Origin of the sequence: Mycobacterium simiae (genome assembly GCF_010727605.1) — a bacterium.
In the GTDB taxonomy this organism is placed as follows: Bacteria; Actinomycetota; Actinomycetes; order Mycobacteriales; family Mycobacteriaceae; genus Mycobacterium; species Mycobacterium simiae.
Genome location: NZ_AP022568.1, coordinates 3,783,332 through 3,898,674, shown reverse-complemented (window position 1 = coordinate 3,898,674; position 115,343 = coordinate 3,783,332). Strand labels below are relative to the sequence as shown.

General features: G+C 65.0%; 91 protein-coding genes, 2 tRNA genes and 1 pseudogene (2 of these 94 running past the window's edge). 42 read left to right on the top strand and 52 right to left on the bottom strand.

Annotated elements, in window-relative coordinates; genetic code table 11:
* On the top strand, positions 1–548 hold the 3' end of the coding sequence (locus G6N33_RS18305; RefSeq protein ID WP_044507738.1) for a class I SAM-dependent methyltransferase. 673 nt of this gene lie to the left of the window's left edge; the window shows 548 of its 1,221 coding nt (coding positions 674–1,221); the start codon falls outside the window, past its left edge; the stop codon is at positions 546–548.
* A 96-nt stretch (positions 549–644) separates the two neighbouring features.
* Positions 645–986, top strand: a complete 342-nt coding sequence (locus G6N33_RS18300) for a DUF732 domain-containing protein (protein ID WP_049918992.1) — start codon at positions 645–647, stop codon at positions 984–986.
* Positions 987–1,080: 94 nt separating this feature from the next.
* Here G6N33_RS18300 and G6N33_RS18295 read toward each other — a convergent pair.
* Positions 1,081–1,154: transfer RNA gene (locus G6N33_RS18295), tRNA-Leu, on the bottom strand.
* A 361-nt stretch (positions 1,155–1,515) separates the two neighbouring features.
* On the opposite strand from G6N33_RS18295, the gene G6N33_RS18290 reads away from it, so the two are divergent.
* The 12 genes from G6N33_RS18290 to G6N33_RS18235 all read left to right on the top strand — a co-directional run bounded on the left by G6N33_RS18290 (position 1,516) and on the right by G6N33_RS18235 (position 15,439).
* Positions 1,516–2,436, top strand: a complete 921-nt coding sequence (locus G6N33_RS18290; protein ID WP_101528526.1) for a PPE family protein, SVP subgroup — start codon at positions 1,516–1,518, stop codon at positions 2,434–2,436.
* Positions 2,437–2,520: 84 nt separating this feature from the next.
* Entirely contained in the window at positions 2,521–3,672 is a 1,152-nt protein-coding gene (locus tag G6N33_RS18285) for a PPE family protein, SVP subgroup (RefSeq protein ID WP_101528529.1), read from the top strand.
* Positions 3,673–3,819: 147 nt separating this feature from the next.
* A complete protein-coding gene (locus G6N33_RS18280) occupies positions 3,820–4,116 on the top strand; it encodes a WXG100 family type VII secretion target (RefSeq protein ID WP_025735564.1) in 297 nt (98 codons plus the stop codon).
* 45 nt (positions 4,117–4,161) lie between these two features.
* Positions 4,162–4,446 (top strand): WXG100 family type VII secretion target, encoded by a 285-nt coding sequence (locus G6N33_RS18275; protein ID WP_044507741.1) that lies wholly within the window; start codon positions 4,162–4,164, stop codon positions 4,444–4,446.
* 227 nt (positions 4,447–4,673) lie between these two features.
* Positions 4,674–5,456: a response regulator transcription factor gene (locus G6N33_RS18270; protein WP_044507742.1), complete on the top strand. Its 783-nt coding sequence runs from the start codon at positions 4,674–4,676 to the stop codon at positions 5,454–5,456.
* A complete protein-coding gene (locus G6N33_RS18265; RefSeq protein WP_044507746.1) occupies positions 5,453–6,961 on the top strand; it encodes a sensor histidine kinase in 1,509 nt (502 codons plus the stop codon). Before G6N33_RS18270 ends, G6N33_RS18265 begins: the two co-directional genes overlap by 4 nt.
* 291 nt (positions 6,962–7,252) lie before the next feature.
* Positions 7,253–7,342, top strand: coding sequence for a K+-transporting ATPase subunit F (locus tag G6N33_RS27530; protein ID WP_101528525.1), 90 nt, complete (start codon positions 7,253–7,255; stop codon positions 7,340–7,342).
* The gene (gene kdpA / locus G6N33_RS18255; RefSeq protein WP_044507747.1) at positions 7,342–9,012 is read left to right on the top strand and encodes a potassium-transporting ATPase subunit KdpA; all 1,671 of its coding nucleotides are present in this window, start codon (positions 7,342–7,344) and stop codon (positions 9,010–9,012) included. Before G6N33_RS27530 ends, kdpA begins: the two co-directional genes overlap by 1 nt.
* Before the next feature lies 1 nt (position 9,013).
* Complete coding sequence (gene kdpB / locus G6N33_RS18250) at positions 9,014–11,173, top strand: potassium-transporting ATPase subunit KdpB (protein WP_044507748.1); 2,160 nt, start codon at positions 9,014–9,016, stop codon at positions 11,171–11,173.
* The gene (locus G6N33_RS18245; protein ID WP_044507749.1) at positions 11,174–12,109 is read left to right on the top strand and encodes a potassium-transporting ATPase subunit C; all 936 of its coding nucleotides are present in this window, start codon (positions 11,174–11,176) and stop codon (positions 12,107–12,109) included.
* Between the two features lie 11 nt (positions 12,110–12,120).
* Positions 12,121–14,700: a sensor histidine kinase gene (locus tag G6N33_RS18240; RefSeq protein WP_044507750.1), complete on the top strand. Its 2,580-nt coding sequence runs from the start codon at positions 12,121–12,123 to the stop codon at positions 14,698–14,700.
* 58 nt (positions 14,701–14,758) lie between these two features.
* On the top strand, positions 14,759–15,439 hold the full coding sequence (locus G6N33_RS18235) for a response regulator (RefSeq protein ID WP_044507751.1): 681 nt from the start codon (positions 14,759–14,761) through the stop codon (positions 15,437–15,439).
* Between the two features lie 112 nt (positions 15,440–15,551).
* Here G6N33_RS18235 and G6N33_RS18230 read toward each other — a convergent pair whose 3' ends face one another.
* The 7 genes and pseudogenes from G6N33_RS18230 to mfd form a co-directional block, all read right to left on the bottom strand.
* Entirely contained in the window at positions 15,552–16,499 is a 948-nt protein-coding gene (locus tag G6N33_RS18230) for a Ppx/GppA phosphatase family protein (RefSeq protein WP_044507752.1), read from the bottom strand.
* Positions 16,490–16,981, bottom strand: a complete 492-nt coding sequence (locus G6N33_RS18225; protein ID WP_044507753.1) for a DUF501 domain-containing protein — start codon at positions 16,979–16,981, stop codon at positions 16,490–16,492. Before G6N33_RS18225 ends, G6N33_RS18230 begins: the two co-directional genes overlap by 10 nt.
* Positions 16,974–17,690 carry an FtsB family cell division protein gene (locus G6N33_RS18220; protein ID WP_044507754.1) on the bottom strand — a complete coding sequence of 239 codons (717 nt, stop codon included), beginning with the start codon at positions 17,688–17,690 and terminating at the stop codon, positions 16,974–16,976. Before G6N33_RS18220 ends, G6N33_RS18225 begins: the two co-directional genes overlap by 8 nt.
* A gap of 35 nt (positions 17,691–17,725) precedes the next feature.
* Entirely contained in the window at positions 17,726–19,015 is a 1,290-nt protein-coding gene (gene eno, locus G6N33_RS18215; protein WP_044507758.1) for a phosphopyruvate hydratase, read from the bottom strand.
* Between the two features lie 96 nt (positions 19,016–19,111).
* The gene (locus tag G6N33_RS18210) at positions 19,112–19,843 is read right to left on the bottom strand and encodes a lytic transglycosylase domain-containing protein (protein WP_061559803.1); all 732 of its coding nucleotides are present in this window, start codon (positions 19,841–19,843) and stop codon (positions 19,112–19,114) included.
* A 410-nt stretch (positions 19,844–20,253) separates the two neighbouring features.
* Positions 20,254–21,230, bottom strand: a pseudogene (locus G6N33_RS18205) (nucleoside triphosphate pyrophosphohydrolase); the annotation flags it as partial.
* Positions 21,231–21,278: 48 nt separating this feature from the next.
* Positions 21,279–24,974 (bottom strand): transcription-repair coupling factor, encoded by a 3,696-nt coding sequence (gene mfd, locus G6N33_RS18200; protein WP_044507760.1) that lies wholly within the window; start codon positions 24,972–24,974, stop codon positions 21,279–21,281.
* 118 nt (positions 24,975–25,092) lie between these two features.
* On the opposite strand from mfd, the gene lysA reads away from it, so the two are divergent.
* Positions 25,093–26,445 carry a diaminopimelate decarboxylase gene (lysA, locus tag G6N33_RS18195; RefSeq protein WP_101528524.1) on the top strand — a complete coding sequence of 451 codons (1,353 nt, stop codon included), beginning with the start codon at positions 25,093–25,095 and terminating at the stop codon, positions 26,443–26,445.
* Between the two features lie 119 nt (positions 26,446–26,564).
* Here lysA and G6N33_RS18190 read toward each other — a convergent pair whose 3' ends face one another.
* Complete coding sequence (locus G6N33_RS18190) at positions 26,565–27,158, bottom strand: TetR/AcrR family transcriptional regulator (RefSeq protein ID WP_049919347.1); 594 nt, start codon at positions 27,156–27,158, stop codon at positions 26,565–26,567.
* 174 nt (positions 27,159–27,332) lie between these two features.
* On the opposite strand from G6N33_RS18190, the gene G6N33_RS18185 reads away from it, so the two are divergent.
* The 5 genes from G6N33_RS18185 (at position 27,333) to G6N33_RS18165 (ending at position 31,070) form a co-directional block, all read left to right on the top strand.
* A tRNA-Gln gene (locus G6N33_RS18185) sits at positions 27,333–27,404 on the top strand.
* Between the two features lie 93 nt (positions 27,405–27,497).
* On the top strand, positions 27,498–28,973 hold the full coding sequence (gene glmU / locus G6N33_RS18180) for a bifunctional UDP-N-acetylglucosamine diphosphorylase/glucosamine-1-phosphate N-acetyltransferase GlmU (protein ID WP_044507767.1): 1,476 nt from the start codon (positions 27,498–27,500) through the stop codon (positions 28,971–28,973).
* 103 nt (positions 28,974–29,076) lie between these two features.
* On the top strand, positions 29,077–30,057 hold the full coding sequence (locus G6N33_RS18175; protein ID WP_044507768.1) for a ribose-phosphate diphosphokinase: 981 nt from the start codon (positions 29,077–29,079) through the stop codon (positions 30,055–30,057).
* On the top strand, positions 30,058–30,423 hold the full coding sequence (gene arsC / locus G6N33_RS18170; RefSeq protein WP_044507769.1) for an arsenate reductase (glutaredoxin): 366 nt from the start codon (positions 30,058–30,060) through the stop codon (positions 30,421–30,423).
* Positions 30,420–31,070 (top strand): LpqN/LpqT family lipoprotein, encoded by a 651-nt coding sequence (locus tag G6N33_RS18165; protein ID WP_044507770.1) that lies wholly within the window; start codon positions 30,420–30,422, stop codon positions 31,068–31,070. Before arsC ends, G6N33_RS18165 begins: the two co-directional genes overlap by 4 nt.
* A 206-nt stretch (positions 31,071–31,276) precedes the next feature.
* Here the strand turns inward: G6N33_RS18165 and G6N33_RS18160 are convergent, their stop codons facing one another.
* The 13 genes from G6N33_RS18160 to G6N33_RS18100 form a co-directional block, all read right to left on the bottom strand.
* On the bottom strand, positions 31,277–32,095 hold the full coding sequence (locus G6N33_RS18160; RefSeq protein ID WP_081662055.1) for an SDR family NAD(P)-dependent oxidoreductase: 819 nt from the start codon (positions 32,093–32,095) through the stop codon (positions 31,277–31,279).
* Positions 32,092–32,751: a VOC family protein gene (locus G6N33_RS18155; RefSeq protein ID WP_049918995.1), complete on the bottom strand. Its 660-nt coding sequence runs from the start codon at positions 32,749–32,751 to the stop codon at positions 32,092–32,094. The genes G6N33_RS18160 and G6N33_RS18155 overlap by 4 nt, the downstream gene beginning before the upstream one ends.
* A gap of 51 nt (positions 32,752–32,802) precedes the next feature.
* Positions 32,803–33,636, bottom strand: a complete 834-nt coding sequence (locus tag G6N33_RS18150; RefSeq protein WP_049918996.1) for a cyclase family protein — start codon at positions 33,634–33,636, stop codon at positions 32,803–32,805.
* Positions 33,637–33,648: 12 nt separating this feature from the next.
* Positions 33,649–34,239 (bottom strand): flavin reductase family protein, encoded by a 591-nt coding sequence (locus tag G6N33_RS18145; RefSeq protein WP_044507772.1) that lies wholly within the window; start codon positions 34,237–34,239, stop codon positions 33,649–33,651.
* 9 nt (positions 34,240–34,248) lie between these two features.
* A complete protein-coding gene (locus tag G6N33_RS18140; RefSeq protein WP_044507773.1) occupies positions 34,249–35,739 on the bottom strand; it encodes a 4-hydroxyphenylacetate 3-hydroxylase N-terminal domain-containing protein in 1,491 nt (496 codons plus the stop codon).
* Positions 35,740–35,744: 5 nt separating this feature from the next.
* Positions 35,745–36,149 (bottom strand): RidA family protein, encoded by a 405-nt coding sequence (locus G6N33_RS18135; protein ID WP_049918997.1) that lies wholly within the window; start codon positions 36,147–36,149, stop codon positions 35,745–35,747.
* A 119-nt stretch (positions 36,150–36,268) separates the two neighbouring features.
* Positions 36,269–37,678 (bottom strand): purine-cytosine permease family protein, encoded by a 1,410-nt coding sequence (locus tag G6N33_RS18130; RefSeq protein WP_044507774.1) that lies wholly within the window; start codon positions 37,676–37,678, stop codon positions 36,269–36,271.
* A 448-nt stretch (positions 37,679–38,126) separates the two neighbouring features.
* Complete coding sequence (locus G6N33_RS18125; RefSeq protein WP_044507775.1) at positions 38,127–38,918, bottom strand: MerR family transcriptional regulator; 792 nt, start codon at positions 38,916–38,918, stop codon at positions 38,127–38,129.
* A 410-nt stretch (positions 38,919–39,328) separates the two neighbouring features.
* Positions 39,329–45,664, bottom strand: a complete 6,336-nt coding sequence (locus G6N33_RS18120) for a beta-ketoacyl synthase N-terminal-like domain-containing protein (protein ID WP_163771574.1) — start codon at positions 45,662–45,664, stop codon at positions 39,329–39,331.
* Positions 45,661–51,591 carry a type I polyketide synthase gene (locus G6N33_RS18115; RefSeq protein WP_163771572.1) on the bottom strand — a complete coding sequence of 1,977 codons (5,931 nt, stop codon included), beginning with the start codon at positions 51,589–51,591 and terminating at the stop codon, positions 45,661–45,663. The genes G6N33_RS18120 and G6N33_RS18115 overlap by 4 nt, the downstream gene beginning before the upstream one ends.
* Positions 51,592–51,685: 94 nt before the next feature.
* A complete protein-coding gene (locus tag G6N33_RS18110; RefSeq protein ID WP_231382450.1) occupies positions 51,686–53,248 on the bottom strand; it encodes a PfaD family polyunsaturated fatty acid/polyketide biosynthesis protein in 1,563 nt (520 codons plus the stop codon).
* 188 nt (positions 53,249–53,436) lie between these two features.
* On the bottom strand, positions 53,437–56,238 hold the full coding sequence (locus tag G6N33_RS18105) for an MMPL/RND family transporter (protein WP_081662059.1): 2,802 nt from the start codon (positions 56,236–56,238) through the stop codon (positions 53,437–53,439).
* Entirely contained in the window at positions 56,235–56,672 is a 438-nt protein-coding gene (locus tag G6N33_RS18100; protein WP_179962640.1) for an MmpS family transport accessory protein, read from the bottom strand. Before G6N33_RS18100 ends, G6N33_RS18105 begins: the two co-directional genes overlap by 4 nt.
* A 1,254-nt stretch (positions 56,673–57,926) precedes the next feature.
* Here G6N33_RS18100 and G6N33_RS18095 point away from each other — a divergent pair.
* The 4 genes from G6N33_RS18095 (at position 57,927) to pth (ending at position 60,879) form a co-directional block, all read left to right on the top strand.
* Positions 57,927–58,361, top strand: coding sequence for an acyl-CoA thioesterase (locus G6N33_RS18095; protein WP_044507780.1), 435 nt, complete (start codon positions 57,927–57,929; stop codon positions 58,359–58,361).
* A 240-nt stretch (positions 58,362–58,601) separates the two neighbouring features.
* Positions 58,602–59,483, top strand: a complete 882-nt coding sequence (locus G6N33_RS18090; protein WP_044507782.1) for an oxidoreductase — start codon at positions 58,602–58,604, stop codon at positions 59,481–59,483.
* A gap of 139 nt (positions 59,484–59,622) precedes the next feature.
* The gene (locus G6N33_RS18085; RefSeq protein WP_044507783.1) at positions 59,623–60,291 is read left to right on the top strand and encodes a 50S ribosomal protein L25/general stress protein Ctc; all 669 of its coding nucleotides are present in this window, start codon (positions 59,623–59,625) and stop codon (positions 60,289–60,291) included.
* Between the two features lie 12 nt (positions 60,292–60,303).
* Positions 60,304–60,879, top strand: a complete 576-nt coding sequence (gene pth / locus G6N33_RS18080) for an aminoacyl-tRNA hydrolase (RefSeq protein WP_044507784.1) — start codon at positions 60,304–60,306, stop codon at positions 60,877–60,879.
* Positions 60,880–60,903: 24 nt separating this feature from the next.
* Here the strand turns inward: pth and G6N33_RS18075 are convergent, their stop codons facing one another.
* From G6N33_RS18075 to G6N33_RS18055, 5 genes are all read right to left on the bottom strand, one after another.
* Entirely contained in the window at positions 60,904–62,541 is a 1,638-nt protein-coding gene (locus G6N33_RS18075) for a fatty acyl-AMP ligase (RefSeq protein WP_044512283.1), read from the bottom strand.
* A 330-nt stretch (positions 62,542–62,871) separates the two neighbouring features.
* Positions 62,872–63,825: a 4-(cytidine 5'-diphospho)-2-C-methyl-D-erythritol kinase gene (locus tag G6N33_RS18070; RefSeq protein WP_044507785.1), complete on the bottom strand. Its 954-nt coding sequence runs from the start codon at positions 63,823–63,825 to the stop codon at positions 62,872–62,874.
* A 37-nt stretch (positions 63,826–63,862) separates the two neighbouring features.
* On the bottom strand, positions 63,863–64,774 hold the full coding sequence (rsmA, locus tag G6N33_RS18065; RefSeq protein ID WP_044507787.1) for a 16S rRNA (adenine(1518)-N(6)/adenine(1519)-N(6))-dimethyltransferase RsmA: 912 nt from the start codon (positions 64,772–64,774) through the stop codon (positions 63,863–63,865).
* Entirely contained in the window at positions 64,738–65,865 is a 1,128-nt protein-coding gene (locus G6N33_RS18060; protein WP_196806394.1) for a resuscitation-promoting factor, read from the bottom strand. Before G6N33_RS18060 ends, rsmA begins: the two co-directional genes overlap by 37 nt.
* A 140-nt stretch (positions 65,866–66,005) precedes the next feature.
* Positions 66,006–66,866, bottom strand: a complete 861-nt coding sequence (locus G6N33_RS18055) for a TatD family hydrolase (protein WP_044507791.1) — start codon at positions 66,864–66,866, stop codon at positions 66,006–66,008.
* Positions 66,867–66,884: 18 nt separating this feature from the next.
* On the opposite strand from G6N33_RS18055, the gene metG reads away from it, so the two are divergent.
* A complete protein-coding gene (gene metG, locus G6N33_RS18050) occupies positions 66,885–68,453 on the top strand; it encodes a methionine--tRNA ligase (protein ID WP_044507793.1) in 1,569 nt (522 codons plus the stop codon).
* Between the two features lie 132 nt (positions 68,454–68,585).
* Positions 68,586–68,948 (top strand): PAS domain S-box protein, encoded by a 363-nt coding sequence (locus tag G6N33_RS18045; protein WP_044507794.1) that lies wholly within the window; start codon positions 68,586–68,588, stop codon positions 68,946–68,948.
* A 31-nt stretch (positions 68,949–68,979) separates the two neighbouring features.
* Here G6N33_RS18045 and G6N33_RS18040 read toward each other — a convergent pair whose 3' ends face one another.
* From G6N33_RS18040 to G6N33_RS18030, 3 genes are all read right to left on the bottom strand, one after another.
* On the bottom strand, positions 68,980–70,959 hold the full coding sequence (locus tag G6N33_RS18040) for a hypothetical protein (RefSeq protein ID WP_044507796.1): 1,980 nt from the start codon (positions 70,957–70,959) through the stop codon (positions 68,980–68,982).
* 166 nt (positions 70,960–71,125) lie between these two features.
* The gene (locus G6N33_RS18035) at positions 71,126–71,845 is read right to left on the bottom strand and encodes a TetR/AcrR family transcriptional regulator (protein WP_044507798.1); all 720 of its coding nucleotides are present in this window, start codon (positions 71,843–71,845) and stop codon (positions 71,126–71,128) included.
* Positions 71,846–71,963: 118 nt separating this feature from the next.
* On the bottom strand, positions 71,964–72,638 hold the full coding sequence (locus G6N33_RS18030; RefSeq protein ID WP_044507800.1) for a TetR/AcrR family transcriptional regulator: 675 nt from the start codon (positions 72,636–72,638) through the stop codon (positions 71,964–71,966).
* A 395-nt stretch (positions 72,639–73,033) separates the two neighbouring features.
* Between G6N33_RS18030 and G6N33_RS18025 the strand changes: the two genes are divergently transcribed.
* The 7 genes from G6N33_RS18025 to G6N33_RS17995 all read left to right on the top strand — a co-directional run bounded on the left by G6N33_RS18025 (position 73,034) and on the right by G6N33_RS17995 (position 81,181).
* Positions 73,034–74,200 (top strand): PPE family protein, encoded by a 1,167-nt coding sequence (locus G6N33_RS18025; RefSeq protein WP_101528111.1) that lies wholly within the window; start codon positions 73,034–73,036, stop codon positions 74,198–74,200.
* Between the two features lie 24 nt (positions 74,201–74,224).
* A complete protein-coding gene (locus G6N33_RS18020) occupies positions 74,225–74,776 on the top strand; it encodes a dTDP-4-dehydrorhamnose 3,5-epimerase family protein (RefSeq protein ID WP_044507801.1) in 552 nt (183 codons plus the stop codon).
* Between the two features lie 149 nt (positions 74,777–74,925).
* Positions 74,926–76,431 carry a sugar transferase gene (locus G6N33_RS18015; protein WP_081662060.1) on the top strand — a complete coding sequence of 502 codons (1,506 nt, stop codon included), beginning with the start codon at positions 74,926–74,928 and terminating at the stop codon, positions 76,429–76,431.
* 6 nt (positions 76,432–76,437) lie between these two features.
* Entirely contained in the window at positions 76,438–77,898 is a 1,461-nt protein-coding gene (locus tag G6N33_RS18010) for an oligosaccharide flippase family protein (protein ID WP_044507802.1), read from the top strand.
* Between the two features lie 13 nt (positions 77,899–77,911).
* Positions 77,912–78,970 (top strand): glycosyltransferase family 4 protein, encoded by a 1,059-nt coding sequence (locus G6N33_RS18005; RefSeq protein WP_044507803.1) that lies wholly within the window; start codon positions 77,912–77,914, stop codon positions 78,968–78,970.
* Positions 78,971–79,003: 33 nt separating this feature from the next.
* A complete protein-coding gene (locus tag G6N33_RS18000) occupies positions 79,004–79,942 on the top strand; it encodes an NAD-dependent epimerase/dehydratase family protein (RefSeq protein WP_044507804.1) in 939 nt (312 codons plus the stop codon).
* Positions 79,943–80,002: 60 nt separating this feature from the next.
* The gene (locus G6N33_RS17995; RefSeq protein ID WP_049919001.1) at positions 80,003–81,181 is read left to right on the top strand and encodes a glycosyltransferase family 4 protein; all 1,179 of its coding nucleotides are present in this window, start codon (positions 80,003–80,005) and stop codon (positions 81,179–81,181) included.
* Here G6N33_RS17995 and G6N33_RS17990 read toward each other — a convergent pair.
* From G6N33_RS17990 to G6N33_RS17945, 10 genes are all read right to left on the bottom strand, one after another.
* Positions 81,141–82,094, bottom strand: a complete 954-nt coding sequence (locus tag G6N33_RS17990; RefSeq protein WP_044507805.1) for a UDP-glucuronic acid decarboxylase family protein — start codon at positions 82,092–82,094, stop codon at positions 81,141–81,143. The two genes, G6N33_RS17995 and G6N33_RS17990, sit on opposite strands and share 41 nt — an antisense overlap.
* A 12-nt stretch (positions 82,095–82,106) precedes the next feature.
* Complete coding sequence (locus tag G6N33_RS17985; RefSeq protein ID WP_044512291.1) at positions 82,107–83,423, bottom strand: UDP-glucose dehydrogenase family protein; 1,317 nt, start codon at positions 83,421–83,423, stop codon at positions 82,107–82,109.
* Positions 83,424–83,475: 52 nt separating this feature from the next.
* Entirely contained in the window at positions 83,476–85,152 is a 1,677-nt protein-coding gene (locus G6N33_RS17980) for a GMC oxidoreductase (RefSeq protein ID WP_179962639.1), read from the bottom strand.
* 29 nt (positions 85,153–85,181) lie between these two features.
* On the bottom strand, positions 85,182–86,105 hold the full coding sequence (locus tag G6N33_RS17975; protein WP_044512293.1) for an aldo/keto reductase: 924 nt from the start codon (positions 86,103–86,105) through the stop codon (positions 85,182–85,184).
* A 16-nt stretch (positions 86,106–86,121) separates the two neighbouring features.
* Positions 86,122–87,135 (bottom strand): glycosyltransferase family 4 protein, encoded by a 1,014-nt coding sequence (locus G6N33_RS17970; RefSeq protein ID WP_044507807.1) that lies wholly within the window; start codon positions 87,133–87,135, stop codon positions 86,122–86,124.
* Positions 87,132–88,616 (bottom strand): O-antigen ligase family protein, encoded by a 1,485-nt coding sequence (locus G6N33_RS17965; RefSeq protein WP_044507808.1) that lies wholly within the window; start codon positions 88,614–88,616, stop codon positions 87,132–87,134. The genes G6N33_RS17970 and G6N33_RS17965 overlap by 4 nt, the downstream gene beginning before the upstream one ends.
* Positions 88,613–90,070, bottom strand: coding sequence for a polysaccharide biosynthesis tyrosine autokinase (locus tag G6N33_RS17960; RefSeq protein WP_163771566.1), 1,458 nt, complete (start codon positions 90,068–90,070; stop codon positions 88,613–88,615). The genes G6N33_RS17965 and G6N33_RS17960 overlap by 4 nt, the downstream gene beginning before the upstream one ends.
* Before the next feature lie 208 nt (positions 90,071–90,278).
* Positions 90,279–91,928 carry a hypothetical protein gene (locus G6N33_RS17955; protein ID WP_232069437.1) on the bottom strand — a complete coding sequence of 550 codons (1,650 nt, stop codon included), beginning with the start codon at positions 91,926–91,928 and terminating at the stop codon, positions 90,279–90,281.
* 10 nt (positions 91,929–91,938) lie between these two features.
* Positions 91,939–93,756 carry a putative bifunctional diguanylate cyclase/phosphodiesterase gene (locus G6N33_RS17950; protein ID WP_101528110.1) on the bottom strand — a complete coding sequence of 606 codons (1,818 nt, stop codon included), beginning with the start codon at positions 93,754–93,756 and terminating at the stop codon, positions 91,939–91,941.
* Positions 93,757–93,897: 141 nt separating this feature from the next.
* Entirely contained in the window at positions 93,898–95,454 is a 1,557-nt protein-coding gene (locus tag G6N33_RS17945; RefSeq protein ID WP_044507818.1) for a copper resistance CopC family protein, read from the bottom strand.
* Positions 95,455–95,572: 118 nt separating this feature from the next.
* On the opposite strand from G6N33_RS17945, the gene G6N33_RS17940 reads away from it, so the two are divergent.
* The 4 genes from G6N33_RS17940 (at position 95,573) to G6N33_RS17925 (ending at position 99,891) form a co-directional block, all read left to right on the top strand.
* Positions 95,573–96,373: an FkbM family methyltransferase gene (locus tag G6N33_RS17940; RefSeq protein WP_044507819.1), complete on the top strand. Its 801-nt coding sequence runs from the start codon at positions 95,573–95,575 to the stop codon at positions 96,371–96,373.
* 141 nt (positions 96,374–96,514) lie between these two features.
* On the top strand, positions 96,515–97,687 hold the full coding sequence (locus G6N33_RS17935; RefSeq protein WP_044507820.1) for an NAD(P)/FAD-dependent oxidoreductase: 1,173 nt from the start codon (positions 96,515–96,517) through the stop codon (positions 97,685–97,687).
* Positions 97,684–98,586 carry an RNA polymerase sigma-70 factor gene (locus G6N33_RS17930; protein WP_044507822.1) on the top strand — a complete coding sequence of 301 codons (903 nt, stop codon included), beginning with the start codon at positions 97,684–97,686 and terminating at the stop codon, positions 98,584–98,586. The genes G6N33_RS17935 and G6N33_RS17930 overlap by 4 nt, the downstream gene beginning before the upstream one ends.
* 51 nt (positions 98,587–98,637) lie before the next feature.
* A complete protein-coding gene (locus tag G6N33_RS17925; protein WP_044507824.1) occupies positions 98,638–99,891 on the top strand; it encodes an aminodeoxychorismate synthase component I in 1,254 nt (417 codons plus the stop codon).
* Between the two features lie 7 nt (positions 99,892–99,898).
* Here the strand turns inward: G6N33_RS17925 and rsmI are convergent, their stop codons facing one another.
* Positions 99,899–100,735: a 16S rRNA (cytidine(1402)-2'-O)-methyltransferase gene (gene rsmI / locus G6N33_RS17920; protein ID WP_044507827.1), complete on the bottom strand. Its 837-nt coding sequence runs from the start codon at positions 100,733–100,735 to the stop codon at positions 99,899–99,901.
* Between the two features lie 24 nt (positions 100,736–100,759).
* On the opposite strand from rsmI, the gene G6N33_RS17915 reads away from it, so the two are divergent.
* On the top strand, positions 100,760–102,328 hold the full coding sequence (locus G6N33_RS17915; RefSeq protein ID WP_044507829.1) for a dolichyl-phosphate-mannose--protein mannosyltransferase: 1,569 nt from the start codon (positions 100,760–100,762) through the stop codon (positions 102,326–102,328).
* Between the two features lie 96 nt (positions 102,329–102,424).
* Here G6N33_RS17915 and arcA read toward each other — a convergent pair whose 3' ends face one another.
* Positions 102,425–103,636 (bottom strand): arginine deiminase, encoded by a 1,212-nt coding sequence (gene arcA, locus G6N33_RS17910; RefSeq protein WP_044507831.1) that lies wholly within the window; start codon positions 103,634–103,636, stop codon positions 102,425–102,427.
* A 109-nt stretch (positions 103,637–103,745) separates the two neighbouring features.
* Between arcA and G6N33_RS17905 the strand changes: the two genes are divergently transcribed.
* Positions 103,746–104,363, top strand: a complete 618-nt coding sequence (locus G6N33_RS17905; RefSeq protein WP_232069436.1) for an alpha-ketoglutarate-dependent dioxygenase AlkB — start codon at positions 103,746–103,748, stop codon at positions 104,361–104,363.
* A 5-nt stretch (positions 104,364–104,368) separates the two neighbouring features.
* Here G6N33_RS17905 and G6N33_RS17900 read toward each other — a convergent pair whose 3' ends face one another.
* The 3 genes from G6N33_RS17900 to G6N33_RS17890 are packed head-to-tail and all read right to left on the bottom strand — an operon-like array spanning position 104,369 to position 106,741.
* Complete coding sequence (locus G6N33_RS17900) at positions 104,369–105,022, bottom strand: DUF5642 family protein (protein WP_044507833.1); 654 nt, start codon at positions 105,020–105,022, stop codon at positions 104,369–104,371.
* Positions 105,023–105,050: 28 nt separating this feature from the next.
* Positions 105,051–105,722: a DUF5642 family protein gene (locus G6N33_RS17895; protein WP_044507835.1), complete on the bottom strand. Its 672-nt coding sequence runs from the start codon at positions 105,720–105,722 to the stop codon at positions 105,051–105,053.
* Between the two features lie 26 nt (positions 105,723–105,748).
* Complete coding sequence (locus G6N33_RS17890) at positions 105,749–106,741, bottom strand: GNAT family N-acetyltransferase (RefSeq protein ID WP_044507836.1); 993 nt, start codon at positions 106,739–106,741, stop codon at positions 105,749–105,751.
* Positions 106,742–106,867: 126 nt separating this feature from the next.
* On the opposite strand from G6N33_RS17890, the gene G6N33_RS17885 reads away from it, so the two are divergent.
* Positions 106,868–107,635: a WecB/TagA/CpsF family glycosyltransferase gene (locus tag G6N33_RS17885; protein WP_101528108.1), complete on the top strand. Its 768-nt coding sequence runs from the start codon at positions 106,868–106,870 to the stop codon at positions 107,633–107,635.
* On the opposite strand, the gene G6N33_RS17880 is transcribed toward G6N33_RS17885, so the two are convergent.
* The 5 genes from G6N33_RS17880 to G6N33_RS17860 all read right to left on the bottom strand — a co-directional run bounded on the left by G6N33_RS17880 (position 107,595) and on the right by G6N33_RS17860 (position 111,570).
* Complete coding sequence (locus G6N33_RS17880; RefSeq protein ID WP_044507838.1) at positions 107,595–108,146, bottom strand: HAD-IIIA family hydrolase; 552 nt, start codon at positions 108,144–108,146, stop codon at positions 107,595–107,597. The two genes, G6N33_RS17885 and G6N33_RS17880, sit on opposite strands and share 41 nt — an antisense overlap.
* Before the next feature lie 2 nt (positions 108,147–108,148).
* Positions 108,149–108,766, bottom strand: a complete 618-nt coding sequence (locus G6N33_RS17875; RefSeq protein WP_044507839.1) for a D-sedoheptulose-7-phosphate isomerase — start codon at positions 108,764–108,766, stop codon at positions 108,149–108,151.
* Entirely contained in the window at positions 108,754–109,770 is a 1,017-nt protein-coding gene (locus G6N33_RS17870; protein ID WP_044507841.1) for a GHMP family kinase ATP-binding protein, read from the bottom strand. The genes G6N33_RS17875 and G6N33_RS17870 overlap by 13 nt, the downstream gene beginning before the upstream one ends.
* Before the next feature lie 79 nt (positions 109,771–109,849).
* Positions 109,850–110,578, bottom strand: coding sequence for a TIGR03943 family putative permease subunit (locus G6N33_RS17865; protein WP_044507843.1), 729 nt, complete (start codon positions 110,576–110,578; stop codon positions 109,850–109,852).
* On the bottom strand, positions 110,575–111,570 hold the full coding sequence (locus G6N33_RS17860; protein ID WP_044507845.1) for a permease: 996 nt from the start codon (positions 111,568–111,570) through the stop codon (positions 110,575–110,577). The genes G6N33_RS17865 and G6N33_RS17860 overlap by 4 nt, the downstream gene beginning before the upstream one ends.
* A gap of 109 nt (positions 111,571–111,679) precedes the next feature.
* On the opposite strand from G6N33_RS17860, the gene G6N33_RS17855 reads away from it, so the two are divergent.
* Positions 111,680–112,429 carry a class I SAM-dependent methyltransferase gene (locus G6N33_RS17855; protein ID WP_044507847.1) on the top strand — a complete coding sequence of 250 codons (750 nt, stop codon included), beginning with the start codon at positions 111,680–111,682 and terminating at the stop codon, positions 112,427–112,429.
* Here the strand turns inward: G6N33_RS17855 and G6N33_RS17850 are convergent.
* Together G6N33_RS17850 and G6N33_RS17845 are read right to left on the bottom strand one after the other, a co-directional pair.
* Positions 112,426–112,677 carry a hypothetical protein gene (locus G6N33_RS17850; protein WP_044507848.1) on the bottom strand — a complete coding sequence of 84 codons (252 nt, stop codon included), beginning with the start codon at positions 112,675–112,677 and terminating at the stop codon, positions 112,426–112,428. The two genes, G6N33_RS17855 and G6N33_RS17850, sit on opposite strands and share 4 nt — an antisense overlap.
* Before the next feature lie 294 nt (positions 112,678–112,971).
* Positions 112,972–113,334, bottom strand: a complete 363-nt coding sequence (locus tag G6N33_RS17845) for an ArsR/SmtB family transcription factor (protein ID WP_044507850.1) — start codon at positions 113,332–113,334, stop codon at positions 112,972–112,974.
* A 91-nt stretch (positions 113,335–113,425) separates the two neighbouring features.
* On the opposite strand from G6N33_RS17845, the gene G6N33_RS17840 reads away from it, so the two are divergent.
* Positions 113,426–115,343, top strand: the 5' portion of a protein-coding gene (locus G6N33_RS17840; protein ID WP_044507851.1) for a heavy metal translocating P-type ATPase. Its footprint extends 14 nt past the window's final position; 1,918 of the gene's 1,932 nt are visible here — the first part of the coding sequence; its start codon is at positions 113,426–113,428; the stop codon falls past the right edge of the window.

Here is a 115,343-nt window from a genome sequence, read left to right as displayed (position 1 = left end):
CCTTCCTGCACGGGCGCCAGCGCAGTTACACGGTTTCCCAGTGCCTTCAGCTGGTCGCCTCGGCCGGGCTCGCGTTCCAGGGTTGGTTTCACAAGACCCCCTACTATCCACACGAAATCCTCACTCCCTCAAGCGGATTCGCGTCTTACACGGCACACTTGCCGGATGCCGCACTGTGGTCGGTGATGGAGCGACTGCAGCCACTCAATGCCACCCATTTCTTCATGGCCTGCCGCCCCGACCGGCCGAAGCAGCAGTACACCATCGACTTCTCGACGGTCGCCGCCCTCGACTACGTGCCGATGTCACGCACGGCGTGCCAGCTGTCCGGCATCGACCTGCTCGGACCGGGAGCCCGACTGCGGCTCAGCCCGGCTCAGCTACCCTTCGCCCAACTCGTCGACGGCCGTCGCAGCATCCGGGAGATCGCGGCCAACGTCCGCGCCGGCAGCGACACCGGCGACGTGGAGGACTTCGCGCGCAAGCTGTTTCAAGAACTGTGGCGGCTGGACTTCCTGTCCATGGCCATCGGCGGGAGCGGGCCCTGAAGGGTTCTCCGCCTATGCTCTGGCAAGACATACTGTCCAGACAAAGTTAGGATTCGGATTCCTGCCGAGCAGGCCGACACACCAAGGAGTCGACGCATGAAGAACACGGCACTGCGGGCGGGGTCGATCGCCGCCATGGTGGCCGGCCTCCTTGGCGCCGTCGTCGTCCACGCCGGCACCCCGGTCGCCAAGGCCGACCCATCCGACGACAACTACCTGCACATCCTGCAACAGCGGGGACTGAGCTGGGCCCAGGGTCAGGACCAGACGATGATCAACGTCGGGCATGCGGTCTGCGCGGACTTCGCCGGCGGCGACACGATGGAGCAGACAGTCGGCGACGTGAAGAAGGCGCTCGGAGTGAGCAACAACGGCGCCGGCAGCATCGTCGGCGCGGCGGTCGCGGCCTACTGCCCCGAAAATCGCAGCAAACTGTGAGCCGGCCCGGGGCCGATTTGCTATCGGTCGCCGGTTGCCTCGTTACCGAATGATCACATCGACGGACCACCGTCAGTGATCACTTTCCGCGCCGTGCCCCCAGTCGGACTCGAACCGACACTGGGCGGATTTTAAGTCCGCTGCCTCTGCCAATTGGGCTATGGGGGCCCGGCGGCGAATCTAGCGTGTCGGGCCCGGGCCCGGGGCACCGCATCCCACCCCAATTCGGGCAGATTCGCGACGTGCGCTACGCCGCCGCTTGACGTAGGATCCGCCACCCCACGCGACTTCGCACTGTTCGGACGTTTGCTGGAGATGACACGTCTATGTCAGCCGCCAGGACCGCGTTAAAACTGTCGGCACTTTCGTTAAGAGGCCGTAAACGGCCGTCACCCTGGCGCTTTCGGTCGGGAAGTTGGTCAGTGGGGAAATTAGCCTTACGCAAACGTACAGGGGCTCGTACGCCAACCCGCAGGGTCGACTCAAGTCACTTGGGCCGACATGTTTCCGAACACCAGAGGAGCAGTGGATGTCATTTCTGACAACGGTGACTGAAGAGTTGCTAGCCGCGCAGGGTCAGCTGGAGGCGATCAACGCTAACTTGGCGGCGCAGAACGCCGGCGCCGCGGCGGCAACGACGGTTGTCGCTCCGGCCGCCCTTGACCCCGTATCGGCCCAGCAGGCGGCGATCTTCTCGGCCTACGGCACCGCGTACCAAACGACCGCCGGCGAGGCGCAGACCCAGTTGGAGACCTACACGACCAACCTGGGGGTGAGCTCCACCAGCTACAGCGACACCGAGGCCACCAACGCCGCGGCGGCAACGCTGTCGGAGGGCTCGCAACAGATGAGTCTGCTGGCGGATCCGGTCTCGCAAATTCAGGCGGCCGGCCCCGGCACCACGATCGTCGACATCCTGCAGTGGCTCCTCGGCGGCACCGGCAACAACACCAACCCGGCCATGCTCGGCGGAATCTTCGGCCTGTCGAGTAACGGCGCCAACATCCTCAACATCGGTGGCGGCAACTGGGCCTCGGCCGCTTCCGCTTTGCTCGGTATGGCCGGTGGTGGTTTGCTCCCGGCGGGCAGCGACACCATCGGCGATGCCGCCGCAGCGGCGGCACTTGCCAGCGAGACGACGCCCATGGAAGCCGGCGTCGGGGGCATGGCCGGCATGGGCGGCATGCCGGTGGCCGCGATGGGCCAGGGGACGCTGGTCGGCAATTTGTCGGCGCCGCCGGCCTGGGCAGGTGGCCAGGTCACCCCGGTGGTTGGCACCAGCGTCACGCCGGTGCAGACCGTGGGATGGACCGGCGCCGCACCGCAGACCGGCTCCGTGGTGCCCGGCATGCCCGGCATGGTCGCGGGCACGGGACGCGCCTCCACCGGCTTCGGGGCGCCCCGCTACGGCGTCAAGCCGATCGTCATGCCGAAGTCGACCGCCGTCTAGGGGCCGGCACGGCCCCTCTTGGGCACAGCCGCGATCGCGGCCATCCACACCACAGCCAAATTCGAAAAAGGAGCGGGAACAGAAATGGTTTTTGAGTTTGCAGCACTACCCCCGGAGATCACCTCGACGCTCGTGTACAGCGGCCCCGGCTCGGCGCCGCTCATGGCCGCGGCCGGCTCCTACGCCAACCTCGCCGCCGAGGTAAGCACCACGGCGACCTCGTGGGAGTCGATCATCTCGTTGCTGACCACCGAGCAGTGGACTGGTGGTGGGTCGGCAGCCGCGGCAGCCGCCGCCGCACCGATCGTGACCTATCTGACCGAGACAGCGGCCGCGCTCGAGCAGGCGAGCGCCGCGGCCTCGGCGTCGGCCGCCGCTTTTGAGGCGGCGCACGCGGCGGTGGTGAACCCGGCGCTGGTGTACACGAACCGCGCGGAGTGGGCGGCCGCACTCGGGGGGCTCCCGTTCACCCTCCCGCAGCTCATGGAATTGGACATCGAATATTCCGAAATGTGGGTCCAGGACGCCACCGCCATGAGCGCCTACCAGGCCGCCTCGGAGGCGGCCGCCGCAAGCCTGCAGCCGGCGGCGCCGCTGACCACAACCACCGACCCGGGGGTGCAGGCGCTGGCCGAGCCGTTCAGCGCGGCCGATTCGTTCAGCTCGACGCTCGCCGACCTCCTGGGCTCGACACCCCCGTCGAACCCAAACATCCTGTCCTCGATCGACGGTCTGCTCGGCACGCCAGCCTTCCTGAATGGCATCAACGGCGCCGTCAACACCGCGGCGTGGTTCGTCATGACGGCCATTCCCACCGCGGTGTCGCTGGGCCACACGCTGGCCGGCGCCGCGGTGCCGGCGGCCGCGGTCAGCGACGTCGTCCCCGAAGCCGGCGCGGCCGGCATCGTCGAGGGCACCGTGGTCCGGTCGGTCGCGCCCCTGGGCGGCATGCCGCTGGGCGCGGGCGCGGCGGGCAGCCTGGGGCAGGCCACCACGGTCGGCAAGCTGTCGGTGCCGGCCACCTGGTCCGCCGCCGCCCCCGCGACGCAGGCCGAACTCGCGGCGGCCACCTCGCCGCTGCAGGGCTCGGGCTGGAACGTCCCCGCCGAGGAGACGGCCGTCGGTGCGCCCGGCATGCCGGGCATGCTGGCCGGCGCCAAGGGCGCCGGAGCCTACGGGTCCGGACCGCGGTACGGCTTCAAGCCGATCGTCATGCCCAAACAGGTCGTGGTGTAACGCCGCAAGGGCTCGGCCTGTAACTCGTTGCAGGCCGGCAGGTAACCGCTGGGCCGTAATCTATCCGCCGCGCGGTCACCACCGCGCCCAGAGACCAAATGCATTGATCCACAACCAGAAGCAACAAACACAAAGGAGAAAGGCAACATGGCAACACGTTTCATGACTGACCCGCACGCGATGCGGGCGATGGCGGGCCGCTTCGAAATGCACGCGCAGACGGTGTCGGATGAGGCTCGCAAGATGTGGGCGTCGTCGATGAACATCGCCGGTGCGGGTTGGAGCGGTCAGGCTCAGGCCACCTCGTACGACACGATGGGTCAGATGAACCAAGCGTTCAACAACATCGTCAACATGCTCCACGGTGTGCGCGACGGGCTGATCCGCGACGCGAACAACTACGAGACACAAGAGCAGGCCTCGCAGCAAGCCCTCAGCCACTAACGAAAACCCTAACCACCCAATACTTTTCATTCAGGAGGACTACCAATGTCGATCAATTACCAGTTTGGCGATGTCGACGCGCACGGCGCGCTGATCCGCGCGCAGGCCGCCTCGTTGGAGGCCGAGCACCAGGCCATCGTTCGCGATGTGCTGGCTGCCGGCGACTTCTGGGGCGGCGCCGGTTCGGTGGCTTGCCAGGAGTTCATCACCCAGTTGGGCCGGAACTTCCAGGTGATCTACGAGCAGGCCAACTCCCACGGGCAGAAGGTGCAGACCGCGGGCAACAACATGGCCAGCACCGACAGCGCCGTCGGGTCCAGCTGGGCCTGACACCCCTCGCGTCAACCGGGGCCGCACACCACACGGTGTGCGGCCCCGGTCTTTTGGTGCGTCGCCGAATGCCTAATCGGGTTTGCCGAGAGGCGAACTCGGGTGGCCGTTGCCACCATGGCCCCCGGCCTCCCGTGCCAGGGCCCGCCTACCCCGGCATTCCGAAGATTTGAGGAACATATGAAGTCCGTGACAGGCGCATAAGCGCTTTGCGAGAATGAAAAGACATGACAGCAACGCCGGGGTACGCGGGTAGCGCGGGTTCGCAACGACCGCGTCAAGCCATTCTTGGGCAGTTACCCAGGATCTACCGTGCCGACGGATCCCCCATCCGCGTTTTGCTGGTGGACGACGAACCGGCGCTGACCAATCTGGTGAAGATGGCCTTGCACTACGAGGGTTGGGTGGTGGAGATCGCCCACAACGGTCGCGAAGCCCTGGCGAAATTCGAGCGGGCCGCCCCCGACGTGCTGGTCCTCGACATCATGCTCCCCGACATGGACGGTCTGCGGATTCTGCAGCGGATACGTGAATCAGACGTCTACACCCCCACGTTGTTTCTCACCGCGCGCGATTCGGTCATGGACCGGGTCACCGGCCTCACCGCGGGCGCCGACGACTACATGACCAAGCCGTTCAGCCTGGAGGAACTCGTCGCGCGACTGCGCGGGTTGCTGCGCCGGTCCAGCCAGCTCTCGCCGCCGGCCTCGGAAGCCCTAAAGGTCGGCGATCTTCGGCTCGACACCGCCAGCCGCGAGGTCATCCGCGACGGAACCGCCATCGCGCTGTCGTCCACCGAGTTCGAACTGTTGCGCTTCTTGATGCGCAATCCGCGCCGCGCGCTGAGCCGCACCGAAATTCTCGACCGAGTTTGGAACTATGATTTCGCCGGGCGCACCAGCATCGTCGATCTGTACATTTCGTATCTGAGGAAGAAAATTGACTCCGGGCGTGAGCCGATGATCCACACCGTTCGCGGCGTTGGATACATGCTGCGGCCGCCGGAATGACCGGCCAGCGTAATACCCCTTCGTGGTTCCCCCGGTCGCTGCGCCGCCAGTTGCTGCTCGGGGTGCTGACAGTCGTCACCGTGGTCTTGGTGACCGTCGGCATCGTCTCCGTGCTCAGCCTACGCGGCTACGTCACCGCGATCAGCGACGCGGATGTCGCCGAATCCCTTGATGCGCTGAGCAACTCGTACACCCGATACCTGAACGGGGAGCACACCTCGGCGCACCGCCGTGTCCCGCCGGTGCCGCAGGCGATGCTCGAGTTCACCGGGCAGACACCGGGAAATCTGATCGCGATCGTGCATAACGGCGTCGTCATCGGGACTGCGGTGTTCTCCGAAGACCAACCCAAGCCCGCACCACCGGACGTCGTCAGTGCGATCGAAGCGCAGTCCTGGGCCGACGCGCCGCCCCGCACCATCCGGTTGGGCAGCCTGGGTGCCTACCGCGTCGACAGCCGGGTCGAAGGATCAGACCTGCTGATCGTCGGGATGTCGGTGCAGCTCGCCGAACAGATCATCACCCGCAAATACATCACCACCACGGTGCTGGTCGCGGCCGCCCTGTTGGTCACCGCGGGACTGACCGCGTGGCTCGTCGGCTACACCCTTCGCCCCCTACGCCGGGTTGCCGCGACCGCCGCGGAAGTCGCCGCGATGCCGCTCACCGGGGACGATCACCGGATCAGCGTCCGGGTCCGGGAGGAAGACACCGACCCGGACAACGAAGTCGGGATCGTCGGGCACACGCTGAACCGATTGCTGGACAACGTCGATAGCGCGCTGGCGCACCGGGTCGATTCCGACATGCGGATGCGGCAGTTCCTCACCGACGCCAGCCACGAGCTGCGCACCCCGCTGGCGGCGATCCAGGGCTACGCCGAATTGACCCGCCAGGACAGTTCGGCGTTGCCGCCGACGACCGAGTACGCGTTGGCCCGCATCGAATCCGAAGCGCGCCGCATGGCCCTGCTTGTCGAAGAGCTGCTGCTGCTCTCCCGGCTTGGCGAGGGTGAGGACCTGCAGAACGAAGATGTCGACCTGGCCGACCTCGCCATGAACGCGGTGAACGACATCGCCGTCGCGTCGCCTACCCATCGTTGGCTCAAAAACCTTCCGGACGAACCGGTTTGGGTGCGCGGTGACCGCGCCCGGCTACACCAGCTGCTCAGCAACCTGCTCAACAACGCCCAGCTGCACACCCCGCCGGGGGTCACGGTAACCACCGACATCGTCTGTCACCGGGAGGATCCCGCCGCGCCGTACGCCGAGCTCACCGTCGCCGACGACGGGCCCGGCATCGACCCGGACTTGCTGCCGCGGCTGTTCGAGCGATTCGTCCGCGGGGACGCCCCCCGGTCGGACAGCTCCGGCATTGGGTTGGGTCTTGCCATTGTCAGTTCGATCGTCAAGGCTCATCATGGCTCCGTTGATGCCGAATCCGCGGAGGGTCGAACGGTGTTCCGGGTACGTCTTCCCATGACCGACGGCCCGACTCCCGACTGACGGACCCGCGCATCCGCGACATCTGCCGCGGCGCGGGAGGGTCAATAAAGGGTAAGAAAGACCGCAAAAGCGGCCTAGCAGCCGTAAAGAAAACGTTAAAGGCCAGCGTCGTGGGTAGCTGGCGAGCTTAACCTCGGTCGTGGCCTGCCCACCGAGGTCAGGTCACTGTTGCCCGAGAACTGTCTGGCATCACTCAGTCATCGAACGAAAGACAAACATGTCCGTGGTGATTTACCTCGTCCTGACTGCGGCGGTGTTCGTCGCACTCGGCCTGACGCTGAGGCTGGGCTCATGAGCATCGCCAACACCGTGGGACTCATCCTGTCCGTGCTGATCGCCCTGTTACTGGGCGCCGCGCTGATGTACCCGGAGCGCTTCTAGTGAGCGCCACCGCGGCCGGAGTGGTTTTCCTGGCGCTGTTGGTCATTGCCCTGGCCGTCGTCCATGTGCCGCTGGGCGACTACATGTATCGCGTCTACAGCGCCCAAAAACATTCTCGCGCAGAGAAATTCATCTATCGACTGATCGGTGCCGACCCTGACGCCGAGCAGACCTGGAAAACGTATGCCCGTAGCGCACTGGCCTTTTCGGCGGTGAGCGTCGTCTTCCTTTTTGTCCTGCAACTCGTGCAGGACAAACTGCCGCTGCACCTGCACGGCCCGGCGACGCAGATGACACCGGCGCTGGCATGGAACACCGCGATCAGCTTCGTCACCAATACCAACTGGCAGTCCTATTCCGGCGAATCGACGATGGGCCACCTGGTGCAGATGGCCGGTTTGGCGGTACAGAACTTCGTATCCGCCGCCGTCGGTATGGCCGTCGCCGTCGCGCTCGTCCGCGGTTTCGCCCGGCACCGCACCAACGAGCTGGGCAACTTCTGGGCCGACCTGACCCGTGGCACCCTGCGCATCCTGTTGCCGATGTCCGTGCTCGGCGCGCTTGTCCTTGTGACGGGCGGTGTCATCCAGAACTTCCACCTCAACGACCAGGTTGTCACCACGTTGGCCGGCGCCCCGCAAACCCTCCCCGGCGGGCCGGTCGCCAGCCAAGAGGCAATCAAACTGCTGGGCACCAACGGCGGTGGGTTCTACAACGCAAACTCCGCCCACCCCTTCGAAAACGCGACCGCCTGGACGAACTGGGTCGAGATCTTCCTGCTCTTGGTCATCAGCTTCTCCATGCCGCGCACCTTCGGTCGGATGGTCAACAGCAAGAGGCAGGGCTACGCGATCGCCGCGGTCGTCAGCGTCCTGGCCGTTCTCAGCGTCAGCTTCATGATGCTGTTTCAGCTGCAGCATCACGGCACGGTACCGACCGCGGCGGGTGCCTCCTACGAGGGCGTCGAACAGCGCTTCGGCGTGGCCGATTCGGCTATCTTCGCCGACGCCACCACGCTAACCTCAACCGGCGCCGTCGATTCCACCCACGACTCCTACACCAGCCTGGGCGGCATGATGACGATGTTCAACATGCAACTCGGTGAGGTCGCACCCGGCGGAGTCGGCTCGGGCCTGTACGGCATCTTGATCCTCGCGGTCATCACGGTGTTCGTCGCCGGTTTGATGGTCGGCCGAACCCCGGAATACCTCGGCAAAAAGATTAACCCGCACGAAATGAAGCTGGCCTCAGGGTATTTCCTGATCACCCCGCTGATCGTGCTGCTCGGCACCGCCACTGCCATGGCGTTACCCGGCGAGCGCGCCGGCATGGCCAACACCGGACCGCACGGCCTGTCCGAGGTGCTGTACGCCTTCACGTCGGCGGCCAACAACAACGGTTCCGCCTTTGCGGGACTGTCGGCCAACACGGTGTGGTGGAACACCGCGTTGGGTCTGGCGATGGTCTTCGGTCGATTCCTGCCGATGATCCTCGTTCTCGCGCTGGCCGGTTCGCTTGCGCGCCAGGGCATGACGCCCGAATCGAGCGGCACGCTACCCACCCACAGGCCGCAGTTCGTCGGCCTGGTGGTGGGCGTGACGGTCATTCTGGTTGCCCTCACCTTCCTGCCCGCGCTGGCGCTCGGGCCGCTCGCCGAAGGGATTCACTGAAGTGACCACCGTAACGGATTCCCGCACTCACCGGCCATCCGCGCACGCGCCCGGCGAAAAGCTTCAGGGCGGCCTGCTGGACCCGGCACTGCTGCTGAAGTCGTTGCCGGACGCGGTGCGCAAGCTCGATCCGCGCACGTTGTGGCGCAACCCGGTGATGTTCATCGTCGAGATCGGCGCCGTCTGGTCGACGGTGCTTGCCCTCGGCGACGGCAGCTGGTTCAGCTGGCTCACCGTGTTCTGGCTATGGTTGACAGTGCTTTTCGCCAACCTTGCCGAGGCAGTCGCCGAGGGCCGCGGCAAGGCGCAGGCCGACACCCTGCGCAAGTCCAAAGCCGACACCGTCGCACACCGCCTCACCGCCTGGCGACCCGGCGCCGCGGACCCAACCGCGGTCGAAGAGATCGCGGCACCGTTGCTGCAACAGGGCGACTTCGTGGTCGTCACCGCGGGTGAGGTCATTCCCGGCGACGGCGATGTGGTGGAAGGCATTGCGTCGGTGGATGAATCGGCCATCACCGGCGAGTCGGCACCGGTGATTCGCGAATCCGGCGGCGACCGCTCCGCGGTGACGGGCGGCACCACCGTCCTCTCCGACCGCATCGTCGTCAAGATCACCCAGAAGCCCGGTGAGAGCTTCGTGGACCGGATGATCGCGCTGGTCGAGGGTGCCAACCGGCAGAAGACGCCCAACGAGATCGCACTGAACATCCTGTTGGCGGCGCTGACCATCATCTTCGTCTTCGCGGTCGCCACGCTGCAGCCCCTGGCGATCTACTCAAAGGTGAACAACCCCGGCGTCCCCGACACCTCGGCGCTGAGCTCGGACGGCATCAGCGGCATCGTGCTGGTGTCGCTGCTGGTGTGCCTGATTCCGACCACCATCGGCGCGCTGCTGTCGGCGATCGGTATCGCCGGCATGGACCGTCTCGTGCAACGCAACGTGCTGGCCATGTCGGGCCGGGCGGTCGAAGCGGCCGGTGACGTCAACACCCTGCTGTTGGACAAAACCGGAACCATCACACTCGGGAATCGCCAAGCGTCGGAATTCATTCCGGTACACGGAGTGACCCACGCGGACCTGGCCGACGCCGCACAACTGTCCAGCCTCGCCGACGAGACCCCCGAAGGGCGTTCCATCGTGGTGTACGCCAAGCAGGCCTTTGGGCTGCGCGCGCGCACGCCGGGCGAGCTCTCCCACGCCACCTGGGTGGAATTCAGTGCGACCACCCGAATGTCGGGCGTGGATGTCGATGGCCGGCAGTTACGTAAGGGTGCGGCCAACTCCGTGTCGGACTGGATCCGCGGCCACGGCGGCAGCGTCCCGGCCGAGCTCGGCGAGATCGTCGACGGCATCTCCGCGGCCGGGGGCACCCCGCTGGTCGTCGGCCAGGTCGATGGCGGAGCAACCGCAGCTGCTCGAGTGCTCGGCGTCATCCATCTCAAGGACGTGGTGAAGCAGGGTATGCGGGAACGCTTCGACGCGATGCGTCTGATGGGTATCCGCACGGTGATGATCACCGGGGACAACCCGTTGACCGCCAAGGCGATCGCCGACGAGGCCGGCGTGGACGACTTCCTGGCCGAGGCCACCCCCGAAGACAAGATGATGCTGATCAAGAAGGAGCAGCAGGGCGGGCGCCTGGTGGCAATGACCGGCGACGGCACCAACGACGCTCCGGCTTTGGCTCAGGCCGACGTCGGCGTCGCGATGAACACCGGGACATCGGCGGCCAAAGAGGCCGGCAACATGGTGGACCTGGATTCCGACCCCACCAAGCTCATCGAGATCGTCGAGATCGGTAAGCAATTGCTGATCACCCGGGGCGCGTTGACCACGTTCTCGATCGCCAACGACATCGCCAAATACTTTGCGATCATCCCGGCGATGTTCGTGACGATCTTCCCGGGCCTGGATCTGATCAACGTTATGCGGTTGCACAGCCCGCAATCGGCGATCCTGTCCGCGGTCATCTTCAACGCGATCGTCATCGTCGCACTGATTCCGTTGGCGCTGCGCGGTGTTCGGTACACCCCGAGCCGCGCATCGAAACTGCTCAGCCGCAACCTCTATATCTACGGATTGGGCGGCATCGTCGCACCGTTCGTCGGTATCAAGCTCATCGACTTGCTGGTTCAACTCCTCCCTGGGATGGCCTAGATGAATATCACCAACACGCTGCGCCAACACTGGGCCGCGCTGCGCGCGCTGCTCATCTTCACCGTGATTCTGGGTTTCGGCTACCCGCTGCTGATTTGGCTGGTCGCCTTGATTCCTGGCCTGCACGGGAAAGCCGAAGGGTCGCTGCTGTCGGTGGCCGGTAAGACGGTCGGCAGCACGCTGATCGGCCAGTCGTTCACCGACTCGTCCGGCAGCCCGCTGCCGCAGTACTTCCAAAGCCGGCCCTCGGCGGCAGGCAGCAACGGGTACGACCCCACGGCCAGCGGCGGCAGCAACCTCGGGCCCGAAAGCGTGGTCGACACCCCAGGCGATCCGGCACAGCTGGCGGCCGGCAAGACGGCGTCGGATGCCGGGTTCAAGCCCAGCCTGCTGACGCAGATCTGCTCACGCAGTGTGTCGATCGCGACGACCGAGGGTATGGGCGAAGGGGCTGGAGCGCGACCGTTCTGCACCGGCGGGGGTGTGGGGGCGGTGCTATCGGTGATCGGGCCGCGTGATGCCCGCGGTTACGTCATCCGTCCGACGCGGGTGATCAGTGTCAATGAGCCGTGCGCGACGACCAAGCAGCCATTCCTGGACTTCTACGAAGGTGTTCGGGTGGAGTGCGCGAAGTTTGGTGAAGACTATTCGAACGGTCAGGTCGTGCCGATTCGCGGTGCCGCCCCGGACAGCCCACAGGTGCCCGCCGACGCCGTCACCGCCAGCGGCAGCGGCCTGGATCCGCACATCTCGCCGGCTTACGCCGAGTTGCAGGTGTCGCGGGTCGCCAAGGCCCGGCACGTCAGCCCGGATCAGATTCGCGCGGTCCTGGCCCGGTACCGCGACGGCCGCGCCCTGGGATTCTTCGGTGAGCCGACGGTCAATGTCCTGCAGCTCAACGCCGAACTCGACCACCGGTTCCCCACCACGAGTTAGTACCCGGGGGGATGATGGTTGACGTGAGCGACGTCAGCCGCGGGGACTCCCACCCCAAGCGCGGGGAGCTGCGCATCTACTTGGGTGCGGCTCCGGGCGTCGGCAAGACGTTCGCGATGCTGGGTGAAGCCCACCGGCGCTTGGAACGCGGCACCGATTTGGTGGCTGCCGTCGTCGAAACCCACGGCAGGCGCAAGACCGCGGAGATGCTGGAAGGCATCGAGATCATTCCGCCGCGCTACATCCCCTACCGCGGCAGCAGCTTTCCCGAACTCGACGTGCCGGCGGTGCTGCAGCGGCATCCGCAAGTGGTGCTGGTCGACGAACTCGCCCACACCAACACACCGGGCAGCAAGAACCGGAAACGATGGCAGGACGTCGAGGAGCTGCTCGACGCCGGAATCACCGTGATATCCACGGTCAACATTCAGCACCTAGAAAGCCTCAACGACGTCGTCGCTCAGATCACCGGGATCGAACAGAAGGAGACGATGCCGGATTCCATTGTGCGGCAGGCCTCACAGGTCGAGCTGATAGACATCACTCCGGAAGCACTGCGGCGCAGACTATCTCACGGAAACGTCTATGCCCCAGAACGGATTGACGCCGCACTGTCGAACTACTTTCGGCGCGGAAACCTCACCGCGCTACGGGAATTGGCGCTGTTGTGGTTGGCCGACCAGGTGGACACCGCGCTGGCGAAATACCGCGCCGAGAACAAGATCACCGACATGTGGGAGGCCCGCGAACGCGTCGCAGTCGCGGTGACCGGAGGCCCGGAATCCGAGACGCTGGTGCGGCGAGCCTCTCGCATCGCGTCGAAGTCGAGCGCCGAACTGATGGTCGTGCACGTGATCCGCGGTGACGGCCTGGCCGGGCTGTCCGAAGCCCGGATGAGCAAAATCCGCGAGTTGGCCAACAGTTTGGATGCGTCGCTGCACACCGTCGTCGGCGACGACGTTCCCACGGCCCTGCTGGATTTCGCCCGCGAGATCAACGCCACACAGTTGGTGATCGGCAGCTCACGGCGGTCCCGGTGGTCGCGGGTCTTCGAGGAGGGCATCGGCCCGACCATCGTGCAGCGTTCCGGCAAGATCGACGTGCACATCGTCACCCACGAAGAGTCGCGGCGCGGCTTTCGCGTGGCATCACTGGCACCCCGCGATCGCCGCATCGCCTCCTGGCTGGCAGCCTGCATCGTCCCGTCGGCCATCTGCGCGATCACGGTGACCCTACTGGACCCCTATTTGGACAACGGTGGCGAGAGCGCACTGTTCTTCGTCGGCGTTCTCGCGGTGGGCCTGCTGGGAGGTGTTGCGCCCGCGGTTCTTTCGGCGATGCTGTCGGGGCTGCTGCTCAACTACTACCTGATCGCCCCGCGACACAGCTTCACCATCGCCGAACCCAGCAGTGCCATCACCCAATTGGTGCTGTTGCTGATCGCGGTGGCGGTCGCCGTGCTGGTCGACTTCGCGGCCAAACGTGCCCGCGAGGCGCGGCTGGCCGCCCAGGAGGCGGAACTGCTGACGCTGTTCGCGGGATCGGTGCTGCGCGGAGCGGACCTCGAAACGCTGCTCGAACGAGTGCGCGAGACATACTCGCAGCGGGCGGTCAGCATGCTGCGCGAGCCCGGTGACGAAGACCGCGCTGCCGGTAAAAAACCTTACATCGTGGCCTGTGTGGGCAAGGATCCTTGTGTCTCAGTCGATTCCGCCGACACCGCGATCGAGGTAGGCGACGACGAGTTCTGGATGCTGATGGCGGGCCGCAAGCTGTCCGCCCGCGAGCGCAGGGTGCTCAGCGCGGTGGCCAAGCAGGCCGCCGGCCTGATTCGGCAGCGCGAGCTGATCGAGGAGGCCAGCCGGACCGAGGCCATCGTGCGAGCCGACGAACTGCGGCGCTCGCTGCTCTCGGCGGTCAGCCACGACCTGCGCACGCCGCTGGCGGCCGCCAAGGTGGCGGTGTCCAGTCTGCGGGCCGAAGACGTCGCGTTCTCCCCCACCGACACCGCGGAATTGCTGGCCACCATCGAGGAATCGATCGACCAGCTGACCGCGCTGGTCGGAAACCTGCTCGACTCGTCGCGGTTGGCCGCCGGAGTGGTGCGCCCGGATCTGCGGCGGGTGTATCTGGAAGAGACGGTGCAACGCGCGCTGGTCAGCGTCGGCAAGGGCGCCACCGGCTTCTACCGGTCTGCGATCGACCGGGTCAAGGTCGACGTGGGCGACGCGGTGGCGATGGCCGACGCCGGGCTGCTGGAACGGGTTCTGGCTAACCTGATCGACAACGCTTTGCGCTATGCGCCCAACTGCGTGGTGCGGGTCAATGCGGGCCAGGTGGGGGACCGGGTGTTGATCAACATCATCGACGAGGGCCCGGGCATCCCGCACGGCGGCGAGGATCAGCTGTTCGAGCCGTTTCAGCGGCTTGGCGATCACGACAACACCACCGGTGTGGGGTTGGGCATGTCGGTTGCACGCGGGTTCGTCGAGGCGATGGGGGGCAGCATTCAGGCCGGCGATACACCCGGAGGTGGCCTCACCGTCGTCGTAGACTTGGCCGCACCTTCGCAACGGATTGGTGATCGATGACACGGGCCGGCGACGATGCAGTGGGGACACTTCCTCCTGGCGGGGGAAAGCGGCGCACATGACTCGGGTATTGGTGATCGATGACGAGCCGCAGATCCTGCGCGCGCTACGCATCAACCTCTCGGTGCGCGGCTACGAGGTTGTCACCGCGGCGACCGGTGCCGGCGCCCTGCGTGCGGCCGCCGAACACAAACCCGATGTGGTGATCCTGGATCTGGGCCTGCCCGACATTTCCGGCATCGAGGTCCTCGGCGGTCTGCGCGGCTGGTTGACCGCGCCGGTGATCGTACTGTCGGCGCGAACCGATTCATCGGACAAAGTCGAGGCGCTGGACGCCGGGGCCGACGACTACGTCACCAAACCGTTTGGTATGGACGAGTTTCTGGCGCGGCTGCGGGCGGCGGTTCGGCGTAACGCCGCGGCATCGGAAATCGATGAGCCGGTGATCGAGACCGACTCGTTCACCGTCGACCTGGCCGCCAAGAAGGTCACCAAGAACGGCAAAGAGGTGCACCTCACGCCGACCGAATGGGGCATGCTCGAGGTGCTGGCGCGCAATCGCGGCAAGCTGGTGGGTCGCGAAGAACTACTCAAGGAGGTGTGGGGGCCGGCGTATGCCACCGAAACCCATTACCTGCGGGTGTATCTGGCGCAGCTGCGGCGCAAACTGGAAGACGATCCGTCTCATCCCAAGCACTTGGTGACCGAATCGGGTATGGGCTACCGATTCGAAGTCTGAGTGTGCGCCGGCGGCCGCGAGTGTGGACTCGGGGCGCCGACACTCCCGGCGCGGCGGCCGTCACGGCACCCGGAAAGCCGTGACTGCACAGTCAAAGGGCCCGGCCATAGGCTTAGGCCGAGACGACCGACAGCACGATGCCGTCGAGGATGTCGTGCTCGCTGACGGTTAGCTCATCGATGCCGGCCCGGCTGCGCAACTCGCGTGCCAACTCCTCCACCACGATCGCGCCGCCGCCGATCACGTCGGCGCGGCCCTCGTGCATCGGCGCCAGCGCCGCCCGCTGCGCCCGGGTCATGCCGATCAGCCGTTCGCACACCGCTGTCAGATCGGCACCGGCGACGCGTGAGAGATGAATGGCGGCAGCGTCATACGCCGTCATATTGTGGGCCAGCGCGGACAGCGTGGTCATCGTGCCGGCCAGCCCAACCCAGGTTCGGGCCTGCTGCACGGGCACGGCCTGCAGGGCCGGGCCGAGCCGATCGCGAACGAACTGCCGCGCCGCCTGCACCTGCGCCGGGGTCGGCGGATCGGAATGCAGGCAGCGCTCGGTCACCCGAACACAGCCGATGTCGGCGGAGTAGCTCGCCACGACCTCGTCCGAACCGAGCACCAGCTCGGTAGACCCGCCGCCCAGGTCGACGACGACGAAAGGCCCTCGGGTACGGTCTAATTCACCGACCGCCCCGCGGAAGGACAGCGCGGCTTCTTCGGCTCCGGTAATCACCTCGGCCACCGCGCCGGGCAGCACGGGGCCCAGCACCTCACCCGTCATCGCGAAGAACTCGTCGCGGTTGCTGACGTCACGGGCAGCCGACGTGGCTACCATCCGAACCCGTTGCGCCCCATGGCTTTTCATGAGGCTTGCGTAGTCGGCCAGCGCGGCCCTGGTCCGCTCGATCGCCTCCGGGGCAAACTGACCGGTGGCGTCGACGCCCTGGCCCAGCCGCACGATCCGAGTCTCGCGGTGCACGTCACGCAGCGTCCCCTCTGAAACGTCGGCTATCAGCAGCCGAATGGAGTTCGTACCACAGTCCACGCCCGCCACTCTCAGCGCCACAACTCACCGTCCAGCACCCCGGTCATGGCCGGCTCGGCGGCCAGCAGCGCCAGCGCCTCGTCGCCGAATGGGTTGACGCCGGGTCCTTTGGCCAACGAATGCGCGATCAGCACATGCAGGCACTTGACCCGATCCGGCATGCCCCCACCGGAAAACGTCGTCCCGAGCGGCTCGATCGCGTCACGCTCGGCCAGATACGACTCATGCGCGCGCCGGTATGCGGCCGCGAGCTCGGGGTCCGTGCTCAGCCGCTGGGTCATGTCTCGCATCAGCCCCGTCGTCTCCAGTCGGCTCGCGGCGGCCGTCAGGGCCGGATGCGTCAGGTAGTACAGCGTCGGAAAAGGGGTCCCGTCAGGCAGTTTCGGTGCGGTCTTCACCACGCCGGGCTCACCGTTGGGACACCGATAGGCGATCTCGAGCACACCGCGTGGTTCGCGTCCCAGCTGGCCTGCCACCGCTTCCAGGTCGGCACGATCAACCACCGGGAGTCGCGGGCCCCGGTGAATCCGGCGGTGCCGGCTGTCCGGCCGGTGGCGCGGCGGCCGGCGGCAGGTGCGGAGCGTCGGCGATGGTGTGCCACAACGACGTATACCACGGAGCGTTGCTCGCCGGCTTGGACGTTTCGTCTCCGGGTTGCGGGGCGGCAGCCGCGGTCGGCGGAAGCTGCACCTGGAAGGGCGTGTCCCCCGGCATCACGAAACCCAACCGCTCCCTGGCCTGAGCCGCGATATAGGCCGGGTCGGCGAGTTTGACCTTCTTCTGCTCGAGGTCGGCGATCTGGCGCCGCAGTGCCGCCTCACTGGCAGACAACTGCGCCATCTCGGTGCGCTGGGCGAAATACGTGCGGACCGGACCCGCGATGGTCAGGGTCAACACGCAGACCACCGCGGCCAACACCGCCGCGCGCCGGGCGGTGAAACCCAGTCGCTGCTCGGACCGCTGCTCGATCGACTCGGTGATCTGCCGCTTGATGGGTTCGACAATGTGCTCGGCCGCGCTTCGGGCCGTCGAGGCATTCTGCGCCACCTTCGGCGACCGCGACGACGGCTTAGACGAGGGCCTGGAAGAGGGCTTTGCGGAAGGCTTCGCCGAGGGTTTGGCAGCGCGACCGCGCCGTACCGAATCACCCGCTTTCCCCGGGCGTGATGCCGGGGAGCGGCGTTTGGGATCCGGCCGTTTCGCGTCGGGCATTGCAGCGCTAGTCGCGTTTGCCGTTGACTGCCAAGCTATTTCACATCCAACACGTAGCGCGGGAAGGCGAGGTCGCCGGCGTAGCGGGCCGCGTCGCCCAGGGCCTCCTCGATACGCAGCAGCTGGTTGTACTTGGCGACTCGCTCACTGCGCGCGGGCGCGCCGGTCTTGATCTGCCCGCTGCCCACGGCCACCGCGAGATCTGCGATCGTGGTGTCCTCGGTCTCGCCGCTGCGGTGGCTCATCATCGTGCGGTATCCGCTGTGGTGCGCCAGCGCAACGGCATCGAGTGTTTCGGTCAGCGTGCCAATCTGATTCACCTTGACCAAAAGCGCGTTGCCCGCACCGCGTTCGATGCCCTCTTCCAACCGCTCCGGGTTGGTGACGAACAGGTCGTCGCCCACCAGTTGCACACGGTCGCCGACGGCCGCCGTCAGCGCCACCCAACCGTCCCAATCATCCTCGGACAACGGGTCCTCGATGGACACCAACGGGTAGGTATCCAGCAGGTCGGTGTAGAACTGTGCCATCTGGTCGGCGCTGCGGATCTCCTTTTCGAAGCTGTAACCCTCGCCCGCGGTGAAGAATTCGGTCGCGGCCACGTCGAGCGCCAGGGCCACGTCCGACCCCGTTTTGAAGCCGGTCGCTTCGATGGCAGTCAGGATCAGATCCAGCGCCGCCTTGGTGCCCGCGACGTCCGGCGCGAAACCACCCTCGTCACCGAGCCCCGTGCTCAGACCCTGCTTCTTCAACACCGACTTCAGCGAGTGGTACACCTCGGCACCCCAGCGCAGCGCCTCCTTGAAGCTCGGCGCACCGATCGGTGCGACCATGAATTCCTGGACGTCGACGCCGGTGTCGGCATGTGCGCCGCCATTGAGGATGTTCATCATCGGCACCGGAAGAATGTGCGCGTTCGGCCCGCCCAGGTAGCGGAACAAGGGCAGCTCGGCGGAGTCGGCCGCCGCCTTGGCCACGGCCAGCGACACGCCAAGGATCGCGTTGGCACCCAGCCGGGACTTGTCCGGGGTGCCGTCCAGGTCGACCAGCGCCTGATCGACCAGACGCTGGTCGTCGGCGTTGAGTCCGATCACCGCCGGGCCGATTTCGTCGAGGACGGCCTGTACTGCCTTGTCCACCCCCTTGCCGCCGTACCGGGTGCCGCCGTCGCGGAGCTCGACGGCCTCGTGCTCCCCGGTCGACGCACCGGACGGCACGGCCGCCCGGGCAAAAGTCCCGTCGATCAGGGCGATCTCGACCTCGACCGTGGGGTTACCGCGGGAATCGAGGATCTCGCGGGCCCCGACCTGCTCGATAATCGGCACTAGGATCTCCTTGCCTGAACTTGACTCGTTGCTGATGGCGCGCTTCGGCCTGCCCTCAACAGGCCCAGCCTAAAGCCTGGGTCACGAACTATCCTTCTACAGCGGGTGACCGGCCGCGTAGGCGGTCGCCCAGTCCCGCACGGCGCGGGCGTACACGCCGGAATTGTTGTATGCCCGCAGCGCGGTGACCCACCCCCGCGGGGTGGCGAGATCCTTTCCGCGCCAACACAAATAACCTGCGGCTGCCAGGGCCGCGTCGTCGATGTTGTCCGGGTTGACTCGGCCGTCGTTATGGGCGTCGACCCCGTACAGCCGCCACGTCTCCGGGATGAACTGCATCGGCCCCATGGCGCGGGCAATCGCGGGCTCGCTGTCGGTGCTGTTTTGGTCGGCGTCGACGATGCGCAGGTTGCCGCCGGTGCCGTCGAGCTGGACACCCCGGATGGGCGGGCTGACGTCTCCATTCGGTGCCAACGTCGCACCCCGGTAGGTGCCGTGGTGGCTTTCCACCTGCCCGATGCCGGCCAGGGTGGTCCAGGAGATATGACACTTCGGGTTCTCGACTTCGGCGACCCGGGCCGCATAAGCGTAGGCCTCCAGCGCGATGAGCGGGATTTCTAACGCCGCGGCGCGCGGGATTGCCCACTGGCGCAACTGGTCCGCGGGCCGGCCGCTGGCGTGGGTGTCGACCGGCGGCACCGGGTCGCCGAACGGCGGCGGCACGCCCGCGGGGATGAAGAGGCTGAGTTGCCAGGTGCAGCTGGAGGCCATCAGCATGGCAGTCGCACCGATCACGGCGGCTGCGCGCAACCAACGCCTCGGCGACACCACGTTCCCCTTAACTTCCCCTACACCAACGTCACCCACTGATTATCGTCCCATGACCTTCCCGCGTAACCGGTCTCTTTGCGCCGGCAAGCCCGGTTTCCGCCAGATTATGCGTTAGCTGGCAACGATCGTGGCTAGCAAAGTATGGCCGCCGTGTATTACCGGGATTCGCCAAGTTACAAGCCACATTATCCGGCGCACCGCCCTGAGATGGCAAACAATGGCAGGATCGCTGCCGGACAAACCTATGAGGTGCTCGAATCCCGCGTCAGTCCGGGCTGCGGGCCCGTTTGGCGTCCTTGCCGGACCGCTTGGACGCCTTTTCGGGCGCATCGGCGGCCGCTTCGACCTGCTCGGGTTGGTCGTCGACCCGGCCGGGCTCGTCGGTCTCGGCATCGGTCGCGCCGCCAGTCAAGTCCGTCTCGAGGGGCTCCCCCGCCGCTGCACCGTCGGGGGCCTCGGCGGCCCAGTGCTCCCGCCACTCCTGCTCGGTGACCGCGCCCAGCGGCACCACGTCGAACTCTTCGGGCACGTTGTCCCCGCGCCGCGTCGCAGCGATCGACCGTTCGACCGCGCGAACCGTGTCCACGAACTCCAAAACGGCAGTGCGAAGAAAACTTTCGGCATCGACGTCGGTCAACACGGAAATCGAAGTGATCTGGGCGGGAATCAGGTCGGTGGGCAGTCCGGCAGCGCACGCTCGCTGAATCACCTTCTGTGCGAGCGCCAACGCGGGCTGGCCGGTGTGCACGTCGTCCATCACCGACATACGGGGCTTTTCGGCCGCTTTACGTTGTTCCCACTGAGCCAACTGCTCTTCGAGGGAAATCGTTTGGCCGGCAAGCACTCCCGGTACCCGATTGCCCAGCTTTCGCATCAGCGTGGTGGCGACCGCGTCGATATCGAACGGCGACTGCGGAGCTTCCTCGGCGATGCGGGCGTGAAAAAGCACCTGCAACAACACGTCGCCCAGCTCTTCGCGCAGCTGGTCGGCGTTGCCGCTGCGAACCGCATCCAGCAGCTCGTAGGTCTCCTCGAGCAGGTACCGGCGCAACGAGTCGTGCGTCTGCTCGCTCTCCCACGGCCCGGCCGTGCGCAGTTTGTCCATCATCGCGACGGCGTCGACGAGTCGTTCCCCGCGGGGTGTCTCCGGCGCCGAAATCAACCGGGCCCCGGCAGCCAACCGGGCAGTGACGGCGGGGTGGTCAGGGTCCGAGGACAGCAGCACCGGGGCGTCTGTCCCGGTGTCCACCGGACGCGCGGACGGCAACGACCAGGGCACCGCGACGGGCATCTCCTCGGTGTACTGGACCTCGCCGGCCAGGTGCTCGACCGCCTCGACGGGCACCAGCGACGGGCGGCGGGGGTCGAACAAGACGACAATCACTGGCGCCGTTCTCCTCCCTTGTCACCGCTCGAGCCCATGACCCGACCTTCAGCCCGCCGATTTGCGGCCGGCGCTATCGTCGCGCGGCGCTGACGAACTCGTTATACCAACTTCTTGCTGCGGTTTCCCCTGCAGGGCGGTCACCAGGTTGGCCACCATCTGCACCAACTCGACATCGCGGAGCCGCGGCGCACCAACTCCGCCGGCCCGCGGAATCGGTACGGACACCGTCGACGTAGTGGCGCGATAATTGGCGGCCGGATACATCCGCTTGAGCCGTACCTGTGCGGAATCGGGCAGCGTCAGCGGGGACAGCCGCACCGTCGCCGCCGACGGGGCCGAGACTTCGGTGATGCCCGAGGCGCGGCACAGCAACCGGAGCCGAGCGACGGCCACCAGCCGCTGCGCCGGTTCCGGCAACGCCCCGTACCGGTCGGTGAGTTCCTCGACGACAGCATCGACGGCCGCGTCGTCGGGCGCCGCGGCCAGGCGCCGGTAGGCCTCCAGCCGGAGCCGGTCGCTGGCGATGTAGTCCGGCGGCAGGTGCGCGTCGACCGGCAGGTCGATCCGCACGTCCTTGGGCTCCTCCGCGGTGGTGACGACTTGACCGTCGGCGGCCGCCCGGTAGGCCTCGACGGCCTCGCCTACCAGCCGCACGTACAAGTCGAATCCGACGCCGGCAACGTGACCGGACTGCTCCACGCCCAGCACGTTGCCCGCACCCCGGATCTCGAGGTCCTTCAGCGCGACCGCCATGCCCGCGCCCAGCTCGTTGTTCTGCGCAATCGTGGCCAGCCGGTCGTAGGCCGTCTCGGTCAGCGGCGTGTGCGGCGGATAGAGGAAGTAGGCGTATCCGCGCTCCCGGCTGCGGCCGACTCGGCCGCGCAGCTGATGCAGCTGCGACAGGCCGAAGGTGTCGGCCCGCTCGACGATCAGCGTGTTCGCGTTGGAGATGTCCAGGCCGGTCTCCACGATCGTGGTGCACACCAGGATGTCGTATTCGCGGTTCCAGAAGCCTTGGACCGTGCGTTCCAGCCGATCTTCGGGCATCTGCCCGTGCGCCACTACCACCCGCGCCTCGGGCACCAGCTCGCGCACCCGCGCCGCCGCCCGGTCGATCGAGCTGACCCGGTTGTGCACATAGAACGCCTGCCCGTCGCGCAGCAATTCGCGGCGCAGCGCGGCGGCGACCTGCTTGTCGTCGTGCGGGCCGACGTAGGTCAGCACCGGATAGCGCTCTTCGGGCGGAGTCAGGATCGTCGACATCTCGCGAATCCCGGCCAGGCTCATCTCCAGGGTCCGCGGGATCGGGGTGGCGCTCATGGTCAGCACATCCACGTGCGTACGCAGCGATTTGATGTGTTCCTTGTGCTCGACACCGAACCGCTGCTCCTCGTCGACCACCACCAGACCGAGGTCCTTCCACCGCACCCCGGTCTGCAGCAACCGATGGGTGCCGATCACTACGTCCACCGACCCGTCAGCCAGGCCTTCGAGCACTGCCCGCGACTCGGCGGTGTCGGTGAACCGGGACAGGCCCTTGACAGTCACCGGGAAGCCGGCCATCCGGTCGGAGAATGTCTGCAGATGCTGGTCGGCCAACAGTGTGGTCGGCACCAGCACCGCGACCTGCTTGCCATCCTGCACGGCCTTGAACGCCGCACGCACCGCGATCTCGGTCTTGCCGTAGCCGACGTCGCCACAGATCACCCGGTCCATCGGGATCGGCTTTTCCATGTCGGCCTTGACCTCGGTGATGGCGGTCAGCTGGTCGACGGTCTCCGTGAAGCCGAACGCGTCCTCCATCTCGGCCTGCCACGGCGTGTCCGGCCCGAACGCGTGGCCCGGGCTGGCCTGTCGTTTGGCGTACAGCGACACCAGCTCCCCGGCGATCTCGCGCACAGCGCGGCGGGCCTTGGTCTTGGTGTTGGCCCAGTCGCTACCGCCGAGCTTGGAGAGCGCGGGCGCCTGCCCGCCCACATACCGCGACAGCTGATCCAGGGAATCCATCGGGACGTACAGCTTGTCTGTGTTTTGACCGCCGCTGCCCCTTTTGGTGGAGGCGTACTCAAGCACCAGATATTCGCGCCGCGCTCCGCCCACCGTGCGTTCCGTCATCTCGACGAACCGCCCGATGCCGTGCTGATCGTGCACCACGAGGTCGCCGGCGGTCAGCGCCAGCGGGTCCACCGTGTTGCGCCGCTTGGCGGCCAGCCGCTTGCCCTCGGGCGCCGTGGCCCGGTTGCCGGTCAGGTCGGTCTCGGTGATGACGACCAGGTTGGCGCCCGGAATCACTACACCGTCGTGCAATGGGCCCTTGAGCACCCCGACCACACCGGCCTTGGGCGTCGCGCCGCAGTCCAGCATCGCGGCCGGGGTGTCGGACTCGGCCAGCCGCTCCACCACCCGATGGGCGGTTCCGGTGCCGGGCGCGACGACCACCGCGTAGCCGCCGGTCAAGACGTGCGCACGCAGCATCGCGAAGATGCTCGCGATGTCGTGCTGATGGCCACGGGCCGACGGCGCCGCCCGGATCTCGAGCTCGACGGCCGACTCGTCGGACAGCTGGCTCAGGGTCCACCACGGATGCCCGCCGCTGACCGCGGCGGCGTGCACGTCGTCGAATTCGACGAAGCCCGACCCGCCCAGCTGCTCGATGTCGACCGGTGCTTGGCCTTCGGGACTGCCCATCGCCGCGACCGACCAGGATGCCTCGAGGAATTCGCGGCCGGTCTTGATCAGGTCGGCGGCCCGGCTGCGGATCTTCTCCGGGTCGCACAGCAGTACCGGGGTGCCGTCGGCCAGCTGATCGGTCAGCAGCGCGTGCGAGCGATCGCCGTCGGGCTGGAGAACGGGCAGCAGCGCCTCCATGCCGTCGACGGGAATGCCCTCGGCAAGCTTGGCCAGCATGTCGGCGACGCTGCCGGTGATCGCCGCCTGCCCCTCCGGCAGCTGGGCGGCCGCCCGAGTGGCCAGCTCGGCGGCCCGGGCGCGCACGTCCTCGGTGAGCAGCAGTTCGCGACAGGCGACCGCGACCAAGGTGTCGACCTCCAGCTCCGGGATCGACCGCTGGTCGGCCACCGCGAACATCCGCATCTCGGTGATCTCGTCGCCCCAGAACTCGATACGCACCGGATGTTCGGCGGTGGGGGCGAATACGTCGAGAATGCCGCCCCGCACCGCGAATTCGCCGCGGCGGCCGACCATGTCGACCCGGGTGTAGGCAAGTTCGACCAGCCGGGCGATGGCGGCGTCGAAGTCCACCTCAGCGCCCACGGTCAAGGTGAGCGGCTCCACCAGCCCCAGCCGCGGCGTCATCGGCTGCAGCAGCGAGCGCGCGGCGGTCACGACGACCTGCAACGGCGGCCCCAACCGTGCGTCGTCGGGGTGCGCCAGCCGGCGCAGCACCATCAACCGAGTGCCGACGGTGTCGACGCCCGGCGAAAGCCGTTCGTGCGGCAGTGTTTCCCAGGACGGGAAGATCGCGACGGCGTCACCGAACACACCGCGCAGTTCAACGCCGAGGTCCTCGGCTTCGCGGCCGGTGGCGGTGACCACCAGCAGCGGGCCGCGCCGCGCCAACGCGCTGGCGACGAACACCCGCGCGCTCGCCGGGCCGACCAGGTCCAGCGTGGCCGGTCCGGCCGCCGCGGCAGTGATCTGCTGGAACGTCGGCGCTGTCAGCGCCAATTCGACGAGCCCCGCGATCGGGGTTTCTGGGCGAGCAGGCCCCGGTGCGGTCATGATGCACCCATTCTAGGTGGCCGAGGAATCCGCAAAACGACGTCAAGATTGCGGCGGGGGCCGTCAAGGGATCGTAAGGAACCGGTCATGGGGGTTCGACCCGGCGCACTTTGAACTCATGACATTGCTCGACATGCTGCCGTCCATCGGCCGGGCGGCGCCCCGGCGACTGGATCCCGCGATCTGGCCTGCCACTACACATTCCGACGAGGAAGGCCGGCTCTGCGTCGGCGACGTACCCCTGACGGATATCGCCGACGAATTCCACACCCCCACCTATGTGATCGACGAAACAGATTTTCGTCAGCGGGCCCGCCGCTACCGCAAGGTGCTGCGGGGGGTTGAGGTCGTGTATGCCGGAAAGTCGTTGCTGACCACGGCGGTGGCACGCTGGGCGCACGAAGAAGGCCTGGGCATCGACGTGTGCTCGGCCGGCGAATTGGCCGTCGCCGTGGCTGCCGGCGTGGACCCGGCCCGAATCATCATGCACGGCAACGCGAAATCGCCCGACGAGCTGCAGGACGCGGTCCGGGTCGGGGTCGGGCGGATCGTGCTGGACTCCTGCATCGAAATCGCCTATCTGGCCGGCTGCGCACGAAAACGTCAGCCGGTGCTGATCCGCGTCAACCCGAACCCCCCAACCAGGCCAGACAGCCACGGACACCGCGCGGTCACGACCGGCAGCAGCGACCACAAATTCGGCTTTACCCTGGCCGAGGACCATGCCGCCGATGCGGTGCGGCGGGTGCTGGCGCACCCGATCCTCGACCTGGTCGGACTGCACTGCCACATCGGGTCGCAGGTGACCGACGCGGGCCGGTACGGCGAAGCCATTTCACGGATGATCGCCGCGATGGCCGACATCCGGGCCCGGCACGGCGTCATCCTCACCGAGCTCAACATCGGCGGCGGGCACGCGATCCCGTACGTCTGCGGTGACCGCGAGCTCGAACTCGACGACCTCGCCGTCGTCGTCGAAGACGCACTGGACGCGGCCTGTGCCGCCGAACATTTCCCGCGGCCGACGGTCGTGGTCGAACCCGGTCGCGCGATCAGCGGCCGGGCCGGCGTGACGTTGTACCGGGTTTGCTCGGTTAAATCGCAGCCGGGAGGGCGTACCTTCGTCGCCGTCGACGGCGGCATGAGCGACAACCCGCGGGTGTCGTCGTGCGGCGCGCGGTACACCGTCACGCTGGCCAACCGGCACTCGCTGGGGCTCAAGCAGCGGGTTACCGTCGTCGGCCGGCACTGCGAGGCCGGTGACGAGATCGCCCGGGACGTCGAATTGCCGGTCGATCTGCATCCCGGCGACCTGTTGGCGGTGGCCTGCACGGGGGCCTATCACCACAGCATGGCCTCGAACTACAACATGGTGTGCCGGCCGCCGCTGGTGGCGGTCAGAACCGGCCGGGTCCACCAAATGATCCGCCGGGAGACGATCGCCGACCTGCTCTCGCGCGACTGCGGTTGATTGGGGGTTGATTCGGGTTGATTGGCGTCGACTTGGGTTGACTGGGTCCCCGATACGGACGACGCCGACCGCCTCGCGCTCGCGGTCGTCGTCGGCACACAGTCGCTAGTCGAGTGGCCTTACTCGTCCTGCAGCCGCGGATCGGATTCCAGGTGGGTAAGGCCGTTCCACATCAGGTTGACCAGGTGCGCGGCCACCACTTCTTTTTTGGGCTCGCGAGTGTCCAACCACCACTGCGCGGTCATCGACACCGAACCGACCAGCGCCTGGGCGTACAGCGGTGCCAGCTCCGGGTCCAGGCCGCGGCGGGCGAAGTCGCCGGCCAGGATGGAGCTGACCTGGCTGACCGCGTCGTTGAGCAGGCTGGAATAGGTCCCCGTGCTGATCGATGCCGGCGAGTCGCGGATCATGATCCGAAAGCCGTCGGTGCGCTCCTCGACGTAGGTGAGCAACGCCAGGGCGACCCGCTCCACCCTGACCCGGGACCGGTTGTTGGTCAGCGACGAGGTGATGCCGTCCAGCAGCGCGGACATCTCGCGGTCGACGACCACGGCGTAGAGGCCTTCCTTGCCGCCGAAATGCTCGTAGACGACCGGCTTGGAGACGTTGGCCCGCTGGGCGATCTCTTCGATCGAGGCGCCCTCGTAACCCCGCTCGGCGAAAAGTGAGCGTGCGATGCCGATCAGCTGATGTCGACGCTCGCTGCCGGTCATCCGGGCGCGTGGCGCACGCACCTCTTTATCCGGGGCTGCCACGTCCCTCAGCGTATCGGTTCGTCCAGCCGAAAATGCCCGGGTTTCTTCGGCGCCGCGAGCGGTTCGCATCGTGGTCCGACTAAAGTCTTGGTGGCGCGGTTGGCGGATACCGTCACCGGCCGTGATCGACAGTCCGTCGTGGTGTAATCGGCAGCACCTCTGATTTTGGTTCAGATAGTTCAGGTTCGAGTCCTGGCGACGGAGCTTCGGCTGCTTGTCCGCCGGGTCCCCGGTGTCGGGTCTTTGCCATTGGTGCAGGTGAAATGACAGTCTTGGGGCTAAGCGCGAGGAGAGTCGATGTCGTTTCACGGTGACACAGCGGTGCTGGTCCTGGCCGCCGGGCCCGGTACCCGGATGCGATCGGACACCCCGAAGGTGCTGCACACCCTCGCCGGACGCAGCATGCTCTCCCACGCGCTGCACTCGATCGCCAAGGTGGCACCGCAGCGGCTGGTGGTGGTGCTAGGGCACGAGCACCAGCGCATCGCGCCCGTCGTCGCCGAACTCGCCGACACCCTCGGCCGTCCGATCGACGTCGCCCTGCAGGACCGCCCCCGCGGCACCGGCCACGCCGCACTGTGCGGGCTGTCCGCGTTGCCGCAGGATTACGCCGGGGTCGTGGTGATCACCTCGGGCGACACCCCGCTGCTGGACTCCGACACGCTGGCCGACCTGATCGCCACCCACAACGCGGTGTCGGCCGCGGCGACGGTGCTGACCACCACCCTGGGCGATCCGTTCGGTTACGGTCGCATCCTGCGCACCCAGGACGACGAAGTGATGGCGATCGTGGAGGAAGCCGACGCGACCGCCGCGCAGCGCAGCATCGGTGAGGTCAACGCCGGTGTCTACGCCTTCGACGCCGCCGCCTTGCGGTCGGCGCTGGGCCGGCTCGGCTCCAACAACGCCCAGCGGGAGCTCTACCTGACCGACGTGATCGCGATCCTGCGCGGCGACGGTCGGACCGTGCACGCCCGGCATGTGGACGACAGCGCAGTGGTGGCCGGCGTGAACAACCGCGTCCAGCTGGCACAGTTGAGCGCCGAGCTCAACCGCCGCATCGTCGCCGCGCACCAGCTGGCCGGTGTCACCGTGATCGATCCGGCCACCACATGGATCGACGTCGACGTGACGATCGGCCGCGACACGGTGGTGCACCCGGGGACGCAGCTGCTCGGCCGCACCCAGATCGGCGGCCACTGCGTCGTCGGGCCGGACACCACCTTGGCCGACGTCACCGTCGGCGACGGCGCCTCCGTGGTGCGCACACACGGCCAATCGGCGTCGATCGGCAGCGGCGCGACGGTCGGCCCGTTCGCCTACCTGCGGCCGGGCACCGCGCTGGGCGCCGACGGCAAGCTGGGCGCGTTCGTCGAGGTGAAGAACTCCACTATCGGGGCCGGCACCAAGGTGCCGCATCTGACCTACGTCGGCGACGCCGACATCGGCGAGCACAGCAATATCGGGGCGTCGAGCGTCTTCGTCAACTACGACGGCACCACCAAACGGCGCACCACGGTCGGCTCGCACGTCCGCACCGGCTCGGACACCATGTTCGTGGCCCCGGTGACCGTCGGCGACGGGGCCTACACCGGGGCCGGCACCGTGCTACGGGAGGACGTTCCGCCGGGCGCGTTGGCCGTGTCTGCCGGCCCGCAACGCAACATCGAGAACTGGGTGCAACGTAAACGCCCAGGCACCGCCGCCGCGGAAGCCGCGGAGAAGGCTGCCCGGCAGGCTCCTTCGATTACCCCGCCACCGGAATCCGTATAGACACCATGAGTTTGGTGGCAGGCAACCCGCCGATCATTCCGTACGATTCGCTACGTACGATGAGCAGCACTTCCATCACGACCCGAACGGCAAGGGCAGCACGGTGAGCCACGACTGGACCGACAATCGCAAAAATCTGATGCTGTTCTCCGGGCGGGCGCATCCCGAACTCGCCGAGCAGGTCGCCAAGGAACTCGACGTCCACGTCACCGCGCAAACCGCGCGCGAGTTCGCCAACGGCGAGATCTTCGTGCGCTTCCACGAATCGGTGCGGGGCTGCGATGCGTTCGTGCTGCAATCCAACCCGGCGCCGGTGAACAACTGGCTGATGGAACAGCTGATCATGATCGACGCCCTCAAGCGGGGCAGCGCGAAGCGGATCACCGCCGTGATGCCGTTCTATCCCTACGCGCGCCAGGACAAGAAGCACCGCGGCCGTGAACCCATTTCGGCGCGGCTAGTCGCCGACCTACTCAAGACGGCGGGTGCCGACCGGATCGTCACCGTCGACCTGCACACCGACCAGATCCAGGGATTCTTCGACGGGCCCGTCGATCACATGCGCGGCCAGAACCTGCTGACCGGCTACATCCGCGACAACTACCCCGACAGCAACATGGTCGTGGTCTCCCCCGACTCCGGCCGGGTGCGCATCGCCGAGAAGTGGGCCGACGCGCTGGGCGGCGTGCCGCTCGCCTTCATCCACAAGACCCGCGACCCGCGGGTGCCCAACCAGGTGGTCTCTAACCGGGTGGTCGGCGAGGTCGACGGCCGCACCTGCGTGCTGATCGACGACATGATCGACACCGGTGGAACCATCGCCGGCGCGGTGAACCTGTTACGCGAGGACGGCGCCACCGATGTGATCGTCGCGGCCACCCACGGTGTGCTGTCGGATCCGGCCGCCGAACGGCTGGCCGCGTGCGGCGCCCGGGAAGTGATCGTCACCAACACGCTGCCGATCGGCGATGAGAAGCGTTTCCCGCAGCTCACGGTGCTGTCGATTGCTCCGCTGCTGGCCAGCACCATCCGCGCCGTGTTCGAGAATGGCTCCGTCACAGGACTATTCGACGGGGATGCCTAGATGCCTTCCGGTTCTGCAGACTCCGGCTCGGCCGTCATCTATCACAATCCTAAATGCAGCACCTCTCGTAAAACGCTCGACTTGTTGCGGGACAACGGTTTAGACCCCACGATCGTGGAATACTTGAAGACCCCGCCGTCCCGTGACGACCTCGCGGGCATGATCCGCGCCGCGGGTATCGATGTGCGCACCGCGGTGCGCAAGCGCGAATCGCTCTACGCCGAGCTCAATCTCGCTGACGCCACCGATGACCAGCTGCTCGACGCGATGGCCGAACATCCCATCCTGATCGAGCGGCCATTCGTCGTCACCGTGAAAGGCACCCGGCTGGCTCGTCCGATCGACGCGGTGCACGAGATTCTGTGAGACGGCTCGCCGCCGCTGCCGCGATCACCGCACTGTCCCTGACCGTGGTCGGTTGTGGCCCGAAAAGCCCTGACTACTCGACGGTTTGGACGACGAGCACAACGGCCACGACCACCACGACTACCGACCGGCCGGTCCCGCTGTCGATGTATCTGAACAGCATCGGCGTAACCGGACAGCAGGTGGCGCCCGATTCGCTGACCGATCTGACAGTGTCGATACCGACACCCGCGGGTTGGTCGCGGTTTACCGATCCGCACATCGCACCGGAGACGCTGATGCTGGCCAAGGGCGGCAAGTATCCGACGGCGAGGCTCGTGGTGTTCAAGCTCAACGGCGAGTTCGACCCGACACAAGTCATCAAGCACGGCAACGACGACGCCCAATTGTTCGAGAACTTCAAACAATTGGACGTCTCGATGGATCCCTTCAACGGGTTTCCCTCGTCGATGATTCAGGGCAGCTACAACAACGACAACGGCATGCGGCTGCACAGCTGGAACCGGATCGTCCTGCCGACCGGGTCGCCACCGGCAAAGCAGCGCTACTTCGTGCAGCTCACCATCACCGGACTGGCCGACCAGGCGGCCGCGCAGGGCCCCGACATCGACCGGATCATCCACGGCTTCGTCGTCGCCGCGAAATAGGGCGCGGGAAAACCCGACTTAGCACAATTTAGTATGCAGGGTTGCCGGTGATGGCGGCGATGGCTTCGCGGAGGTCGTCGGAGGGTCTACCGCTGTACCCACACTTCTGCGCCATTAACCTCGATTGCACGATCCTGTGCTTCGGCGGTCGATTGTGCGGTCGATGTGAAACGCCTCAGTGTGAGCCCCAGATAAATGGCGGTGGGTCAGTGCAGCGTGACTCCCGCGTTGACGCATACTGACTGGCCGGTCACGTTGCGTGCGTTCGGGCTGGCTAGCCACGCCACGGTCGCACCGATATCCGCTGGGGTACATAGCGTCCCGGTCAAGGTCGCGGCGGTTACCTCGTTGCGGATCTCGTCGATCGACTTGCCGGTGATCTTGGACTCGGCGACCCACTTGTCGATCATCATGTCGGTTTCAATGATGCCGGGGCAGACTGTGTTGACGGTGATGTCGCGACCGCCCAGCTCAAGCGCTGCGACTTGGCTGAGCCCGATCTGTGCGAATTTACTCGGCGCGTAGGCGCCGTACAACGGCCAGGCCCGGATACCGGCTTCCGACGCGATGTTGATGATCCGCCCACCCGACGTCATCGCTGTTGCTGCAGCCTGGATCCCGTAAAAGGTTCCGAGCAAGTTGATTTCGAAGCAACGTAGCACCTGTGCACCGGTGAGTTCGAGCAGCGCCCCAGTTGCCATGTAGCCAGCGTTGTTCACCCAGCAGTCAAGGGCGCCAAACTCGCCTAACGCGGCGCGGGCCAAATCCGCAGCGGTCTGGGGCACCGAAACATCCCCGCGGACGAGCACTGGGTTTGCGCCCGTTTCAGCGGCGATCTCGGCGGCAGTCTGTCTGGCGGCGGACTCGTCAGAGGTGAATCCGATGACCAGGTCGTAGCCGTGGCGGGCCAACGCCGTGCTGATGCCGACTCCGATGCCGCGGCCCCCGCCGGTGATCACCGCGACCGGTCGTGTCGACTTCATTGCTGACGATTCCGAGTATGTGTTTGACGTGGTGCTGGTCATGTTGTGGCTCCTCCGATCGGATGCGCCGCCGTGAGCACGATCGGTCCTGTGGACGTGCCGATGGAGACTCTGTGGATGCCCTGGCCGCTGCCGTGGCTGCGCACCTCGATGTCCAGGGCGGAATCGCAGCGGATCCCGTCGATCCAATGGTCCAGTTGGGCGGCGGATTCCGCGATCTGCAAGCTAATGTCGCCGAGCAGGCTGACATCATGATCGACATCCAGATGTCCGGGGTGCGGGACGCCGGGATATCTCGTCAGCAGGAATGGCAGGCCCGGGGATGTGGTCGATGTCTCCATACCGGCATAGTCGATCCCGACGCCGCGCCGCGTCAGTCGACGAATTTTCGTGGCGAGCCGGTGTGCGGTTGCGGTGAGTTGGTCGAAGGTCACCTCGACGGCCCACCCGGCGAAGGACTCGCTGTTGCGAGCAAGCGCCGACAGCACCAGCTGACCGAACGGGTTCCGTTTGGCAAGGACGTCGTCGTGCACGCCGACAAGTTCGAGGTAACCGCGCCCTAGGGGCACGATGTAGTTGTAGGTACCCAGGGAGTCGTGCACGCCTCCCTCCAGAGCCGTCAACCCGGTGTTCTCGGACAGTCGGTGAGCCGAATTCACGGGGTCGGAGGTAGCGATGACGATATGATCGAATTGCACTGCGCGCCTGACTGATAGCTGTTGGACGGATCAAAATTGTGGGCGCGGTCTTTAGGGCAGGACGGCAATCGCCCGGATGGGTGATCCCGTTCCGCCGGTGATATTGAGCGGGAGTCCCCAGAATTGGAAGCGCTTGTTGATCAGTTGGCCTAGGTTGGCGAGGTGTTCGGTATTGACCAGGCCGTACTTCTTGCAAACCATGTGTCCACTGAATTTGTCGTCGCCGCTGTTGTCGATTGCGCTGCAGTCGGTTCCAATGTTGACGATTCCCTTCTTGGCGAGGTATTCCAGGCCGTCCCAAGAAAAGCCGGGGTTGTGGTTGATGTACTGCGGCATGGGGAAATACCGGTCCCCGTAGTCGAACCAGGCCAAGACGATGTCGCCCGGCTTGATGCTCTCCCCGGCCGCCTCAAGCTTGGCTTCTGCGCGCCGGACCACGTCTTCGGTTGCCCAGCCGATGCAATCGGGATCCGGATCCATCCACCGGGCCTCCGACATGTCCAGACATACCGCTGATCCGTAATACATTTCCAGTGCCAGTTTCTCGATCGACAGACCGGCGGGGTCGTACTCGATGGTGGCGTCGGTATGTGTGCCGGCATGCTCGCTGATGATCAGATTGCGTGCGTAGAAACCGATTTCGGTATGGTGCAATTCCTTGAATCGCTCGTGGTCCTGGTTGGTCGGAGTGAACGTCTTTTGATGACCAAACCACATCGGCATCCCCTCGTAGAGCGGGCGGGTCAGGTCGACGACATGGTTGGACCGCTCAAGCAGATCCGCCCCCAACAGCGGAGTGCTTGGCGGCGGCGTGCGAACGGCCGACTCGGCCAGCGCCTTCTGCTGTCCTGCGGCGACTAGAGCCGCGCGGGTCGTGGTTGTCATCGATGGTCGTCCTTAGGTCTGCCAGGCCGGAGCCCGAAACGATCGGTTGAAATACAGCAATGGGTCATGGTGGGGACCGGACTGTGACCAGCGCACCTCACCAACCACCAGGTCGTGTTCGATGATCTGGGATCGTGAGACGACGACGCAGTCCAGGTTGTACAAAGCATCGGCAATCTGAGGTGTCGCGACCTGAGGATCTCCCCGGTGAATCAGGATGTCCAGGTCGAGGAATTTCGGCACTCCCGGCTTGGCGGATGCTTCAGCCAACTCTGCTTGTGCCGCCGAGAGGATGTTGATCCCGAACCGAGTACCGGCGGCGACGGCCAGTGCTGCCGCCGAGTTTGACTTCAGCGAGCACACCAGGCGAGGCGGTGCCATTGACAGCGACGAGCAGGAACTGATCGTCACACCCCACGGTCGCCCGTCGACCTCGACGGTAAGAATCACCACGCCGGTGGCCAGCATCCGCATCGCCGCCGCGAACTTCGGAGTCTGCTCAGTGCTGATCGCCAGCGGATGGGCAGCAACCGGATCTGCTAGCGTGCGCGCCGAGTCTTGCTCGACGAGGCGGCCGGCGCCGCCGACTTCTGCCGCATTCATGCTGACTCCCTAGGAGATTCCGACGTAGTCGCGCACCAGTCGAGCTGCTGCCTTGCGGTCGGTCTTGCTGTAGACAAGGCTTTTGACGAAGGCCGGCGGCGTCGCGTTGATATTCTCGAACAGCGCGACACGTCCCGCATGGGCCCCACAGAGCAGATCGAAGACGAAGTTGAAGAAGACGTTCTTCTCCCGCGCGGTCACCCCGGTGCCGGGGAAGTAGGCATCCATCTTCGGCCCGAATTCCGGGTGATCCCATACCTTTTCGGGCCAACGTGCGACGAGAGCCTGCCCGCTGAGATCCTGAATCTGGTAGGTGATCCGCGGGTAATTCTCGATGGAGTAGAGCCGCCCGGCCGTGACCAGTTCAGGGTTGGGGACCTGCACCCCGTTCCACTCCACCGATTCATGAATGGTGGCCAGCGCGTACGCCTTGAGCGTCTGGGCGTAGAGAGTGACGTCGGCGACCGCATTTTGCACGCCCGGGATCTTGTCGGTGCCCAGGATTTCGGTGATGACCTGCGCAACGCCGGCAAAGATCTCGGCCCGGAACGCCAGCCGGGTCATCACTGACCACAGCGAGAACGCGCAACTCTCGTAATACAGTGTCAGCAGGTCCAGGTTGTGGGCGCTGAAGACGTATTCGCGTGGTAGAGACACGTTGTCGAACATGATGATCTGGTCCATCTCCTCACCGGCATGGTCCAGCGGATGGTCGGCGCGGGGTGAATGCATGTTGGCGGTCGGTTCGCGCAGGAGCAGCGTGACGCCGGGGCTGTTGACCGGGATGGCCGCCCAGATCGCTGCGTCGGGACCCAAGCCGGGGCCCAGCGTGGTCGACAGCGTGAAGAAGTGCCCAAGGGCCCCCATGCTGCCGGCGACCTTCGCGCCGTTGAGCACGACGCCGTCCGGGGTTTCCTTGATGATGCGCAGCTGCGACGGGCGCTCGTTGCGCGGGATATTCTTATCGGACTGGGGATCGGCGATCAAGTCCGTGCTCAAGAGATTGTGATCGGCGGACAACGCGACGAAATCGCGGATATTTTGCGCGAATTCCGGATTCTCGGCTTCGATCCGATCGATGGTCGACAAGAATCCCAGAGCCATCATGGCGCCGTAGTCGACTGGCCGGCCATAGACGCCCATCGTTTGTTTAGTGATGAACCCGGTGCCGTCCTTTTTGGCCAATAAGTGCTCGCGGGTCGTCGGGATTTGCCACCCGATTCCCCGGCGGCCGCCGTCGTCGCCACGGAAGGTCAAGATATCCTGCGACTCTGGCGCGAACTGGGCGTCGAGTACCCTCGCGGTGGTGTCCACGGCGCGAAGGTCGGGATGCACTGTAACGTCTTCGATTTCGCGTCCGAAGGAATCGATGACGCGCCGGCCGTCGCGCAGCGTGCGCTTGTAGAGGTCGCCGGTCAGCAAGTGTGGTTCAGGACTGTCTTTAAGAGCTTCGACGACCTTGTCGATCCGGAGCCGCTGCGGGTCGATGGCGCTGGACATCGGTGTTATTTCCCTTCGGTGATGATCGCGATGGCTTCGACTTCGATCAAAAATCCGTCGTACATGAGGCCGGACACGCGAACCGCGGTGCCGCAAGGTCCCGGGTTGGGCAGGTACTGCATACGGATTTTGGTCATCTTCGTCCAGTTCTCTTTGACCTCATCGCCGTCGCCGTCGAAGCAGTAGTAGGTGTTGAGTTTGACGACGTGCTCCCACGTGGCACCGGCCGCGGCGAGTGTCTTGGTGATGTGTTCGAAGACGTTGCGGGTCTGCACTTCGATGTCACCGGCGCCGACGACGTTGCCGTGTCTGTCAGCCGACAACTGGCCGCCGATGAAAACGAGGTTCCCGACCCGCCAACCCTGCGAGAACGGGGTGGGCATATGCCAGTCCCAGGTGTCTTCGGGCATCAGGCGCTGTCGTACTGCGTGATCAGGAATCTGAATTCCAGCGAGTATCTCTGTCATGGTTCCTCTCGTCGATGTGCGTTGAAAGTAGGTGGGAAAACTGGACCCAAGAAGCGGCATTGCTAAGCGGCGGTGGCTTCTGCGGCAGGGCTGACCCGGCTCACCATCGCAGTCCTCTCCTGCCTGAGGCCAAGCACCCCATACACCAGGACGGTGACCAGCGACCCGACGATCCAGGCGATGTCCACGCCACCCATCTCGTGCGCCACGAAGCCGGTGTAGAACGCTCCGGACATGAACGGCAGTTGGACAAGGAAGCCGACGATGTAGGACACGATGGCGGCAGAGTTGTAGTGCTTGTAGATGCCGCCGGTGGGCGTAAAGAAAGACGCCACGTGGTAGTCCGCTTTGCGAACCAGGTAGTAGTCGACCAAGTTGATCACGCTCCACGGGATCAAGAGGTAAAGCAAGATCTCGATGAAGTTGCTGTAGCTGACTAGGAAGTCGCTGGCGAAGGCGGCCGCCACGTAGACCGACAGCACACTGATGATGGTCGCGATCGTGGCGCGTGCGCGGGCGCCGGGCAGCCAATCATGCTTGAACGTCTGGATGGTGGTGGCCACACACAGAGCGGGCCCGTAGAGGTTGATGGTGCAGGCGTCGATCGAGCCCAAGAAGAACACGATCATGACAAACACGCCTACTCCGGTGGGCAGCAGGTGGTAAAGGGCGCTGAGGCTGCCGTCGGAGACCCTTCCGAGCAGGGCGCCGATGACCATCATCGGGATCGCGCCGCCTGCGGCGCCCAGGTAAGTCGCCCAAAACGACGCCGCGGAGGAAACCCGGCTGGGTAGGTAGCGCGAATAGTCCGAAACGTAGGGCGCGTAGGACAACTGCCAGATGGCGGCCACCGACAGCATCCCCATGAACCCCTGCACGGTGAATGATGGTGTGCTCGTTGCCGACTCGGGTGCGCCGCTGGCCATGACGTATCCGAGCGCCGCCACCGCCGCGAGGGCGAACAGCGGCATCAGCATCCGGTTCACCTTGTGGATCATCTCGTATCCGAATATCACCAAAGCCAAAGTAATTGCACCGCTTACGATTAACGCCGGCACACTGCCCAGCTTCGGGGCGATGACCTGCAATGCCGATGCCGCCAGAACGAGGATCGACGCGAGGAAGCCGACATACATCAGGATCACAACCGCGAGCACCAGCAGTGATCCGCGCAGACCGAACTGGCCGCGACTCTGCACCATTTGCGGGACACCTAAACGGGGTCCCTGCACCGAATGCAGCGACACAAAGACCGCGCCGACCAGGTTGCCGATGACGCTGGCGAGAATGGCCCACCCGGCCGGCAGGTCGTAGACCGTGGTGCCCAGCACGCCGGTCACCACCGTGAGCGGCATGATCTGAACGCCGAACCAGATCGGAAACAGTCCGCGTGCGCGCCCGCGACGGGCGCCCTCGGGGACTGGTGAGATCGTCACCTGCTCGACCTGAGCGGCGCGAAAGGTCGATTCCATTGGCGCAGAGTCTTTCTGTGCGAGACCTCAACAGGGCGGGCCAGGGGCCGACGCGTTTACTGCCGAGGCGGCTGTTTCGGTGTGTTGGTCACGGTTCTGTGTCGAAACCGGGTGTGCGTCAACGCGTTTCAGTAGGGGCGTTGTCCGTGTGTTGCTGATGGGCCGGCATTGAGCCGCTGGGCGGATCGGTGACCGACTCGCGATCCCGCTCCATTGAGGTGTACGGCCACAGTAGTTTTGTGCGGCGCACCCGTAAACCTTGCAAGTAGAGGCTGTAAGTCACGTAAGACGAACGTAACGGCGGTCACTTCAGCGTTAACATTGCTTTTCTTGCCGCTGCGTTTCGGAAACCCCGCTGTGACAACGCGCGAGAAGCGGCTGACGCGGGAACGTCGCGTCCGGGGTGAAGGTCGTCCGGAAGGAACGGAGAGCCCGGGGCTCCCCGGTGTCAGATCGTCGGTGGGGTGTTGACCCAGACGATCTGCGCGATCTTTGTCCCGCGGTTGCTGTAGGAGTGTTCGCGCATGCTGTCAAACGTCATGGCGTCCCCGGCATGCAAGTCATACTTCTGATGGCCGTCGAGAACCAACTCGATCGAGCCTTTGATGACGTAGAGAAACTCCTCGCCGTAGTGTTGAAGCGCGCCGTCGGTGCCGGCTCCCGGCTGCACAGTCACCATCAAAGATTCCAGGACTGATTCCCCGGTGTAGAGCTTTTCCCACGCCAATCCCGGTGTATGCATCGGAATCAGCACCCGTTCACTCTTGCGGACAACAAGAGAACTGTCGGCTTCGTCGACTTCCAGAAGCTGAGCGAGTGTCATCCCAAATGCCCGACCAAGCTTGTGCAGCGAGCCAACGGACGGCATCGACTGGCCACGCTCAAGACTGCTGACCGTTGACGGTGCAACACCGCAGCGTTCGGCTAGGTCGCGTAACGACCATCCGGCTGTCCCCCGCAGATCGCGAATGCGCCGCCCGATCGCATTGCTCGGAGACATGTTGTCTGGAAAATGAGCGTTGAGATTGGCCTTGATCGCGGTGGCTGACCATCCCTCACCGTCGACGAGGCGCTTCAGCTCGCGTAACCGTTCAACGTCAGCTGTTGAGTACAGGCGATGACCGGACGACGTGCGACGGACGTTGAGCAGCCCCTCTTTCTCCCACGCCCGGATACGGCTCGGGGAGGTCCCAACGATCTTGGCTACCTCGCCAATTAACCAAGACCTCGCATTAGCCATAACGCGTCGCTCAAATCCAATACCCGATGTTGCTCACAGCGCACACTAGCGGCATGCAACCGCCGCCGCGATAGAACACGACTACGGGCCAGCCCTCGGTGGGCGACTGGGTCGATGGCCAGTGGCCCCGGACCGGGATGCCGTGACGACCGCCGTAACTCACCTTGCGGTCTTCAGTCCGCGCCGTCGGCAGCATCTCGGCGGGGACTTGGACTCGTCTCATCGAAGCGTTGGATCGACGCCTGGACGGCCACCCTCGGTCGCGTCATGTCCTTAGCCTACGGAAATCCGCGCTGGCTCTTGATTTTCGAGCCATGAACGTTCCGACAAGAAGGTGCCGACGGTGCCGCGTACAGTCGCCGGCCCGACGAGCTCGGGGAGCACGGGGGCCAACTGTAACAACGCCGATCTCAGGTGCCAGCACGGCGCGCACGGCCACCGGTTGGGCGCATCTTGCGCCACTGCTGACGGCTCTTCGACGTAGTCCAGTCGACGGGCAGGCCGTCAAGTGCATCCTCGATCGCTGCCCATGCGGCGTCACCGGAATCAGTGTGCGCATCCGTCGCGGCGAGTCGCGACTCCACGGCCAGGTTTGGTTCGTGCGGTGCATCGCTGGGCGGTGCGAGCGCGTTGATGGCATTCAGTACGTGCCGTCGACGTCGTGCATACGGCAAGGTTCGCAATTCTTCGGCCAAGATAGGCTTTCCGAAAATGTAGTCTTGGGCGGTGTGACGGTAGGGCACCTCGAGCTTGTGAATCACGGGATCGACCGGAAGTCCGCCGGCATAATGTACGGGCACGATGGGCATCGACAGTTCCACGGCCAGGTCGAGAAACACCGACGATATCCTGTCCACCCGCTGGCTGGCGCTGACCTGCCGGGTCCCCGAGACATGGACCATCAGCGATGCGTCGCGTTCCGCATGATCCGTTTTGAACTGATCCAACAGTGCGAAGAACTCTTGTGGCTGAGTAGGATCGAGGAAGTAGGTGCTGGACCCGCTGGGCTGCGCCGCATGACTTTGCACGACGTTTAAGAGTTCGCCCACCCACCTCGTCCTGTGCTTGGCATTAGCCACTGTCAAAACCTCAGTGCCGGTAAGCCATGAAGCGATCATGGTGCCGAGAATCGATTCAATCTGAACCTGGTGGTTAGCCAGCAACAACGTGCCCCGGCCCCGCGCGGCGGCCATCGCGCAAGCATCCTGGACGATCACCCGCCGCACATAGCGCCTTAGCAGTGCCCACGAGACAAGCTCGTTGAACGAGCCCGGCGGCACCCCCCATCGTTGACGCCACCATTCACGCACGGGTAACCAATCCGCCTCCTCTGGCCTGGTCGTCTCTGGCACTTTCGTGCTGCCGCGGACGACAGTTACCGGTACGCCGCGCGATGTGACAGCGACACTGGCCAGTTCCATCGTGTGGCGGGGACGTGATCCTTGGCGTGCATCCGCAAGAGCGGGATAGTCTGTGTCGTCCCCCACGGACGATGGGTTCCACGAAGGTGGTTCCGCGTCAGACGAATTGGTGTCGTCGTCGCGGCGTGATCCGCTAACAATGCGCACCGCAAGGTTTTGGGCAGCGTAGACGCGTACTGCGTCGATCCACATCGACCCGTTGGCCACTGCGAGTACCTCAACATCGCCAATCTCGACGCGAGTGATCTCGATCAGAAAACAGATGAGCTTGTCTGCCGGGGAGACTTGGCCACGGTACGTCCAGGTCATGCGATGTCCCAAAGCCACCGTTTGGAATCGTCCGTGGTCCTTTAGCGACTCGCCGAGTCCGAGATCTAGCATGGCGAATTGCAGCAACTGTAGAAGGCCCTCGATGCCCAGGGAGCCTGGTTGCACAGGATCCTGCAAAAAGTGGGCCTTGAAGAACCAGTCGCTCGGGTTCACGTCTTTTTCGGCTCGCCATCGCCCCAATCCACTTGCGCCGGCAGATGGCCACCGTCCGGTCACCCGGTCGATCATTAGCAACATCGGTTCCGCCAGCCGTGTGCCGCCACCGAAATATTCCTGGGGTTTCGAGGCCAGATCTATTGTTGGCGCTTCACAATGCGCACTAAGCAAGTCGTGTTGTTCGTTCGTGGTGGGTAAACCCGTTGCCTCCCGCTGGGCAGCGGGCCCAGTGAAACACCCGAATAACGTTTCCGCCGTGTAGGCAAGGGTGTCGCGGGTGTAGACCTCAACTGAAAAGCGCGCCAAAGCGGTCGATCCTGTCTTCGTCACGCTGGTTAACACCGCCTCCGTGCGAAGCGTTCCACTGGCGCGCGTGACCTCGACGTATCGGACTGCCGTGCCTTCCAGATTGCGGATATACATGTCGTCGTCGTCCGTCGGAGGACCACCTGTGTAGCCGGTGAGCCAGCCGCATGGCTGCAGGCACACCTCCATAAGCAACGCATTCGGCACTGAGCTGGCTCCGTTTGCCGCGAAGTACCAGGCGTCTTCAGGTATGTCGTATTCCGCGATCACCTTGGCGCCCGGTCGCATAACCCCCAGCTCGGCCATCAGCGACTGAATTCGCGAGATCATCAGGAACGGCGGAGCGGGTAACCGGGGAAACTTGCGGTTCTCGACGTGTTCGAACTTCGCTCCGAGCACCGGTGCGATCCTGCCCCAAGCTATCTCCAACAACGCGGGAAACTCGAATGCGGCACCGTCCTGGGATGCCCGTGGAAACTCGATTCGTCCGTTGAGTTCCGAGAAGCCCAGATCATTAACCCATCCAGGTGACAGCCCGAGTCCCATTCGGCGGCAATAGTATGCGGCCAACCCGTCGACCGTGCAAAGCACGTCGGCAAAGAGTTTAGGTTCTCGGTCCGCGATGACCTCGCGGACGAAAACCTCACACACCAGCTCGCGAGAACTCGGCGTCACCTGGCCACGGCATTGAAATTCGTATGTCTCAAACGGAACGGGCTCAAACCGCCATCCATCGGATTCGAGCGTCATGCCGAACACTGTCATGTAGACGGCCATGCTCTGCAAGGTCGCCTCGAACATCACTGAGCCCGGCATGCAAGGGTCGTCTTCGAAGTGGCCAGAGAAAAACCAATCGTCGGCCCTCAGGCGCCTGACAGCACGCAAATACCCGCGCCCCCAAGGTCCGCCGTCGTAGTCCAGATCCGTCACTTCGTGCATCAACAGCATCTCAGGAGCACAGATTCGGGGCGTGCGGGTGTGGGTTGCGGCGAGCTCGAAGCCGAGGCCTAGTACCTCCCAGAGGTGGCCGGCGGCCAACGCCGCCAGCTCTTCTCGTGAGAGCGCGGTCCGCGCGATGGCAACCGGCGCCGAATCACGTTGACCGGTCACTGTTTCACGCTCTGGTCTCCATAGGACCCCTTTGGAGGAGGCCAGCTCTTCGTCCGAGAAGAAGCCCGCTAAGCCATTGCGCATCATCAACCGTTCCACACCACGGATTGAGCAGTCATAGTGGAACGTGAACATCCGGATCTCGCCGATTCTGGTGTGGCTGTCGATATGAATATCGAAGCGCAGCGTGTCACCGACCTCGGCCAGCCCGCCGAGAAACGTTATCTGACAACCTAGCAACCGATAGACACGCTCGCCTTGGTTGGCGAAGTCGGCACCCATCCACGAGATGAGAACAAGGTCAGCCTGCCCACTCTCGATCATGATCCCGGCAGGCATACGACCTTGGTGCAGGTACCAAGCCCCAGGCGTGACATCTGTTTCGCTCCAGATAGTGCCGGCGTCGAATTCGGCTGGACTGGCGTCAATGCCGAGAATCCGATCGGCAAGTAGCAGCGGAGGGCCAGGCATCCGTACTTGTCGGCGATAACGGTCCTGCACCGCGAAAGCCGGGCCGAAGACGTCCGAAATCTGACCAGAGGAGTGTCTTTGTAGATCGCGCTTGTCCAGGGTTGGCCCGGTCGGCCGGCGCTTAGTGGTCGGCGCCGGTAGCGCTTTCTCATCTGGTGGTGCTGGTTGCTTCGCCCGGTACCCTCCGTGCAGCGCACCGCTAGTGGCCGCCGGCGACGATTGTTCGCTCGGATCTTCCACGTGGGTTGAACTACCCGCGGCCGGCGCGATGCCCGTTGAGCCCAAAGGGTTTTCGAACTGACCCTTGAGCGTCGTCACGCTGCTCGTATCCACCGCGACTGATTCAGCTGAATCGTGTTGCACGAGTGCACTCCCCAGCGGTTGGCGCAAACGTGCGTCGGCGATGCTCGGCAACGCGGGGGCTCGGGGTAGCCCGGTGAGCCGTCTCGTTTGATCGGATGACCCGTCAGCGAACTTGTCCGGTGACTCCGGTCCGCGTGAGGGATACCCGTGCGGTAGCACCACGGGTGGGAGGTGGGCCGGGTATCGCCGTTGTGTGATGCCCGGCCGGGTATTGGCTAGGAGCTGCTTAAGTCGGGCAAGTTGGACGATTGTCGACGAGTTCTCACCATGCGCGTTGGTCAGGAACGCCTGCTCTCGCTTGTTGAACAGTCCGTTCATCGACACGGTGACTGCGCGCACGCGACTCGTCCAGGGTTCACCATCGGGCTTGACACCCAGGAACCCACACAGAGCACCCACTGCTATATGCAGCAGACCGGATGCCGCGTGAGCGTGGCCGAGCAGGCGGCTGACATTGTGGGCACCGGGCACGTTACCCAGGTGAACGTCGTCGTGCCGTTGTCGACTGTCTGCGGTGACGATGGCGAGGACTGGATCTCCGGACCGAAGTGCGTCGACTGCGCGTTTGACGACGAGCACGACTGCGGCGTCTGCGGGGTCTTGTTCACCGGCGCTGAGTAAATCGCGGGCCGCGGCCTCGTGGATCGGCTCGCAGCTCATATCGACCGCGCCGACGATGGCCGCGTCAATTTCTTTGCTACGCAGTGCGCGAGTAGCCAGTGAGAGCGCGGTGATCCCCGAGAGCTGCTCGTCGTTGACGACAAAGCTCGGTCCGCGGATATCAAACTGGTTGTTCAGCCGATTGGCTACCGCGTTCGGCAACGTCCCCACGACTCCGGGCGCCTCCAGCTTGCGGACAACACGATCACGCGCATCTGCCAAAAGTGCTGGATCGTCCAGGAGTTCGCAGAGCCGCAAGCGGACCGGGAAGCGAGCCACTTCGGCGTCACAGCCCATACCTACAAGGATGCTTGTTCGTTCGGGAGGCAGTGTTTTAATCAGTTCGCCGATGCCGAGCGCCGCGCATAGTATCGACAATTGTTGGGCAAGAGCGTGTTCGAGATCATTTGGTGGAATACGCACCCGGGACAGATCAACATTGAGTCCGCGCATCCGTGCTCGCCGTGTGCCATCTTCCTCGAGTTCGGTCACTGGGCGCTGAGATACCAAGCGCTCGGCGACATCACATGTGTCATGGTCGTCCCCAACGAGCAGGCTCAACCCAATTATCGCGACATCGTCGTCTGCTGTTCGGTCGACGGTGTGCGTGGACGGGATAGAAAGCAGTTCGACCGATTCGATCCACTCCTCGACAATGAGGTGGGCGTTGTTCCCACCAAAGCCAAAATTGTTGATCGCTGCTCGCCGCGGACCTGCACACGTCCATGGTTCCGCATGTGTGAGTAGGCGAAACGGCGAACCTGCGATGAACGGAGCGGGTTCGTCGGAATGCAGTGTCGGCGGCCGGATACCCGCGTCCATGGCAGCGAGCACTTTGATCAGACCGACGACACCAGATGCGGTGATGAGGTGCCCGAGGTTCGACTTGACCGACCCGATTGGTACGTCGTTCAAACCCGCGAAGATCCGGCTCATACTGGTGAATTCGGTCAGATCGCCCACCGGAGTTCCGGTGGCATGACATTCGATCAATGAGATGTCCGACGGATCTAGGTCAGCCATCTGGTAAGCGAGGCACATCGCGCGTTCCTGGCCCGTCGAAGACGGAGACAGTGCGCCGGGGCCGCGTCCATCGTTGGAAAGCCCAACGGCGCGTATGACTCCTATGATCCGGTCATGGGCGCTGACCGCATCGCGGAGGCGCCTAAGCACTACAAACCCGGCGCCCTCTCCTGGCACGAGGCCGTCGGCGTCACGGTGGAATGGTCGCGATCTTCCCGTCGGGCTCAAGGCTCCCACAGCGGTGAACCCGTCCGCAATCAACAAGGGATTAGCACCATTGACACCACCAGCCAACATCACATCCGCTGCATGGTCATGCAGACGATCGCACGCCAGCTTGATCGCGTAGAGCGATGAAGCACATGCCGCGTCGAGACTGAAAGCGCCCGCGGTGATCCCTAATGCGTCAGCTGCCAGGGCAGCGGGCAGACCGGAGCAGAATCGGTTTCGACGGTCCACGGCGGGTGTCCTGCCGCTCCAGACTTCTTCGGCGAGGTCGGTCAGCGTGCGGGTGGGATAGCTGAGATTGCCCAGGACTAGGCCGGTTCGTCCGGGCACGTCACCCAGGGCCCATCCGGCATCTTCGATTGCTTGCCGGGCAGCGTGCATCGTCCATAGATAAAGCGGGTCCAAGCCGGCAATGGATTCTGCGGCAATGAGGAATCCAAGTGGGGTGAAGACGTCTGCGAAACCGCGTACGTATCCGCCGATATCACAAACGGGGTAGTCGGACGGTGTTGTTCGGGAATGACTTCGAATAGTGGGTGCCGGTGTGGGCATCCGATCTGCGGGTGCCGACCCAAGCGCATCACGACCGTCCAAGATCCCCGCCCAGAGGTCGCGGGGGTGCAATCCCCCAGGAAAAATGCAACCCTGCCCCACTATCGCAATCGGCTCGAATGTCATGTCGATCGTGGAGATGTCGACGACGTAGCTCCGGCAACGGGGTCGTAAGCATAAAACTCGACCTGCCGAAGTTCGGCCACCTCGGCGCCCGTGGCGTCGGTCAATCGAAGGTCGAAGTGTGCACACTTGTCAGTTGCCTCGACAACCGCTAGCTCGCAGCGCAGCTTGCCCGTCACTGGCCCTTGGTGATGAATCCAGAGATCGCCGATGCGCATCGGGAGAAACCGGCCTCCGGCGTGCCGGAGACACCACAGAAACGCGACCTGTAGGGCTCCGTCGAGTGCGAGCGGGTCGAGTACCCACGGCTCGTCCGGCCAGTTCCGTTGCGCGAGGCCGTAAAGCGTAGCGACGGCACCCAAGGCCCCAGATGCCTCGATGCGTTCCAGTGCCTGGAAAGCCGGACCGTGGAATAGCATGCCGTCGGCGTAGCAACCACTCTGGTCGAGCGCCCCACTACTGTCGTCGAGCAGTTCTGGGAATGACCCGCTGGGGGAACTTGCGCTCAGCTGAATCTCTGCGGAGTATCGAGAGGCGTTTGTATCGTCCAATAGCTCCATGGCGAGACTGCCTGGCTGAAATTCGACTGAAGCACATCGAATCTGGAAGGTATCGCCGGACGTATCGAAATTTGTCAGCGTCACACCGCGCAGGACCCGAATATCATGGACGCGTTTGATCTGTTGTCCCGGACGGCATCCATGTGCCATCCGAACAAACCACTCCAACACTTGCACGATGGGTAAGACGATGTCGTCTCGGACCCGGTGATCGTGCAGATAGGGTTGCCGACCACGATGGGCGCATACTTGCGCGAATCGTCCTGGCGCGGGCAACGCCGGGTAATGCTCAGGCGAGAAACCTTCTGCCACCAGCATTTCGGCACCAGCAGCGCTGGTGTCGAGCGCATTGGCAACGAACCCCTGGGCACCAACCGCCCGCGGTATCAGCGCCACACCGCGTGAGCTAAACCTCGCCTTCATATCGTCGTCTACCATGCCGCCATCCCATGGTCCCCATCCCAGCGCACGCACCAGACAGCCGCTGCCCCGGCGCGTTTGCTCGGCCAGTGCTACCTTGTTGAGTACTTCATTGGCCATCGCATAGTCGCACTGGCCGGCATTACCCCAGCGCGCGGACACCGACGAGAACAGCAAGATGGTATGCAGCGAATCTTGAGCTGTCGCATCGAGCAGGGCACGCAGCCCGTGGACCTTTGTGCCGAATACTTCGTCGAATCGAAGGCCCGTTGTCGTGTCCAATGTAGCGTCGGCGATGACACCCGCACCGTGGATTAGCCCGGTGATCGGCCCGAAATTGCTTCTGACGCCGGCAAGAAGCGTACTGACGTCAGCGGCATCACGCACGTCCAGCGGCACGTACCGGACCCGGGAACCCGCCGCCTCAATGGCCGCAATGGTCTGTCGGATCTCTCTTACCGTCTTTACTTGTCTGACCTGGCGAGCAATATCATTGGGTGCAGGTTGGATGCCTCGGCGCCGGGAGCTGTCGAACAGTGCGCGTTTAAGATCGGCGTCCGTCGTCAAACCGTGCACAGCTGCGGGCTCTTCATCCAGCTGGCTGCGGCCGATGAGGACGAAGCTGGCGCGCGTCGCCTGTGCTAGCGCAACCGCCGACGCCGCGGTTACCCCGCGGCCACCCCCCGTGACGATGAGAACGTCGCGCTGACCGATCCGCGTCGAGGGCTGTACCCGCTCAGCATCGACCGCAGCCACCGTGACACGCCCGTGCGCACTGCCCAACCCGACCTCGAGCTCTGGACCTCCCATGAGTAGTTCGTCAACAATGTAATCGGCCAGCAGTCCCGCAGATCGATCATTGGTAGCCAGATCGATCGCCTTAACGCGTGCGGCGGGCCATTCCTGGGCAGCTGTTTTGGTGAGTGCTGCTATTCCTCCGATCCAGGCACGTGTCCCTGGATCGACGATCAAGCCGAATGTCCCTCCAGTGTCCTGCACTGTGATAAAGGCACCGCCGCGAATCCGCAGATTAGCCGCCACGCGTTGGGCGTCAGCGAAGACTTCTTTGTTGACCTCGATTGCATCTTCGGGCGCGCCTAGGCTTTTCAGTCCCGCCAGCTGAATCACGCAGTCGGCATCCGGGCTCGGATGTGGCACGACCGTGGATTCGATACCCGCAGTGCGCAATCGCGCTGCCAGCGCCTCGGCCACCGGCAGCCCCGCCAACCCGGCGATCTCAACTTTCGAGTCGTTGTTCAGTCCTGGCATCCGCATGCCGCGAGGCGGCGCCTCGACCGCGCGGACTACGTAATGTGGAATGGCCAGTGCGGGGTGACTTACGGCGGGTGTGGTCGCGGCGGCCGGGGCTGCACCCGAGGAAGGCACATGGTGCCCCAACCGATCAACAACCTCCCCCAATGTCGCATCCGGCCCCAACACCGCAGCATCGAACTCGCCCACCCCCGGCATCCGCTGCTGCACCCCCGCCAATATCTCCACCCGCTTAATCGAATCGATCCCCAGATCCGACTCCAAACTCATTGACAGATCCAACATCTCAACCGGATAACCAGTCTTATCCGCAACAACCCCCAACACCGCACCCACCACATCCACATCCACATCCGCACGTACGACGCCCCCACCACCAGGGGGAAGCTCAACTACGGCCGCCGCCACACCCGGTCTGACCGCGGGCGGGGCCGCACCCGAAGAGGGCACATAGTGCCCCAACCGATCAACAACCTCCCCCAATGTCGCATCCGGCCCCAACACCGCAGCATCGAACTCGCCCACCCCCGGCATCCGCTGCTGCACCCCCGCCAATATCTCCACCCGCTTAATCGAATCGATCCCCAGATCCGACTCCAAACTCATTGACAGATCCAACATCTCAACCGGATAACCAGTCTTATCCGCAACAACCCCCAACACCGCACCCACCACATCCACATCCACATCCACATCCACATCCACATCCGAACGTACGACGCCCCCACCACAAGGGGGCAGCTCAACTACGGACTGCAAGCCGGCTTGCGCAGACGTGTCTGATCGCATCTGCACCGGTTCATCATTTGCATCATGGTGGCGGTATGCGGGCGTCGCCGTCCGCGCCGACTCGTGGACATTGGGTTGTGGGATTCCGTAGTTGCCCCCGTCGATCATCAGCGCCAACGCCGGCGGCTTCCGGCGACGCGGGTCGTCGACTTCCGGGTAGTCAGCCCACAAAGCCATAAACTCCATCGGAACCCCCGCCGCAACCAGCTGCGCGAGTCCTTGCCACAAGGTCCGAATCCCGTTTGAACCCCGTCGATCCAGGGCGATGGCCGTATGGTGTCTGTCTCCTAAACACTCACGAACAAGGCGCGTCAAGACAGCGTCTGGGCCCACTTCGACAAAGATGCGTGCACCGGTAGCCCACATGTGTTCGACTTGCTGCGAGAAGCGAACCGGTTGAGCCAGCTGATTGGCAAGCCCCTGGCGAATGCTGCCGGCATCGGGCTTGTACGGCTGGGCTGTGGCATTAGCGTACACAGGCACGTTAGGTGAACTAAACACTGTGCCATCTAGGAATTTCTTGAATGGGCCAACCGCCGAATCGACAACTTCCGAGTGGAATGCAGTCGCCACATCTAGGCGTTGAGCGGTTAACCCTTCACCGCGAAGGCGGTTTTCGGCTTCGGCAATGGCATCGAGCTCACCGGCAAGCACAATCTGGTTGGGACTGTTGTGGTTGGCGATGGCGACTTGCAGGCCCCAAGATGAGATGAGCGGTATCGTCCGCTCTACCGGAGCCGACACCGCACTCATAGCGCCTTGGACCGATTCTGACGCACTGGCCATCAGCAGGCCGCGTTGGTGCGCAATGGCGAGCGCTGATTCATCGCTGAACACGCCGGCAGCGCACAGGGCGATCACCTCGCCGAAGCTGTGACCACCGACCATCGCGTACTTGATATTCAATGCGCGAATCAGGGTAAGCAGGCTAAGACTGTGGCTGCCGATCGCGGGCTGCGCCCATCGGGTTCCCGCCAAGATCTGAGACTGGCGGGCCCGCTCCGATTCGGAGTAAGCCGTTGTTGGCCAGACGATTTCGTGCAGCGCGCAGCCTGAGTCACCGATCGGTCGCCGCGAAAGTTCCCATGGATCCAGCGCGCCGGCATAGACCAAGGGCACCTCTGTTCCCATACCGACATACTGGCTTCCCTGACCGGGAAACAGCAGTGCGACAGGTCCGGCCGGCTCTCCGGAATAGAAGTAGCCGCGAGGCGAAGCGAAAGATTGCGGGCAGCCAGCCGCCCTCAGCCTGGCGGCAGCTTGGGTAAGCATGACTTTCAGGTCTGGCACGTCGTCCGCGACAAGCGCAAGGCGGTGTTTCTGGCAAGCGTCATAGCGATCCTGCGTCTCGCGAGCGAGATGGGAGAGCATGTCCGGGTGTTCGACAAGTGAGGCGGACAGCTCGGTGGCGTCCTGCGCCAACCGCGCGGCGGATTCCGCGGTCACCAGGATGAGTTCGCATGACGAGGCGCGGTGGCGCCATGCGCGCTTGCCAGATCCCGTGTATTCCTCAAGCGTCACATGAAAGTTGGATCCGCCGAACCCAAACGAACTAACCGAGGCACGGCGGGGCACCCCAACGGGGGCAATCCACGGCTTTGCCTGTGCGGGAAGGTAGAAAGGTGAGTCCTCGACCCGAAGGGCGGGGTTCGGTCGGTCCACTTTGATGGTCGGCGGCACTACCTTGTGATGCAGTGCCATCGCTGCTTTGAATAGGCCGGCCGCCCCAGCCGCCGCCTTCGTGTGACCTATTTGCGATTTGACTGATCCAAGAGCGCACCATTGCAAGTCGGTGCGGCCGGCACTGGTAAAGACTTCGCGCAGTGCGCCGAACTCCGCTGTGTCCCCCGCTTTAGTGCCCGTCCCGTGCGCTTCGACAAGCCCAACGGTCTCTGGGCCATATCCTGCCGCAGCGTAGGCGCGGCGCAGCGCCTTGGCCTGCCCGGAGCTGCTGGGGGCATAGATACTCCTGGCGCGCCCATCGGAAGAACTACCAATGCCGCGAATGACTGAATAGATGCGATCACCATCGCGTTCAGCGTCCGCCAGGCGCCTCAGCGCGAACATCGCCAACCCCTCACCCAACATCGTGCCGTCTGCGTCGGCAGAAAATGGGCGACAATCACCCGACCGGGACAACGCTGTCACCTCGGAAAAGCATCTGAACATCAATGCATCGTTAAAGGTGTCTACTCCCCCAGCTATGACCATGTCGGAGTTGCCCGAGTAGAGCTCATTCGAAGCAATGTCAACAGCTGCGAGCGCACTCGCGCATGCCGCGTCCACCACGCAGTTTGTTCCGCCGAAGTCCAGTCGATTAGCGATACGGCCCGCGACCACGTTGGCCAACAAACCGGGGAAAGAGTCTTCTTGCCAAGGTAGGTAACTCGCGGCGATTCGATCACTGAACTCCTTTAGTTCAGGCTCCGGTAGGCCGGCCGAGCGCAGGGCGTGCTCCCAAACCGGCAGTTCTAGCCCCGCCCCCATGTGAACAAGCAATTCGGTACCGCTGGCAACCCCTAAAACGACACTGATTCGGTCCCGATCCAAAGTTGTCGAGTCGCCGCCTGTTGCGTCGTCCAGTACCTGGCTCGCAACCACCAGGCCAAGCAGTTGCGCAGTGTCGATGGCCGATACGGTCTTAGGGGGAATAGCGAAGTCGACGGGACAAAATTCGGTTTTGCTCAAGAACGCTCCGCGCCTGACATGCCTCTCGACTGCAGTGCCCGATACCGGACCGCGGTAATTATCGATGCGCCAGCGCGATGATGGCACATCTGATATTAGGTCTGAGCCGGCGATGATGTTGCGCCAAAAGGCTGAGGAATTATTCGAACCCGGAAACAGACAACTGATACCCACAATAGCGATTGGGGGACGGCTTGACATTATGTTCAACACCTTGGCACTCGGTATGCGGACAGATACTAGCGTGTACGATCAACGATAAATGGGAGAACAGCGGGTGGATAATGATGTATTTTCAGCACAACCGGCGAGGCAAATATTGGAATGCCGCAGAGGGTACTGGCACACCATGACTACGAGCCTGTTGCGCGCGGGTAACTTGCGCAGCACCCTCGAGCAGATTCAGGGCGACATCTACAACTCGACGGTGTTCCCAATCGGCCAAGTATGTATCGGCGACCCAGGAATTGAACCCGCCCAGGGCGGGACCGCACCAGATTTGGTAATCTATCGTCCGATCGGAATCGCCATTGATTGCCCAGCGACTCGACCGGCCTAAATACCATCGGAATACCAGAGCCATCTCGAATTTGGGGTCTCGCGCCGCGCGGTCGAGCACCGAGGCATCCCGCTGTCTCCAGAAATCTTGGGTCTCATCCCACACCCGACCAATTTCCATCCCAAATATCTTTTCTAATTCGCGTTCCGCTTCTCCAACAATCGCATTCAAGCCCGGATTCGCCCGATACATCTGATAGAGTTTGCGCGCGCGCTGAGCGAACATAGTTCCCCGCTGCAGCACTTGGAGATTAACGCCAAGTTCGAACATATCGGCCGCGGGAGCCATCGCCACATCGGACATTTTGGCGTCCGCCAGCAATCGGCGCCCACTCCTTGACAGCCCCGACTCGGCGCATGTCTGATTGATCGAACCTGTCAGCACATAGTCAGCGCCCATCGCGAATGCAGCGGCCACAGAACGAGGCGTGCCTAAGCCACCTGCCGCTCCAACCCGGACCGGTCGGGCCAACTCACATTCGGCCGCGACCTGGTCACGCAGCCCAGCGACCTCAGGGAACAGCACTCCCAACGGGCGATTATCGGTATGACCGCCGCTGTCTGCTTCAACAGTGATGTCTTCGGCGACCGCCACATGTTGTCCCAGCTCCGCCTCTCGAGTAGTCAATTTGCCCATCGCGACGAGTTCGGCGACGACTGCGCTTGGCGCGGGCATCATAAATTGACGCGCGACCTCGGGCCTGGAAACCTTGGCGAAGACGCTGTGGTTACGCACGATTTGCCCGGCTGGATCGGTGGTTAAGCCCGACAGCGCGTAGTGCACGACAGCCGGCGTCAGCCTCATAAATGCCGACGCCTCCACTTTCCTCACGCCATGAGAAATGTACAGCTCGGCGAGAGACATTTCGAGGGCTGGATCACCTGGCGAATGAATTAGGTTCGCGCCCCAAGTGGAATCTTTTCCTTCACCTAGGCCCCTAACGATTTCCGCCAGTCCACGTTCCACTCCTTGGTAGGAGAGACCAGCCGCCCCGAAAAAACCCAGCATTTGCGCCTTCGCCATCGCCACAACAAGGGTTGGAGTAGAAATACCATTAGCCATGGATCCGCTGATGTATGCAAACCGCACGTTGTGATTTTCGTGAAAAGATCGATCACCAAGCCACTCGGGATACAATGGTGGCAACGTCGCCAAGAGAAACATGTCCGAAGAGCTCGAAGCCATCAATTCGCCGTCGGTGCCTACCCCCATAGCACCATCAATAGCGCTCCGAACGATGTGCAATGGTCGGCGGAAGTCCCTTAGTACATATGCAATATCCGATGGTGCGAAAGCCACCGGAGTTCTCCCGCTGCGCCATGCCCCCAAGATTGGCCACGGTTCGGGGGCCACCGTCGCCGACCACTCTTTTACTCTTGAATCCACCGGTCGGACCCATCACCAATTACCATTTACCCCTCCAATTGGTACTGCCGTCGTCGGCTCACAATTAAATAGCCGCAAAGTAAACTACCGTCTCGGCGCGTTCACTTTAGGGGCCGGATTGTGTTCAAAGGCCACCAAAACCAACGCCCCAACGCCGCCGCGATCGACGGAGTCATGAAGGAGCGCACGACGAGCGTATCCACGAGCAACCCTAGAGCGATCGTGGTGCCGATCTCACCCACCAGGCGCAGATCGCTGACGATCATCGACGCCATCGTGAAGGCGAATACGAGACCTGCCGCCGTGACGACGCGGCCAGATGCGCCCATACCGCGGATAATCGCGGTATTTAATCCCGCGTCTAGTCCCTCTTTGAGTCGGGAGACGACCAGTAAATTGTAGTCCGATCCGACCGCCAACAGGACTATCGACGACAGGGGCAGCACGAGCCACCACAAACCGAAGTTAGTGAAATCCTGCCAGATGAGAACCGAAAGGCCGCACGCCATCCCCAAGGAGAGCGCTACGGTGCCAACAATGACCAATGAAGCAATGACACTGCGGGTGACGAACAGCATTATGGTAAAGATCAGGATTAATGATGCGATCCCAGCGACCAGCAAATCAATGACGACCCCATGTTGGACGTCGGCGTACGCCGATGCGGCACCTGCTAGGGATACTCTCGCTCCTTCCAATGGGGTTCCTTTAAGGGATTCGGCGACCGAGTCCTCGATTTCTCGGACGTGCCGGACACCCTCAACCGAGGCGGGATCCCCTTGATGGGTGACGACGAATCTTACCGCTTTCCCGTCGGGCGACATGAATAATTTCTCAATGCGGAGGAAATCCGGATTGTTAAAAACGTCAGGCGGCAAGTAAAATGAGTCGTCATTTTTGGCTTGGTCGAAATACTCGCCCATGAGACTCGCGCCGTTGGCAGCTTCCTGCGTAAGAGCCTGGATGCCGGCCGTTCGGCTGTGTGTGGACAACGCCAAATCGCGCATCCTGTACATCGAAGCGATCGCTATAGGAAACTCAGGCAGCAAATCAGACATAAGTCGGTCAAGCTGCTGAAAATCGCCACTGAGGCCCTGCAGCTCCTGTGCGATTTGGTCGATACCATCTACCGCATCAAAAATCGAACGCACGGACCAGCATAGCGGTATGTTGACGCAGTGCTGCTCCCAGTAGAAGTAGCTACGAAATGGCCTGAATGTGTCATCAAAGTTCGCCACGTGGTCTCGGATCTCGTTCGTCGTATCTACTATCTCGCGAGTCCGACCCGCCGCAGTGTGAGTGGTTGCTGTTAGACCCTTCATGATGTTGTACGTTCGCTCCATGATGGCGGTCGTCGTGCTCAGTTCGTCTGCCATCTGCAGGAGCTGATCCGCATTGTCGTTCACGAACTTCGCTGTTTCCAACGTGGCAGAGCTTTGTAGAGCGATCTGGAAGGGAATGGAGCTGTGCTCCAGCGGCGCACCCAGCGGCCTGGTGATGCTCTGCACTCTTTCGATGCCGTGCAGGTGGAATACACCCTTGGCAACTCGGTCTATGACCAGCATATCGGCGGGATCACGCAGATCGTGGTCTGCTTCAACCATCAGCAGTTCGGGATTCATGCGCGCCTGTGAGAAATGTCGATCTGCGGCCGAATATGCAACATTTGCAGCCATATTTGGCGGGGTAAATTTCCTATCGTCGTAATTGGGGATGTAGGTTAGGAGTCCCGCGAAGCCCATTATGGCGATGATCGTAGTGACGGCAATGATGGGTTTCGGCCAGCGCACCACCACGGCGCCTATCTTGCGCCAATTTCGGGTGGATAATTCCCGTTTAGGGTCGAACAGTCCAAATCGGGAGGCAAATGCCAGCACCGCGGGCGCTAGCGTCAACGCTGCTGCCATGATCACCAGCATTGCAACGGCGCAGGGCACTCCCAAGGTCTGGAAGTAGGGTAACCTCGTCGCGGCTAGACAAAGACAGGCCCCGGCGATAGTCAAACCGGAAGCCAAAATGACCCGCCATACACCTTGGTACGCCGCCCGAAAGGCGGTCTCACGATCTTGGCCGAGGGATCGGGCCTCGTGGTAACGCCCCAATAAGAAAATTAGATAGTCGGTTGCTGCAGCGATACTCAGCCCGGTAATCATGCTGGTAGCAACCGACGTGAGGCCGATGAATTTGAGGTTGCCGAGGGTGGCCGCGACCCCCTGTGCCGCAAGAAGCTCGACAATGACAACAAAGAGACCCAGGATGGTGGTGATTATTGAGCGGTAGACGACAAGCAACATCACAAAGATCACCGTGAGCGATACCAGTGACATAGTTTTGAAGCTCTGGCTGGATACTAAAACGGTATCGCCCACGAGGACGGTATTACCGGCCAGGTAAGCATGGATTCCCGGCGGCAGGGGCGTTCGATCGAGGATATGTCGTACCGCGGCCACTGATTCATTGCTACGCGTGCTGCCTTCGTCGCCCACCAAGAATATCTGAGCGTAAGCGGACTTGCCGTCCGCGCTTTGCGCCCCAGGCGCCGTCAGCAGATCACTCCAGAAATCTTCGACATATTCGACGTGTGCGGTATCGGCGCGAAGTTTTCTGATGATCTCGCTATAAACCTGATGCGCATTTTCGCCGAGCTTCTCGCGTCCCTCTAAGACGACCATAGCTGATGAGTCGGAACTGAACTCGTGGAACACGTGGCCAATTCGAAGCATAGCCTGACGGGCCGGGGCATCCTTCGGTAACATCGCAACTGCGTGTTGGCTCGCGACCTCCTCCAGCGGCGGTGAGATTGCGCCTAAACCGGCGGCGATAAGAAGCCAAAACAAGATCACTGGTATAGACAGGCCACGTGTCAGAGCGGCGAGTCGTCGCCGCGAATTGTTGGTGGTCACACCGATTTCACTAAGCAGTAGATGAAGGGTTGATAGCCGGCGTCCATGCGGTCGTCCCGCACCTGGCCATCGACGATTACCCGGCACCGCACGGCACTGACGGTGGTACTCGCCTGAGCGATGACGTTAGCGGACATCGAAGGTAGCGTCGTCACAATTGTGAAAGACCAGGGCAATTGAACGCCGTCAATTTGGTGTGGCTGCGCATTTTCGTCGAGGTAGTCGATGCTGGCCGTGCCGCCGGGAGTACCCATGACCTCGTAGCTGACGCGTTTCGGATTGAGTGCCCGGTCACTACTGATATTTGGATCACCACTGTCGACCGATGTATTGGCGTCGAAGCTGTCTCGAATACGAATTACTACGTACCCCCCCAACCCGATCACGAAAACAAGCAGCATCGGCATCCACCTGCGTTTGAGCAAACTAAACAATCCCCTACCTCTCAATGACCGATGCCGCGGCGAGCCACCCAGCAGGGTGGACCATAATGTGCGGGTTTCAATGCGAGTGACAGTAAGGTCGATGGAACTTGACGAAAGCTTCCATAATCCGTTGGTCGCGGAAAGAGTTGAATCTCATGACGCTTAGGTAGGGTTCTGCGGCGCTGGACCGGTTAGTATTGACTACGTCAGTTTGTTCCGCCGATGTCGCGATAGTTCTCCCGATAAACGCCCTTACCACAATCCCCCAGCACCCAGCTCCGCTTCGATAGGCACCGGGCGAGAAGATAACTCACCCGCATATCGCGAAAGAGCGGACGATCCGTTTCTGATCATCGCTTGCCAGCCGCGGTTATTCACTGCGAGGCTCAACGTCCTACCCGCATCGGAATTGCTCCGGAAATCATCCTTCCAATGCGAACCCATCGCGCCGCTCGGTTTCGCCGCCCTGAGCCGACAATTAGACGCCAGGATTTCACGCGTTCAACGAAGAAGACCGCGATTGGGCGACCCGCCCGCACACCGACGGGCAGCGATGAATCATAGATTCGCCAGCCCATAGTGACGGTATCCCAACTGTCCGTATCGCGTGTATGTGCCGCTGCGCCAACGAAACTCAAGCATCGGTACGAGGTACCGCGGAGAACACACCGTTCAGTACACCGGCACACTCAGCATCACCCGTTGCTGGCATTACCCGCTAGAACCAGGGCGCCATGAAAATGGTCTGTGCGTGCCAGGCTGCCGGCTGATTCGTGTTCACATCAGGACCCGCAAAACGGCTAGCGGCCAGCTTTGGGTTCCGGCCTATGTTGACGTGGGTGCAATCGCAACGGTACCCCGATACTGCTCAAGCAATGGCGCATGCCGAGTGTCCGGCCATTTTCGCCACCAACCGGCGAAATGGTGCCCGGCCGTCGAGCGTGGGCGCTTTCACGTCGTCCATCAAAGAATCGTCCTAAGTACGTGATGGTGGACGTCGACACTGTCCATCAGGCTTTTAAGCCTGGTTCGCGAGTTATGCATGAGCAATAATAGTTAAGAGCTATCACTGCCGGCTTGACTCGAATGGCTTACCGGGCGAAGCTAGTCCCGCCTTTGACTGCCGGCCGCACCACGCTACGCGCTCACGCTAATCATCCGAGATGTACTAGGCTGCCGCGGCCGTGCCCACGCAGTGAAACTTGAGTTTCTGACTTTGGATAAAGGCAACTGTGGATGTGACGTTGAGGGACAGGGGGGGCAATGAACGATGAAACGGATGCCGGCGGCGTCAAGAAATTTGTTGAAAAGTGTCAAGTCTACTTCGACGATCTTGATGCATTCGGCATGTTCTATCATGGTCGATACCTTGCGTTGATCGATCGCGCTTTCTTCGCCTGCGTGTCGCGGCTTGGATTCACTCCCGGGCATGAAGACTTACATCAGGTGGTGCGTGAAACCAAATTGGTTTTTATCGAGCCCATTCGTCAAATTGGTGATGTAGATGTGATTTTTTGGGCCAGTCGGGTTGGCCGGAGTAGTGCTCTGTTCGACTTTGTGGTGAAGAGTGCTGCCGGTGAGCATGTGCGAGGATCTCGGTCGGTTATCAAGTTCGACCCCGCCACAGGGCGTTCAAAGCCTTGGGGCGAAAAAATCCGCGCCGTCTTTGACCCCGGATCGGACGATCCGAAGCAATAGCGATGTCGGCGCACCTCGGCAGCCGCCGTAAAGCGTCGATTTGCCGTCGCCACAACCGACAAAGACCGGCAACCGCGGATTGAGCGGTCTGTTGGACGTGGAATTCACGGTGGTTGCCAATGACCGACCGGCATTGGCACAGCAGCGTGGCACCTGGGATCAGGCGGTGGCGCGGACCGGCCCGGATCACCGAGGCTCTGAGTTGCCCCTGGAGTCGAAGCCGTCACTAGGGTGACAAGTATGGCCGACTGGACCGTCGCAAACCTGCCGTCATTTGCCGGGCGCACCGTGATCGTCACCGGCGCCAACAGTGGACTGGGCGCGATCACTGCCCGCGAGTTGGCCGGCCGCGGCGCCATGGTGATCCTGGCCGTCCGCACCCCCAGCAAGGGCGAAGCCGCCGCCGCAACGATGCGCGGTCCCGGCGCCGGACCGGTCGAGGTGCGCCGGCTCGATCTGCAAGATCTGTCGTCGGTGCACGAGTTCGCCGACGGTGTCGACACGGCCGACCTGCTGATCAACAATGCCGGCATCATGGCCGCACCGTTCGCGCTGACCACCGACGGCTTCGAGAGTCAGATCGGCACCAACCACTTCGGCCACTTCGCGCTGACCAACCTGCTGCTCCCGAAGCTGACCGACCGGGTGGTGACCCTGTTATCGATGGCGCATTGGCCGGGGCGGATCGACTTGGACGACATCAACTGGAAGACCCGCCGCTATTCGCCCTGGTTGGCCTACAGCCAGTCCAAGCTGGCCAACCTGTTGTTCACCACCGAGCTGCAGCGTCGCCTGCGGTCGGCCGATTCGCCGCTGCGCGCGCTGGCCGTTCATCCTGGCTATTCGCACACCAACCTGCAGGGTGCCTCGGGCCGCAGGATCGGCGATGCGCTGATGTCGGCGGCCACCCGAGTGGTCGCCACCAACGCCGATTTCGGCGCGCGGCAGACGTTATACGCGGCATCACAGGATTTGCCCGGCGACACCTTCATCGGCCCCCGATTCGGCTGGATCGGGCCCACTCAACCGGTGCGTCGCAGCCGTCGGGCCAAGGATCCGGTCACCGCCACCAGACTGTGGGACCTGTCCGAGCAGCTCACCGGCGTCAAATTTCCGCTCTAAGGCGCTCATGGGATACCCTGACCGGGCGTCACGGCGAGGGTGATTGGCGTCCAGCCAGCACCGTTATCGACGGAGACCGACAGTTGTCGCGACCCTGGCCGTGCCTTGACACTGAGGTACCGAACACAGGAGCGACATAATGGCGAAGCAATCCCCGGTCAACCAACTCGCGGTCACGGTGCGAACCGAGACGGGCAAGGGAGCGTCCCGCCGGGCCCGCCGCAATGGCAAGATTCCGGCCGTTCTCTACGGCCACGGCACCGAACCGCAGCATCTGGAGCTGCCCGGCCACGAGTTCGCCGCCGTGCTGCGGCACTCCGGCACGAACGCCGTGCTGACGCTTGACGTCGAGGGCACGGAGCAGCTGGCGCTGACCAAGGTGCTCGACATCCATCCGATCCGCCGCACCATTCAGCATGCCGACTTGCTGGTCGTGCGGCGCGGCGAAAAGGTCGTCGTCGAGGTCCGGGTTGTCATCGAGGGCGACGCCGTTCCGGGCACCCTGGTCACCCAGGACACCAACACCATCGAGATCGAGGCCGACGCCCTGTCCATCCCCGAGCAGTTGACCGTCTCGGTCGAGGACGCCGAGGCCGGCACCCAGATCACTGCCGGGCAGATCGCGCTGCCGAACGGTGTCAGCCTGGTCTCCGACCCGGAGATGCTGGTGGTCAACGTGGTCACCGCGCCGACCGCCGAGGACCTCGAGGAAGAGGGCGCGGGCGCGACCGCCGAAGGCGCCGAGTCGGCCACCGAGTCCGCCGGGGCAGCCGACGAGGCCGGGGCGTCGGCCGCAGAGTCCGAGTAAGCGGCCGACGAGATGGCCGAACCGCTCCTGGTGGTCGGCCTGGGCAATCCCGGAGACAACTACGCCCGCACCCGGCACAACATCGGCTTCATGGTCGCTGACCTGCTCGCCGGGCGGCTGGGCTCGAAGTTCAAGGTGCACAAGCGGTCCGGTGCCGAAGTGGTGAGCGGCCGACTTGCCGGCCGCTCGGTGCTGCTGGCCAAGCCGCGCTGCTACATGAACGAGTCGGGTCGCCAGGTAGGGCCGCTGGCCAAGTTCTACTCCGTGGCGCCGGCCGACATCATCCTCATCCACGACGACCTCGACCTCGAGTTCGGTCGCATCCGGCTCAAGATGGGCGGCGGCGAGGGCGGGCACAACGGGCTTCGCTCGGTGGCCTCGGCGCTGGGCACCAAGGACTTTCAACGGGTGCGGCTGGGAATCGGACGCCCGCCCGGACGCAAAGATCCGGCCGCCTTCGTGCTGGAGCCGTTTACCGCCAAGGAGCGCCCGGAGATCCCTGCCATCTGCGAGCAGGCCGCAGACGCGACCGAGCTGCTGATCGAGTTGGGTTTAGAGCCCGCCCAGAACCGCGTGCACGCTTGGTAGCGGCGCCGTTCGCTGCGGTGGACGTTATCCGGTGACCAGCGTGACGGAGTTGGACCGGCGCAGCTTGCCCGACGGCGTCTTCGGAATGGTGCCGGGGCCGAGGACCACGACATTGCGGGGACGCATGTCGACCTCTTTGAGGACCTCGCGGGCCACCTCATGTTCCATCCGCCGCACCTCGACGGGGTCCTGGAACGCGTTGGACTCGACCGCCACGGCGAACGTCTCGCGGGAGTGGCCGGCGTCGAGCCGGACCGCGACGGCGCAACCCGGCCGGACACCCTCGACGCGGCACGCCGCCCGTTCGATGTCGGTCGGATAGATGTTGCGGCCGGCCATGATGATGACGTCTTTGACGCGGCCGCAGACGACGATGTGGCCGTTTTCGGTGATGTAGCCAAGGTCGCCGGTGTCGTACCAGCCGTGTTCATCCTGGGCCGAGAGGAAGCCACCCATGGTCAGGTAGCCCGGGGTCAGCGACTCACCACGCAACTCGATGACGCCGACGCCCCGCGGCGGCATCACGTTGCCCTGCTCGTCGATGATGCGGGCCTCCAGGCCCTGCAGCAGCGGGCCCAAGGTGGCCAGCCGGCGGGTGTTGCCCTTGGTCGCGGGCACGGCCCGGCGCAGGGCGGCCAGCAAGTCGGCGTCCACTTCGTCGACGACGAGGCCTGCGTTGCACTCCGAGAACGACACGGCCAGCGTCGTCTCGGCCATGCCGTAGGCAGGCAGGATCGCCGACGGCTTCAGGCCGAACGGCTTACCCGCGTCGAGCAGGTCCTCGACGTCGGCGGGCTCGACGGGTTCCGCGCCGGACAGCGCGAAGCGCAGGGTCGACAGGTCGAAGTCGCCGGGCTTGGCCTGCCGCCGCAGCCGCTTGGCCAGCAACGCGTAGGCGAAGTTGGGCGCCGCGGTCATGGTGCCCTGGTACTTGTCGATCAGCTTGGCCCACAGCAGCGCGTCGCGCAGGAAGTCCATCGGCGTGACCTTGACCAGCTCCGCGCCAAAGTACATCGGAATGGTCAAGAAGCCGACCATGCCCATGTCGTGGAAGCAGGGTAGCCAGCTGACCATCACGTCTTTGTCGATGTCGTACTGCGCGCCGACGAACATCGCCTCGGCGTTGGAGTAGATGTTGCGGTGCGTGATCTGGACGGCCTTGGGAGATCCGGTCGATCCCGACGTCAGCTGCATCAGCGCCAGGTCGTCCTCGCCGACCTCGACGGGATCGACCGGTTCCGACGCCAGCAGGTCGGTGACCGTGAGGACCTTGATGCCCTTTTCTTCCAACACCGGGATCGCGACCAGGAAGGGCTCCGAGACGATGACGACCCGGGCCTCGATCATGCCGATGACGTTCATGGTGTCTTCGGCCCACATGGCCAGATCCGTGCGCGGGGTGGGCTGGTGCAGCATGGTCAGGCTGGCGCCGCGCATCCACAGACCTTGCGCCGTCGGGGCGATCTCCACGGGGTAGCCGGCGAGCACACCGACGGCGTCGCCGAGGCCGATGCCCGCCTCGGCCAGGCCGCCGGCGATGCGGCGGGCGCGCTCGTGGACCTCACCCCAGGTGTGGCGAACGGGTTCGTGCGGCTCACCGGTGACCATGCCCTTTTTCGAGATGCGGGCGTTGTGGAACATCTTGTCGGTAAACCTGCTCACGCAAACCTCCTTGGTTCCGGCGCTGTCCCCAACACCCGGGATTTCATGTTCCGCTCGCCAGACGACACTTTGCAGCAGGCACGCGAGCACAGTTGAAAAGCGGTTACATCTCGAAATAGTGACGGCTGCGCAACCCCGTGTCCGGTTGCCCGACCGGCAAGCGCGCGGCATCCTGGCCAAACCCGACCAACTGGCCGTCCACCGGGGCTGCCGGCGAACGGCCAGGCCGAATGCTCGTCCTGATCAATAGTCCTCACCGCGAGCTATCTTAAACTCCTCTTAAGTAACAACCCACCATTTCTGCAATTTGAGTCTGATTTCACAGCGTGTTCACGCGTCGGTCGTCGGCGCCGGTACCACCCGCGCACCTGCCACCGGACCGCTCGCGACTCGCACCGCGCGACACACGCCGGCCCCCGAAAGCGCCATGCCGACGTCGACCGCCGACGGTGCCGACGCACAGAGGAACGCGCAGGTAGGGCCCGAACCGGAGACGATGCCGGCCAGCGCGCCCGCCTCTTCGCCGGCACGCAGCGTGCGGTGCAGCTGCGGATGCAGGCTGATCGCCGCGTCTTGCAGTTCGTTACCCAACAACGGCGCCAGCTGCCCGGGATCACCCGCCGCCAGCGCGGCCAGCACCGGCCCGGGCTCGGCGAGCCGGGATTGCTCCGCGGCATCCCTGAGCCGGTCGAGCTCGCCGAACACTGCCGGGGTGCGCAACTCGCCATAGGCGAAGGCCAACACCCAGTGAAAGGTGTTCCGCGACAACACCGTCGCCAGTTCCTCACCGCGGCCGGTGCCCAACGCGGTGCCGCCGTGCAGCGCGAACGGTACGTCGCTGCCCAGCCGTGCGGCCAGCATCCGCAGGTCCCGGCGGGGAACGTTGAGCTCCCACAGCGAGTTCATCGCGACCAGCACCGCCGCCGCGTCCGCGCTGCCGCCCGCCATGCCGCCGGCCACCGGAATGGATTTGTCGATCATGATCGACACGTCGGGCGCTCGGCCGACATGATCGGCCATCAGTTCGGCGGCCTGCCAGGCCAAGTTGCGCTCGTCGGTGGGCAGATGGTCGGCACCCTCGCCGAGGAGTTCCAGCGATAGGACGTCGGCGTTGCGGACGGTCAGCTCATCGAGCAGCGAGACGGCCTGAAACACCGTCGTCAGCTCGTGATAGCCGTCGTCGCGGCGATCGCCGACCGCGAGGTAGAGGTTGACCTTGCCGGGGACGCGGACCGTGACTGACCCGGTGGGCACCCACTGCGCGGCTGTGCTGCCGTCAGACATCCTCGGTCACCCAGTCAGCCCCTACCACGGCAGCAGACTATCGCTGTGGCTGCGCGGAATCACCGGAGCGACGCAGCAGACGCACGAAATCGTCGATCGACAGCGTCTCACCGCGCCGGGCGGGATCGATGCTGGCCGCAAGCAGCCGGTTCGCCGACTCGTTGCCCGACCCCGCCCATTGCAAGAATGCATTGCGCACGGTCTTGCGCCGCTGCGCGAAGGCGATATCGACCAGCTCGAAGACCTGCCGACGGAAGGCGTCGTCGGTGGGCCACGGCGCGGTGGCGTAGCGGTCGATGCGGACCAGGCCGGAGTAGACGCGCGGTACCGGCCAGAACACGGTCGGTGCGACCGTGCCGCACCGGCGTACCTGTCCGAAGAAGCGCACCTTGACGCTGGGGACACCATATTCCTTGCCGCCGGGTTCGGCGGCCAGCCGCTCGGCCACCTCCGCCTGCACCATCACGGTCACCGTCTGAATCGACGGGAACTCCGCGAGCAGGTGCAGCAGCGCCGGAACGGCGACGTTGTAAGGAAGATTGGCGACGACGGCAGTGGGCTGGGCGGGCAGCTCGTCGCGCCGCACCGTCAGCACGTCGCGGTTGCACACCGTCAGTCGCTGGGCCTCGCTGTGCGAATGCTCGGTGACGGTCTGGCGCAGCCGCCCGGCGAGCACGGGGTCGATCTCGACCGCGGTGACCGTCGCGCCGCGGTCCAGCAGCGCCAACGTGAGCGAGCCCAGGCCGGGGCCGACCTCGAGGACGTGGTCGGCGCGGCCGACGCCGGCGATCGACACGATGCGCCGGACGGTGTTGGCGTCGTGCACAAAGTTCTGGCCGAACGATTTGCGTGGCCGAAACTCAAGTTCTTTGGCCAGCCGCCTGATATCGGTGCGTCCGAGCAGCCGTATCGTCAGCGTGCACCAGCTCGTCCGCTGCACACCGGCCACGCCCCCCAGCCCTGGCGTTCCCTGGTCACCTCGGCGATGGTGATCTGCTCCTCGCGGGTGGCGAGGTCGGCGCGGGGCGCGAACCGCAGCCCGCCGTTGCGCTCCCACGTGCCCTGATCGAACTGCACGCCGCCGTAATAGCCGTTGCCGGTGTTGATCGCCCAGTTTCCGCCGGCCTCACAGCCCGCGATGGCGTCCCAGATGGCCCCGTCGCTGATCGGGCCTATGTCGGTGCCGGGCTTGGTGCCCACCCGGACGACGGAGTCGCGGGCCGGGGCGATCACAATGTTGGCGATCGGCAGCCGACCCGTCTCGACGCCGTTGACTGTCGCCACCGCGAAGGTGACGTCTTGCGTCCCCGGGGCACCGGGGTCCTCGACGACCTGCCGGCTCATGTTCATGTCGGGGTCTTCGACCCGATGCGCGGTGGGCGGCAACGGGATTCGTTCGGTGACCTTCTCGATGCGGTTACGCGTCACTTGAATCTGCATGCCGTCGACGATCGGCGATGTCGCACTGGGTACCACCTGGTCGCTGTCCTGCAGCGGCACTCCGGCGGCGTTGAGCAGGCCGGCGACGTTGGGCGCGGGCAAATGAACCGTGCGGACCTTGCCGCCGTCGTTGATCTGGACGGTCTTCGCGCTGACGACCGGCAGTGCCATGCCTGCCAGCGGAACCCGGCTGCCGCGGGAGGCCGCAGCCGGCGCGGTGTCGGTCATCGCGAGCTGGGCCAGTGCCTCGTCCACGGTGGAGGCGGTCGTCCACACCCGCTTGGTGTCGTGGCCGTCCAGCGAGATCTCCAGCGGCCGGCTGCGCCGCAGCACGATCTTGTCGGCGTTGTGCACCTGAACGTCGGCGGCGGGATACAGATCGTCACGCTCGCCGATGACGTAACCGTTCTCTTCGACGATGTCGATCACTCGTGATTTCATCGTGGTCACTCGCATCGCCACGCCATCGACGGTCAGCGTCACCGTTTTGGATACCGAAACCGCGAACCCACCGGCGAGGGCGAGGACTACGAGCAGCCCTCCGACGACGAACCGCAACATCGGCGATGGGGTCTGATCGAGTTTTCTCAATACGCTCAACGCGCGTCTACCCCATGCTCAGCTACCACTTAGCGACCTACCCGGCGTTCGACGACAGTGCATTAAACCAACGATTCGATCACAAGACGGTAACGAACCGGTCAATCTGGAGCAACCCGAGCCGAGATGTGTTGCGGAAATCACCCGTCCGACCCGGCGAGCCCGTATATCCACCGGGCAGTGCTCGTGGTGGTCCGCGCCAGCTCCGCTGCCGGGCGGTCGACCAGCTCCGCGATCGCCCGGACAGTATATGGAAGGCAATACGGCTCGTTGGGCGCGCCACGGTAAGGATGTGGTGTCAAAAAGGGCGCATCCGTCTCCACCAGGAGCTGCTCGACCGGTATCAGCGGCACCGCGTCGCGTAGCGCGCGGGCGTTGGTGAAGCTGGCCGTTCCGGCCAAGCTGAGAAACCATCCGGCATCGACGCAGGTTCGGGCCATCACGCTGTCGGAGGAGAAGCAGTGGAAGATGACCACCTCGGGTGCGCCCTCCGCCCGCAAGACGTCGAGCACCTCGGCGTCGGCCTCCCGGTTGTGAATCATCAACGGTTTGCCGATCCGCTTGGCCAAGTCGATGTGCCATGCGAACGCCTCCCGTTGCACCTCGGGCGCGGCGCAGCCGTCCAGCCGGCCCGGCCAGTACATGTCCATCCCGGTCTCGCCGACAGCCACTACCCGCGGGTGCGCGGCCAGCGCCTCGATCTCGGCCCGGGCAGCGTCGTCGAGCGCGTCCGCGCGGGTGGGATGCAAGGCCACCGCGGCGTACACCCGCGGGTCCCAATCGGCGGCCCGGAGCACCCAGCGCGCCGAGTCCAAATCGTCGGCAATGGTGACGGCCGCACCCACTCCGACCGCCGCGGCCCGGTCCATGATCGCTGCCACTCCGGCTGCGTCCTCGGCCCCGCACGCGTCGAGGTGAGTATGCGCGTCGATGAGTGGCGCCAACGGTTCCGGCGCGGGTGGGGCTTCTCGTTTACCGGGTCGGCTGGAGCTCACGCGCACACAATAGGGTGAATCTCGATGAGGCCCTATTACGTCACGACTGCGATCGCGTATCCAAACGGCGCGCCGCACGTCGGTCATGCCTACGAATACATCGCCACCGACGCGATCGCCCGATTCAAACGACTCGACGGCTTCGATGTGCGCTTCCTGACCGGGACCGACGAACACGGGCAGAAGGTCGCCGAGACCGCCGCCGCCGCTGGCGTCCCGACCGCCGAGCTGGCGCGGCGCAATTCCGATGTGTTCCAACGCATGCAGGAAGCGCTGAATATCTCGTTCGACCGTTTCATCCGTACCACCGATCCCGACCATCACGAGGCGTCCAAGGAGATCTGGCGGCGGATGGAGGCGGCTGGAGACATCTATCTGGCCACCTACTCCGGCTGGTATTCGGTGCGCGACGAGCGCTACTTCACCGACTCGGAGACCGAGGTGGTCAACGGCATCCGCGTCGCGACGGAGACCGGGGCGCCGGTGACCTGGAGCGAGAAGGAGCAGACCTACTTCTTCCGGCTCTCGGCGTATACCGACAGGCTGCTGGCCCACTACGCGGCCAACCCCGATTTCATCGGCCCGGAGGTGCGTCGCAACGAGGTGGTCAGTTTTGTGGCCGGCGGGCTCACCGATTTCTCCATCTCGCGCACCACGTTCGACTGGGGCGTGCAGGTGCCCGAGCATCCGGATCACGTCATGTACGTGTGGGTCGACGCGCTGACCAACTACCTCACCGGCGCCGGCTACCCGGACACGGATTCGGAGTTGTTCGGCCGCTACTGGCCCGCCGATCTGCACATGATCGGCAAGGACATCATCAGGTTCCATGCGGTGTATTGGCCGGCGTTTCTCATGTCAGCGGGAATTGAGCTGCCACGCAGGATTTTTGCGCACGGGTTCTTGCACCACCGCGGCGAGAAGATGAGCAAGTCGGTGGGCAACACCATCGACCCGGTCGTGCTGGCGGACGCGTTCGGCGTCGACCAGCTGCGCTACTTCCTGTTGCGCGAGGTGCCGTTCGGTCAGGACGGCAGCTACGGCGAAGAGGCCATCATCAACCGCATCAACACCGATTTGGCCAACGAGTTGGGGAACCTGGCGCAACGGTCGCTGTCGATGATCGCCAAGAACCTCGACGGGGTGGTGCCCGAGCCCGGCGAGTTGACCGCCGCCGACACCGAGCTGCTCGATCGGGCGGACTCGTTGCTGCGCCGAGTGCGCGCCCACTTCGACGCCCAAGCCATGCACCTGGCGCTGGAGGCGATCTGGCTGATGCTCGGCGAGGCCAACCGCTACTTTTCGGCGCAGCAGCCGTGGGTGCTGCGCAAGAGCGAAGCCGAAGCGGACCAGATCCGGTTTCGCACGGTGCTCTACACCACGTGCGAGGCGGTGCGGATCGCGGCGCTGCTTGTCCAGCCGGTGATGCCGGAATCCGCCGGCAAGTTGCTGGATCTGCTCGGGCAACCGGCCGAGCAAAGAACGTTTAGTACGATCGCGGTGCGGCTGGCCCCTGGCGCGGTGCTACCGCCGCCGACCGGCGTCTTTCCGCGGTATGAACCACCTGCTGCAGGGCAGCAGGAACAGCGGTAGGCGGAAAAACCAGGCACCGATTCGACCGCGGAAAGCCTGCATCGAGAATTGGTGTCAACCATGGCCTCTGGCATAGACCATAATCGGCCTGTGGAGCGACGACAGAATCGGCATCAACATAATCAATCGCCGATGACCACCTTGAAACAGTTGCCCGCCTTGGTCGTGCTGGAACGGATTCCCGTTCCGGTGCTGGCAGTGGGCGATGACGGCACCATCTTGTTCACCAACACCGCATTTGCAGAAATGGTGGGCTATGAGCCGGAGGAAGTTCTGGCGTTGCGGTTCCGCGAAATTTTCCACGAGGCTCCCGATTCGGAATCCCTGCTGTCGGTCGTGCACGCCCTGGCGAATATGGTTGTCGAATTGGCGCACAAGGACGGCTCGGTGGTGCGCGCGCTGATGAGCAAGTCGGTCGGCATGCGCGCCGACGACCGGTTCGCGCTGGCGACGTTTCAAGATCTGACCGAGCAGCTTTGGGATGACGAGCGCTAACGCTCGACGCCGGCCGCTCTGCGCCGAGCCGTCAGCGTCGGCTGCGTAGCACGATCACCGCGGCGCCGACGATAGTCACGGCCAGCCAGCCGCCACCCAACCACCACAGCCAGCCCAGGTCGGAGTGATTGTCCGGTGCGGCAATCGGATTGGCCGTGGGCGAGTGATCGACGGTCACCGGGTCCTGGCCGGCGACGGCCAGCACCGCCACTCCCTTGAGCCGCTGCCAGCGCTTGTTGTTGTCGCCGCCGAGCCAGCGGATCAGTTCATCGACCTGGGCGGAGGTGCCGTTGGACGTGGCGACCAATAGCGACCGTCCATGGTTGAAAACCGTTTGCAGAGAAGCAAACTTCATCACTGGGTCGAGGGTGAGCGTGGTCGGCTTGCCGTCGGAGGTGTTGGCGTTGACGGTAATTGGGCCGCTGGGCCCGGCCGACACCGGAAGGACGACGTTGGAGTGGTTCCATCCGTCAGCCGAAATCAGTATCGCCGGGTTCGACGAATCAATGGCCTGCTGCACGCTTGTCACGTGCGTGTAGATCGGCGTCGAGCTGATCCGTTGCAGTCCGACGATCAGGTTGATCGCGCGCACGGTGTCGGGCAGCGAGTGGGCCTCGATGCCCACCTGCACCCGCGGCATCAGCGCTTGCGGCACTGACTGGAAGCCGTCGGGCACCGGCGGCGCTGCCGGCTTGCTCTCAATGGTGGTGTCGCCGTTGATATTCAACGTCAGCAGCTGGTTTCCGGGCCCCGCGGTGTAGAAGTCTCCGCAGTGACCGACGTTGCTCGCCACGTCGAGCACCACGTCGAGGCTGGTGTAACGCTGCAGCAACCGATCCGGCACGTCCATCCAGCGGTCGATGGTGCCGTGGCCGTCGGTCGGGAAGTGGTCGATGGTTTCCGGGCCGATGGTCACCGCGATTTGGCCTGCGCTGTTGGACGGCGTCGGGGTGTAGGAGCCCAGCAGGTGCACACGTACCCCGCGGATGGACCGGCCGAACTTGGTCTGGTCCAGTCCGATCGACAGGTGGGGCTGCAGCGAGCTGCCGTTGACGACGGGGGTGCCCAAGTCGCGCAGGGTGGTGCTGTTGCCGGGCTGTTGTGGGTCCGGTTTCAGCTGATCCACGACCGCCTTCGATGAGACCGCGAGCTGCGACAGGTCGCTGAACAGCATGGCGGTGTCGGATTCGTCGGCTTCCCCGAGCGGCCCCGACATCAACAACCACGTCGCCGGGCCGGAACCTTGCAACGCCAGCCCGTTGTCGGGCCCTTCCTTGACGACGATCTGGCGTTCCAGCCCTTGCGGCGGCGTGGGCGGTGCAAGCTGCCCTTCCGGCAACGGAACTACGGTGATCTCCGGGTTTTGCCTACCGTAGTGCGACGCGGCGGCGGCGGCCAGCTGGATCGCCGTGTCGGATTCGGCCGTCGACGGAGATTGCGGCAGGTATATGGATAGCTTCTTCAGCACGGGCGGCAAGAAGTGCGCCACCGTGGTGGGCGGCTGTTCGACGCCGGTGTAGCTGATCGACGGTGCGGACAGTCGCAGCGGGCTGTCCGGGTATAGGCAGAAACCCTCTTGCGGCACCAGGTAAGTCCGCAAGGTAACGGTCAGCCAGTTGTCGACGACGTCGGCGCCCGCCAGCGGGATGACCAGCGGCGACTGGTCCGCGGTGGGCAGGGTCAGCCGTGCGAGCGTGCGCTGATCCTGCGACACGGTCAGCGTCCCGGACCGAAGGTTGATCGGCAGTTCGACCGTCGCGTTGAGGGCGGTGGGCGTGAGTCCCCGCAGGACGGGCACGGTCAGCTGCTGCGTACTGGTCAGCCCCCAGAATTCCAGGGTGGGCGCGGACCCGAGGTCGGCCAGCGACAGCGTCAGCGAGTCGGTAGCCGGGCCCGCGTCGGAGGGTGCGCTGGTGGCCGGCGGGGCACTCAACACCAGGAACCCGATCACCCCGGCCAAAGCGACGAGTCTGCCTACATACTTCCGGTACACCACCGGAACAGTATGCATTCTTTCGGTACGTTGTCGAAACGGCGCGCAGGTCGCGTCCTCAAAGCCTGCCTCACAGGCCTGCCCCAAGGCCTGTCTCACGGCCTGCCTTACAGGCCTGCCTCAAAGGCGGGTCATGGCCTGGTCGACAGCCGCGGATCGAGGCCGGCCCGGCATTCGCCCAGGACTATCCGGTTTCGGAAACCGCGATGGCGTGGGGCCGCGGCACGGCGGGCCGGGCGTGGCGCATCGCTTCGCGAGCGAGGAACTGTCGGAAGTAGGACAGCGAGGTGTCCGAGACGATGCCCGGCAACAGAAGTTCCCAGACGCGCGTCAGGCGCTCGAGGTCGGCGGCCACGTCGCGGCCGGGGCCCGCGCTCCCCTGCGGACCCGCGATGGCGTCGGCCAGCGCCCTGGTGCCAAACAGCGCGCCGACGACCGATTCGCTGACCGCTTCCGGGTCGAGTTCCTGGCGCAGGTCCCCTTCGGAGATCGCGCGCCCCGCCTCGGCGGCGAGCAACTCCACCAGGGCTTTGCAAAACTTCCCGGCGGCTTCGTTGGAACCGCGCAGGGTCCAGCTCAGTTGCTCGGCGGCGCGGGCCGTCTCATCCGAGCTCAGCATTCCGACGATCGCGAACGTCCCGTGCAGTACGTTTTCCAGTCCCGGCGATGCTCCCCCGCACACATTCCGGAAGCCGTTGAGGATCGTCTCGGCACCTTCCTCGATGATGGCCGAGGCCAACGACTCTTTAGAGTCGAAGTGGTGGTACAGGGCGCCCTTGGTCATCCCGGTGCGCTCGATGATCGTGCCCCAGCCGGCCGCCGAGTAACCGACCTCGCCGAACACGTCGATCGCGGCGTTGAGAATCTTGCGGCGAGTGACCTCGGATCGCACCTGGCGGGCCATTACCCCTGTTCCTTCGGCACGTTATCGGGTACGCAGATCCGGTGAGCTCGTGTCACGTTGCGCCGCAACGGCTTCAACGTCAACAGCCGCGCCGCTGCAGGTTTGCCGGTTGGCCTGGTCATGAGGAATCCGCGGGCGAACTGGTGTTGATCGCAAGCGCCGCGCGCCGCCGCAGGAATTGCCGAAAGTAGTCGACGCGGTCGGGTTGCAGGATACCGGCGAGGAGCAGACCCCAACACCTTTCCAGATCGCGCAGGAACCGCTCTGGATCGTCGAGGTTGCTGGTCTTGCGCAATCCCATGTGCAGGGACACCATCATGCGTCCCACGTCCTCGGGTTCGCATCGTTGATCGATGTCGCCCTCGGCGACGGCCTGTTCCACCACCGCGGCCAGGGCTTTCACCCACCCATCCAGCAACCGCTCCTGTAGCCCCTCGGAACCCCCAACCGACTCGATCAGGTTCAGCCCGGCTCGGACCTGGTCGACTTTGATGTCCTGAATAGCGATCAAGTACGAAAAATCGATGAGGGTCTCCAGTCCCGACAAACCCCGCGTGACCAGGTCTTGCACGGCCGCGGTACCGGCCGCGGTCTGCCGGTCGATAATCGCGACCGCCAGCGCATGCTTTGACCGGAAGTGGAAGTACATTGCCCCCTTGGTCAGCTCGGCTTCGGCGAGTATGTCGTCGAGTCCAACCTCGTGGTATGCCCGGCGCGCGAATTGATGCGACGCGGCCCGCAAGATGTGTCGGCGGGTGGCGTCCGCGCGGCCGTCGGTGGAGTGGCTGGTCATCGGAGGCGACGACTCCGCGCTGCGGCACACCGCCGATCCTGGCCGTTTCGCGTCCGGAATCCGTGAGTGGGAAAATCTGCAACCTGTTGCGGGTTCCCGTCGGGAATCACGCCGTGACCTGGGTCGATCACCTTCACGTCGATAGATGCCTTCCTTGAGCTCGGCATGCACGTCGGCTCGTCAGCGGTTTGCGCAAACACACCCCGCGCTTCTCGGAACGACATTTGAACTGTCCCTGAGATTAGCAGCTGGCCGGGGAAATTAACGTCGGCGTTACCCGCCTCCCAATACTTGTCGTCAGGATCACTCCGTGTTTATTGACCATTAGTATGGTTTTTGAGCTATTATCACCTAGTCAGTTTGTAGCATGCACTTCGTCGGGGATGGGATCTCACGTGATCGACTTTGGCGCTTTGCCTCCAGAGATCAACTCCGCGCGGATGTATGCCGGGCCAGGCCCTGCGTCGATGGTCATGGCCGCGATCGCTTGGGATGGGTTGGCCGCCGAACTGCACACGGCCGCGGCTGGATACCGTTCGTTGATCGCGGGATTGACCACCGGACGGTGGCTCGGTCCCAGCTCGCTGACCATGGCGTCGGCCTTCGGCCCGTACGTGGCATGGATGTCGGGGGCCGCCGCGCGGGCCATGGAATCCGCCAGCCATGCCCGGCTCGGGGTCGAAATCTACGAAGCCGCATTCGCGATGACCGTGCCCCCGCCAGTCGTCACCGCCAACCGGGTCCAACTCGCGACGCTGATGGCCACCAACTTCTTCGGGCAGAACTCGGCTGCGATCGCGGCCAACGAAGCCGAATACGGCGAAATGTGGGCCCAGGACGCCGCCGCGATGTACCAGTACGCGGGCAACTCGGTCGCCGTCTGCGACGTCACCCCGTTCAACACGCCGCCCAAGGTCACCGAAGACGCCGGCCTGACGGCGCAGAGCGCCGCGGTCGACCAGGCCACGGCCGCTACCGGACTGCAGCACTCGGACTTGTCGAACCTGGTGACCGAGACGCCCACGCTGATGAAGGCGCTCACTCAGCCTGGCGCCGGGTTGCCCTCGGGCACCAGCACCGTCGTCAACGACACATTCTCGAATCTCGCGGAGCAGCTGCCCAACTATCTGCCGAACTACCTCAACGCCAGCGCCACCCCGCTGTATGGCATGTCCGCGGTGCTGTCGATGGCCCAGACCGGCCAGGGTCTGGCCAAGACCGCGGCCGATAGCGCCGCGGCCGCCGCCCAGGGCGCGGCCGGTGCCGCATCCAGCGCGGCGAATGCGGCCAGCACGGGCGCGCGGCTGGGCACGGGCGTGATCGGCAGCCTCGGCAGCGCGGCCCAGCTGGGCCCGATGTCGGTGCCCTCGGCCTGGACCAGCGTCATCCCCCATGCGCCGATGGCCGCGACCGCACTGCCCAACATCAGCGTCGGTGGCAGCTCGATGCCCAACATGTTGGGCGGACTGCCGATGGCGCGCGGCATGGCGCCGCGCACGCCGCCGGTCCCCCGCTACGGCCTCATCCCCACTGCGATGGCACGCCCGTTCGCCGCCGGATAATCCTCGATACGGAAGGACCGGTACGTGAAGTACACCCCAACGAAGGTCGCCGGTGTGACGATCATCGACGTCGAACCGCAACGCGACCACCGCGGCTTCTCGTCACGTTCGTTCTGCGCCAAGGAATTCGACCGTTATGGCCTGACCTTCCACGCTGTCCAGACCGACATCTACTTCAACTACACCCGCGGCACCGTGCGGGGTCTGCACTATCACGCCGAGGCCAAGCTGGTGCGGTGCACCCGCGGCGCCATCGCCGCCGCCGTCGTGGACATCCGCCCAGAGTCGCAGACCTTCGGCGATCACGTGCTGTTGGAGCTCAACGCCGACAACCACCGGGCGCTGTATCTGCCGCCGCACATCGCGCACGGCTTTCAGACACTGACCGCCAACACCGAGGTCAGCTATCACGTTTCCGGACAGCATCCGCTGTCGGATGAACGCGGATTGCGGTGGAATGACCCCGAATTCGGAGTCGAGTGGCCGCTGCCGGTCACGGTCATCTCCGAACAGGACGCCAGTTGGCCCGCGTACGCACCGACGTCCGCGCCGATCCGGAGCGTCGCACCATGCTGAGCGGCGCGGTCACCGCGCCGGCTCTGTGGATGACCTACCAGCCATGCGCTACCTAAGGACACCGCGCCATGATCATGCCGATAGCACCGGCACCGTCTGCAACGGTGTTCCGACCCAACCAGCCGCCGGTTAGACGGAAGCCGGCTGGGATGATCTCGTTGCCGGGCAACCGGATTCCCAATTCGGCCGTCGCGCAGCGGCCCACCATCCCCGGCGTCGACCCCGCGCGGCGCTGGCAACACCTGTACGCCGGGCGCCTGCGCGTCAGCGACTCGGTGATTGTGTTCGCCTCGGTCATGCTGGCCCAATACGTCCGCTTCGGCGAGTCCCCGGCCCGCACGTCGGCGTATTCGGGTCCGGTCATGACGCTGTTCTCGGTGCTCTTCGCGACGCTGTGGCTGTCGGCTCTTGCCGTCTTCCAGACCCGGTCGCCGCGAGTCATCGGTGCCGGCATCGACGAGTATCGGCGGATCGGCAGCGCGTCGTTCTGGACGTTCGGCATCATCGCTATGGTCACCCTGCTCGCCAAGGTCGATCTGGCCCGCGGTTATCTGGCGATCGCACTTCCGGTCGGCACCATCGCGTTGCTGACCGGCCGCAGCCTGTGGCGCCGGCATATCGGCACCCTGCGGGCACGCGGTCAATGCCAGACCAAGGTCTTGGCGATCGGCGACCGCCAAGCCGTCTCCCACCTCGCGCAGGAGCTCGCCCGCGCTCCCCGGGCCGGCTGCGTCGTCGTCGGTGTCTGCATTCCCGGATACGGGCCGTCGCGGGGCAACACGCTGACGGTTCAGGGGCGCGAGGTGCCGATCCTGGGCGACGAGAGACACGCGATCGCCGCGATCGACAGTTGCGGCGCCGACACCGTGGCGGTAACGCGGACCGAGCACTTCGGCGTCCGCGGCATCCGAGAACTGATGTGGCAGTTGGAAACCAAGGATGTCGATCTTGTGGTGTCGCCCGGGGTGATGGATGTCGCCGAAGCACGGCTGACGCTGCAGCTCACCGCGGGGTTACCGCTGCTGCACGTCGAGAAGCCGCAATACGAAGGGACACAACGCTTTCAGAAGCAGGCCTTTGACTTTCTGTTCTCCCTGGCCGCCCTGATCGCGGCGGCGCCGCTGTTAATGGTCGCGGCGATCGCAGTCAAGCTGACCAGCCGCGGCCCGATCTTCTACCGGTCCGAGCGCATCGGCATCGACGGAAACCCGTTCACCATGCTGAAGTTCCGCACCATGACCGACGGCGCCGACCAACAGATCGACCACCTGTTGCCGCAGAACGAGTGCGCCGGCGGCATGCTGTTCAAGATGCGCAAGGACCCCAGGGTCACCCCGGTAGGCCGGGTGCTGCGCCGCTTCAGCATCGACGAGCTACCCCAGTTCGTCAACGTGCTCAAGGGCGACATGAGTGTCGTCGGCCCGCGGCCGCCGTTGCGCCGCGAGGTGGAAAACTACGCCGGTGACGTCAAGCGTCGACTGCTGGTGAAGCCCGGCGTCAGCGGCTTGTGGCAGGTCAGCGGCCGGTCGGACCTGTCCTGGGAAGAGTCGGTGCGGTTGGATCTGTCCTATGTCGACAACTGGTCGATGGCCGGCGATCTGATGATCGTCGCCAAGACCGTGAAGGCCGTTCTCGCCAGCCACGGCGCATACTAGGGAGTCATGACTGAGCCGACGGCACCCAGTGCGGTCGTATCCTCGGTGCCGCTGAGTCGGGTGGCTCACGCTTTCTCTATCCAATTGGTCTGCCGCGCGCTGGGGATGCTGGCGTCAGTGTTTTCGGTGGCGATGACCGCCCGCTACCTGGGCCCCGGACCCTATGGCCAACTCACCATGGCGGTGGCGTTCGTGGGGATGTGGAACAGCTTCGCCGACCTCGGTGTGGCCACCGTGATCGTGCGGCGAGTGACCTCCGGGCGCGGGGATCTGGAGCGCTTGGTTCGCATCAACAGCGGCCTGGCCCTGATCTATTGCGTCCCGCTGGCGGTGCTGGCGGCCGGCTCCGGCTTGCTCATCTATCGGGACTTCGACGTACGAGTGATGCTCGTGGTGCTGGCCGGGGGGCTGCTGCTACAGACGATGACGACCCGCTTCGAGCCGGTGTTTCTAGCCACGGTCCGCTTCTCCGCGGTCGCCATCTCCGATGTCACCGCCCGATTCGCCACCCTAGCGGCGGTCGCCTACCTCGTCGGGGCGCACGCGAATGTCATCTGGTTCGCGGTGGCTCAACTGATTCCGCCAGCCGTGCAGCTGCTCATCCAGGGCGCCGCAGCGATGCGACACATCTCGGTGCGCCCGATCTTCGCGCTGCGTGAGTCCGCCGACCTGTTGCGAGAAACCTTGCCGCTCATCGGTTTCCTGGTCGTCGGGATCCTCTACACGCGCGCCGACGGCGTGATTTTGTCCTTGCTCAGCACCCACACCGAGGTGGGCGCCTACGGGCTGGCGCTGACGATCGCGTTCAACACCATCGTGGTGTCGCTGGTCTTCCTCAAATCGACGCTGTCAACGGGCACCGAACTCTACGCCCGAGATGTCGCCGCATTCGCCGATTTCCTGCGCCGCAGTGTCGAATTGATGTACTTCGTGGCGGTCCCGGTCGCCGTCATCGGCGTACTGCTGGCCAGGGAGTTGATCGCGCTATTTGGAGACCAGGCGTTCGTCGCCCGGGGAACACCGACCCTGGCACTGCTGTTTGTCGCCGCGGCCCTTCGATTCGTCGGCGGCACCCTGGGTCAGGGTCTGGTCGCCAGCCACAACCAGAAGGTATTGCTGTGGCTGACGGTCGCCACGCTGGTTCTCAACGTCGCGCTCAATATCGCCCTCGCCGGTCGGCTGGGCGCGGTCGGCCCGGGCATCGCGTTGGTGTGCACTGAGTTTTTCAACATGTTGTTCAGTAGCTGGTGGCTGCACCGCAGGTGCGGTTACCGTACGCCGGTGATGTTTTTGCTGCGGGTGCTGATACCAACGGGCGCGAGCGTCGTTGTGACACTGCTACTCTCGGGTCAACACGTGGTCTTGATTCTGCTGTGCGCCGCCGCGGCCTACCTGGCCACCAGTGCAGCCGTCGGCCCGCTCACCTGGTCCTCCTTGGCGTCCTTGCGCCGAAAGCAGCTGTCGTGATCGGCAACGCCGCATGAGTCCCCCTCGGGTGCTTTGGCTTTCGCCGTGGACACGACCGGCGGTGCGGGTGCAGTCCGAAGCGCTGATCCGGCACGGGGCCGACGTCCTGCTCGTGACGTCCGACCGACACCCGGAGTCGGATACCGCCCGTGACTACGAGTTGGTGCTCGAACCGCGATTTCTGACCGCAGCGACCTGGCCGCCCACGCTGAAGGCATGGCGCCAGGTCCGCAAGTTCCGCCCCGACGTCGTGATCGCCGAACAGGTCCGCGATCCGCGCTGGATCGCGCTGGCCGGGCGGACGCCGCGGATTCAGGTGATTCACGACGACCGCCCGCACGACCCCGTCGAGGCGCTGCCGTCCTACGAACTGGCGGTGCTTGACCGGTGGGGCGCCCGCTCGGCTGCCACCATCACCTATTCCCACTACGTCGCCGGCGCCGTGGCGGCCCGCCGTGACGTTGCCGGCACGCCGATTCATGTGGTCCCGCTGGCCAGCGACCTGGATGTCTATCGGGTGCCTTCGTTCGTGCCCGCCGACGGGCGCCGGAACTTCGTAATGTTCGGCCGGCTCAATCCTTACAAGAACGCCGACGTCGTGCTGCAGGCCTGGCAGCGACACGTGGCCGGCGGCGGCTGGCGAGGCGACGACCTCGTCCTCATCGGCGGGGGAACGCTGGACGCCGACAGCCTGCCGGAACACACACAGTGGCGCCGCGGCGGTTACCGCTATTCCGATGTGGTCGCCACGTTGGCCGCGGCCAAGGGTTCGGTCGCGCACTATCGGCGCGCCACGCAAAGCGGCGTGCAGGTGCTTTCCATGCACTTGGGCGTCATGCCGATCATTTCGACGGTGGGCGGCCCACCGGAGTACCAGCCCCCGGACTGCCCCCCGATCGGTGTCGACGATGTGGCCGGCCTGGCCGCCGCCTTCGATATGCTGGCCGACCCCGCGGCGGCGGCACGGCAAGGAGCCACCGCGGCCCGGCACTACCAAACTCATTGTGCGGTGGACCTTGTTGCGGAACGCTTCCTGGACGTCATCGCCGAGGTAATGACCGGGCGAGGTTGACAGGCTCTTGATTCGACACGATGGGATAGCAGCATGGGCAATTATCTGATCACCGGGGGTTGCGGATTCATCGGCTCATCGGTCGTCAACTACTTGCTGGACCGCGGCGAGAACGTGTTTGTCGTCGACAATCTTTCGCTCGGACGAGACCGCTGGCAGCACGCCCCCAGCCGGCCGACATTGCTCATCCGAGACATCCTCGACCCCGACGCCTGTGACCAGACCTTCCGAGATGTCAGGCCGCAGAAAGTCATCCACTTGGCGGCGCAGCACTTCGTTCCGTGGTGCGAGGAGCACATCTACGAGGCGTACACCCTCAACGTCAACGGGACACTCAACATACTCGAGTATTCACGCCGCTACGGGGTGCAAGATTTTTTCTTCGCCTCTACCGGCGACGTGTATCTGCCAAATTTCCTGCCCCACAAAGAGGTTGATCAGACCGGGCCGGTCTATGTCTATGGCCACACCAAGTTACTGGCCGAACAGATGTGCATGCGGTACTTCGAATCCCAGGATTGCTTTCGCAGTTTGTTGATCGGGCGCCTGTTCAACGCCGCCGGCCCGCGCGAAACCAACCCTCACCTACTGGCCGAGGTCACCCGCCAGATCGCGGTGGAGGGCAAGCGCGAAGTCGAAGTCGGAAATCTGTGGCCACTGCGTGACTACGTCGACGTCGACTCGATGGGGTCGGTCATCGTCGACGCCATGTCGAGCGTGGCAGGGCTGGAGATTCTCAACATCGGATCCGGCAAGGCGATCGAAGTCCGCGAAGCGTTGGACATCATTGCGGCCGTGCTGCCGTTTCAGGTCGACTTCAAGTGTGTGCCCGAGCGTCAGCGCCTCAACGACCGGCCGTTCTTATGCCCGGACACGCAACGGTTGCGCCGCACCATCGGTCGCGCAGCGGACCCGTTCAGCGAAGAGACGGCCCGCAAGATCTTCGCCGAGTACCCCGATATCTCTCTATGAAGCGGACTCAAAGGCGCTATGGTGCAACCTGATTCAGGGCGACCGCTCCGGGTCGCTCTGGTGAGCGATTACCCCGTCGACGAGCAGACGACGCCCGAGAACGGGGTGCAGTCGGTGACGAAGAACCTGGCGCATGCGCTAGCGGCCCGCCCGGACATCGAGTGCCACGTCGTCGCCGCGATGAGCGATCCAACGTCGACGTATCGCCAGGTCGGGGCCGTGCACGTGCACTACGTCCGGCGCCTGAGCCTGCCGCGGTTAATCACCCTGCGACTCAGCGACGCGCCACGATTGATCTCCGTCATCCGTTCGATCAAGCCAGACGTCGTCCACGGGCAGGGCCAGGACCGCCACGCACTCGGCGCGCTGGGGAGCGGGTTCCCGACCGTGATCACACCACACGGCGTGCTGTTCATCGAAGGCCGCCTGCTCCAGAAAACCCGATGGGATGCCATCGGGGCGGTGAAACGGCGCGGTGTCGTCACCATGGAACGCGAGGTGTTTCACCGCTCCCAAGACATGATCATTATCTCGCGCTATTTGACCCAAACGTACGGGTCGATGCTGACGGCGCGCACCCACTTCATCGAAAACCCGATCGACGAGGAATATTTCGGTATCTCCCGCGCGCCCGAGCCCGGCCGGATGCTGTTCGTCGGCACGCTCGTACCGCGCAAAGGCGTGCCCGACCTCGTTCGCGCGATCGGCCGGGTCGTCAGCGAGGTCGCCGGCGACGAACCGTGGCTGCAACGGCTGCAATTCAGGATCGCCGGCGCCGCGCTGGACCCGGCCAACGAACTCGAAATCCGCAGGGCAATAGCCGAATACGGTTTGCAGCAGCGCGTCCACATCCTCGGCGCCATCAGCCACCAACAGTTGTTGGATGAGTATGCGCGCGCGCAGGTCTTGTTGATGGGCTCACGCGAGGAGACCACGCCCCAGACAATCGCGCAAGCCATGGCCTGCGGATTACCCGTGATCGCATCTCGGGTCGGTGGCATTCCGCAGATGGTCGAGGACGGCCGCACGGCGCTGCTGTTCGGCTATGGCGACACCCTGGCGTGCGCAGCGCACATTCGCCGAATGCTCAACGACGATGCCTTCCGCTGCGACATCGAGCGCGCCGTGCGCGACCAAGCCCAACGACGGTTCAGTCCGAAATCGGTTGCCGAGAAAACCGTTTCGGTGTACCGGGAGATTATCGAACGGAATGGGCGGATCGAAAATGGGCGATCGTGAGCGCCACCCCTTGCTCGAAGGGCACTACCGGGCTCCAGCGCAGCCTTGACGTGGCGAGGGTGATATCCGGCTTACGCTTTCGCGGGTCGTCCTCGGGCAGCGCCTTGAAGACAATGCGAGAAGGCGAGTCAGTCATATCTTTGATCACGCGCGCGGTCTCCAATACGGTCAGTTCCGCTAAACCACCGATATTGACCGGCCCGGTGAACGATGGGTCGCTGTTCGCCATCCGCACCAATGCGTCGATCAGATCATCGACGTAACAGAAGGTTCTGGTCTGGCTGCCATCGCCGAACACGGTGATCGGTTCGCCGCGCAACGCCTGAACGATGAATTGGGAGACGATTCGCCCGTCGTCGGGATCCATTCTGGGCCCGTAGGTGTTGAAGATTCGCACGACCTTGATCCGGGCCCCAAAGTTGCGTGCAAATTCGCGCATCAACGTCTCGGCAACGCGCTTGCCCTCGTCGTAGCAGGCCCGGGGGCCGAAGCAATTGACGTTGCCCCAGTAGCCCTCGTGCTGGGGGTGAAGGATCGGATCACCGTAAATTTCGCTGGTCGATGCCTGCACCATCACGGCGTCCTTCTCGATGGCCAGCTCGAGCAGATGCCTGGTGCCGAGATAGTTGGTGTCGAGAGTGAACACCGGATCGCGCTGGAAAGCGAAAGGTGAGCCGGGACAAGCCATGTTGAAGATGAGGTCCAGCCCACCGGGGACTTTCGCCGCCTCGAGTGGCGACGTCACATCGTGCTCAAAGAACGTGAAGCCGGGATCGTCTAGCAGGTGGGTGATGTTCTCACGGCGCCCGGTAAAGAAGTTGTCGACTCCGATCACCTCGACGTCGTCGCGCCGAAGACGATCACATAGATGGGACCCGAGAAACCCGGCGGCGCCGGTGACCAGAGCTCTCAAAACCTGTTCTCCTTAATGCCGGCCCATGCCGTAATAGTCAAAACCCTCGGCCCGCAAACGCTTTGGATCGTAAATGTTGCGTCCATCGAAAACGACGTGTCCGCGCATCGCGGACTTGACGCGCTGCCACGACGGCCGCTGGAACTGCTTCCACTCGGTGACCAGGATCAGCGCGTCCGCACCCTCGATGGCCTCGTACATACTGCTGGCGTATTCGATCGAATCCCCCAGTATCTCTTTTGCTCGAAGACTCGCTTCGGGGTCGAAGGCCCGCACCGTTGCGCCGTGTTCGATCAGCTTTCGGATGATCACCAAGGAGGCCGCTTCCCGCATGTCGTCGGTCTGCGGTTTGAAGCTGAGGCCCCATAGACCGAATTGCAGGCCCTTCAGGTCGCTCGCGGGCGATCCGTCGCCGAAGTGGCTGACGATCTTGGCTACCAGAGTGGCCTTTTGCGCCGTGTTGACATAGTCGACCGCACGCAGCAGGCGCATGTCCGAGCCCACGCCTGCGGCGGTATGTATCAGGGCCTGGACGTCCTTCGGCAGGCAGGAACCGCCGTACCCCACGCCGGGAAAGAGGAATTCGTAGCCGATGCGCCGGTCGGCGCCAATGGCCTCCTGCACCGCCCTGACATCGGCACCGGCTTTCTCACACAGATTTGAGATTTCGTTAATGAACGAAATCTTGGTCGCGAGAAAGCAATTAGCCGCGTACTTCGCCATTTCGGCGCTCTTGATATCCATGACGATCAGCGGATGGAAGGTGCGCAGATAAGGTTCGTAGAGCTCTCGCATGATGTCGACCGCTCGTTGGGAGTCGCTGCCGACTATCACCCGGTCCGGCTTGGTGAAGTCGATGACCGCGGTGCCCTCCTTCAGAAATTCGGGGTTGGACACGACGTCGAACTCGGTCTTAGCCTTGGCGCCGATAATCTCCTGAACTTTGTCGGCGGTACCGACGGGCACGGTCGATTTGTCGACGATGACCTTGTAGCGGTCCAGGTAGGTGCCGATGTCCTCGGCCGCTGCGTAAACGTAGGACAGGTCGGCTTCGCCGCCATCGCTCATCGGCGTCGCGACGGCAATGAAAACCACGTCCGCATGTGTGATGGCACGGGCGGCATCGGTCGTGAAATCGATAGACCCGTTCTCCCGGTTTCTCGCGATCAACTCGGCCAATCCGGGCTCATAGATGGGGACGCCTCCCGCGAGAAGCTCGTCCACCTTTGCCTGCTCGATATCGAGGCAGACAACATCATTACCGCTGTCGGCCAGGCACGCGCCGGTGACGAGACCGACATAACCGCATCCCATTACCGATATCTTCAAGACGACACCTTCGCTTCCCAACAATCGCCCAATGGTCCCGCAAAGCGGCGTGTCAATGACCGCTTTTCGAACCTTTTCGGTAGCCGCTGCCTGTCCGGGATTGCACCAGGTGTTCAGCCAGCCGCACGCCCAGTGCGATCCCGACCAGAGTCGGGTTGGCCTGGCTGGAGGTCGGCAGCACCGAAGTGCTGGCGACGTAGAGGCCACGCACTCCATGCACCTCGAGGTCAGGATCGACCACCCCGCCGTCCGGTGTCGCGGACATGCGAGTGGTTCCGGCTTGGTGAAAGCCGGCATACCCCTGCATGAAGGTGTGCACCGAAGCCTCGACATCATCGGCCAACCACTCCACGTATCCGACGTCGTGACGGCGAAGATGTTCGTCGATGAGAGTGATTGCCTTGCGGACACTTTCGTAGTCTGCGTCGGAGAAATGCAGATGGGTGCGGATTTTGCGCATGCCTAAGGCATCGCGCTCGTCGGTAAGCTCGACGCGACTGTCCCAATGCGGAAGATGCTCGCCGTGGTAGTGCAGCACATAGCAGTTGCCCGCTCCCCGCACGAAAAAGCCCGGCGCCTTGCGGCCTTTGCGCAGGAACCGTGCGTGCGAGAATCGGACCGCGAACAGGAGCGAACCGAACAGGTCTCCGAGGATGTTGCGTAGATGCGCGATGATGCGGGGCCGATCGGCTGCCTTGGTATGGGCTGCACGGATCGCCGGCGCGAGTGCGAAACGCCCCAGCGGCGAGATCAGCGTCAGGTACACCCCCGACAGAATGCCGCTGCCGTGTGCGGGATCGCCGATCGGCGGATTCACCATCCAGACCGCCGCATTGGGCATCCCGGCGTCGCGTTGCAACTGCGGGCTGAAGGTGAAACGGCGGCGGACGTAGACGCCGTCACGGTCCCGTTCATGTTCGTAGGTAACGTCTTTGGCAGTGAAATGCGCACGCGCGACCCGTCCCTCTACGTGCGACATGTACCAGCGCCCCAGGTGCCCGCCGGCATTGCCCAACCCGCCGGCATGGTGGCGATCCGACACCAGCAACAATCGCGTCGCCTCCAAGCCGCCGTTGGCAAGAACGTAGTCGTTCGCGACGACTCTGCCCTGCCGCCCATCGATGGTCCGTACGACGAGATGGTCGACGCTGTCAGCGGATTCGGTGGTCACGATCTCTGTGCAAGTCAGGCCGGTCCACACCGTCAGGCCGGGAGTGTTTCGCAGAGCGGCTCGGTACTGGGTCCCGAAACGCGTTGGCAGGGACCACCGTTCGAGATCGGTGGTGCGCACCTGCTCGTCGGGAAGGCCCACAACCATATCGCGGTGCGCGATTTCGGGGATGTCGCGTGCATTGAACGCGGCTTGGCCGCACCCCGCCCAATCGCACGCACGCTGCAGATAGGGCTCGACATCGGCATAGCTGATCGGCCAGGGCGCCGTCGCGGTAATGACCCGATCTTCGAAATCGATCGCGTCGAACTTGACGCACCGTCCACCCCACAGGGCCGAGGTTCCACCTAGCTGCCGTCGGACCATGAGTTCACTGCGCGCGTGAAAGTAGTCGTCCTGCCGGGAGTCGAACGCCGCCAACTGTTGGGCGGTGTCATTCTTGCGCTGCAAACCGCTTTCGAGCAGCGCCACCTCGACACCTGCGCTCGCGAGCTCCAACGCGGTCACGATGCCGATCGGTCCGGCCCCGACAATCACCACATCGGTATGGATCGTCATGTTCGGGGCGAACTGCGCCGGTCCGTGAATCACGATGCGCGGCCCCGCCGAAACTGCTCCACCAACGCGAGGAACCGCGTCTGAGTCTCGGGGTCCGGCGGCGACGACAACGCGCGCGCCGCCTCGGCGACCCGGCGCGGGTCGGTGCTGCTGTACAGAATGGCGCGACAGCCCGTGGCGGTGGCAGCGGAGGCGAGGATCAGCCTCGGCAGCACGCCGGGTGCGAGCGGGTCGGCCTGGAGTGTTTCGCGCCATTGCCCGGCCAGGCGTGCGTCGCCCCGCAACGCGTCCGACAGCGTCAGATACGAACGGCTGAACACGCCGAATCCTATGTCAGCGGGACGCGACGACGGATTGAGAGCGTCGCTGCGTACCTGGCTAACCCCGTGCGGAGCGAACGCCGCGGCGAAATCGACCTCTAGCCCTTCGTCTTGAGAGACGCCCCAGCCGCGAATCTTGCCCTGCTGATGGGCGCGTTCGAAGAATTCACCAAGTTCATCCCTTGCGACGATATCGAAAGGCCTTGGGCCGTGGACGAATAAGATATCCACATAGTCGACTTCCAACGCGGCCAGGCTTTTGTCCAGGCTGCGTGACGCCGCGGCCGCGTCGTATAACCGCGCCGCTTCACCGTCGTGGTGTCGCCGCTTGACAGCGCGCCGGAGCGCCGGCGCCTTTCGCAGCAGAGCCCGCGCCGGGGCCTGGAAACGCCCGAGTCGCCCGGCGGCACCGACGCCAATGCCGAATTTCGTTGCCACCGTGACCGCGTCGCGATTCAGTGTGCGCAAGAACAGCCCTATCTCGGCCTCTGCCCTACCGAGCCCGTACATGCGTGCGGTGTCAAAATGAGTGATGCCATGTTCCACCGCGCTCGCCAACACCGTCATGCGCTCCTTGCGGAAAGGCGACTGCATCAAGCCTCCGCACCCGAAACCGACGGCGCTGATCCTCAGCGCCGGTCCCTTGAGCTCAATCTGATCCAACACCGAGGCTCTCATAGATCCGGCGGAGCTGTGCGCCAATGACTTCCGGGCTTCGTGTCGCAGCGATGTGCGCCTGCCCCTTGCGGCCGTCGCGCTCCGCGAGATCCGGGTCACGCAGGTACCGGCCGATCGCCGCGGCCAATGCCGCCGGATCATCCACGGGAACAAGCATGTTCGAGTCAGACACAATGTCCGCTGTGCCAGAGACGGGCGTTGTCACGGCCGGTCGCGCGCCGGCGAGCGCCTCGGTCACGATCAACGGCATTGCCTCGGCACGCGAGGGAAGCACCACCACTCGTGCCGATCGGATCAATTCGGGGATCGCGCGGGGATGCACGGCAGGTTCCACCGAAAAGCGCTCCAATTGCGGCGGGTGGTAATCGTCGATCGGACCGACCACCCGGCACTGCCCTTCGATGCCTTCGTCGAGCAGCAATTGCCAGGCGGCAGCCAGTGTGTCGACGCCCTTGCGTAGCCCGATAGTTCCAGCGAAAAGCGCCACGGGTGGCGTAGTGCTGGCTGCCGGGGCGTCCCAGTCAATCGGAGATGGGTTCACCGACAGCGTGATCTTCACCCGCGGTGCCACCGACGCAACAGCTGCCTGCGCGTCTGTCGAGAAGACGATCGCATGATCCGCGCAGCGCAGCGTGGCGCCGATGAACCGGCGGTGTCTGCGCACATCGCCGACGAAGTCGGAGCCCTGCAGAGTTACGACCACCCGGAGACCGCGGATCCGTGCCAGCCGAATCAACGCTCCCTCCCGCAGCCATGCTCCGCCGTCAGCCACATGGAAGTGCACTATGGACGTGTTTGGTACCCGTGCCAGCGCGGCCGCCGCGCGTGCGGTCAAAATGAGGTTCCTCGCGTGATGCCGTCCTTCCCATGTCGACAGCACCCGGATGTCGTCCGCGCCCATCTGGTGGTCGTGGATGACACGGATCACGGTTTGCGTCCCGCCGAAGCTGTACATTCCGGGTCCGACGTGAATGACCGAGATCACTGGCCGATCCCCCCTATCGCAGTTGGCACGGCGTCGTGGTCGGTCGGTCGGCTCAGATCGTCGCTGTCGGCGCGTCTGCCTCGTAGGTTGGCGAACGCCATTGCCGCCCCCAGGGCGAGCCCCAGCGCCAAGGCGTCTGACGGCATCTCCGGGAGTGGCCAGACGACGGAAATCGCTAGCAGGCCCGCGCATACTGCTGCACTGACCTTCGCCGGCGCGTGCCCGCTACACACCGCGCGCAACACCGGCACTAGCGCGAACAATGCGAACACCGCCATCCCGACGGCCCCGCCTTTGGCAAGCCACCACAGATAGAAGTTATGGGAATACGCCGGATAAAAGGTGGTGGCGAATTCATCGGTTCCGTTGGGCCGCTGATAGGCGTAGCCGAGACCATGTCCGAACACCGGCGCCTCCGCGATCGTCCGATAGAGCAGATTGTCTTCGCGGAGTCGCTCCAACGCCGACTCGTCGACGGCCAGAGCGCTAGAAGAAACGCCGCCGAGCACCCGTTGATTGAATGCCGTCAACTGATCGCCGAGCCAAGCGCCGGCGGCAGAACCCCTCAGCAAAAACAACATCCCGGGCACCGTGACCGCGAGGACCGCTACGCTGACCACACCGATGAGGACCGTTCGGCGCAACGCGGACCAGCTCGAGCTGGAAAGCAAGGCGATACCGCCCGCCACCGCCATCGAGATCAACGTATTGCGGGAAAAGGACAGCAGCGAAATGATCAGCGCGGGTGGACCCAGGGCGAAATACAGTGCGGGACGGTAAGAACCGAGGATCGCGGCAGCGACTAGCGCACTGAGCACGGCCGTGGCAGGTGACTGGGTGAGAAGAATGATGCGCAGGGCCTGCCCGGCGCCGGTTGTTCCCGCCAAGCTTTCCGCTCGTCCGGCCAGTCGAATTGCGTGCAATGAACTGACGATTGCCATCCCCGCGGAGAACCACAGAATGACGATCGTCACGCGGATCACGAAATCGAGGCAATCGGCGTAGACGATGACCAGTCCGAGTACGAAGCCCACGACCATTTCGAGGAGAGTGATCGATTCACGCCACACGACCAATGCCGAACTGCCAGCCTGGAATCCGACGACCGTGGCGAATGCCACCACGAGCGTGAAGAGCCCGGGCAGCAGATAATCGGAAAACCGGACTCGGGCGAGCGGCAGCAGATAGCAGATGGCTAGCAGCGCAGCCACGAGGTATGCGTAGATGACCGCGGGGCCGATGACTTTACCGACGTGCAGACCTTGGGGCAGCGCGGCGAACGCGCCGATCAGCGCCACCGCGACCATGCCCTCCGGTTTCACCCAATACACCACCACGCAGAACGTCGCTGCGATGAGCATCGCGCCCTCGGTGGTCAGACGCACCGAGAGGACGCCGAACAGAAAGCAGGCGAACACGAACGCAGTCAGCAGCGCTGCATTCGCCACCAAGCGATCGCGGTTCTGCAGGTAAGGGATCAAGCAGTCCCCCTGACCTTGGCCCGGTAGGCGCGCGCTGCCGCCTTGCTCTGCATGGAGAGGCGGGCGTCGGTCAGTACGGTGCCGACGATCTGCGCACCGACTGCACGTAAGGCGGTCAACGCGTCGACGAGCTCGTCGGTGGTGGTGCGCCCGGCCCGGACAACCAGAACGGTACCGTGTACGGCACCCGCCAGCAGAGCGGCATCCGCCGTCGCCAATACCGGCGGACCGTCGATGACGGTTCGGCTGAAGCGCGACGAAAGATCGGCAAGGACGTTGTCGAGCACCTCTGGTGGGAACGCGCTGCAGGGCACGCCGCCGTCACGGCGAGCGGAGCGGGCGGCAAGAACAAACAGGTTGGAAATCGCGGTCGGCTTGACCGCTTCGGTGGCGATACTGGGATCGGCCAACGCGTGAACGAGCCCTTCACCCGATTCGACGTTCAGCAGGCCCGCGATCACGGGCCGACGCGTGTCGCCCTCGACGAGCAGGACATCTTCCCCGAGTTCGGCGAATGCCCGGGAGAGGTTCAGTACCGTCGTCGTGGTCCCTTCGCCACCGAATGGCGCCGTCAGTAACACCCGGCGGCCGTCGGGTCCCATCGCTCGTCGCAGCCGAACGCCGACATCGCGCACGGCGTCGTCGAACGTGACATCGGTGCCGAACCGCGGGACTCCCCCGCGCCGTCCGGGCAGCTCACCCAGCGTTGGCAAACCCGAAAGTTCTTCCAGCTTCTGGCGGGTGCGCACGGTGCGGTCGGTGTTCTCGCGGACCAGGGCAACCAATATCGCCAAAAGCACACCGGCGAGCACCCCCATCGCCATGTTGCGCATCGGCACGGGGCTCGCCGCGCGGTCGGGTACCCGGGGCGGCTCGACGATGCGTGCCCGAGCTACCGGCAACGGTTTGCCGGTCGGCTGTTGCACGGCCGGCACGTCGGACGGCTGGCCGCCGGGTGGAGTTGTTTCACCGGTGTCGGGTCGTGATCCGGGGGTTGTCGTCGTCCCTGGATGCCCGACGGCACCCAGCGTGGGAACGATCGCGGCGAACTGATCTGCCATCGCGCCTGCCAGCGCTGCGGCGCGATTGGGATCGGTGTCTTTGACCGTGATCGTGAAGAGCATGGATTTCGCGGTGTACTTCACCTGGGTTTGACTCAGCAGGTCATCCGTCTTGATCGGAACCTGAAGTTGGCTGATCGCGCGTTCTGCCACCGTTCGCCCGCCGGCGATCTGCGCATACGACGACAAGCGTTCTTGCGCCGTCAGCGTCCCGTTGTACAACTCAGTCAGATCGGTCGCGCCGGAAAACGAGATCAGGACCGTGGTCGACGACTGGTAGTGCTTCGTCTGCAACGCGGTAATGGCTGCGGCCCCGACCGTGCACATCAGCAGTGCTGTAACGGAGAGCTTCCAGTGCGCGGCCAGAATCCGGACAAAGGTACGGAAATCCATCGTCTGACAACCTTCCTGGGCCTCGCGGTGCGAAATAGCATCCGTTAGGTCTTAGATATGCACACTCAACAAACCCACGGATTATTATGCAGCATAATAATCCGTCCTTCGACCGCGACCTGAAAACCATCGTGGCGACACCCCGAAACAGCCACGACCTCGGCAAAGTCGCTGCCCCGGCTGGACCCGCGGGTCCGCAGCACCGTACTCACCGCGGTATGTCGAGCGCGGCGATTGGATACCACCCGGAGCCATCGCGCCCGTCACGCGCCAAATGCATCGGGGGATAGTTCACCGTGTGTGATGCGTCCGGCTTGTGCTGGAGCCAATCCACCGAAGCGCGCAGCGTGTAGTGGCCGGGCGCCAATCCACCCAGGTCGATAGCCACTGTTTCGGTGGCCGACACCGGGACTGCCTCCTCACGCGAGGCACTGGGATCGTCATGAACCAGGGACTTGAGATCGATCGTCGCCGCAATGGTGCGAACGGTCGTTCCCGAGAAATCCACCAACTTGTAGCTAGGAACCCACTTCTCCGTCGCCGCTGCTGACCCGTAGTTCGTCCAGGACACCGACATGGTGGCCACCTTGTCGTTCACCGATTGCGATCCCTGCCGCGCCTCGACCGAATAGCGATAACCGGCAGCGATATTGGACTGCGCCCAGACCCGGTACAGCGCTGGATCCATCGCCACGGGCGAGTTTGTGTCCTCGAAGTCGCAATTCGACGTCATCGACACGTGGTACCTGACGACGTCATGCAGACCCTTCTCGTAGTAGGCCCGTCGATCGCCGCCTTTGGGCAACATGCACCACTCGGTGAGCACCGGCGCCGTAGCCAGTCGCGCCTTCAACTGGGCGACGACCGGGTCTTTCTCCCTGACATAGTGAGATCCCTCCAATTCGGCCCAGCCAGGCATCGGCGCTATCACGCCGATGCAATCCGAGCGGATGCCCACCGGTGCCGACAGCTTCTTCGTTACATCGTCGGCCAGCATCTGGCGCACGATCTCGGGATTGAGTGTGGTCGTGATCAGTTGCGTGCGAGGGAAGGCGTTGACGTGCGCCGCAACCAACCGGCGAATCGAGTCGGTCGTGATGCTCTGATCCCGAAACTGGCTGTAGTAACCAAGTTTCGCGACGCTCTCGTCGGGCGAGGGCCCCGGCGCGCCCAGCGTGTCGCGTAGATACGCAATGTGGTTTTCGCTGAAATCCCCGTAGCCGGAAAACTCGAAAACGCTGAGCCGTTCGTCACCGTCATACCGGCGCCCCAATGCGGCCAACAGCTGACCGAAAGCATCGAGGTACTTGGGATCGTTCCAATTCGGAACAACCTGGGTCACGCCGGGAGTCCACCAATACCTTTCCGGCCCCGGGTAGCTCGTCGTCACCGGCCGAACCCAGTCGGGCACACCAATGTTCGTGTTGTTCGGGAACACGGTGTCACAACATGAACTGTAAGAGACCACCCGCAGCGTCATTCGCATGTTGCGGGCCGCAAGTTTGTCCAGGGCTTCGTCGATCACACTGAAGTCGAATCTGCGATCGTCGGGGGCATCGGAGGGCAACGTACTCGGATCGACGGGCTGCAATTGCCGCCAGGACACCCGCAGGCTCGCGTCATAGGACCCAGGCCACGGTGGGTACGGCTGCGCGGGGTTCGCCTGCGGGAACAACGGAAGCAAGAGGTCCTCATACTGGCCGCGCAGCGGGTTGGGCACCTCTTGCACACTCAGTGGTATTGCCGGGCTGGCAATCACACTGAGGGGTTCGGAATTGCCCGATCTGCTACATCCGCTCAGGACCACCGCCACACACACCGCGGCGGCCGCCGCGCTCTTGCTCACTATTTGGACCATCGCTGCGATACTAAATCGCGCGCTGCGACAAGGCTTCACGATCGGCGAGGAAAGGCATCGGCATCCAGCGCGCCGCCAGCAATGCCTCCATCTCCGCACCGGGGACGGGTTTCGACAGCAGAAAACCTTGCGCCCGATGACAGCCATGCTGCATCAAAGTCAGTGCCGCAGTTGGCGTTTCGACGCCTTCGGCGACGATCTGCAGGCCGAAGGCCTCGGCCAGCCCGATGATGGCACGGACGATGGCCAGGTCGCCGGCGTTGGTTCCCAGGTCGCGTACGAAGCCGGCGTCGATTTTGAGCATGTCGACCGGAAGCGACTTCAGGTGGGACAGCACCGCATACCCGGTACCGAAGTCGTCGATGGCCAGCTGCACCCCGACCTCTTTGAGCTCGGCCAGGGTGTTGAACGTGGCGTCGATGTCGTGCACGACGGCGCGCTCGGTGATTTCCAGGCACACCGACGCGGCGTCGATGCCGAACTCGTCGATGGTGTCGGCGACGCTGCGCACGAAGCCCGGGGTGATGAGCTGCACGGGAGACACGTTCACGCGCAAGGTGGCGCCCAGGCCAACGCCGTTGGCCCGCCAACGGCTGAATTCCGCGCAGGCGGTACGCATCACCCAGCGGCCGAGCTCACTGGCCAGGTTGGTGGATTCGGCCACGCCGATGAATGAGTCGGGCAGCAGCATGCCCCAGATCGGATGCCGCCACCGGACCAGCGCCTCGGCGGCCACCACCGCGCCGGTCCACAGGTCGACCTCCGGCAGATAGTGCAGCAGCAGTGCCTCGCTGCCGATGTCGCCTTGCAGATGCAACTCGATGTCGTTACGGAAGGCGCTTTTCAACGACATATCGTCGGTGAAGACCGCGACCTGGTTGCCGCCCGCGCGCTTGGCGGTCAGCACCGCCTCGTCGGCGCGGCGCAGCAGTGCGGTGCAGTTGTCGCGCTCGGGCATCCCGATCGCCAGCCCGATGCTGACGGTGCGGCTGATCATGTGGCCGCCGATGGCCAGCCGCTCGCACAGCAGCCGCACCAACCGACGCGCGAACGACTCCGCGGTTTCCGGTGCCATCGACTGCGCGGGTACGACGACGAACTCGTCGCCACCCAGCCGCGCGATCATGGCCTGATCACCGGCGCACTCCTGGATACGTTCGGCGAAGACCCTGATGAACCAGTCACCGGCGGTGTGACCCAGGTAGTCGTTGATCGGCTTCAGCCGGTCGAGGTCGAGGTAGAGCACCGCGACCGGCCCCGGCTTCCCGGACGCCAGTCGATCGGACAGGTGCGCGACCAGCGCCCGGCGGTTGTACAGACCCGTCAGGTCGTCATGCTCGGCGAGGTAGCGCAGCTTCTCCTCGGCGGCGATGCGGGCCTGCAGTTGCGCGAACAGCGCGGCAACGGCCTCGAGCCGGTTGATCTCGGCCTGCTTCCAGTTGCGCGCGCCGAACCTGACGAAGCCGAGCACACCGGTGGTGACCTCACCCGACACCAGGGGCGCGGCGGCGATCGACGGTATGCGGGCCGGTGAGGTTCCGGTCAGCCGGCTCCAGCGGGACCTGGGCGCCGATAGCACTACCGGCTTGCGGTCCTGCTCGCACTCGGCGAGCAGCGAATCGCCCACCTCGAGTCGCGGCGGCCACTGCGCAACCAGCACCGATTGCCCGGACGGCTCGTCGCGGTGCCGCAAAAAGCTGCCGTCCACGTCGAACTGCTCGACCAGCTGCTCGAGAACGTTTTGACTCACCTGCGTCGCGGTGGCCGCGGTGGCCTCCATCAGCTGCGCGGCGACCGAGGTCAGGACCAGGTCCAGGCTGCGCGGCATGGGGTCCTCCGGGGTGGGCGCATGTCCCGGCCGAAAGGCCAGATTCGGCAGGTCACCGATGGTATGGGTGAGAAGACGGTATCACGGTCGAGCGCCGCTTTTTTGCTATGACCAGCGCCGACGGGCCCACCGTGGGCTGGGTCAGCCGCCGGTAGCGGCCAGGCTGGAACGCGGAATGTCAAGCGTCGCAATCGGATACGCACCGGACCCGTCGCGCCCGTCCCGGGCCAGCGCCATCGGTCCGTAGTTCACCACGTGCGAGGCGCCCGATTTGTGCTGTTGCCAGTCCACGGTGGCGCGCAGCGTGTAGTGCCCCGGCGCCAATCCGGCCAAGTCGACGTGCACCGTCTCGCTGAACGTCGTCGGCACCGCCTCCTCGCGCGACGGGCTCGAATCGTCGTGGACCAACGTCTTGAGGTTGACCGTCGCCGGCAGCGTGCGCACCACCGCACCCGAGGCGTCCACCAGCTTGTAGCCGGGTGTCCACTGCTCGGTGGTCCCCGCCGACCCGTAATTCGTCCACTCCACCGAGATCGACGCGACCTTGCCCTGAATCGACTGCGATCCCGGCCGCGCCTGCACCGAATATCGGTACCCGGCAGCAGTGTTGGCCTGGGCCCACAGCGCATACAACTTGGGGTCCATCGCCGCGGTCGAGTCCCGGTCCGGGAAGTTGGCACTCGCCGTCATCGACACGTGGTAGCGGACGACGTCGTGCAGCCCACGTTCGTAGTAGGACTTCAGGTCGGTTCCCGAGGGCAACGGGCACCATTCGGTGATCACCGGCGCCGAGGCCAGTCGCTGTTTGAGCGCGTTGACCACCGCGTCGTTGTTCCGGACGTACTGGGAGTCTCCGGATTCCGCCCAGCCCGGTAACGGCGATTGGGCGCCGAGGCAGTCGGCGCGGATGCCCACCGGGGCGGACAACCTTTTCGTCACGTCGTCGGCGAGCAGCGCTCGCACGATCTCCGGGTTCTGCGGCGCCACCACGAGTTGGGTATGCGGGAAGGCCTCGACATTGGCCGTCACCAGTCGCCGGATCGAGTCGGCACTGATGCTTTGATCGCGAAACTGGTTATAGCCGGAGAACTCGAAGACGCTGAGCCGTTCGTCGCTGTCGTACCGGCGGCCCAGCGCCGCCAGCAACCGGCCGAAAGCGTCCAGGTAGCGCGGGTCGTCCCAGTTCGGCACGACTTGGGTCGCCCCGGGATTATTCGGTACCGCCGGGTAGCTGGCCGACGCCGGCCGCATCCAGTCCGGGATCGCGATCGTCGTGTCGTGCGGGTCGGAGTTGTACGTGACGATGCGCAAGCTGAGCCGCATGTTCCGGCTGGCCAGCTTGTTGAGGGTGTCGTCGATGGCGCTGAAGTCGAACCTGCGATCGTCAGGCGAGTCCCCAGGTAGCGTTGCGGGGTCGGTGGGCTGCAATTGTCGCCACGAGATACGCACGCTGGCGTCGTAGGACGCCGGCCACGCCGGATACCGCTGCTGGGCCGGATTCCCTTGCGGGAAAAGCGGATTCAGCAGATCCTCGTACTGGCCCCGCAACGGGTTGGGGATTTCCTGGGCACTGGGCGGGATGGCGGGGCTGACTATGGCGGACAACGGACCGGGATCGCTGTGTTTGGCGCAGCCATTCAACAACAACGCTGTACACCCCACAGCGACCAAGCCGAACTTGCTGCATGTTCCCATCATCACGACCAACGCTAGATCCCGCCGTATGGCAATGCTTGGTGGGCTGGCTAGGTAGCAGCCGGCACACCGGCCATCAACTAGGCTGATGGCTCCGTTAATTCAGGCAGGAGACAACATAGTGTCTGGGGCAAGTTCGGCTAAACGCCGCCTTGCCCCTGCGGCGAAAAAGGTCGCACCTCGGTTCTTCTGGCGTCGGAAATACCGCATTTTGGAACGGCTGGGCCAGTCCCGCGCCGACCTGCGGTTGGCTCGGTCCATGTGCGATCCCAACCGGGTTTCCGTGGATGTCGGCGCCGACGTCGGCCAGTTCACAATTGCCATGTTGGCGGCCTCGCGATCGGTGATCGCGTTCGAACCACGACCGACCCAGGCCCGCGAGTTGACGGCGATGTTCCGTGCGGTGGGCGCCGCCGTCCAGGTGGAAGCTGTGGCGTTATCGGACCGGACCGGAGTTGTGTCGATGCGGGTCGTCGAGTCCGAGCCGGGCCGGAGCACTATCGACTCCGCCAACTCACTCACCGACGTCAACCACGGCAACATCCGCCACACCGACGTCCCGGTCAAAAGACTCGACGATCTCGCTTTGGATGACGTCGGCCTCATCAAGATCGACGTGGAAGGCCACGAACTAGCTGTGCTGCGTGGCGCCGCGGACACGCTGTCGCGCAATCGACCGGCAATCCTGCTCGAAGCCGAAAATCGCCACCATCCCGATGCCGTCGCCGAGGCCACCGAGTTGCTGACCGGACTCGGCTACGCGGGTTACTTCGAACTCGATGGGGATCGACGTCCGATATCGGAATTCGACCCGGCCGTGCACCAGGATCCGGCTAACGCGGGTCGGGCCGAGGATGACTGGGTGGCCCGCGGCGTCTACGTCAACAATTTCGCCTTCCTTCCCGTGGGCGTCGAGCGGTAGCGCTGGCCCCGCTTCGTGGGCCGGTGCCGGGACCGACCGAGGATGGGTCGTGATCCAGCTCACAGTCGCGCCGGGTAATGTCACGCCTGGCCGCTCTCCGGTGTCTCAAGGGCACACGCCCCGCGAGAAGAGGAGACAGCAATGACCAACAACACCCACGTCGTGGTCGTCGGCGCTGGATACGCCGGCACCTTGGCGGCCAATCGGCTGCGCCAGCGGCCCGATGTCGATATCACCGTGGTGAATCCCCGCCCCGTCTTCGTCGAACGAATTCGGCTGCACCAGCTGGTCGCCGACACCGGCGCCGCGACCGCCGACTACGCCACCCTGCTCGGCGAGGGCATCCAGCTTGTCGTCGACGCCGTCGACCGGATCGACGCCACCGCCCGTCGCCTGGTGCTGACCTCCGGCGCCGAGCTCGACTACGACTACTTGATCTACGCCGTGGGCAGCATCGGCGCGATGCCGCATTCGGTGCCGGGCGCGGCCGAGTTCGCCTATGGGATCTGCGATCTGGAAAGCGCGCAGCGACTGCATTACGCACTCACTGACCTGCCGCTGGGTGCTCCCGTCACCGTGGTGGGCGGCGGACTGACCGGCATCGAAACGGCGTCCGAACTCGCCGAACGGGGCCGCCCGGTGACGCTGGTGTGCGGCGGCCCGTTCGGGGCATCGCTGAGCAAGCGCGGCCGGCGTTCGGTGCGCAAGCAGCTGCGCGCACGCGGTGTGGTCGTGGCGGAATTCGTCACCGCCACCGAGGTGCGCTGGGACAGCGTGGTGCTCAGCGACGGCACGGTACTGCCCAGCATGGCGACGGTATGGACGGCCGGGTTCGCCGTGCCCGACCTGGCCGCTCGCAGCGGACTGCGCACCGACGAGGCCGGCCGGCTGCTCACCGACGAGGCGCTGACCTGCATCGACGACGACCGTATCGTCGCTGCCGGTGACGCGGCCGCGCCGTCGGGTCGGCCGTTGCGGATGAGCTGCCAGGCCGCTGGGCCGTTGGGCGCCCAGGCCGCCAACACCGTGCTCGCCCGCATCGCCGGCCAGGATCCCGCGCCACTCGACCAGGCGTTCGTCGGGCAGTGCATCAGCATCGGCCGCAGCGGCGGCACCCTGCAGTTCGCACACACCGACGACACTCCGGTGAACCTGGCGCTCGGCGGCCGCGTCACCGCGGCCATCAAGGAACGCATTTGCCGGGGCACGCTGTGGGCAATTCGGCGCGAGGCGGCCAAGCCCGGCTCATACTTCTGGCTCAAGGGCGGGCAGCGGCCCGCCCAGCCGGCCGACCGCCAGGTCGCGGTCCCATGATCGCGACCGGTGAGCACGCGCAACGGTTCACCCTGTTGCGCCCGTTGTTGTTCACCATTGCCTACGAGATCCTCGGCTCGGCCACCGAGGCCGACGACGTGCTGCAGGACAGCTATCTGCGGTGGGCCGACGTCGACCTGGCCAAGGTGCACGACACCAAGTCGTACCTGGCCCAGCTGGTGACCCGGCAGGCGCTGAATGCGTTACGGGCCGGCGCCCGTCGCCGCGAGGAGTATGTCGGGCCGTGGCTGCCCGAGCCGCTGCTGCTCGACGACCAGGACCCGTCAGCGGATGTTGTTCTGGCGGAATCGGTTTCGATGGCCATGCTGGTGCTGCTGGAAACGCTGAGCGCCGACGAGCGGGCAGTGTTCGTGCTGCGGGAGGTGTTCGGGTTCGACTACGCCGAGATCGCCGACGCGGTGGGCAAACCGGCGCCAACGGTGCGTCAGGTCGCTCATCGCGCTCGCGAACACGTGCGGGCGCGGCGCAAACGGTTCGGCAACGTGGACCCGCGGCGCAACGCGGAGCTCACCGCCCAGTTCCTGGCCACCGCCGCCAGCGGCGACGTGGAAACACTGATGACGATGCTGGCGCCGGACGCCACCTGGATGGCCGACAGCGGGGGCAAGGTTTCGGCCGCGCGCCGGCCCGTCGTCGGCGCCGACAAGGTCGCCCGGGCGATCGCCGGCCTGTTCCGGAAGGCCCAGGAGGAGACAGAGCTGCACGTCGAGCTCGTCAACTGCAACAACGCCCCGGCGGTGCTGCTGTACCTGCGTGGGCACCTCGAAGGCGTGATCACCGTGGAGATTGTCGAGGACAAGATCACCAACTTCTACGTGATGAGAAATCCAGACAAGCTGGCCGCGCTGGCGACCGCCCGCGACATCAGCCGCGGCTGAGCCGCGCAGGCCGTGAGGTGCGAAAGTTCGCCGTTCTGTCAAGCTAGGTCGGTGCGGATCGACCGGCTCGGCAGTCTCGGCGAGGCGCACCGCGTGCTGCGCGCGATCGGTGATGCCACCAGCCGGCTCGGTCTGCCGCCGCCCGCGGCGCTGACCGGCGAATGGTTCGGTGCGCTGGCGGTGATCGCGCCGAGTGTGGCGGTGCGGCCGGTGCCGGCCACCGACGCCTTCACGGTTCCGCTGAACACGCCACCCAGCGACGGTGCCGCGGTCGGCGGCGGCTGGGTCGGCTATCTGTCATATCCGGACGCCGGCGCCGACGGGCGGCCCCACCGGATCCCCGAGGCCGCCGGCGGCTGGACCGACTGTGTGCTGCGCCGCGATCGGGACGGCCGGTGGTGGTACGAGAGTCTGTCCGGGGCGCCGATGCCGCAGTGGCTGACGGCCGCGCTGGCCGCCACCCCCGGGCCGCCGCGCGACTTCCGGATCGAGTGGGGGGCGGCCGACCGGGCGGCCCACCGCGACGGCGTCCTTGCCTGTCTGGAGGCGATTCGCGCGGGCGAGGTCTACCAGGCCTGCGTGTGCACCCGGTTCACCGGCACGGTCCGCGGCGGCGCCTTGGACTTCTTCGTCGACGGCGTTGCGCGTACCTCGCCGGCCCGCGCCGCCTACGTCGCCGGCCCCACCGGAGCGGTCGCGTCGCTGTCTCCCGAACTATTCCTGCGCCGCCGCGGCACCCTGGTGACGTCCAGCCCGATCAAGGGGACCCTGCCGTTGGACGCCTGGCCGTCCGCGCTGCGTGCCTCCCCCAAAGAAGTGGCCGAGAACATCATGATCGTGGACCTGGTCCGCAACGACCTGGGCCGGGTCGCGGTCACCGGAACGGTCAAAGTGCCTGAGCTGCTGGTGATTCGACGGGCACCGGGTGTGTGGCATTTGGTGTCGACGGTTTCGGCGCAGGTTCCCGTCGAGCTGCCCACTGCCGCACTGCTGGACGCCGCCTTCCCGCCGGCCTCGGTCACCGGAACACCCAAACACCGTGCCCGCCAACTCATTTCGCAATGGGAACAGCACCGCCGCGGAATCTACTGCGGCACAATTGGATTGGCGTCGCCGATAGCGGGATGCGAGCTGAACGTCGCGATCCGGACCGTGGAGTTCGACGCAGCCGGCGGCGCGGTGCTGGGGGTGGGCGGCGGCATCACCGCCGATTCCGATCCCGACGCCGAATGGCAGGAATGCCTGCACAAGGCCGCCCCGGTCGTCGCGGCGCCGCGTACCGCGGCCGCCGCCGGCGTAGGTTAGTCCCGCATTAGTCCCGGCGCTCTTTGAGCACCGCGTCGTACAGGTCGCGAGATCGCACCGCGGGGTGCGCCGCGGCCACCCGGGTGCAGGCGTCCTTGACGCGGGCGCCCGCCGCGATCAGCTCGTGCACCTGGGCCACCAGCGATGGCAGGTCGGCGGCCGGGCGCGCGCCGGCCAGCACCACGGTGATTTCGCCCAGCACGCCGTCGGCCGCCCAGGCGGCTAATTCCGCCAACGAACCGCGCAGCACTTCCTCATGCACCTTGGTCAGCTCCCGGCAGACCGCGGCGGCCCGCTCACCGCCGAGCTGATCGACGGCGTCGTCCAGACACGCGGCCAGCCGGCGCGGCGACTCGAAGAACACGCAGGTGCGCCGCTCGTCGGCCAATGCGGCGAGCCACGTCTTGCGGGCCGAGCTTTTGCGCGGGGCGAAGCCCTCGAAGCAGAACTTCTCCGACGGCAGACCGGACACGGCCAGCGCGGTGGTCACCGCCGACGGTCCGGGTAGACACGTCACCGGCACCCCGGCTTCGATGCACGCGGCGACCAGCCGGTAGCCGGGGTCGCTGATCAGCGGCATCCCGGCGTCGCTAACGAGCAGCACCGTCGCCCCGGCCTTCAGGGCAGCGATCAGGGACTCCACCCGCGCGGCCTCGACTTGGTCGAACAAGCTGACCACCCGGCCCGTGATCGTCACCGCTAGGGATTTGGCCAACGTGCGCACGCGCCGGGTGTCCTCGGCCGCCACCACATTGGCCTCGCCGAGCGCCTTGATCAGCCGCGGGGAGGCATCCGACGGCTGGCCCAACGGCGTTGCGCCGAGCAATAGGCGGCCATAAGACATGACGGACAGCCTACGATCGACGTGATGACTGCCCCGCCCAGCGAAGCCTCCGCGACCGTGGAGGGTGCCGTCGCGGAGCGGGTCGTCCCCACCGTCAGCCCCGGCCCGCTGGTGCCAGTAGCGGACTTCGGGCCGCTCGATCACGTCCGCGGCTGGGTGGTCACCGGCATCATCACCCTGCTGGCGACGGTGACCCGCTTCGTCAATCTGGGCTCGCCGACCGATGCGGGCACCCCCATCTTCGACGAGAAGCACTACGCACCACAGGCCTGGCAGGTGCTCAACAACCACGGGGTCGAGGACAACCCTGGGTTCGGGTTGGTGGTCCACCCGCCGGTCGGCAAGCAACTGATCGCCCTCGGCGAGGCGATCTTCGGCTACGACGGGGTGGGCTGGCGATTCACCGGCGCGCTGCTGGGCGTGGTGATGGTGACGCTGGTGATGCGGATCGTGCGCCGCATCAGCCGCTCGACGCTGGTGGGTGCGATCGCTGGCGTGTTGTGCATCTGCGACGGGGTCAGCTTCGTCGCCGCCCGCACGGCGCTGCTCGACGGAATCCTGACCTTCTTCGTGGTGGCCGCGTTCGGCGCGCTGATCGTCGACCGCGACGATGTGCGGCGGCGAATGCATATCGCGCTGCTGGAAGGCCGCAGCGCGGACACCGTGTGGGGCCCCCGGCTGGGGGTGCGCTGGTGGCGTTTCTTGGCCGGCGTGCTGCTCGGATTGGCTTGCGGGACAAAGTGGTCCGGCCTGTACTTCGTGGTGTTCTTTGGGGCGATGTCGCTAGCGTTCGATGTCGCGGCACGCCGGCAGTACCAGGTGAGCAGGCCGTGGTTGGGCACGCTGCGCCGCGACCTGATCCCGACGGCCTACGCCATCGGGGTCATCCCGATCGCGGTGTACCTGGCCAGCTATGCGCCGTGGTTTGCGTCGGAGACGGCGATCGACCGGCACGAGGTGGGTCAGACGATCGGGCCGAAATCCGTGCTGCCGGTCCCCGACGCCCTGCGCTCGCTGTGGCATTACAGCGCCAAGGCCCTGGAATTTCATGCCGGGCTGACCAATGCCGCCGGCAACCACCACCCGTGGGAATCCAAGCCGTGGAGCTGGCCGATGTCGTTGCGGCCGGTGCTGTATGCCATCGATCAGCAGAATGTCGGCGGGTGCGGCGCCCAGTCCTGCGTCAAGGCCGAGATGCTGGTCGGCACGCCCGCGATGTGGTGGCTGGCAGTGCCGGTGCTGCTGTATGCGCTGTGGCGAGCGGTGGTCCGACGGGACTGGCGCTACGCCGTGGTCCTGGTCGGCTACTGCGCGGGGTGGCTGCCGTGGTTCGCCGACATCGACCGGCAAATGTACTTCTTCTACGCGGCGACCATGGCTCCGTTTTTGGTCATGGCCATCGCGCTGATTTGCGGCGACATTCTCTTCCGCCCGAACCAATCGGCGGAGCGCCGGACGCTGGGACTGATCGTCGTGAGTTGCTATGTGGCGCTGGTCGTGACGAACTTCGCCTGGCTCTTCCCGATACTGACCGGGCTGCCGATCTCGCAGCAGACCTGGGACATGGAGATCTGGCTGCCCAGTTGGCGCTGAGTCCTTCCGACTCGCCTTGCCGCGAGGCTGCAACTAGCGACGGCGGTACTCGAGAAACGTGTTGCCAGTGACAGTTTCACGGATAGCCGCGACGAGCTACAGCGAGTCGCGGGCGACGGGGCAGGACATGCACCGCGGGCCGCCGCGGCCGGTGCCCAATTCGGACCCCGCGATGGTCAATACCTCGATGCCCGCGTCCCGCAGCCGGGCATTGGTCTGTACGTTGCGCTCGTAGGCCACCACGACGCCGGGGGCCAACGCCAGCGTGTTGTTGCCGTCGTCCCACTGCTCGCGTTCGGCGACCAGGGGATCCAGTCCGGTGTCAATCACGCGCAGCTTGTCGATGCCCATCGCCCTGGCGGCGGCCTCGAGGAAGGGAGCCTCGTCGCTGATGTTCACTCCGTCCTGGCCGCGCTGGAGGGTGAATGCCGAGAGGTTGTCGACGACGTTCGCGTACATCACCACGGTGTCGGTGTCGACCATCGTGCACACCGTGTCCAGGTGCATCTGAGCACGGCGTTGCGCGATAGGCACCGCGAGCACCGTGTGGGCCAGATCATCGTCGAACAGGCTGCGCGCCAACGCTTCCGCCCCGGCCGGGGTGGTCCGCTCCCCCACTCCGACCGCGATCACGCCGGGAGCGAGCAGCAACACGTCGCCGCCCTCGACGGGAGCGGTGCGCGACTCGTAGGCCCGTCGCACCCCGGTAAATCGCGGATGATGGGCATAGATCAGGTCGGTCAACGACGCCTCGCGAACCCGGGCCCGCAACGCCAGCGACGGGATCACCACCCGCGGCCCGATCCAGATCGACGAGTCCCGGGTGAACACCAGGTTGGGCAGCGGCTCGATGACGAAGTCGCCGCCGTGATGCATCCGCAGCACCAGCGACACGTCAGTCCGGGTGTCGGGCGGCAGCTCGTTGAACGTCATGCCGGCCATCAGCACATGCGCCAGCGTCGCCGGCTCCAGGCCGCGCAGGTAGGCCGACAGACTCTGGGCCAGCAGCACCCCGAGCCGGCGTGCGTCGACGGCAGCGGCCACGCCCTGCATCCGGGCCGCGCCGCTGTGCTGCAGCGCCTCGGTCAGCAGATCGGCGAGCAGCAGCACCTCCACGCCGTGGGACCGCAACAGGTCGGAGAACTGGTCGTGCTCCTCCTGAGCGCGAGCCACCCAGGGCAATCCGTCGAACAGCAGCTGGTCGTTGTTGCGCGGGTTGAGTCGCCGCAGCTCGGCGCCGGGCCGGTGCAGGATCGCCACCCGAAGCGTGCCTACCTCGGACTTGGTGCTCAGTTCAGTGACACCCACGGTTTAAACCGTAGCCGCGGCGATCGCGGTCGTCGCGTCACGCGCGAGGCTGCCTGGTGGGCCGGGCGAGTCCCGGTTGATCGAACGGATGTGCGATAGACTTCGACGGGTGGGCACCCAGGTCTCAGGGCTACAGGGCTCGCTATTCGAGCACACCGAGCGGCGCCAGCTCGGGGACGGCGCCTTCATCGAAGTCCGCGCCGGCTGGCTCAGTGACGACCCGCGCGGCGCGCAGGAGCTGTTCGACGCGCTGCTGAGCAGCATTCCGTGGCGCGCCGAGCGCCGCCAGATGTACGAGCGGGTGGTCGACGTGCCGCGGCTGGTGTGCTTCTACGACCTGGCCGTCGAGGAGCCACCCCATCCCCTGCTGGCGCGGATGCGGCGGCGACTCAACGACATCTACGCGGGTGAGCTCGGCGAGCCGTTCACCACGATCGGCCTGTGTTGCTATCGCGACGGCTCCGACAGCGTCGCCTGGCACGGCGACACGATCGGCCGCAGCAGCGCCGAGGACACCATGGTGGCGATCGTCAGCCTGGGCGCCACCCGGATGTTTGCGATGCGCCCGCGCGGGGGCGGCCCGTCGCTGCGGTTGCCGCAGGCGCACGGCGACCTGCTGGTGATGGGCGGTTCGTGCCAGCGGACCTGGGAGCACGCCGTCCCGAAGACGAGGGCGCACAAAGGCCCGCGGGTCAGCATCCAGTTCCGGCCGCGCGACGTGCGCTGAGCGTCTCAGGTGCGGATCGCCGCGACCGCTTTTACCAGCAGGTCGCGGGCGCGCTCGGTGTCCACTTTGGCGATGGGCTGGTCGGGCACGACGAGCGGGTTGGCGATCACGATCACCTGGTAGTCGCCGAATTGCGCGGAGTAGTCGTAGAGCTCGCCGGTGCGGGTGCCGCCGGCCAACACCGCCTGCAGGACGCGGTGCACGCCCAGGGTCCGGGTGCCGTCGATGCGGGGCGCGTCGATGGTTTCCAGGCCGCCGCGCACCCCGGTCCCCGCGAACGCAACCTTGGTGCAGTCCTTGCCCGGGTCGCTGGCCGGCAGCGGCTTGGACGTTTCCACCGCGATGACCACGTAGCGGTTTCCGTTGCCCTCGGCCGACACCGCGGCCATGTTGCCCTGCACGTCCGACGGCATGTCGGGGCCGGATGCCAACTTCGCGCAGTCGGCCGGATCGAATTTCAGCCCGTCGGGCAGCTTTCGTGCCGACAACAGCTTGGGGTCGATCGCCCGTTCCGAGACGTCGGTGACCTTGAACTCGGGCCCGAAGCTCGACTTCACCTGGACGACCTTGGCGATGTCGGCGTTCGGCGCGGCGTTGTCGTTCGATGAACAGCCGGCGAGCACGCACGCCGTCGCGAGCACGCATACCAGCCTGGACACCGTGGCTAATCTACCCAACGCGCGACGTTCAGCCGCGCAACGTCGACACCGTTTTGACCAGCAAGTCGGCGGCGAATTGCGGTGCCAGCGCAGGCAACGCCGACCCGGGATCGGTGGTCAGCGTGGTGAACGCGTAGTAGCCGTCCAGGTAGGCGATGAATGTATATGCCCGCGAGTCGATTTCGGTGCCCGATTCGACCGCGGATTTGACATCGACGGCCATACCGACGGTGTCGGCGCCGTCGATGCGCGGCGGGTCGATGAGCTTGACGTGGGCGGTGGCGTGCTTGGCGGTCAGGGACCACTGGGCGCAGCTGTCGACGACGCCGCGGTCCAGCCCGACATCCGGCAAAGTCACCACGATCACATTGATGATGCCGCCCTGGCCCGAGGCGGACAGTCCCTGCGCGGTTTGCTCGCGACCCAGGCCGGGGTCGGCAAGCGCGGCGCACGACGCGGGCCGAGACGTCGCGTCCGGATCGAGACCCCAGCTCTGACGCGGCGAGGCGGTGCCCGGAATATCGCTGGTGACTTCGTAATTGGGTGGTAGGTCGCGAACGACTCGCTTGATGTTGGCGGGGTTGACGACGCTTGCGCGCGCCGATGTAGACGACGGCGCGACCGACGGCCGACGCGGCGACGGGTGGCCGCATCCGGCCGTCAGCACCGTGACCGCAACGGCAATGCAGAGCCAGCGCATGGCCCTTGGTATCACGAGACGACGGCTCAGCCGAGCGCCTCGATCACCTGGCGGGCGACGCGTCGGATCTTGTCGGCCAGGTCGCGTTTGATGTGCAGGTCGCGCCCGCGTGGGACGTCGATGATGGTAGTGATGACGCCGATATCCTCGCGCTGCCAGACCGCGCCGTGGCGGTCCATGATCGTGCGCATCGGCAGGTTATCGGAAAGCATTCGCGCGGTGAATCTTTCGACTCCGTCGACCTCTGCGGCGATCGACAGTGCGCCGATGAGAAAGCTGCCGACGCCCCGGCCCTGGTAGGCGTCGGCGACCGTGAACGCGATCTCGGCGACGGTCGGATCGTGTTCGTCGCGGACAAACCGGGCGTCGGCCACGGGATCGCTGCCGTCGGTGACGACCCAGACGAAGTGGTCGACGTAGTCGACCTCGGACAGGTAGTGCATCAAGGCCGGGGACGGTATCCGGGCGGTCATGAACCGCCGATACAGCGTCTCGCTGGAGAAATGGATGTGCCCGTGCACCGTCCGTTGGTCGTCGCCGGGCAGTACCGGGCGCAGCAGCAGGCGCGTCCCGTCGCGCATTTGGATCGGAATGGGCGTAACGAACTCGGCCAAGCGCTGGCGGACCGTGCGCAGCAGCCGGGGCATGATGCCCGGGATGTGCACCAGCCTGGTGAAGGCGTCGTTATCACCGATCCACCCGATCAGCGGTTCGGCCGTGATGACGGTCGCGATGCGACGGCTTTCCCGGAGCAGGGCGATCTCTCCGATGATCGTGCCGGCGGCGGCCTCGCCCACCGAGACGGTGCCGTCGGCGCCGACGTGTCTGATCTCGGCGGTGCCCGAGGAGATGAGCAGAAACGAGACGGCCCGCTCGCCCTGCTGCATCAAAACCTGGCCGGCCGCCGCTCGCAGCGGCTGCAGGCAGGCGGCCAATGGCTCCAAGTCATCGATGGAGCATCCTTCGAAGATGTCCATCGCGGCGAGTTCTTCCGCCCGCGCACCGATCAGTTCGGCCACGGCGGCCCATCTTGCGGTCCGATTGGCTCAGGCTATGGCGTTTGCGACCGGTGCAGCAACAACCCGGCCAACCGATGTCGCCGGTTCCGTGGAAGTTTGCCGGCGATCCGGTGAGAATCACAGGTCATGCGGCCAACCAGGATCCGGGTGGGCGAGCTGTGGTTCGACGCCCTGACACAACGGCAGGCCGTCGACACGGTGCGCAAGGCCTGGGCCGACGGCGCGGGCGGCTCGATCATCCCGGTGAACATCGACGTGGCCCGCGCGGCCGGCCGCGACGCCGCCCTGGCCGACCTGATCGCCCGAGGATCGCTGGTCGTTGCCGACGGGATGCCGCTGGTGTGGGCGGCGCGGTTGCAGGGTGTACCCCTGCCCCAGCGGGTGGCCGGCTCGTCGCTGATCGGTCCGCTGAGCGCGGCGGCGGCCGCGGACGGCAAGTCGGTCTACATCTTGGGCGGCGCCGAGGGCATCCCGCAGCGCGCGGCCGCGGCACTGACCGCGCAGTTCCCGACGCTGCGCATCGCCGGCGCCCAGTCACCGGCGTACGGCTTCGACGCGACGGCGGAAGGCGCGCGGGCGGCGATCGCCGCCGTCGTGGCGGCCGCGCCCGATTTAGTGTTCGTCGGCCTAGGTTTCCCCCGGCAGGAGCGGCTCATCGAACAGCTGCGTGAGCACTTGCCGGGCGCGTGGTTTTTGGCCTGCGGCGCCGGGATCGGCATGGCCGCCGGCGTCGTGCGCCGGGCCTCACCAGCGATCCAGCGGCTCGGGTTGGAGTGGGCGCACCGGCTGTTGCTGGAACCGCGCCGGCTTGCCCGCCGCTACCTGCGCGACGACTTGCCGTTCGCGCTCACGCTCATGGCCCTCTCGATCGTCCGGCGGTTTCGGCGAGAATGAGCCGTGCCGCCGCGGCGAGGTCTCTGACCACGACGTCGGCACCGCCCCCGGCGTCGCCGCCCAGCCGGATGGTAGCCGCCCCGGCCGCCCGGCCGGCCGCCATGTCGGCGTCGCTGTCGCCGATCATCACCGACTCGCTCAGGTCGAAACCATGCTCGCAGGCCGCGCGGATCAACATGCCGGCGAGCGGCTTTCGGCAGTCGCAACTGTTCGCCGGGTGCGGACAGTGATAGACGGCGTCCAGGTGGGCGCCCTCGCGCGCCAGCAGCTCGCGCAGCCGGTCTTGGATTGCGTCGAAATGCGCCGGGTCCGCGGACGGTTCGGACAACCAGCGCTGGTTGGTCACCAACACGGTGCGCAGACCGGCGGCGTTCAGCGCGGCCAGCGCTTGCGCCGCGCCGGGCAACAGCACCAGCTGCGCGGGCGTTCGGATGTATTCGCCATCGCCGGCTTTGACGTTGATGGTCCCGTCGCGATCCACAAAGACGGTCCGGACGTGGCGCAATCGCATCGTCAGGACGGTCTGGCAAACAGTGCGGATTCGACCATTTCGCAGATCGTGTGCCCCAGATGCAGACAGGCCTCCTGGATGCGGCCGGTGTCGTGGCTGGGCACCCGAATGCAGATCTGCGCGACCTCGGCCGCCTCGCCGCCGCGGGCGCCGGTCAGCGTCACGGTCGTCATCCCGGCGCGGCCGGCCGCCTCGAGCGCGCGCACGACGTTGGCCGAATTGCCCGACGTGGTCAGGCCGACGACCACGTCGCCGGCCCGACCGGCGGCCAGCACCTGGCGGGCGAAGACCTCGGCGTAGGAGTAGTCGTTGCCGATCGCCGTGATCGCCGCAGTGGCGTCCGGCAGGCTGATCGCGGCGAGGCCGGGCCGGTCGAACGCGAAGCGACCCATCAGCTCCGCGGCCAGATGCCCTGCGTCCTGGGCGGATCCGCCGTTGCCGAAGAAGATCACCTTCCCGCCGGCGCGCAGCGCGGCGATGATCACCCGCGCCACTTCGACGGTCTGGCGGGCAAATTCGCCGGACTGCATCTGCTGCTTGACCGCAATGGTTTCGGCCAGTCGTTGCTGGACGGTGGCCACGCTCGGCGCGACGACATCCGACATGCTTATGCCAGCCATGTGGTCAATCCCTTGCTTTCGAAAGCGAATTCGGTGATCGCGGCCCCGGCACCCTCGAGCGCTTCCATCACCCGGTGCTTCTTGGTGAAGTCGCAGAACAGCAGTATGTAGCCGCCGCCGCCGGCCCCGGTGAGCTTGCCGCCCAGCGCGCCGGTGCGCAGCGCGAGATCGTAAAGCTCGTCGATGCGCTCGTTGGTGATGTAGGGCGACATCTTTTTCTTCTGGTTCCACGCCTCGCCGAGCAGCGCGCCGAAATCGCTGAGCTTGCCCGTCAACAGTGCGGCTTTCATGGCCACCGCCAGTTCCTTTTGGGCCCGCAACCCGGCCAGGGTGTCGTCGGCGCCCGCGGTGGCGCGGCGGGTTTGATCCTCGATGACTCGCGCGGAGTCCCGTGTGATGCCCGTGTAGCACAGCAGGAGGCTGAGCTCGAGCTCGAAAGCCGTGTCGTCGCGGATCCGCAGCGGGTTGACGATCACCCGATCGGAGAACTCGATGAAGTTGAAGCCACCGAAGGTGGCGGCATACATGTCTTGCAGACCGCCGGCGATGCCGAGGTCGTCGCGTTCGATGGCACACGCGAGTTGGGCGGTCTCGTATTCGCCCATCGGCGCCCGGTAGTGCTCGGCGAGCAGTCCGGTGAGCGCGACCATCATCGTCGAGGACGAGCCCAGGCCGGAGCCGGGCGGTGCGCTCGAACGAAGCACCAGGTCGTAGCCGTCGGTGCCGTCGCGGCCGAACCGCCGCACCGCGGCCTTGATCAGATCGAGGCTGCCGTCGTAGAGGATCTCGCTATCCAGCGTCATCTCATGAGTGGTCTTGAAATCGACGGACTCGATGGTGACCTTGCGGTCGCTCCGCGGGGACAGCGAGCCGTAGGCATAGCGGTCGATGGTCGCCGACAACACACAGCCGCCTTCGAGGGCGGGGAACGGCGGAACGTCGGTGCCGCCCCCGGCGAAGGAAATCCGCAGCGGTGCCCGCGCGCGGATTCGGGGGCGTGTCATGCGGGTCTCTTTCGACGCGATCGCTGCGCTGGCCGCCCGAGCCTAACGGCTAACCAGCAGCTTTGTCGGCGTTTTGGCGTCAGGCGTAGGGGTTGGGCGGCGCCGCGACCGGTGTCACCGTGACCGCTCGCAGCGTCGGGATGGGCGGCGTGTGCGGCCGTCGCTGCGCGGGAGTTACGACGCCCTCCACCCGCAGCCAGGTGTTGTCGGCGTAATGCAGGGTGCCCGCGCCGTCGTGGTCGCGCAGATGGAGGCGGGCCAGCTGCGCGTCGGCGGCACAGCAGATGATGACGATCCGGGCCAGGTCGACCCCGCCGGGCTCGTTGAGGACGAAGCCGGTGACCGTGATCAGCCGATCGTTGAGCGATCCGGTGGTGTCGTTGGCGGCCCGCATCATGACGTCGGGCAGCGACACTTCCGGTGCGCGACCCGGCGGGAGCGGTGGGAAGGCCTGCCGCAGAACGTCATTGGAGACATTGGTGACCGAACCGGTGGCCGCCTGCGGTCGCAGCGCCGGGGGGGTGATGAAGATCAACACCACGACGGGCACGGCGAGCAACCACACCACGCCGCCACGATGGGTATGCCCGTCAGCGGGGTGATCGTGGTGATCGTGCTGCTGCGCACCGCCGCGGCGGACGTCGCCGACGATGGCCACCAGGGCGAGCCCGATCAGCAGCGCGGCGGTGAGCCCGAGCCACGGCAACAGCGACGGCTTGACGTAGCGGGTAAACACCCCGGTGGCCAGGATCATCGCGACGCTCAGCCCGACCAGCAGCAGGACCGTGTTCTCGGTTTCGCGTTTCATTGCGAACCGCCTAGCACCAGCAGGCCGACCAGGGTGGCGACCACGGCGGCGACGGCGAATGTCGCCGGGCCGAAGCGGGTGGCGAAGGCACGGCCGAACATCCCCGATTGCATCGCCACCAGCTTGACGTCGATGGCCGGCCCGACGACTAGGAACACCAGTCGCGGGACCAGCGGGACCATCGTCAAGCTGGATGCCACGAAGGCGTCGGCTTCCGAACACACCGCCAGCACGACCGCCAGCGCCGCCATCGCGACGACGCCGAGGACCAGATGCGCGCCGACGTGTTCGAAGATCCACGGCGGCACCAGCACGTGCAGGGCCGCCGCCGCGGCGGCACCGAGTACGAGGTAGGCCGCGGCCTGCAGGAAGTCGTGTCGCGCCACCTCACAGAACATCACCCACTTGGATTGCGTTGCCGGGCCGTGCGATTCGTGCGACGGAAGCCGGCGGGTGATCCATTCGGCGCGGCCCCATCGCGACCACGCGCAGCCCATCACCACCGCGGTCAGCAACGACGCGACCACCCGGGCGACGACCATCTTCGGCTGTCCCGGAAACGCGACGGCCGTCGCGACCACCACGACGGGGTTGATGGCGGGCGCGGCGAGCATAAACGTCAGGGCCGCCGCACCGGCCGCGCCGCCGTCGCCGAACAGCCGCCGGGCCACCGGCACTGAGCCGCATTCGCAGCCCGGCAGCGCCGCGCCGACTACGCCGGCGGCAAGCACGGCCGCCGCCGGCCGGCGCGGCAGCCAACGCAGCAGGCGCTCGGGCGGCACGAACACCGCGATCAGTCCGCTGACCACCACGCCGAGGCCCAGAAACGGCAGGGCTTGGACGAACACGCCGCAGAACACGGTGCCCGCGGTGGCCAACGCGGCGCTGTTTCCCACCGCAGCCCGCAGCCACGTCCCGGAGATCGCGAAGATCACCAAGCCGAAAACCAGGACTTCCATCGACCCGAAACGTGGTCGGCGTTCGGCCCTCATCTAGCGCACCCGGACTGGAATCTCATGACAGTTGATGAAAATGATTATCACTGCGACCCGGGGCCGGCCGCACCCGGGCCTGGGGTGTGTTGCGTTACCGTGCAATGCGATGAGCCAGGATCCGGTCGAGTCGACCCGAGGCTTGATGAACCAGACAGCGCACCTGCGGCACGGTTTCCTCGACGTGCTCGGTGCGGCGACCAGCGCGCCGGTCCCGACGATTGCCCAGCGTGCCATGAACAGTCCTTTCGTCGCGACGGTCTACGAGCGCCTGTGGCGGCCCACCGCGTTCTACCTCGCCAGCGGGCTGACCCACCGGGCCGAGCAGATTCGGGCGGCGTCGGCGCTGCGGTTGTCGACGGCCCAGCGGCTGCTCGACGTGGCTTGCGGACCAGGCAACTTCACCACCCCGTTGGCGGCGGCCCTGCCGGAAGAGGGGCTGGCGGTCGGGTTCGACATCTCCGAACCGATGCTGGCCCGCGCCGTGGCGGACAACAGCGGTCCGCGCACGTGCTATGTCCGCGGCGATGCCCGCCGACTGCCCTTCGGACCCGAAACCTTCGACGCGATCTGCTGTTTTGGTGCGCTGTATTTGATGCCGGAGCCGTTCCGGGTGGCCGGTGAGATGATCCGGGTGCTCAAACCCGCCGGGCGGATTGCGATCCTGACCAGCTATGCCCCCGACGTGGCGCCGCTGCATCAGGTCATGACGGCGGGCGCGCGCAGCATCGGACTCACGATGTTCGGCCGGCACGAGTTCGTGGACCTGTTTACCGCGGCGGGCCTGATTGACATCGACCAGCAGACCCAACGTGCACTGCAGTTCGTCGTCGCGGCGAAGCCGGGCACGGCGGGCTAGGACGCCGCCTTGGCCACACCGAGGATCCGCACCACCGGGGTGCCCTCCTCGCATTCCACGACCCAGGGGGCCCCGCCGTCGACGGGTTCGGAGGTGAGTTTGAACATGATCGGCAAGCCGGCCCGTTGCGACATCTGTGTGCACTCGACCTGGAACAACCGGTAGTCGCCGTCAGTGTGAACGGCCAGCGAGAATCCCGGCCGGACGGACTCGACGGGCACCTTCTGTAGGTAGTACTCGATAGTCATCCCCACGACATTAGAGTCGTGAACGTTTCTAATTCGTTGCCGCCACGCGCTCTTATCGAAAGTTCAGCTGAATTTTCAGACCACATCAGGTTCCGCGCAGTGCGGCGCGCGCTGTCGCCGCAGCCCTACGTTGCCGTAGGCCGGGCCCAACCTGACGACCGAACCGGCGCAATGCTGGTCGACCGCAGACTTTCCGCCCGGCCCGCCTAACCTTTGTCGAAAACGATTTTCAAGACCAGCCTAGAGATAGGTGCTTATTCGCGAAACACCTTGTGCTCCAAACAAACACGTGCTTCAGGCGCGCTGTGCGCTGGCCTCGCTCGCGCCCAGGCGCAGGTGCTCGATGTGGTAGACGGCCTCGTCAAGGAGCTGGGCGACGTGGTTGTCATAGAGCCGGTAGACGATGTTGCGGCCGCTGCGATCGCCAGCGACCAAGCCGAGAGCGCGAAGCAGGCGCAATTGATGAGACACCGCGGGTTGTTCCATCCCTACGGCGGTCGACAACTCGCCAACCGAACAGGGAGACTGCCGCAACCGGGTCAGAATCATCAGACGGTTGGGCGAAGCCAAGGCTTGCAGCGTCTCGGCGATTTTGACCGCGGAGGAAGGGTCGAGCGTCGCCGGTGGTGTCACCCTGCCTTCGACTCCATGTCCCATCTCCCAATTGAAGCACGGGGGATCAACTGATATGAAATATGTAGAACTTTACATGTATACATGTCGTGATCGTATTGCTGAGGGGACGTCGATGAGTTGCGCCGCCGTGCAGGCGATGCCCACCCTGTCCGTCGAACGGCCGAGGCGCGCCGGGCTGTGGTCCGTCCCCGCGGTGCGCTGGGCCTCGGTGGCCTTGCTGGTGTTCCTGGCCGGGCTGACCACACAGCTGCTCCGCGCGCCCGCATGGAGTTGGTGGGCGTGTTACCTGGCCTGCTATCTCACCGGCGGTTGGATGCCTGCGCGGGATGGGTTGCGGGCGTTGTGTTCTCGCACCCTCGACGTCGACCTGCTCATGGTGATTGCGGCCATCGGCGCGGCGAGTATCGGCCAGATCGTCGACGGCGCGCTGCTGATCGTGATCTTCGCGACGTCGGGCGCCCTGGAGGACGCGGCCACCAAGCGCACCGCAGATTCGGTGCGGGGCCTACTTGACCTGACGCCCGAGCGCGCCGTCCGAATCGGTGCCGACGGGATTGAACAATCGGTGGATGCCCAAACCCTCTGTGTCGGTGACGTTGTCAGCGTGCGACCCGGTGAGCGCGTAGCGGCCGACGGTGTCGTCATCGAGGGGGCGTCGGATGTCGATCAGTCGTCGGTGACCGGTGAGCCCCTGCCGGTCGGCAAGACCGTCGGCGACGACGCGTTTGCGGGCACGCTCAATGGCGCTGGGGCGCTTCGGATTCGGGTCACCAAAGACGCGTCCGACACGGTCCTGGCCCGCATCGTTGCCCTCGTTGCGGAAGCGTCGGCCACCAAAGCCACGACGCAACTGTTCATCGAAAAGGTCGAGCAACGCTATTCCGTCGGCATGGTCGTGGTGACCCTCGCGCTTTTCGCGGTCCCCCTGATCGGGGGCGCGGCATTTCAGCCGACGCTGCTTCGGGCGATGACTTTTATGATCGTCGCGTCGCCGTGCGCGGTGGTGTTGGCCACCATGCCCCCGCTGCTCTCGGCCATCGCCAACGCCGGCCGCCATGGCGTGCTCGTCAAGTCGGCGGTGGCAATGGAGCACCTTGCCGACACCACGCGGGTGACCATCGACAAGACCGGCACCCTGACCACGGGAGCACCGCGACTCGCCACCGTCACCGTCCTCGACGACCGCTACTCCGAGCATGCTGTACTGCGGATAGCCGGCAGCGTGGAGCAATTCAGCGAGCATCCCCTCGGGCGCGCCGTCGTCGACGCAGCTCGCGCCCGCGGGCTCACGGTTTGCGGCGCCGCCGACTTCCGGGCGCTGCCGGGGCGCGGGGTGCGCGCACGTGTCGGCGAGCAGACGGTGGAAGTACTCAGTCCGCGCGCAGTCCCCGACCGCCTTCCCGCCGTGGCAGAGCTGGAACGTGACGGCATCACCGCCGTGCTCGTCTTGATTGACGGACGAGCCGTCGGTGTACTCGGACTGGATGACACCCTGCGTCCGGGCACCGAGGCGGTCATCCGCACCATCGTCACGCTCACGTCGGCGCCGCCGGTCCTGCTCACCGGCGATGCCCAACCGGCCGCCGAGCACGTGGCCGCACAGGTCGGGATCACCGACGTGCGGGCTGACCTGCTGCCCGATGGCAAAGTCGCCGCCGTGCGCCGGCTGGAGGCTGCCGGTCACCGGGTGCTGTTCGTCGGTGACGGCATCAACGACGCGCCCGCGATGGCCAGTGCGCACTCCTCAATCGCGATGGGCCGCAACGGGGCTGACCTCACCCTGGACACCGCCGACGCGGTGACCGTCCGGGACGAATTGGCGACCATCCCGGCAGTGCTGGCATTGGCCCGCCGCGCACGACGTGTTGTCATCGCCAACCTCGTCATCGCGGGCGTGTTCATCGTTGGATTGGTCGTCGTTGATCTCGTCGGCGACCTGCCACTGCCGCTGGGTGTGGCCGGCCACGAAGGGTCCACCATCATCGTCGCCCTCAATGGTTTGCGACTCCTGCGCAAGCGGGCGTGGGGGC

Bases quoted from the DNA above. Each gene is read 5' to 3' on its own strand.
- G6N33_RS18000 (WP_044507804.1), top strand. From the start codon at position 79,004: ATGGGCAATTATCTGATCACCGGGGGTTGCGGATTCATCGGCTCATCG.
- G6N33_RS18190 (WP_049919347.1), bottom strand. From the start codon at position 27,158: ATGACCGGCAGCGAGCGTCGACATCAGCTGATCGGCATCGCACGCTCA.
- G6N33_RS17870 (WP_044507841.1), bottom strand. From the start codon at position 109,770: ATGACACGCCCCCGAATCCGCGCGCGGGCACCGCTGCGGATTTCCTTC.
- G6N33_RS18035 (WP_044507798.1), bottom strand. From the start codon at position 71,845: ATGGCCCGCCAGGTGCGATCCGAGGTCACTCGCCGCAAGATTCTCAAC.
- G6N33_RS17880 (WP_044507838.1), bottom strand. From the start codon at position 108,146: ATGCGATTGCGCCACGTCCGGACCGTCTTTGTGGATCGCGACGGGACC.
- G6N33_RS17865 (WP_044507843.1), bottom strand. From the start codon at position 110,578: ATGAAACGCGAAACCGAGAACACGGTCCTGCTGCTGGTCGGGCTGAGC.
- G6N33_RS18120 (WP_163771574.1), bottom strand. From the start codon at position 45,664: ATGACATTCGAGCCGATTGCGATAGTGGGGCAGGGTTGCATTTTTCCT.
- G6N33_RS17935 (WP_044507820.1), top strand. From the start codon at position 96,515: ATGACCAACAACACCCACGTCGTGGTCGTCGGCGCTGGATACGCCGGC.
- G6N33_RS18240 (WP_044507750.1), top strand. From the start codon at position 12,121: ATGATGGTTGACGTGAGCGACGTCAGCCGCGGGGACTCCCACCCCAAG.
- G6N33_RS17885 (WP_101528108.1), top strand. From the start codon at position 106,868: ATGCGGCCAACCAGGATCCGGGTGGGCGAGCTGTGGTTCGACGCCCTG.
- G6N33_RS18285 (WP_101528529.1), top strand. From the start codon at position 2,521: ATGGTTTTTGAGTTTGCAGCACTACCCCCGGAGATCACCTCGACGCTC.
- G6N33_RS18010 (WP_044507802.1), top strand. From the start codon at position 76,438: ATGACTGAGCCGACGGCACCCAGTGCGGTCGTATCCTCGGTGCCGCTG.
- G6N33_RS18140 (WP_044507773.1), bottom strand. From the start codon at position 35,739: ATGTCCAGCGCCATCGACCCGCAGCGGCTCCGGATCGACAAGGTCGTC.
- G6N33_RS17930 (WP_044507822.1), top strand. From the start codon at position 97,684: ATGATCGCGACCGGTGAGCACGCGCAACGGTTCACCCTGTTGCGCCCG.
- G6N33_RS18245 (WP_044507749.1), top strand. From the start codon at position 11,174: ATGAATATCACCAACACGCTGCGCCAACACTGGGCCGCGCTGCGCGCG.
- G6N33_RS18125 (WP_044507775.1), bottom strand. From the start codon at position 38,918: ATGGCTAATGCGAGGTCTTGGTTAATTGGCGAGGTAGCCAAGATCGTT.
- G6N33_RS18145 (WP_044507772.1), bottom strand. From the start codon at position 34,239: ATGAATGCGGCAGAAGTCGGCGGCGCCGGCCGCCTCGTCGAGCAAGAC.
- G6N33_RS18085 (WP_044507783.1), top strand. From the start codon at position 59,623: ATGGCGAAGCAATCCCCGGTCAACCAACTCGCGGTCACGGTGCGAACC.
- G6N33_RS17945 (WP_044507818.1), bottom strand. From the start codon at position 95,454: ATGATGGGAACATGCAGCAAGTTCGGCTTGGTCGCTGTGGGGTGTACA.
- G6N33_RS17980 (WP_179962639.1), bottom strand. From the start codon at position 85,152: ATGACGATCCATACCGATGTGGTGATTGTCGGGGCCGGACCGATCGGC.
- G6N33_RS18015 (WP_081662060.1), top strand. From the start codon at position 74,926: ATGATCTCGTTGCCGGGCAACCGGATTCCCAATTCGGCCGTCGCGCAG.
- pth (WP_044507784.1), top strand. From the start codon at position 60,304: ATGGCCGAACCGCTCCTGGTGGTCGGCCTGGGCAATCCCGGAGACAAC.
- G6N33_RS17960 (WP_163771566.1), bottom strand. From the start codon at position 90,070: ATGGATTTCCGTACCTTTGTCCGGATTCTGGCCGCGCACTGGAAGCTC.
- G6N33_RS18070 (WP_044507785.1), bottom strand. From the start codon at position 63,825: ATGTCTGACGGCAGCACAGCCGCGCAGTGGGTGCCCACCGGGTCAGTC.
- G6N33_RS18135 (WP_049918997.1), bottom strand. From the start codon at position 36,149: ATGCCCGAAGACACCTGGGACTGGCATATGCCCACCCCGTTCTCGCAG.
- G6N33_RS17855 (WP_044507847.1), top strand. From the start codon at position 111,680: ATGAGCCAGGATCCGGTCGAGTCGACCCGAGGCTTGATGAACCAGACA.
- metG (WP_044507793.1), top strand. From the start codon at position 66,885: ATGAGGCCCTATTACGTCACGACTGCGATCGCGTATCCAAACGGCGCG.
- G6N33_RS18090 (WP_044507782.1), top strand. From the start codon at position 58,602: ATGGCCGACTGGACCGTCGCAAACCTGCCGTCATTTGCCGGGCGCACC.
- G6N33_RS18115 (WP_163771572.1), bottom strand. From the start codon at position 51,591: ATGTCAAGCCGTCCCCCAATCGCTATTGTGGGTATCAGTTGTCTGTTT.
- G6N33_RS18265 (WP_044507746.1), top strand. From the start codon at position 5,453: ATGACCGGCCAGCGTAATACCCCTTCGTGGTTCCCCCGGTCGCTGCGC.
- mfd (WP_044507760.1), bottom strand. From the start codon at position 24,974: ATGACCGCACCGGGGCCTGCTCGCCCAGAAACCCCGATCGCGGGGCTC.
- G6N33_RS18300 (WP_049918992.1), top strand. From the start codon at position 645: ATGAAGAACACGGCACTGCGGGCGGGGTCGATCGCCGCCATGGTGGCC.
- G6N33_RS18280 (WP_025735564.1), top strand. From the start codon at position 3,820: ATGGCAACACGTTTCATGACTGACCCGCACGCGATGCGGGCGATGGCG.
- G6N33_RS27530 (WP_101528525.1), top strand. From the start codon at position 7,253: ATGAGCATCGCCAACACCGTGGGACTCATCCTGTCCGTGCTGATCGCC.
- G6N33_RS17895 (WP_044507835.1), bottom strand. From the start codon at position 105,722: ATGCGCTGGCTCTGCATTGCCGTTGCGGTCACGGTGCTGACGGCCGGA.
- G6N33_RS18220 (WP_044507754.1), bottom strand. From the start codon at position 17,690: ATGCCCGACGCGAAACGGCCGGATCCCAAACGCCGCTCCCCGGCATCA.
- G6N33_RS17950 (WP_101528110.1), bottom strand. From the start codon at position 93,756: ATGCCGCGCAGCCTGGACCTGGTCCTGACCTCGGTCGCCGCGCAGCTG.
- G6N33_RS17915 (WP_044507829.1), top strand. From the start codon at position 100,760: ATGACTGCCCCGCCCAGCGAAGCCTCCGCGACCGTGGAGGGTGCCGTC.
- G6N33_RS18275 (WP_044507741.1), top strand. From the start codon at position 4,162: ATGTCGATCAATTACCAGTTTGGCGATGTCGACGCGCACGGCGCGCTG.
- G6N33_RS18150 (WP_049918996.1), bottom strand. From the start codon at position 33,636: ATGACAACCACGACCCGCGCGGCTCTAGTCGCCGCAGGACAGCAGAAG.
- G6N33_RS17955 (WP_232069437.1), bottom strand. From the start codon at position 91,928: ATGGTCCAAATAGTGAGCAAGAGCGCGGCGGCCGCCGCGGTGTGTGTG.
- G6N33_RS18005 (WP_044507803.1), top strand. From the start codon at position 77,912: ATGAGTCCCCCTCGGGTGCTTTGGCTTTCGCCGTGGACACGACCGGCG.
- G6N33_RS18290 (WP_101528526.1), top strand. From the start codon at position 1,516: ATGTCATTTCTGACAACGGTGACTGAAGAGTTGCTAGCCGCGCAGGGT.
- rsmI (WP_044507827.1), bottom strand. From the start codon at position 100,735: ATGTCTTATGGCCGCCTATTGCTCGGCGCAACGCCGTTGGGCCAGCCG.
- G6N33_RS18130 (WP_044507774.1), bottom strand. From the start codon at position 37,678: ATGGAATCGACCTTTCGCGCCGCTCAGGTCGAGCAGGTGACGATCTCA.
- G6N33_RS18270 (WP_044507742.1), top strand. From the start codon at position 4,674: ATGACAGCAACGCCGGGGTACGCGGGTAGCGCGGGTTCGCAACGACCG.
- G6N33_RS18095 (WP_044507780.1), top strand. From the start codon at position 57,927: ATGAACGATGAAACGGATGCCGGCGGCGTCAAGAAATTTGTTGAAAAG.
- G6N33_RS18045 (WP_044507794.1), top strand. From the start codon at position 68,586: ATGACCACCTTGAAACAGTTGCCCGCCTTGGTCGTGCTGGAACGGATT.
- lysA (WP_101528524.1), top strand. From the start codon at position 25,093: ATGACATTGCTCGACATGCTGCCGTCCATCGGCCGGGCGGCGCCCCGG.
- arsC (WP_044507769.1), top strand. From the start codon at position 30,058: ATGCCTTCCGGTTCTGCAGACTCCGGCTCGGCCGTCATCTATCACAAT.
- G6N33_RS18235 (WP_044507751.1), top strand. From the start codon at position 14,759: ATGACTCGGGTATTGGTGATCGATGACGAGCCGCAGATCCTGCGCGCG.
- G6N33_RS18030 (WP_044507800.1), bottom strand. From the start codon at position 72,638: ATGACCAGCCACTCCACCGACGGCCGCGCGGACGCCACCCGCCGACAC.
- G6N33_RS17845 (WP_044507850.1), bottom strand. From the start codon at position 113,334: ATGGGACATGGAGTCGAAGGCAGGGTGACACCACCGGCGACGCTCGAC.
- glmU (WP_044507767.1), top strand. From the start codon at position 27,498: ATGTCGTTTCACGGTGACACAGCGGTGCTGGTCCTGGCCGCCGGGCCC.
- G6N33_RS18040 (WP_044507796.1), bottom strand. From the start codon at position 70,959: ATGCATACTGTTCCGGTGGTGTACCGGAAGTATGTAGGCAGACTCGTC.
- G6N33_RS17860 (WP_044507845.1), bottom strand. From the start codon at position 111,570: ATGAGGGCCGAACGCCGACCACGTTTCGGGTCGATGGAAGTCCTGGTT.
- G6N33_RS17875 (WP_044507839.1), bottom strand. From the start codon at position 108,766: ATGGCTGGCATAAGCATGTCGGATGTCGTCGCGCCGAGCGTGGCCACC.
- G6N33_RS17850 (WP_044507848.1), bottom strand. From the start codon at position 112,677: ATGACTATCGAGTACTACCTACAGAAGGTGCCCGTCGAGTCCGTCCGG.
- G6N33_RS18160 (WP_081662055.1), bottom strand. From the start codon at position 32,095: ATGACCAGCACCACGTCAAACACATACTCGGAATCGTCAGCAATGAAG.